Origin of the sequence: Pseudomonas sp. (assembly GCF_036404235.1) — a bacterium.
In the GTDB taxonomy this organism is placed as follows: Bacteria; Pseudomonadota; Gammaproteobacteria; order Pseudomonadales; family Pseudomonadaceae; genus Aquipseudomonas.
This window is the reverse complement of sequence record NZ_DASWOT010000205.1, coordinates 1-82875: the sequence shown is the minus strand read 5'-3', so window position 1 is coordinate 82875 and position 82875 is coordinate 1. Positions and strand designations below refer to the sequence as shown.

The following is an 82875-nucleotide window of genomic DNA, read 5'->3' as shown; positions in this document are numbered from 1 at the left end:
GCAACTGGACCAGCAACGTGCAGGACTGATCAGGATAACGATCGTTGCCCAGATCGAAGCCGCTGAGGTCGTGCAACTGGCTGTCATCGAGCAGCGCAAAACGGGCGTTCTGCCGGTCGCTGACAATCGGGCAACCGCAATGGAAAGTCAGGTTGGCGCGGATGGCCTGGGTGTCGAACTTCGGCGCGAGCCACAGCGGCGTGTCGATGTCCAGCAGGGCCAGGCACAAGGCGTGGCTCGCCGCCGCCAGGCCTTCCAGGTGCGGCGGCAATTGCGCGGGCAACAGGTTTTGCGCAACGCCCGGTCCGGCGAGGGCCTTGAGCGCGGCACGGAAACTGCGCTGGGCATCCAGCACGGGGTCGGCGAATGCGGGCTGTAAAAGAGTGGCGGTCATCAGTTTTCTCCTCTGACCAAGGTGAAGAACTCCACTTTGGTCGCTGCTGTTTCAGCTTCTTGCCGGGCCCGGCGCGCGGCTTGTGCCTGCGCCAGGGGTTCGATCAGCTCGCTCATCCAGCGAGCCTGTTGTGCGCCTTGCAGGTGTGCGTCGGCCAACGCGGCCAGTTCGGCGTGGGCCTTATCGCGTCCAGCCAGGTAGCTGTAACCGGTGCGACCGTCTGCCAGACGAACCACGCAGCGGGTGACGCTCATCTCGCCGACGTTGAACGGCGCACCGCTGCCGCCCATGCGTGCGCGGACCAGCGTCATGCCGATCTCCGGCGCGCGGATCAGTTGGTATTCGGCGTCGCGCAGGGCCGGTTCGTGGCGCGCCAGATCCGCACGGCGAGCACGAGAAAGCACACCAATCCAGTGCTGGCGGGCTGCGTCGTATTCGACAGTGCGAGCGGAATCGGGCTTGGGGGGAACGGCTGTAGCAGTCATCAAAGGCATCTCCATCATGTGACGACCTGATATTGGAAGCGGTCGGAGCGACTGGTGGAGTGAGCAATCTCCACCGGCTGGCCGCACGCATCGCGGGAAAGGGTCAGCACCGTGAGCGCCGGAAGGTGGCGCGGCATCAGCAACACGCTGGCTTCTTCACGGTTGGGTAAACGAGCGCCGATCAAACTAAAGGTGCGCGTCAGCGGCAGATCCCGGGCAGCAAGGAACTGGCGCACCGAACCGCCTTTGTAGTCGGCCATTAGCTCACTGCGGCTGGCGCAATAACGATGGCGGATCAAGCTCACCGGCTGACCATCAAGGCGGCGCAGGGTTTGCAGTTCGATCAACGGCGCGTGTTGAGGCAACCCAAGGTGTTCGGCTTCTTCGCGGCTGGCAATGCACTGGCGACGCTGCAACAGCACCGCTTCTACGTCATGCCCCAGCGCTGAAAGCGACTGGCTGTAGGCACTGTCAACAGCCACCGGATACACCAAAGGTCGGCCCAGCACCTGGGTGCCTTTGCCTTGGCGGCGCAACAGACTGCCTTCGCGTACCAGTTCATCGACGGCCCGGCGCACGGTATGTCGATTGACCGAAAATCGCGCCGCCAGTTGGACTTCCGCAGGCAAGTAATCGCCTGCGCTGAAGGTGCTCAACTCGCTGCGCAATGTGTCTGCGAGTTCGCGGTAGACCGGCTCTATTTGTCTAGACAACTGCATGGCTAAAAAAAGGGTTCGCACCCTCTCCTGTTGGTTAAAACGCTAGATGAACTGCTTGCGCAGGCGTTGCGAGATGATGTCGATGACGCTCACCACGACGATGATCACCAGCAACACGGCGCAGGTTTGAACGAACTGGAAGGCGCGGATGTTTTCCCAAAGGATCACCCCGATCCCGCCAGCGCCGACCATCCCCACCACCGTCGCCGAGCGCACGTTGGATTCGAAGCGGTACAGCGCGTAGGAAATCCACAGTGGCAGTACTTGTGGAATCACCCCGTAGATCACTTCTTGCAAAGCACTGGCACCGGTCGCGCGAACCCCTTCGACCGGGCCCGGATCAATCGCCTCGACGGCTTCGGCGAACAACTTGGCGAGCACGCCGGTGGTGCTGATCCACAGCGCCAGGACACCGGCGAAAGGCCCCAGGCCCACCGCGACCACAAACAGCATCGCGAAGACCATTTCATTGATCGAACGGAACGAATCCATGACCCGGCGCAGCGGCTGGTGAATCCACCACGGTGTGATGTTGTCGGCGCAGAGGATGCCCAGCGGCACCGAGCAGACGATGGCCAGCAGCGTGCCCCAGAGGGCGATGTGTACGGTGACGATCATTTCCTTAAGGTACGAACGCCATTCATGGAAGTCCGGCGGGAAGAAGTCAGCCGCGAAGGTCGCCATGTTTCCCGAATCGCGATACAGCGCCAGCGGGTTCATTTCGGCGCCGTGCCAGGCCCAGGCCATCATCGCCGCGAACAGGCCCCAGCCCAGGTATCGGCTCCATGAGCACTTGCCGACGGATTGAGCGTATACAGCGTGAGTGGTCATAAAACGATCCCGTTTGCAGGGTTAAAAACAGCAACGTCTGGAGCGATAGCCTGACTGCCGCTGATCGATCAACCCGCTTTGGCGGTGTCCTGTTTTTCCAGCTCCGAGAGGCGGTCCTGAAGCTTGCTCAGGCCAGCGTCGATTTCTTTGAGGCGGTTGGATTTTTCCTTGGCATCCAGGGTGGTGCTCGCGGCGACTTCGGTCTTTTGCTTGAACAGTTCCAGTTGGCGAATGGTCAGCAACTGGTCGTCAGAGGACTTGAGAAACTTGCCCATCTGCATGTTCTTGAGCACGGCCTTTTCTTTGTCGGTGTCGCCGTAGGTGGCGAAAAATTCACGGATCTTGTTCTTGTCGTCGTCCGACAAGGACTTGCGCCAAACCATCGGATCGGCCGGGATGATCGGCGACTTCCAAATCACTTTGAGCATCGCTGCCTTGTCCGGCTGAGTGACTTGCAGCCGGTCCCAGCTTTCGGTGTTGAAAGTGGCAACGTCCAGTTGGCCTTTGGCGACGCTCAAGGCGTTTACTTCGTGGCTTGAATTCAGGGTGCGTTTAAACGCAGTGGCGGCGTCGACGTTGTTCTTGGCGAACACGTAATAGCCCGGTATCAGGTAACCGGAGGTGGAGTTTGGATCGCCGTTACCGAAGGTCAGCTCTTTAGCGTGCTTGAGCATGTCTTCGACCGAATTGATCGGGCTGTCCTTGCGCGCAATGATCACGCTCCAATAACCCGGCGCGCCGTTAGCAGCAGCAGTCTGGGCGAAGATTTCGCCACCCGAACGGTCCACGGCTTCCATCGCCGCCTTGTTGCCGAGCCAGGCCAGATCAACCTTGTTGAAACGCATGCCCTGGATCAGACCCGCGTAATCGGAGGCGAAGGTGGCGTTGACTTTGAGGCCCGTCTTGCTCGACATGTCGTCGATGAAGGGCTGCCAGATGCTCTTCAGGTTTTGCGAAGACTCGGTGGACATGATGCCGAAGTTGATGACCTTGTCGTCAGCTTGCGCGCTACCCAGCAAGCAGCCGGCGAGCAAAGCGACAGACGCGAACACGCGACCGATACGGTTCAACATTGTGTGCTCCTGAATCAAAGTGTGTGGGTTGCTCTTGTGTGGGGTGTTCTGTAGGAACCAACGTGCTGGCGAGGCGGCCAACGCGGTACGCCGCAGACAACGCCTTGCGAACCACGTTCGCTCCAACAGGAAGTGAGTGGAATCAGGCTTGGGCCAGCACCAGCCGAGGTGGCTTGCCAACGTTGCGGCCTTGATCGGAAAACATCAGGCTGGCGTCGATATCAGCGCCATACAGCTCGTTGAGAAACTGACTGCTGAGCGTGTCGCCCTTGCCGTCGTAGTGAATGCGCCCACCTTTGAGCGCCACGGCACGCGGGCAATAACGCACGGCGTAATCGACTTGATGCAGAGTGACTACCACCGTCTTGCCGTCGCGACGGTTGATGTCGGCGAGAATTTCCATGACGTTGCGGGCTGATTCCGGGTCGAGCGAGGCGATGGGCTCATCGGCCAGAATCACTTCGGCGCGTTGCGTCAACGCCCGGGCAATCGCCACCCGTTGCTGCTGACCGCCCGACAGCGTCGAGGCACGCTGGTGCGCCAGATCGGCCAGGCCGACGCGCGCCAACGACTCCATAGCGCGGGTTTTCTCTTCGCCATTGAACAGACCAAGGTTGCCGCGCCAGCGTGGCATGCGCCCCAGGCACCCGAGCAAAACGTTGTCCATCACGCTGAGGCGGTTGACCAGATTGAACTGTTGAAAGATGTAGCCGATGTCGGCACGCAGGCGACGGACTCTGTTGTTCAAACGTCCCGACGCCTGGACTTCACGACCCAATACCTGAACCTTGCCGCCGTTGTTGCGATCGCAGCAGGCCAGACCCGCGAGGTGGCGCAACAACGTCGATTTACCGGAGCCTGACGCGCCGATCAGCGCGACCATTTCTCCGGGTTGTATAGACAACGCAAGGTCAACCAGAGCGCTCTTGCGGGCAAACGTCTTGTTCAAGCGGTCGACATGGATGGCTGCGTTCATGGGCTTCTCTGTCTTGTGGGTCTGGCGTCCTGCCGCGATGGAATGACGAGCCACTCAACCGATCCATGGTTGGCTGGGGTAGAAGCGACAGTAGAACGAGCATGTGGCAGTCCGATGAACCGACGATGAACGTGGGATAACAATTTGTTGAAGGTTTTTGGAGCGACTTTGCGGGGATCAAGCAGACATTTGCTTGGAAAATGGCGGGATTACTGCGGTGTAAGCTAGACAAGTTGCGCAGCGCTTGCCAAATCGCATCGCAGCGTTCGGCAGCTCAGTGCGTTCTGGCCCTGCCCTCCATAAAGTATTGGCGATATCAGACTGAACTGATCACCCGCCACGTTGAAGACATACACCAGCCGCAGCGGTGAAGCATTCACCTGAGCGTCGATGCTTTCGATGGCCAGATTCACCACTGCGCTGTACCCAGCCCTGCGGATGGCGTCGGAGTTGCCGCATAAGCCCGGATGGGCGACCGGGCCTCAGTCTAAAATTGCGTCCGTCTTTACTTGGCGAACAACTGCCCCATGTCTTTGAACGCCTTGAACTCCAGCGCATTGCCACACGGATCGAACAGGAACATGGTCGCCTGCTCACCCACCTGGCCTTTGAAGCGCACGTACGGTTCGATCACGAACTTGACCCCTTGCGCGCGCAGCCGATCGGCCAACGCTTCCCATACCTCCCACCCCAGCACCACGCCGAAATGCGGCACGGGAACGTCGTGACCGTCTACCGCGTTAGTCCCTGCGTGAGCCTGGGAGTCGGTTTTCGGGTGTTCGTGGATCACCAGTTGATGACCGAAAAAGTCGAAATCCACCCAATGTTCGCTGGAGCGACCTTCCGGCAGGTTGAACACGGTGGCGTAGAAATGCCGGGCAGCGGCCAGGTCGTAGACCGGAATCGCAAGGTGAAACGGCGAAAGCGTAGGGGTTGGTGTCGTCACGGTGATGTCTCTTTTTAGTGAATGGACGTATCTTTACCCATTGATTCATTAATTGAAAACTCATAATTTTCGTGTCGAGCACGAATTATTTTGATCGATTGGACCCCATGATCCGCGAACTGAAGACCCTGCTGACCGTTGCCCGCCTTGGCACCTTTGTCGCTGCCGGCAACCATATCGGCCTGACCCAATCGGCGGTCAGTGCGCAGATCCGCACACTGGAGAAAGCCCTTGGCACGCGCCTGTTCGACCGCAGTGGCCGCAGCGCCACGCTCAATGCAGCCGGTCAGCGGGCATTGCCGATGGCACAGGAGATCATCGATATTTTCGAGCGCATGGCCGCGCCATCACAGAACGACGGTTATTTTGGAGAACTGGTCATCGGCGCTATCGCCACGGTGCAGACCGGGCTGTTACCGGATGCGCTGGTGCGGCTCAATCATGCAGCCCCCGCCATCGAAGCCAAGGTCGTACCGGGGGTGTCACAGAACCTGCTGAACAGCGTCGATGCGGGTGAGATCGATCTGGCGATATTAATTCGCCCGCCGTTCGCATTGCCCAAGGACCTGCACCTGGAGGTTCTCAAGCGCGAACCCTTTGTGCTGATCGCACCCACGAATGTGTCCGGCGACGATCCCCTGCAACTGCTTCGAGACAACCGCTTTGTGCGCTATGACCGGCATTCATTCGGCGGGCGCCAGGTGAGTCAGTTTTTGCGTAAGCACAAGATCGAGGTCAAGCCGGGGCTGGAACTCGACGAGGTTGAAGCCCTGGTGCGCATGGTGGAAGCCGGGCTCGGCGTGTCGTTGGTACCGCAAGCGGGATTGTGGCTGATGCGCGAAGCGAACATCCGTGTGCTTGAATTGGCTGAGCTGACGTTTTATCGCGAGTTGGTGCTGATCATGCGCCACACCCATCGGCAGTTGCCGTTGCATCGGTTGTTTCGCGAATGCCTCGACCTGTAGGAGCCAACTTGTTGGCGAGAGACGCTACGCCGTGTGTCAGGCATGACGCCTCGCAAACACGTTCACGCCTACAGAGAAACCGGGGTTTCCCAGTCCAACTCGATGCTAAACCGACGCCAAATGACATCGCACCCACTCCTCGGCGCCCTTCCCCGGCAACAGCGCCTGTGGTTTGTCGCAGCCTATGGTTGCCTTTGGGCAGCGATCCCGGAAGAAACACCCGGTCGGCAGATTACGATTGCCCGGCAGTTCAGTGGGTGCAGCGATCTGTGCGTTGTCCACTGGCACACCCAAACGGGGTACCGCCTCCAGCAACAACTGCGTGTACGGATGACGCGGTTTTTCCAGCACCTGCGCCGCGCGGCCCAATTCGACGATCTGCCCCAAATACATCACCGCCACTCGATCCGCCATGTGCCGCACCACAGAAACGTTGTGCGAGATCAGAATGTAGGTCAGGTCCCGGCTGCGTTGCAGTTCGGCCAGCAAGTTGAGAATCTGCGCCTGTACCGAGATGTCCAGCGCTGAGGTCGGTTCGTCGAGGACGATGATGTCCGGATTCGACGACAACGCCCGTGCAATCGCGATGCGCTGTCGTTGCCCACCGGAAAACTGATGCGCGAAACGGTCCAGGTACTCGGTGCGAATGCCCACCTGAGAGGCCACCCTGGCGGCAATATCGCGCATGTCCCGACGCGGCGCGGCACGTTGCACGAACAACGGCTCGGTGATGATCTTCCAGATCGGCAAGCGCGGATCGAGTGACGACTGCGGGTCCTGAAACACAATCTGTACATTGCTGTTGCGTTCACGAGCGTCGTTGTAGATCCAGCTCAACTTGCCCGACGTGGGTTTGATCAGCCCCATCAGCAACTGTGCCAGCGTGCTCTTGCCACAGCCGGACTCGCCCACCACACCCAAGGTCTCGCCAGCACGCACATGCAGGTCAATGCCGTTCAGCGCATGGGCAAGCGCTTTTGGTCGTCCCAGCCAGTCATTGCCCACCGGGAAATGCACGCGTACATCCTCAAGACCGAGAATGTCAGGGCGCGCGTCAGCTTGAGATTTCAATGCAGGACTGGTCATGCCAGCGACTCCTGTCCAAGGGGTTCGCACGTGGAGACCCAACAGGCGCTTTTACGATCCCCAAACGCATCAAGCGCAATCAACGGCGGACGCTCAAGGCACTTGGGCAGCGCATAAGCACAACGATCACGGAAGGTACAGCCGTCCGGCAACGCCGACAAATTGGGCACCTGTCCTGGGATGGTCATCAAATCGGTACCGGGTTCGACTTGTTCCGGCAGCCCGCTGAGCAGGCCTTTGGTGTAGGGATGACGCGGATCAGCCATCACTTCAGCGGTCATGCCCTGCTCTACCACAGCCCCGGTATACATCACGTAAACGCGGTCGCAAAACTGTGAGACCAACGCCATGTCGTGGGTAATCAACAAGATTGCAGTACCTCGCTCGCGCGCCTTTTCCCGCAGCAGTAACAGCACCTGGCGCTGTACCGTCACATCCAGCGCAGTGGTCGGTTCGTCAGCGATCAACAACTGCGGATCGCAAGAGAACGCCAAGGCGATCATCACCCGCTGACGCATGCCGCCAGACAGTTCGAACGGATAGCTTTCCATGACCTGCTCGGGATCGGCGATGTGCATGTCGCGCAGCAAGGCAATGGCCTTGGCGTGTGCCTGGGCCTTGCTCAAGTGCTGGTGATGAATGATCACGTCGAGCATCTGTCGACCGATACGCCGAGTCGGATTGAGCGCAGTCATTGGCTCCTGAAAGATCATTGCCACGTCGCGACCACGTACTTTCAGCAGGTCCTTTTCCCTGGCCGCCAACATGTCACGACCAAGGATGCTCAAGCTGCCGCTTTTTACTAGATATGAACGCTCTGGCAACAGCCTCAGGCTGAGCATCGCCGTTACCGACTTGCCCGATCCCGACTCGCCAATGACGCCGACAATCTCGCCGGGATTGACGTGCAGTGACACCCCGTTCAGCGCTTTCACCGTGCTCTTGTAAGCCGGGAACTCGATGCACAAGTCATCGATGATCGGAACTGGAACCTGTACGACGCGATTGCTCATGGATTGACTCTGCATGGTCATTTCCCCTGTTGCCGTGGGTCGAGCAGATCGCGCACGCCATCGCCCAGCAGATTGAAACCGGTGGCCGTGATCAGTATCGCCAGGCCCGGAAAGGTGGAGTACCACCATTGATCGAGGATGTAATTACGGCCCGTGGCAACCATCGCGCCCCACTCTGCCGTGGGCTGTTGCGCGCCAAGGCCAATGAAGCCCAGCGCCGAGGCCATGAGAATCGCGCTGCCGATGTCCAGGCTCAGTTGCACCAGCAATGGCGGCATGGCGTTGCGCGCCACGTGCCAGAGGACCATATGCCAGCGTCCGGCGCCGAAGGTCTCGGCGGCTTTGACGTAACCCATCTGCCGAATACTGAGGGCCTGGCCGCGAGCCAGACGCACATAAAACGGAATCCGCACCAGCGTGATTGCCAGCATCGCATTAAAGAGGCTCGGGCCTAGCGCCGCCGCCAGGGCCATGATCAGCACCAGCGAGGGCACCGAAAGCATGATGTCCATCAGACGCATGATCAGGCCGTCGAAACGACCGCCGATAATTCCGGACATGCAGCCCAACAGTCCGCCGACAAAACACGAAGCGAAAGCCACGAATAGCCCCACGCCCACCGATTGTTGGCTGCCGTACAACACACGACTGAACAAGTCGCGGCCGACTTCATCGGTGCCAAACCAATGAGCCGCTGAAGGCGCGGCCAAACGATTGACCAAATCCAGCGCGTTAGGGTTATGCGTCGCCAGCCATGGCGCGAAGATCATGCACAACAGCACCAGCAGGGTAATCAGCAAACCGGCCATGGTCAGCGGGCTGCGGCGCACTTGGTAGGCCAGGTAGGCGAGCCTGTCCTGCCAGCTCGAGGCTTTTGCCAGCGGCGCGACCACGAGGGTGGTCATTGGAGTGGTCATGTCAGTTGACCTCGCGAATGCGGGGATCGATCAAGCGATACAGCAGATCGATGGCCATGTTGAGCAACACATAAATGAATGACACCAGAATCGCAAACCCCATCACCGCCGGGAAATCCAAAGACTGGATCGACTTGACCACATAGGCGCCCATGCCTGGCCAGGCGAACACGGTCTCAGTCAATACCGCGCCATACAGCAGATCGCCGAGGGTCAGGCCGAGCACAGTGACCGAAGGAATCAACGCGTTGGGCAGTGCATGACGCAGGATCACCGCCCATTTCGACAAGCCATAGGCACGTGCGGTGCGAATGTAGTCCTCGCCCAACTGATCGAGCATCGCCGAGCGGATCTGCCGCGCCACCACACCGAGGTTGACGAAACCCAACGTGATCGCCGGCAGAATCAAATGCTGCACGGCATTGGAAAACAGTGCGATATCGCCCATCAGCAACGCGTCGATCAGGTAAAAACCAGTGACTGTGCTCGGCGGCTCCAACCCTTCATCCAGCCGACCGCTGCCAGGCAGCCAATTGAGATGGCCGTAAAACAACACGATCAGGCCTAATCCGAGCCAAAACGCCGGAGTGGAAATCCCGGTTATCGCCAGCGTCCGGGCAACCTGGTCGATAAAGCGATTGTGGTACACCGCCGAGAGCACACCCAGCGGCACACCAACCAGAATCGACAGGGTCAACGCGGCCAGCGCCAGTTCCAGGGTCGCCGGGAAGTAGGCCTGCAAATCCTCCAGTACCGGGCGGCTGGTACGAATCGAGGTACCAAGGTCGCCGTGAAACAGATCGAGCATGTAACGGCCGTATTGTTGATATAGCGGCAAATCCAGCCCCAGTTGGTGGCGAATATGCTGGACGATCTCGTCAGTAGCGCGGTCGCCGGCGATCAAGCGCGCAGGATCACCCGGTATCAGGTGAGAGATCGAAAAGGTAATCAGTGAAACGCCAAACACCACCAGCAACAGGCCGGACAGGCGTTTACGCAAAGTACTCAGGAAGGCCATCAGGCACCTCGGTCACGCAGTGAAACGGCAGTCACAAACCTGCCCACGGGCACAGCGTTGCAACGACCCCCGCTTGCGCCGCAGGATCGTTGACGCTTGAACAGCGAACTACTTGGTGATCGTGTCGACGTTGAACACCTGTTCGAGCATCGGATTGAACACGTAGCCCTTGACCCTGTCGCTCATGGGCAAGGTATAGGCCTTCTGATACAGGTACGCGTAGGCGCTTTCGTTAATCACGATTTTCTGCGCTTTCTGGTACAGCTCGGTGCGCTGCGCAATGTCGTTGTTGGCGGCAGCGTCGCGCACCAGTTTGTCGACTTGCGGGTTGTTGTAGAACGAGCGGTTACCCGGCAGCCCCTGCAGCTTGGAGTCGAACCAGAAGTTCATGAACATGTACGGGTCGGCAAAGTCCGGGCTCCAGGAACCGATGGCCACATCGAAGTCCCCCGTGCCCAGACGTTCACGCATGGTGGCGTTGGCCAGTTTTTCCATCTTCAGGTTGACGCCTACTGCTTGCAGATTGGCTTGCAGGGTCAGGCCGATGGGCTCCCAGTTAGGGTCTTTATCGGAGTACATGAAGTTCAGGTTGGCGACCTTCGGCGAGACTTTCGCCAAGTCCGCCCTGGCCTGGGCTTCGTCCTGCTTTGGCACCGGCAGCTTCTCGTCATAGGCCCACATGCCCTGCGGGATCGGCCCGTTCATGGGCTTGGCCTTGCCTTTGAGAATGCCGTTGATGATGCCGTCGTAATCCAGGGCCTCGACGATGGCACGCCGCGCGTTTGGGTCGCTCATCGGGGCTTTTTTGTTGTTCAGGTACAACAGCGTCACGCGCAGCGACGGATAATCGCCAACCACGATGCCGGGCTTCTTGCCCAACGCTTCAAGTTGGTCTTCGGGCATGTCTTCAATGATGTCGAGATCACCGTGTTCCAGTTGCAGACGACGCACCGAGGCCTCGCCGATAATCTTGATCACGACTTTTTTCAGCGTCGGTTTGGTGCCTGCATAGTGGGTGTTCTGTTCCATGGTCAGGGTCTGGCCTTTCTGCCAACTGACCAGCTTGAACGCACCTGAACCTGCGGTGTGGGTCGACAGGTAAGCGTCGGCGCCTTCGGGTTTCTTCTCGACATCCGGATTAACGATGGCTGCCCCGTTGTGGGCCAGGGTCGAGAGAAACGGCGCGTACGGGGTCTTCAGGGTAAAGCGCACGGTCATTGGATCGACCACCGACACCGCCATGTCGTCCGGGAACGCGCCGGACGGCCCTTGCTTGAGCTTCATTATGCGATCAAAGGAGAACTTCACTGCATCGGCATTCACCTCGGCGCTGTCATCGAATTTGTTGCCCGGCTTGAGCTTGAACTCCCAGACCAGGCTGTCCGCCGAGGTGGTCCAACTGCTGGCCAACTCGCCCATGACTTCGGTGCTGCCCTTGCCGTTCTCAGTTTTGTACGTCACCAGTCGCTGGTACGACGGATAAGTCACGGCCCAGTCGTTGTTGTCGATGGTCACAGCTGGGTCGAGGGTTTGCGGATCGGACGGTTTACCGATCATCAAGGTGTCTTGCGGCACGGCTGCATTGGCCGACTGCCAGGCACCCAGGCCCAGGGCGGTGCACAGAACGGCCATCACCAACTTGTGCGGGATCATGTGCGGGGTAACGATTGATTTCATGCCGGTTCCTTGATCGTTCGATGTGGAAGTTCGTCAGGTTTGTTGTTGGAGCTATACCGGGCAGTCAAAGGTCGAACGCGCTTTTTGCGTTCGAAATGACGTTCGCGCTGAGTGTGTTCTCGTCGCCAATCGCCAGATTCACGCCGGGATTCATGTGCGTCCCGGTCAGGTGTCACGGTTGTTTCTTTTGTTGCCTGTTTTTTCTAACGCCGCTGTTCAGTGCGCTTGCTTGAACGAGGTGTCGTCGATCAGCGGGTAGTCGTCCGCATCGGGCAGTTCGTAATGCCACCACTCGCTGTCGATGTAGCTGAACCCGGCACCGAGCATGATTCCCAGCAGAAGCAGACGGTTGCGCTGCACCTGCGGCGGCAGGTCGGCGTAGAACTGATGAGACTGCTCGCGCATGTCGTCAAAACCGGTGCCCATGTCCAGCGCCTGGCCATCGGTATCGATCAGCGTCAGGTCCACCGCTACGCCACGGCTATGATGCGACCCCAGGCTTGGGTCGCGCACGTACTCAGGGTTTGGCAGTGCAGCCCATAACAGGTATTGCGCATAGGGTGGTCGGTAGGCATCAAAAATCTTCAGCCTGAGCCCTGCCTGATGCGCGAGGCGGCTCGCGTTACGCAAGCAGGCTTCAGCATCGCGGTGCAGCAGGCAGCGAGGGTCCTGATAAATCTGTTTACCCGCCAGGTTGTCGACCCCGGCGTAGATCAGATCGATCTCAAGGTTGAGCACCTGAGCGTCGACTTCCACAAGTGGGCTGTTATTCACGCAAAACACTCCAAATCGGCTAACGGCTTGTTCATGACGCTGCAGATCCAATAACTCGGTGATTAAAAAAGCACTGTGGCTATTCGAACTGCCCGAAAAGTTCTTGTAGCTGGCGATTCCTCGCCAGACGTTGGTCCAGGCGATCACCGTATTTTTCCGCCACGGCAGAGACCATCAGGTTGAACAGGCACGTCAACGGTGCCAACGAATCCCAGAACTGCCCGACGTCGGACCTCAGTTGCAGCAGGTCCATCGGATAATCCCGGGCCCATGGGCAGTGGAAGTCGGTGATGAACGCCAGCGGCAAACCCTGTTCACTGGCGACCTCACAGAAGGTACGAGTGATGCTGGAGTAAGTACGGAAGTCGGCAATCAGCGCGTAAGGGTTTTCGAACTGCGAATTCAACGATTCGGCGTAAGTCCCGGACAACCCGTCGACGTAATAGACCTTGGGTCGGATGTATTCCAAGTGGCTGAAAAACGCGTTGAGTATCCCGCGGGTGGTCTGTAAGCCCACGATGAACACGGCGTCGGCGCTGTGCAGCTGTTCGACGATCCTTGAAAAAACCTCCCCCCGAGCCAGGGCATAGACGCGCTGGATCGCTTCTATCTCGCGGTTCATCGAGCGATCCAGCGCGTCGCCATGAGTGCTCTCCTCGCGAAACGCGCCGAGACGATCAGTAATTACCCATGGGTTGCCGGAGTCGCCGCGCAGGCTCTGTTTGACGTCATCAAGGTTGCGATACCCCAACGACCGCAGAAAACGCCCGACCGAGATACCCGTGGTATCGGTCTGCTGCGCAATGCTGTCGGCCGTCTCGAACGGTAGCTTTTGCGGGTTCGCCAGCAGGTAACCGGCGATACGCTTGCCCGTGGGTGTCAGGCTGGCGAAGCGCTGTTCCAGCGTGTCGAGAAAACTGCTTTTCTGCATGAAAAACCTGTGCAAAACGAAGCCGAAGGAGCGATCTAAAAATGTTACTTTCAGGTCATTATGTTTCAATATGTTATCAACATAACATCGGTTTTCCTGATGGCACAACGCTTTTCTTCAAATGATTTTGGAGGGGATTTTTATTGATTCAGGGTGGTGCGCAATGGAGAGAAACGCCCCATTTATGGGCGCTTTTTGGGGCGAATGCGATTGCAGGGACTGATATATTTTTCGCGCTTTTTGAAAATAAATCAGTCCCGTAGCTGACACTGTTCTCTGGCTGATATTTAACGCAAATTGGTTTTCGCCAACTCCAGCACCTGGTCCGCCTTGCCGTTCATCACGGCCTTGAGCATAAACAGGCTAAAGCCCTTGGCCTGCGCCAGCTTGATCTTCGGCGGGATGCCCAACTCCTGTTTCGCGGTGACGACGTCCACCAGCACCGGCCCCGGATGCTCGAAGGCTTTTTTCAGCGCTTGCGCCAGCTCGGCCGAATCTTCTACGCGAATCCCCAGAATCCCGGCACCGATGGCGATGTTGGCAAAGCTGGTGCTGTCGAAGTCGGTGTCATGGGGCACGTACCCGCTGGCCTGCATTTCCATCGCAACAAACCCCAGCGAGCTGTTGTTGAATACCACTACTTTGATCGGCAGGTGCAGTTGACGAATGCTCAGCAGATCGCCCAACAACATCGACAAACCACCGTCGCCGCACAACGCCACAACCTGGCGCTGTGGCTGCGCGGCCTTGGCGCCAAGGGCCTGCGGCATGGCGTTGGCCATCGAGCCGTGGTTGAACGAGCCGATCAGCGAGCGCTGGCCGTTCATGGTCAGGTAACGCGCAGCCCATAAGGTCGGCGTGCCAACGTCCACCGTGAAAATCGCGTCGGCGTCAGCGTATGCGTCCACCAGACGGGTCAGGTATTGCGGGTGAATCGGCTGACCGGGCGCTGAAGGCGTCGCCAGATCATCCAGTTCTTCACGGGCCTTGGCGTAATGATCCAGCGCCTTGTCGAGGAAACGTCGGTCGCTGTGTGCCTGGAGTCTTGGCAACAAGGCATCAACGGTTTCCTTGATGCCACCGGCCACCCCGATGGTCAACGCAACGCGGCGCCCAAGGGCTGTGGGGTCGATGTCGATTTGAATGACTTTGGCTTTGTCCGGGTAGAAGTTGCGATACGGAAAGCTGCTGCCAAGGATCAATAACGTGTCGCAGGCCATCAGCGCGTGGTAACCGGAGCTGAAGCCGATCAAGCCGGTCATGCCCACATCGAACGGATTGGCGTACTCGATGTACTGCTTACCGCGCAAGGCGTGTACCACGGGGGCATTGAGCTTCTCGGCCAATGCCACCACTTGATCGTGAGCACCTGCGCAACCGGCACCGGCGAGAATCGTCACGGCTTTGGAGGTGTCCAGCAGGTCGACGATACGCTGCAAGTCGGTTTCGGTCGGCGTGACTCGCGCAGGTTGGTGATCGACCCACGCAGCCTTGACATTGGGCAGCTCGCTCAATGCCACATCGCCCGGGACCACGACCACCGCCACGCCCCGCTGGCTGATGGCGGCACGCATCGCCCGCTCCAGCACACGAGGAAATTGCTCGGCGCTGCTGACAGCTTCTACAAAAAAGCTGCATTCCTTGAACAGTTCGGTGGGATGGGTCTCCTGAAAATAATTCAGGCCGATCTCCGAAGATGGAATTTGCGCGGCAATCGCCAGCACCGGCACGCGACTGCGATGACAGTCATATAAACCGTTGATCAAATGCAGATTACCCGGCCCGCAACTGCCAGCACACACCGCCAACTTGCCGGTAGTCGCCGCTTCGGCACCGGCGGCGAACGCTGCGACCTCCTCGTGTCGGGTGTGCATCCATTTGATCTTGCCCAGGCGTTCGAGGCTGTCGGTCAGGCCGTTGAGGCTGTCGCCACTGACGCCCCAGATTTTGGAGACGCCTGCGGCCAGGAGCGTGTGCGCAAGGTAGTCGGCAACGGTTTTGCTGGACATGGGGTTGGGTTCCTTGTCGATGCGGGTTAGCGCTCAGACCTGGCTGGTCACTCAATCTCGAATAGGCGCTGGCGAAGGCTGCGATTGCAAGGTGTCAGGCAAATGGCATCGCAGCCTTCGGCGGCTCCTACAAAAGACCGTAGGGGGTCAGTCAGGTATCGAGCGTTGTCTCACATCGACAAGTACCACCCTTCACAGTTCAGTGATTGCACCGATGTGCTCGTCACACATGCGGATCGCCCGTGGACTTGACCGGCGTCGCAAACTGTTGTTTTGGATTCACCGGCGGGGTATCCGGCGTGACGTATTGCTGCTTGAGGTGACCGTCTTGATCGAGCAGCCAGGCGTCGAGAATCTGCCGCACCACGGGGCCGGCCACACGACCGCCCGCCTCGCCGTTTTCGATCATCACCGAGACCACGATTTTAGGATGCGCTGCCGGTGCAAAGCCGACGAACAACGCGTTGTCGCGATGACGCTCCAGGGTTTTGTTTCGGTCATAGCGTTCGCCCTGTTTGATCGCCACCACCTGCGCGGTGCCGCTCTTGCCAGCGATACGGTATTGCGCGCCCTGGGCAGCGGCCCGTGCGATGCCGCGCGGGTCGTGCATCACCGACTGCATGCCATTGTTCACTTGATCCCACTCACGCGAATCGTGCAGCACGATGTTTGGCATCGGATGCTCGTCCACCGGCGCGACACCGCCGACGGTCTTCGCCAGATGCGGGCGATTCCACACGCCCTTGTTGGCGATCAGCGCGGTGGCCTGTGCCAATTGCAACGGCGTGACCTGCATGTAGCCCTGACCGATACCGAGGATCACGGTTTCGCCGGGGAACCAGGCCTGACGCCGGGTGGCGCGCTTCCACTCCTTGGACGGCATCAAGCCCGCCGACTCTTCGAACATGTCCAGCGAGACCTTCTGGCCAATGCCGAACATGGTCAGGTAGTCGTGCATGCGGTCGATGCCCAGCTTGTGCGCCAAGTCGTAGAAGTAGGTGTCGTTGGAGCGCATGATCGCTGCGTTCAAGTCCACCCAGCCATCGCCGCTGTGGTTCCAGTTGCGGTATTTGTGATCAAAATCCGGCAGCTGGAAATAACCGGGGTCGAATACCCGCGTCGACGGTGTGACCACGCCGCTGTCGAGCCCGGCAATCGCCACCTCCGGCTTGATCGTCGAACCCGGCGCGTAGAGCCCGCGCAGCACCCGGTTGAACAGCGGGCGGTCGACCGAATCGCGCAGTGCCGAGTACTCCTTGAAACTGATCCCGGTGACGAACAGGTTCGGGTCGAAACTGGGTTTGCTGACCATCGCCAGCACTTCGCCGGTCTCCGGGTCCAGGGCAACCACCGAACCTCGGCGATCGCCGAGCGCATCTTCAGCGGCTTCTTGCAGTTTGATATCGAGGCTCAAAACAATGCTTTTGCCCGCCACCGGATCGGTGTGGTTGAGCACCCGCAGCACGCGCCCCTGGGCGTTGGTTTCGACTTCTTCATAGCCCACATGGCCGTGCAGCTCGTTTTCGTAGAAACGCTCGATGCCGGTTTTACCGATGGACTGGGTGCCGCGGTACTCGACCTGATCGAGCTGGGTGGATTCCTTCTCGTTGATCCGCCCGACATAACCAATGGAGTGGGCGAAATGCGCGCCCATCGGGTAATGCCGCACGAACTGCGCCTCGACGTCCAGGCCGGGCAGGCGGAATTGATTGACTGCCAGCAAGGCGATTTGCTCCTCGGTCAGCTCATACAGCAGCGTGACCGGGACAAAACGATGCGGAGAGTTTTTCATGGCCTTGTCGAAGACGATGCGGTCTTCATCTGGCAGCTTGAGGATGCCCATCAGGGTTTCGATGACTTCGTGCCAGTCACCGGCGCGCTCGCGGGTCATGGTCAGGTTAAAGCTGGGCCGGTTATCGGCGAGGATCACCCCGTTACGGTCGTAGATCAGCCCGCGTTCAGGAGGAATGGGCAAGACGTGGACGCGGTTGTTTTCGGAGATTGTCGAGTGATAGGCGAATTCTGTGACCTGCAGGAAGTACATCCGGCAGACCAGGGCAACGCTCAGCAGGGCCACAAACACAGCACAAGCGATCAACCGCTTGTTGACCAGCCGTGTTTCCTTTTCGTGGTCCTTTAAGGGGATGGGATCAGGCATTTCTACAGCTTCTCGGTGAAGATTTGAACGGCGCACGACGCGTGCCGGGGAAAATCGACAGGGCACAAATGGCGTGCAAGATACCAAGAAGCGGGGGCTGTCATGGGCCGAACTTCATGAAAATCCTGTCAGGCTGGGCAAGTTCAGGTATTCAGGCCCCATTTCGTGGCCATTGTTTTGTTACGAGAAGCAACCCAATCAAGAAAAATTCCCAATACAGGCACTTCAAAAAAGTGCAGATCATCAGCCAGTAAATTTTTCAGCGTTCATCTGCTCTGTATCAGGATCACTTGATAATAAGCCTCTTGGCCTTTCAGGGCCTCTGCACTGCAATTGCACGGTAAACAGGCCCTGCGCACGACTATTACCAAATTGGTAATAGTTATTTACAAAAATCGTATGATGCAACCTTTCGTAACATATCTATTATTTGCCCTTCGCGTGAAAAAAGTCATTACAGGCAGGGGATACACCCACTTAGTGTGTGCCCTTTCCTCACCGGTTCGCTAGAGACTTAATGTCACACCCCGCGATGCAAAGAATCAGCTCGTTCGTCATTGTCACTTTCGAGCACCTAACCGTGAAATAACGCGATTACGCAGCTTACGCACGGGTCTACATGCCTATGGCCTGTGAAACAAGTGCGCTCGCAGGAGCCCTGAATGACAGATAAACCCAAAGGCCTCACCCGCAGGCAGTTGCTGAAGTCCTCCGCAACCTCCCTGGCCGTTGTCGGAGCAACGACCGCCAAGGCCGCCACCCTCGTCGGCATCCCGCAATGGGTGCCGTTCGACCATAACGGTCCCATGCACTATGAAACGCCGGGCTGGCAATTCTTCACAGCCGAGCAAGCCATCGCCGTTGAAGCCATAGTCGCCCGGCTGATTCCAGCAGACGACCTGAGCATCAGTGGCAAGGACGCAGGCTGCGCAGTGTTCATCGACCGGCAACTGGCCGGGGAGTACGGCACATTTTCGCGCCTGTACATGCAAGGCCCTTTCGCACCCGGTACGCCAACACAGGGCGATCAGTCGCCGTTGGTCCCGCGCGAGCGCTATCGCCTGGGCCTCGACGGTTTAGCCGCGTATTGCCAGAAAACCTTCCAGAAAACCTTTAGCGCCTTAAGTCCTGAACAACAGGACAGCGTGCTGGGCGGTATCGAAAAAGGTGAAATCGCACTGGACGGCATCGACGGCAAGCTGTTCTTCCAGCAAGTTCTGGCCAATACCATGGAGGGATTCTTTGCCGACCCGATCTACGGCGGCAATCGCGACATGGTGTCATGGAAGATGATCGGCTTCCCCGGCGCTCGTTATGACTACCGCGACTACATCGCACTGCATAACCAAAAGCTCGACCTCGTGCCGCTTTCCATCATTGGCAGCTCCGCCTGGAACAAGAAGGGTTAATTCGACATGGCCAAAAAACTACCTTCCACGGACGTCGTGGTTGTCGGGCTCGGCTGGGCCGGATCCATCATTGCCAACGAGCTCGCCGATGAGGGCCTGAACATCATTGGCTTCGAGCGCGGCCCGTGGCGTGACACAGCTTCGGACTTCAACCTGGCGTCAGCGACCGATGAGCTACGTTATTCGCGCCGCCAGGAACTGATGCTAAGGACCCGACAAAACACCACCACCATGCGCAACAGCCTGACAGAGACAGCGCTACCCATGCGCACCTGGGGTTCGTTTCACCCCGGCAACGGCACGGGCGGCGCGGGCAATCACTGGGCGGGCATCACATTTCGGTTCCAGCCCCATGAGTTCCGCCTGCACAGCTACCTCACCGAACGCTACGGTAAGGAGTTATCGCCCGAACTGACCCTGCAGGATTGGGGCACTACCTGGGAGGAAATGGAGCCGCACTACACCAGCTTCGACCGTTTGGCAGGCGTGTCCGGCAAGGCTGGCAACATCAATGGGGTGATCCAGGAAGGTGGCAACCCGTTCGAGGGCCCTCGATCCGAGGAGTACCCTAATCCGCCGACTGCCCAGACCTACGCACCGACACTGTTCGCCGAAGCCGCGAGGAATCTGGGCTACAAGCCGTTCCCGGTGCCGTCGGCGCTGGTGTCGAGGGCATACACCAACTCCTTGGGCGTGACCATGGGCGCCTGCACCTTCTGTGGTTTCTGCACCAACTACGGTTGCGCCAACTACTCCAAGGCCAGCGCTATCACCACTGTCCTGCCGGTGCTGATTCGCAAGCCGAATTTCACCGCCAAAACCAATTGCGAGGTGATCCGGGTAGTCATGGACAACACCGGCACCAAGGCTACCGGCATCGTCTATATGGACAGCAATGGCGACGAATACGAACAACCGGCCGATCTGGTGGTGATCAGCGCGTTCATTTTCGAAAACGTGCGCCTGATGCTGCTCTCAGGCGTCGGCAAGCCTTATGACCCCGTCACCAACACCGGCACCACGGGCCGTAATTACGCCTACCAGACCGCCAACAGCGTGAAAATGTTCTTCGATGACAAGAACTTCAACCCGTTCATCGGGGGCGGTGCCATTGGCATGGGCATCGATGAGTTCAACAACGACAATTTCGACCACTCCGGTCTGGGGTTCGTCGGCGGCGGCAGCACTCGCGTGACGCCAATCGGCGCCGCTCCGATCGATTCGCGCCCAGTGCCACCCGGCACGCCAGCGTGGGGTTCGGCGTGGAAAAAAGCCACGGTGCAAAGTTACGCCAGCACCATGTCCATCGGTTGCGAGGCCAGCAGCTACTCAACGCGGACCAATTATTTGTCCCTGGACCCCACCTACAAGGATCCGTTGGGCCGACCCTTGCTGCGGATCACGTTCGACTTCTCGGAGAACGACCGCAAGATGGCCGCTTATGTGACGTCGAAGGTCGGTGAAATCGCCAAGAGCATGAACCCGCGGCAGATGGTTCCCAACGCGCAGACCGGGCATTGGAACAGCGCGCCGTATCAGTCGTCGCATATCGTCGGCGGCTTCATCATGGGCGCTGATCCCAAAACCAGCTCGGTGAACAAGCACCTGCAAGTGTGGGGCGTACCAAACCTGTTCGTGGTGGGCTCATCGGCCTTCCCGCAGAACCCAGGCTATAACCCGACCGGCACGGTTGCCGCGCTGGCATTCAAAGCCGCACAAGCCATCCGCACGCGCTACCTCAAGCGCCCAGGGGAGATGATCAGCGTATGAAGACTCTCCTGACCGTGTGTGCAGGCGTTATCGGCCTGTCCCTGAACATCGCGCAAGCTGCCACCGGCGCCGACTCCTACAACCTCGTGGAAAAAGGCCGTTATCTGGCCACCGTCGGCGACTGTACAGCGTGTCATACCCTGCCGGGCAAACCTCTATTCTCTGGCGGTGTGATTCTCGACACGCCGTTCGGCAAGCTGGCCGGCGCCAACATCACGCCAGACCCCGTCAACGGTATTGGTCGCTGGACCTTCGATGACTTCCAGAAGGTCATGTCCAAAGGCCACAGCCTGGACGGCAAACTGCTATACGGCGCCATGCCGTACACGGCCTACACCAAAGTCCGTCGCGAAGATAACCAGGCGATATTTGCGTACCTGCAAACCATCGATCCGGTGGACAACAAGGTTGAAACCAATCAGTTGCCCTTCCCCTTCAACGTGCGCACCAGCTTGATTGGCTGGAACCTGCTCAATTTCAAAGAGGGTGAATTCAAGCCCCATCCCGATAAGTCCGAGCAATGGAACCGCGGCGCCTATCTGGTCGAAGGCCTGGCGCACTGTGGCACCTGCCACACACCCAAGGGGCTGACTGGCGGAGACAAGAACGACCAGTTCCTTATGGGTGCCAACCTGCAAGGCTGGGTCGCACCGAACATCACCACCAATGCTCACGACGGCATTGGCGCGTGGAGTGAGGACGACATCATCAAATACCTGAAGACGGGCGCCAACCGCTTCGATATCGCTTCGGGCCCCATGGCCGAAGAAGTCGAGCACTCGTCGCAACACTGGAAAGACGAGGACTTGATGGCTGTCGCGGTGTATCTCAAAGACGGCGCCAAGCCAGCCGAACCGCCAAAACCCTTGGCGGCCAACGATGCAGCAATGGTCGCCGGCAAGGCGATCTACGCTGACAGGTGCTCGGCCTGCCACACACCAAACGGTGAAGGGGCCGAGCACCTGTTCCCGAAACTGGCTGCAGCACCACTGATCAACAGCAACGATCCGTCGTCGTTGATCCGAGTGGTACTGGCGGGCAGTCGTGCAGGCGCAACCGATGCAGCACCCACCGCGCCGGCGATGCCGGCATTCGGCTGGAACCTGTCGGATGACAATGTCGCCAATGTCCTCACTTACGTGCGAAACACCTGGGGCAATGCCGCTCCTGCGGTATCGAGCAGTGACGTGAAAGAGATGCGTGAACAGTTAAGACCGAAGTAAGACTCAACTGTCAGTGCGATAAAACCGCCCGGTTGCAGCGATGGAACCGGGCGGTTACTGCCTTTGGCGCAAGCATCGATGCTTACTGACGTTGCCCTTGTGGGGCGACTGAGGGTCGGTTTTCCGACATCACCCGTCGATGTGAAAGACTCAATGTGGACGAGCTATACAGCTCGCTCCTGCCGAACTTGCATGATCCGTGGCAGGTTTGCCTCGATCCAACTGGCCAGACCATCCACCTGCGCCGCCACGTCTTCGCCCAACTCGGTCAGCCGGTATTCGACATGCGGCGGCACCACGGGCAACGCCTTACGATCAACAAAGCCGTCGTGTTCCAGGCTTTGCAACGTTTGCGACAGCATTTTTTCACTGATGCCGCCGATCTTGCGCCGTAGTTCACTGAACCGGTGCATGCCATCGCGCAACACCACCAGCACTAACACCCCCCAACGGCTGCACACGTGATTGAGTACCTCACGGGACGGACAGTTGCGGTCCAGCACTTCGCCCATTCGCAGCCTCATCAATGACGCAGTATTTTCAGGCCCTACGCTCAACTTATCGTTCATGACACTTACCTTTGCGTACGTACTTACCAAAGGTTAGCACTATGTCTATGCTGGTGACTCACTTCACTGCCATGAGGAAACCAGCATGTTCGTTATTACCGGTGCCACCGGCCAATTGGGCCGTCTTGTTATCGATCAATTGCTGCAACACGTTCCTGCCTCACGGATCATCGCCGCCGTGCGCAGCCCGGAAAAAGCCGCCGACCTCGCGGCCAAGGGGGTGCAGGTGCGCCACGCCGATTATTCCCAACCGGCAACCCTGGACACTGCATTCAACGGTGCGAAAAAAATCCTGTTGATCTCCTCCAACGAACTCGGCCAGCGCGCCACTCAACACAAGGCCGTTATCGACGCCGCCAAGCGTGCAGGCGTTGAACTGCTGGCCTACACCAGCGTGTTGCACGCCGATACTTCAGCCCTGGAACTGGCTGAAGAACATCGCCAGACGGAAGATGCAATTGGTAACAGCGGCGTGCCGTCGGCGATTCTGCGCAACGGCTGGTACACCGAAAACTACACGGCCGCGATCACCAACGATATTGCCCATGGCGCACATTTCGGTTGCGCCGGTGAAGGGCGTATCAGTTCAGCCCCGCGCGCCGATTACGCGGCGGCGGCGGTGGCAGTCCTGACCTCAAGCGCACCACAGGCTGGGCGCGTATACGAGTTGGCCGGCGATGAGGCATACACGCTCAGCGAGTTTGCCGCGCAGATCGCGTTGCAATCAGGTAAACCGGTGGTCTACACCAATCTCCCCGAAGCCGACTACAAAGCTGCGTTATCACAAGCCGGTTTGCCGGAGGTCGTTGCGCAATTGCTGGCCAATTCCGATAGCGCGGCGAGCACCGGCGCGCTATTCGATGACAGCCGAGCGCTGAGCAAACTGATCGGTCGGCCAACCACGCCTTTGGCGGTGACAATCGCCGAGTCATTGGTTGAGTAGCACACCATCCACCTCCTATCTGTAGATACTCTGTTGCCGGTCAAGCTTTTAGCAGGTGTTTTCCGCTGAAAAGCGTGGCCGTATCAGATGCTTCACCGCTGCGCAGGGTGTATGTCTTCAATGTGGCGGGTGATCAGTTTTGCTAGTGCGACCTCGTGCCCCCAACAATCACTGAATGATTTGCGCCCTCAGCGGTCGGAGCTATTGAACAGGGCATTACGCACTGGATAAGGAGCTTGTATGAACAGCAAATCGCTCATCGCCTGTATGGCAATCCTTGGCTGCGTTTCTGTCACCAGCCTGTCGGTGCAGGCAGCAGATGCGCCGGAGCAAAAAGTCCAGCAGTCCAAAGACAACCTGCGCGAGCTGGAAACAGGTGACCGCGCGCCCGAGAAATTTCAGCGCCCTGGTGCCGCTATCAAAAACTGGAAAGCCAAAGGGCTGCACGAGCCGGCCAAGGAGAGCCAGTGGGTGCTGATTCATAACAAATACGTGCAGGTGCAAACCACCAACGGTCAGATCACTGACATCGTTCCGGTCAAGAAATAAACCCGCCTGACGCACTCAACTGCCCGGACTGTCCGGGCATTTTCATGCCTGCGCTTGGCAATCGCGCAGGTCCGCAGCATGGCTCGGTGGGGCTGCATGAAAGCCGTCGCCAACAGGCAAGAAAGATTGGACGCTAACGATTTCCAACCTTAACCTTGCTCGCTTGTTTGCTGCGTTATAGGCCCAGGTCCGATGTCGTCTGTCTTGAACGTGCTGTTGCCGATCTTCGCGTTGATTCTCGTTGGCTATTTATGTCGCCGAACCAATCGCCTTGGGCCCACGGCCGCTTCGGAAATCAACCGGATGGTGGTCTGGCTGTGCCTGCCGGCCTTGCTGTTTACAGCCACTGCAACCGCGACCTGGGAACAGATCTGGCATCCAGGTTTCGTTGCCGTATTCACCCTGAGTACGCTGGCAATATTTGTACTCACGCTGATTCTGCGTAGAAAAAAAGCCGGGCATTTCGCCGACGCCAGCATTGATGCGCTCAGCGCTTCTTACGCCAACACCGGTTATATCGGCATCCCGCTGTGCGTGATGGTGCTGGGCGACAGTGGGCTGGAACCAGCCCTGATTGCGTCGTTGCTGGTGGTCTGTGTGCTGTTCGCAATGGCGCTGGTGTGCATCGAAATCGGCTTGCAGAGCGAAGCCCATGTGCATCGCATCGTGTTGAAAGTGCTGATGGCGCTGGCGAAAAATCCACTGGTGGTGTCGCCCATCCTCGGCGCTTGCTGGGCCGCGACCGGCGTAGCGCTACCCAGCGCACTGGACAAATTCCTGCATTTGCTGGGGGCGGCAACCACCCCGTGCGCGTTGATCTCGCTGGGCCTGTTCCTTGCGCATAAACAACAAGGCCCGCGCCAGGGCACGAGCCTTTTGGTGCTGATCAAACTGATCGTCCATCCGCTGCTGACGTGGTTCCTGGCGTATCGGGTGTTTCATCTACCGCCGCTGTGGGCCAACTCAGCATTGCTGCTGAGCGCCCTGCCCACCGGCACAGGTCCTTTCATGCTCGCCGAGTACTACAAGCGCGAAGCGTCGGTGGTTTCGAGCACAATACTGATCTCGACGCTGGGCTCGTTGATAACCTTGTCGCTGTGCATTTATTACATTAAGGGCAGCTAGAAGCTTCAAGCTACAAGCTGTAAGAGCAAGCGCTGCCGCTCAGACAAACATGCCGCCCGACGCTTCGATGCGCTGTGCGGTAATCCACTTGCCGCCATCGCCCAAGAGCATCGCGACAGCCGCACCGATATCGTCCGGCTGCCCTGCCCGTCCCAGCGCCGTATTTGCCGCGACCCAGGCGTTGACGTCCGGATTGTCCCGAACCGTGCCGCCACCGAAATCAGTGGCAATTGCGCCGGGGGCCAGGCTGTTGACGTTGATCCCGCGCGGGCCTAATTCATTGGCCAGATAGCGCGTCCAGACCTCCACGGCACCTTTCATGGCTGCGTACGCCACATAACCCACTGGGGAGAATCGGGTCAGACCGCTGCTGATGTTGATAATCCGTCCGCCGTCGGCAATCAACGGCAGCAGTTTCTGGGTCAGGAAGAACGAGCCTTTGAGATGCACGTTCACCAGTTGGTCGAACTGCGCCTCAGTGGTTTCAGCGAAGCTGGCGCGTGCGGCAACCCCGGCGTTGTTCACCAGAAAATCAAAACGATCGGCCTTGAAAAAAGCGCTCAACACAGCAGCCACTTGCCCCACAAACCCTTCGAAACGGCTGCTGTCACCCACGTCTAATTGCAGCATCTTTACCCGACCACCGAGAGCCTCGATTTCAGCGATGACGTTTTGTGCTTCAGCGACGTTGCTGTGGTAGGTGCCGATGATGTCGACGCCCTGTGCCGCCAGATGCAGTGCTGCACTCTTGCCGAGGCCACGGCTGGCACCGGTAATGATCGCGATTTTGTTGCTCATGGTTGATTCCTCAAGTGGCTGTTCAGCGAATGAAGAAAAGCTTATTGTTCGCCCGTCATTCGATAAATACACCACAATCGAAATAACTGATCGCCTCAGGCGAACAATAACAGGCGTTTGAATGAACAAGCTGGAGCTGTTGAAAACCTTCGTTCGTGTCGCCGAACTGTCCAGTTTTACTCAGGCCAGTGAATCGCTGGGCCTGCCTCGCTCCACGGTGTCGGAACAAATCCGCCTGTTGGAGAACTTGCTCGGCACGCGTTTGCTACAACGCACAACGCGCAAGGTGCAAACGACTCCAGACGGCCAGGTATTGTATGAGCGCAGCAAGGACGTGCTGGCGCAAATGGATGAGTTGGAAAGCCTGTTTCGCAACGACGATGCGGCCCTCAGTGGCCGCTTGCGGGTCGACATGCCGACAGCCTTCGCACGAACAATCGTGATGCCGAGGGTCAGTGAGTTCATTGCGCGTCATCCACTGATCGAACTGGAAATCAGCAGCACCGATCGCCGCGTTGACCTGGTGCGCGAAGGGTTCGACTGTGTGATGCGGGTGGGTGAGTTACCCGACACGACGCTGGTGGCCCGGCACGTGGGCTACTTTCCGATGGTTAACGTGGTCAGCGCCGGTTATGCAAAGGTGCATGGCGTGCCGCAGACATTGGACGATCTGCAACAGCATTGGCTGATTAACTATGTGTTGACCTTTAGCGCCAGCACGGCGGCTTTCGAGTATCACCAGGACGGAAAAGACCACAGCGTGGTCATGCCTTGCAGCGTCACGGTGAACAATATCGAGGCGTATGAGGCGGGTTGTCTGGGCGGATTGGGCATTATTCAAGCACCGCGCATGGCAAAACAGGCAGCCATCGACAGCGCCGAGCTGATTGAAGTGCTGCCCGACTACCTGCCCTCGCCGATGCCGGTGTCCTTGCTCTACGCCCACCGGCGGCATCTGCCCGCACGTTGCCGGGCATTCATGCAATGGATGGAGGGGTTGCTTCATGAGTATGGCGCGGTGGATTGAAGTCAGCCCATTTCTGGCAACGCTCATCAGTTCTGCGGCGACAGCATTCTGTAACAGCCAACGTGCTGGCGAAGCAGTCGGCGCGATGGGTCAGTCACACTGTCTCGCGAACACGTTCACGCCTACAGGGCCTCTGATCGTGTCAACGTCGTTGCGGACGCATCCGACTGAACATCTACCGCTCCCGAACACGCCACGAAATCGTCTTGGCGCAACACCGTCAGCGCGATCAGCGACACCACTCCGGTGCTGATGTAGAAATACCACGGCGAGCTGATGTCGCCGGTTTGCTGGATCAGCCAGGTTGAAATGAACGGCGCGCTGCCGCCAAACACCGCCACTGGCACGTTATAGGCCACCGCGATGCCGGTCGAACGGATTCGAGTCGGCAACAGTTCGCTCATCGTGGCGTAAGTCGACGAGGCATACAGCCCGAAGGTAATCGCCACCGCCATCAACGGGAAGAAGAACGATGCGGGTGTTGCCGTCGGCGCAGCCTTGAAGAACCAGTACATCGCCATGGTCGCTAATACCCCGACCACCATCAAAAACGGTTTGCGCCCGTATTTATCGGTAAACGCCCCGCCCAACGGCATGACAAACGCTGCCGACAGGCTGGCAATGAACACGTAGAACAACGTCGTGCCGCTGTCGAACTTGAGAATGCGCGACATGTAGGTCGACGCGAACGTCAGCACCAGATAAAAGATCGAGCTGTGCAGGGTGATGATGAAAAACACCAGAGCAATCGCCCGTTTCCATTGCCAGACTTCACGCAACGGCGCCTTGGAGGTTTCCCCGGCTTTTTGCAGCGCCAGGAATTCTGGGCTGTCTTCGAGCTTGAGGCGGATGTACATCGAAATCAGGCCCATGGGACCCGCGAACAGGAACGGAATCCGCCACCCCCAGGACTGCATGGTGTCGGCGCCCAATGCCCAGGTCATGCCGTTCGCCACCGCGCCGCCCAACACCAGCCCCAGCACGGCAGTGACCATCAGCCAACAGGTAGAAAACCCGCGACGACCCGGCCCTGCGTATTCTGAAATGAAACTGGTGATGGTGCCGATTTCACCCCCCGCCGAGAAACCCTGCACGCAGCGGATCAGCACCAACAGGATGGGCGCGGCGATCCCGATGGACGCATAGGTCGGTAACAGTCCCAGCAGGCAGGTCGAACCGGCCATCATGAACAACACGGTAATCAATGTTTTGCGCCGACCAATCTTGTCGGCCAGAGGCCCGAAAAACAGTCCGCCCAACGGCCGAATGAAAAAGCTCAACGCGAACGCGGCAAAACTGCTGAGCAAACTGGTGGTTGGATTATCCGAAACGAAGAACGCCTGACCGATATACACGGCCAGAAACCCATACACGCCATAGTCATACCATTCGATGAGATGACCGGACGTCGCACCGATAAACGCACGTCGCCGTTGCCGAGCCGGGTTGTGTTGTCGAGTAGCCATCGTTGTATTCCTGTCTTTGTTTTTATTGATGGAAAACAGTCATGAGAAACGCAGTTCACGGTGCAGCGGCGGTGCTCGCGGCCTCCTTGAGCCACAGACGCAAATCGGTTTTGAGGATCTTTCCGTAGCTGTTCTTTGGCAGCTCGGCGCGAAACACGTACTTCTTCGGTTTCTTGAACGAAGCCATGCGCTCGACGAACCAAGCGTTCAGCGCGCGCTCTTCGAGCAGGCTCCGATCACGGGCCACGACGAACGCCACTACCGACTCGCCCCACTCAGGGTCCGGCTCGCCCACCACACAGACTTCAAACACATCCGGGTGCAGCGCCAGCACCTCCTCCACCTCGCGGGGGTAGACGTTGCTGCCACCGGAAATGATCACATCCTTGGAACGATCGGTCAGGGTCAGGTAACCCTCATGGTCGAGATAGCCGATGTCGCCGGTGAACAGCCAACCGTCCACCAGCGCCTCACGGGTCGACGCTTCGTTACGCCAGTAACCCTGCATCACCGTGGCGCCACGCACCGCGATTTCGCCAGACTGCCCGGTGGCAAGTGGCTTGCGCTCAGCATCGACGATGCGAATCTCGACGCAGGATTGCGCCAGCCCCACCGACGACGCCAGCCGCACCCACTGCGGATGAGTACGATCAGCGATCACTTCGCGAGGCAACGCACTGACAGTCATCGGGCTTTCACCCTGGCCATAGATCTGCACCAGCCGGGAGCCGAAGGTGTCGACTGCGTCCTGCAAATCCGCCAGATACATCGGCGCGCCACCATAGACAATGGTTTTGATGCCTTCGCCGCCATAACCTTGTTGCCGGGCCTGGCCGACAATGCGCTTGACCATCGTCGGTGCAGCGAACAGCGTCACGTCGCCCAAGGTAGTCGCCAGTTCAAACAGCTCGGCGGCCTTGAACCCTCGGGACGCTGGCACGACATGCCGTGCGCCGCAGCGCACATGAATGAAGTTGTACAACCCGGCACCGTGGGACATTGGCGCGGCATACACCACCGCGTCGGCGGCGCTCACCGCATCGACGTCAACCGGGTAACACAGCGACATGGCCATCAAATTGCCGTGGGACAACATCACGCCCTTGGAGCGTCCAGTGGTGCCAGAGGTATAAAACAGCCAGGCCAGATCGTCGGCATGCCGTGGAGTGGGCGCCGCGACAGACAACGGTTCGATACGGTGATCAACAGAGCCTCGCAGCCCTGCCAATTCACTACACCCTTCGGGCAGTTCGCCCTGCGCAAACTGCTCGCCATCGTCAGTGAAGATCAACCGTGCTTCGGCGTTCCCGGCGATCCAGGCCGCTTCGTTACGGTGCAATTTGCAGTTGATCGGCACGGCGATAGCACCGACCCACCAGATCGCATAGAACAGCTCCAGATATTGGCAGCAGTTTTTCATGAACAACGCCACGCGATCACCGGCCTGAATACCGTGTTGCTCGCTCAGTTCGCTCGCCAGCGCTCGCACGTGATCGGCGAAACGCTGATAATCGGCCACTTGCCGGTCGCCCTCGAACAAGGCAGGTCGTGTGGGCCAGCGGTGAGCGGCATCGTTCAGCCAATTGGCAATGTTCATCCCTATGCCCTCCGCGCCTGAAGCACCGAGGCGTAATTGGCCACGGCCATGCCCCCCATGTTGAACAGCAGACCGAACTCGGCCTCCGGTACAGCAATGCCGATGGGGTCGCCCGTCAGTTGCCGAAACGCCATGGCGTGCATCGACACCCCCGTCGCACCGACAGGGTGCCCCTTGGCCTTGAGCCCACCGGACAGGTTGACCGGCAATCGCCCGCCCGCCTGCACGATGCCGTCGCCCAGCGCCCGATGGCCCTCGCCGCGTGGCGCCAGCCCCATGGCTTCGTAGATCAGCAGTTCGGCGATGGTGAAACAGTCGTGAACCTCGGCGAAATTGATGTCGCTCAGCGTCACACCAGCCTTGTGCAACGCTGCATGAATCGCCCGTCGCGGGCCTTCGAATGCCAACAGGTCGCGCTGGGCGATGGGCAGGAAATCGTTGACCTGGGTGGCTGCACGAATCACCACCTCGCGGCGGAACTGCCTGGCACGTTCGGCCGAGGCCAAGACAATGGCAGCAGCGCCGTCGGTGATCAGCGAGCAATCGGTCAGACGCAAGGGCTCGGCGATGTAGGGGTTGCTGTCGGACACGTTGTTGCAATGCTCGAAGGTCATTGCCTTGTGCATCTGCGCCAAGGGATTGGCCAGGGCATTGGCATGATTCTTCGTTGCAATCATCGCCATCGACGCCAGCGGACTTTGATAGCGCTGCCGATACTGCCCGGCAGCCAGGCCGAACAGCTGCGGAAAACTTAAACCGGCCTCTTCGAGGTCGTTTTGATACCCCGCGCCGGCCAAGGATTGGGTCACCTGTGCCGTGGTGTTGGAGGTCATTTTCTCAGCGCCGACCACCAGTACCAATTCTGCCGAACCGGACAGAATGGCGTTGATCCCGGCATGGATCGCCGCTGAGCCCGAGGCACAGGCGTTTTCGCAGCGGGTGGCAGGCTTGAAGCGCAACGCGGGATCGGCTTGCAGCACCAACGAAGCGGGGAAGCCGTCCGGGACCAGGCCTGAGTTGAAGTGACCGAGGAATATCGCATCGATTTGCGAGGCGTCGATAGCGGCGTCGATCAGGGCTTCGCGGGTGACCTGCACGATCAGGTCTTCAAGGGTCGAGTCGCTCAGACGCCCAAAACGGCTGTGTCCGGCAGCGACGATAGAAACGGTGTCATTGGCCATTGTTATTTTTCCTTCGCAGGTGACAGGCGTTCCCTACAATGGCCCACAGCAAAGTCGGCTCGCTAGTTCGTGCAACTACGTATAGGGATGAGTAGCCAACGTGACCGATACTGCGACCACTCCCAATAAAAAAGCGGCAGGACTGCCCTATGAAAGATCAAGCCCGGCAATTGGAAGACCTTGAGCGACTGGCGTTTCAGGTGTCACCCGCGCCTCAGGTCATCACCGGCAACCGCCGCATGCTTGACCTTAATGTGGCGTTTCTCGATCTGTTTGGATTCAAACGTGACGACTTGATAGGCGAGCTGATCCTCAAGCTCTACCCGTCTCAGGCCGATTACAAAGCGATTGGCGAACGCAGCCTGAGCTGGCTGCTGCATAGCAAAAACGGCGCTTATTCCGACGAACGCTTCATGCAGCACCACAGCGGCGAGGTGTTCTGGGCCCGCGCTAACGGCTACACCCTGACGCCGGATGATCCATTTCAGTTGATGGTCTGGCATTTCGAACGCATGGACCGCGCGTTTCGAGCCACGGTCAACCTGACACCCCGGGAGCGCGAAATCTCGGCCCACATCGTCAACGGCCTGACCTGCAAGGAAATCGGCCGCAAGCTGGATATTTCCCACCGCACGGTCGAAGTCCACCGGGCTCGCCTGATGAAGAAGCTACAGGCCAAGAACAGCGCGGAGCTGGTGTCGAAGATCATTGTGTTGAATTGAGTGTTGAGCGGCGTGGCAATCTGAACGCGATCCTGTTCAGGCTGTGTTGGAGCGAGGCTCGCCCGCGAAGAGGCCGTAAATCCGAAAAATCTCTAGTGCCTGTCACTCAGCCCCTCGCGGGCGAGCCTCGCTCCAACGGTCTGGGGGCAACCGTTAAATCGCCTTTGACTTCAACGCATCCGCAATGAACTCCGCCTGACGAATCGCCAGCGTCACGATGGTCAAGGTCGGGTTCTCGCCAGCGCTGGTGGTGAACTGGCTACCGTCTGAGATGAACAGATTAGGGACCTCATGGCTTTGCCCGTGACTGTTGCAGACGCCGTCCTGAGCCTTGGCGCTCATGCGGCAGGTGCCCAGGTTGTGGGTCGACGGATACGGTGGCACCCGATGGACCTTAAGTGCCCCCACCGATGAATACAGCTTTTCGCCCTGCACGAATGCATGCTCACGCATCGCTAAATCATTGGGGTGGTCGTCGTAATGCACGTTCGCCACCGGCATGCCGTAACGGTCTTTGACCGCGTCGTTGAGCGTCACCCGGTTGTTTTCCTGGGGCATGTCTTCACCGACGATCCACATCCCCGCCATGTTGCTGTATTGGTCCATGACGCGGGTGAAATCCCGACCCCACGCCCCAGGATCGAAAAACGCGGCGAGGAACGACGGCCCGAGTGAAATGGTTTCCATCTCATAGCCGCCGACAAATCCGCGCTCGGGTTTGTGGTGGATTTCATCACTGATGATCCCGGCCATGATGGTTCCACGATAGAAATGCACGGGCTCCTGAAACTCGGCAAACACGCTGCCGGTGGTGTGGCGCATATAGTGTTTGCCAACCATCCCGGAGCCGTTGCCTAACCCCTGAGGGAAGAGGCTGCTGGACGAATTGAGCAACAGCCTAGGGGTTTCGATGGAGTTGCCCGCCACCGCGACTACGCGCGCTTTCTGGCGCTGCATCACACCGGCGGAATCGGCATAAACCACTGCGTTGACCCGGCCCTTGTCGTCGTGCTCGATACGAATCGCTTGCGATCCCGGCCGCAGATCCAGTTTGCCTGTCGCTTCGGCAGCGGGGATTTCGGTGTACAGCGTCGACCACTTCGCACCCATCTTGCAGCCCTGAAAACAAAAGCCCAGTTGCTGACAGGATGCGCGCCCGTCGCGGGGTTTGCTGTTGATCGCCATGTGCCCGGTGGAGCACTCCTTGTAGCCGATTTTTTGCGCGCCGTTGTACATCACTTTGAAGTTATTGTTGCCGGGCAAGCCGGCGATGTCATGGGTCCGGGTCACGCCCATTTTGTCCTCGGCGCGAGCGTAATACGGCTCCATTTGCGCCAGCGTGATCGGCCAGTCCAGCAGGTTGGCGCCATTGACCTGACCGTAGGTTTGCAGCGCGCGGAACTCATGCTCCTGAAAACGCAGGCTTGCGCCCGCCCAATGCGTGGTAGTGCCGCCGACGGTCTTGCAGATCCATGCCGGCAGGTTGGGGAAATCCTTGGCGACCCGCCAGGAGCCGGACGTAGTGCGCGTATCGCCCCAGGACAGTTGGGCAAACGAAGGCCATTCATCGTTGATGAAGGTAGCGGTCGATTGACGTGCCCCTGCTTCGAGCAACACCACCGGAACACCTTTTTGGCACAGTTCGTTGGCCAGGGTGCCACCACCGGCACCGGAACCAATGATCACCACTACCGAATCGTCGTCAAACGTGTAAGTCGTCATCAATGCGTTCCTCAGGAAAGTGGGTTCGGGCTGGCATCCAGTGGTGGGTTCGGCAACCATTTCAGGTCATTGAAGCCACGCGTCAGATAGCCACCTTTCGGAAAGGAAGCGCCTTCGTAACCGAAGTGTTTGTAGGCCAGTTCGTTGCTATAGAGGGTGTTGACCGAGACGCCGCGCACCAGACTGAAGAAGTCGCCGGTTTGTATGTCCTTGAGGATGATCACCTGTTTGTCTTCAGGGAGCGTGGCCCACTCCCCGCCTGCGCGATGATCGAGGTCGGCGACGCCCTGTTTGAGTAACGCTGCGACGCTGGGGTCTTGTGAGGCGCGTTCATCGAGCGCTTTGACGGAAAACGCGTAAACCGCGTCTTCCATGCCATCGTGAGGAAAAATGCGCCGGATCACCTGCAATAATTTGGCGCCGGTATCGCTGTCCAGCGTGCTCATCTCCAGCGCCCAGGTTTGGCTCGGAGCGAGCAGCGCAATGGGGCCTGAACCGAATAACAGGGTCCCCAGCAGCAGGCCGCCGCTTCCCTGCAGAAAACGACGGCGGTCAAGCATCAGGTCAGTCATGGCTTTTGTCCTTGTTATTTTTTTTGTAGGTACGTCTGCCGCTTTGATACTAGTAGCGCTTGGGCTTGGGAGGTAATAACACGCTACTACAATGGAATATGGTTATTCCTTTTATCAATCATTGGCTTATGCCGTGAAAATGCCGCACCCTGCGTAAAGCATTTGCGATGACGGCTCAGGTACGCATCCTCCGTAGGCGCGTGGCTTGTCCCGCGACCGGCGGGAACCCATCGTAAACTTGCGCACACGGTGTGACAGGCGGACCGCGCGCGCCGGGTTTGCTGCCGCTGCGCGCCAGATCGCGGGACAAGCCGCGCTCCTACCGTGTGAACTGCCGCAATGACGGCTCAGGAACGCATCCTCTGTAGGAGCCAACTTGTTGGCGAAAGGGTCATACGGCTACTGGTTAATATCCGCACATTTTGGAGCACAACTATGAGTACCGAAGTCGCCAGGGCGAATATGATTTCAGAGCTTTCCCGGCTTGCAGAGGACTTTGAGTCGACTGCGGCAGGCTTGAGTGCCCTCAGGAACGCTGAGAGATTAATGGATGACGATTCAGCAGACTTCATCGATCAGCTTCGTTACACCTCATCACAGCTGAGGATTCTTGCTCGCAAAGCCGAAAACAGCTCGAAGGATAACGGCAAGACTGGGTGAGTCACCCGCCAGTGATCCGGCGGTCCAGGCCAAAGCGCCGCTGATTTGTAATGCTCGTAAAGCCGGATCATGTCGAGCAATTAGCGGACGAACACCTACCGTCAAAGCTCTAACACCACCCAGCGTCTCTCGGGCGCCACATACAAGAATCGACCTTGCACTTCGGTTTTGTTGGCATTGGTGTTTTTAATCACCCAATCGAACATGGTTTGCACTGCATCCGCATGCTGTTGACCGGCAGATGTGCCTTCGTTCGAATGAAACTGCTGATCGGTATGTACGTAGTAGTCGCAAATATAACCTGGCTTTTGCACGGCCTTTTCACATGCCAGCTTCCTGAATTCAACAACGTATATGTTCATACCGTTAATTGGACTATTGATACTTCTAGTGATCGACTGTTCGACGGCCTGGCGCATTTCGGCTTCAGTGGGCTCACGCCGGTCAACGTGTCCTATCGGCGCCTGCGCGATTGACGGTTTAGAAACGGCTATTGATTCGCGCGATAGCGCGAACGGCTTGCAATCACCCAGCGCTGTTTGACTGCGCACATCTATCGTTTGCCCGTCTGCGGAGAGCAGACCGTTCAGCCCGGCGAAGCTCCCCTGATAATTCTTATCCACTGCCTTGAAGTAGACCCAGCTACCCTCCCAGCCCTTCACGAAAGCAGGTTGAATGGGGTAGTTGAGCGGATGAGACCGCTCCGGCCCATAGCCGCCGTGAGACACCGTCCCGGAGCCGTCCCGTATGTCAATCGTAAACACTGCAAGACCCAAAGGGCATCTGGTTTGGCCCGTCCAACGGCCATTGACATTGGGTTGCTCGTCGGCCAATACCGCTCCTGCGCACAACAACAACCCGCCCAAGAGAAACCGGGAGTGCTTCATAGAATTTTTCAAGGCTTCACTCTCTGTGTGAAAGGTCAAAAAATCGTAAGCACCGCGCTCATTCCCCCAAGCGGTAAAACGCCGTCAGTCCATAGTCCAGTACGTAGAGACTAGCCATTGGCCAAAAATATGCGCGATCTTTCTTCGCCTGGGCGATAAGCCGTCGCGCCAGGATGAGCCCGCCACTGTGTGGTTTTTTTGGCGTGTTAGAAAGATCCATTCACGTAACGGGTAGTACCCCTTTATTACCTGCACTGGACGCAGGCTTTCTACACTACGCGAACAGCCAAGAAGGAAGCCCTCTATGTCGTTCGTCAGCGAAAATCAGCCCGGTGTCTGCCTGACGCCAGATGCCGCCACCCAGGATTACGTGTTCAACCACACCATGTTGCGGGTCAAGGACCCCGAGCGTTCGCTGGACTTCTACACCCGCGTGCTGGGTATGCGCTTGCTGCGCCAGGTGGATTTTCCGGAGGCGAAATTTTCGCTGTTGTTCCTGGCGATGACCAAGGGCGAATCAGTTCCGCAAGACGCATCCGAACGCATGAGCCATACCTTCAGCCGTGAGTCAGTATTGGAGTTAACCCATAACTGGGGCACTGAGAGCGACGACTCGCACTACCACAACGGCAACAAGGACCCGCGCGGTTTTGGTCATATCTGCTTTTCGGTACCCGACATCGAAGCCGCCTGCGCCCGCTTTGAAACACTGGGTGTGCCATTCGTCAAACGTCTGGATAAAGGCATGAAGCATGTCGCGTTCATCAGCGATCCGGATGAGTACTGGATCGAGATCGTGCAGGCGGATTTGTTGGGGAGTCTGGGGCAGTAACAATAGAGTAGGCGCGGCATCCGCCGAGCAGAGGCTTGGAGTACGTAACCCCGTGCTAGAAACATCAGCATCCATTCATGACCGATCTCATCAAAGAACAACGTGATATCGGCAACCAGTCTCCAGTCCACTTTCTAGCCCTTCGGCGCGACCGCTAACCCGTCCAGGGCATCATGGCGGAGCGCTTCCAACTAACAGCCCGTCGCGCCGAGCTGGGCCTGGACTCACTCCCTGAAGTGAGGGTCACCAGGCAAGAAGCCAGTGCCAAATGCAGCACGCCCTATAACAAAGCGTGGCCGCCCTGGGCCTGTGCAACACCGCACCCCATCAAGTGCATTCGATCGCACCCGTTTTTTTCAGCTTCGTGCCCAACAGCCCCTTACTCAGCAGCCAGGCAGCTTAAACGTATCGCTTTTGGCTTATACGGCAGATGCCACTGAGGCAGTGCTGGCCCGCGACTTGCATTGTAAAAATTACACAACTGTAAAAGTTTTACAAAACCATGCTACCCACTCGACCACCGTCACCCATAGATTTTCCCGCTGACGACTCCGCCACGCCTGCGCATCGGATCAGTTCAATCATCGATTTGTGGTTGGGGGAACAATTGCGCCAACGCCGTAAGGCGCTGGACAAGCCTTTGCGTCAGGTCGCGCTCGCGTCGGGTATTTCAGTCAGCCTGCTGAGCCAGATCGAGCGGGGCTTACGCTCTATTTCGTTGCGCACGTTGAGCGCCTTGGCGAACGAGTTGGACATCCCCCTCGAAACCCTGATCCGCAATGTGCAGCACAACGACAGCGATGCCGGAGGAGCCGTCGTGCGCGCGGGTAACCATCGGCGCATTGATCTGACTGAAAAGGGTATTCACAAAGAAAACCTTACCCCGCTCGCAGCCAAAGGCACCGTCGAAATGTACCGCGCCGTGATAGAGCCCGGCGGCTCTACCGGTGATTCATTGTTTTTCACCCATGCAGGAGAACAGGTCGGTTATGTGATTCAGGGTCAACTTGAACTCTGTATTCAAGACCAACTATTGATGCTCAACAGCGGCGACAGCTTTTGCTACGACGGCAGCACACCACGCCGCTGGCGCAACCCAGGCAGCACTGTAACGGTTGTGATGTGGAGTGTTACACGAGCCAGCGAATAGCAGCCAAGCGTTGCGGATAATCACGTTTCAAACTGGACCGAAGTTTCACTGGGTACATCTAACTCACTTGAGGAACGCATATGAAACGCCCATTCGCGGTTGCTGCATTGTTCTGCGCGCTGACACTTTCATTCGTGGGGCCTGCCAGTGCCGCCACCGTCATCAAGGTCGCCTCCACCCCCACGGGGAGCCCATTCACGTTCCTGGACACGAAGACCAACACCATTGAAGGGGTGATGGTCGACATCGTAAAAGCCGTCTCCGAGAAAGCTGGCTTCGATGTGCAGATAGAACCCATGCCGTTCGCTTCATTGATAGGTTCTTTGACCTCCAAGCGTGTCGACCTGATCTCCGCAGCGATGTTCATCACCCCGGCGCGCGAAAAAGTCGTGGATTTCTCCAGCCCCATTTACAGCTACGGCGAAGGCGTCGTCGCCCCGAACAGCGATACCACCGCCTATACCAGCTTCGCGGAAATGAAAGGCAAGCGAGTCGGCGCACAAGTCGGCACTGCGTTCGTTGAGCCGTTGCAGAAGAGCGGCTTGTTTTCCGAGGTCAAACTCTATGAAACCACTGCGGACCTGATGCGAGACGTGAATGCCGGTCGTATCGACGTCGGGGTTCTGGATTATCCAATCGCCGCGTACGCGATCACTCAAGGGCATTTCCCGAACCTGCACATGGTCACCAGCTACAAAGCCACGATGCCCAACAACATCGGGATCGCCAGCCGCAAGGGTGACACCGAGATGATGGGCAAGGTCAACAGCGCCCTCGCAGCCCTCAAGGCAGACGGCACCATCGACGCCATCCTGAAAAAATGGGGGCTGTAGGCCTTAGGACAAGCCCGACCCGATACGTTTGAGCAACTGGCCCTTGCGCTTCCCTTGCACCCTGACCCGAGTAGTCGATCAATGTCCGAGTTCCTAACCAATTCATGGCAGTTTCTGCCCATTCTGCTTCAGGGGGCATGGCTGACCATTCAAGTAACGGTCGGATCCCTTTTGCTGTCGACCGTGCTAGGACTGGTTTGGGCAGCTATGCGCGTATCGGGTATTCCGATTCTGGCGTGGTTGAGCGCAGCAATTATCAACTTGTTGCGCGGCATCCCGATCATCGTGCTGCTGTTTTACATCTATTTCGTGATGCCCGACTTCGGCATCACGATGAGCGCTCTGCAGGCGGGCATTATCGGGTTGGGTATCGCCTATTCAGCCTATCAGGCAGAAAACTTCCGCGCCGGCATCGAAGCCATCGATCATGGACAGCTTGAAGCGGCACAGTCCATGGGCATGGGGTGGTGGCTGATGATGCGGCGCGCGGTGCTTCCCCAAGCAATCAAAATCGTCCTGCCGCCCTATGGCAACACCATGATCATGATGCTCAAGGATTCATCGCAGGCCTCGACCATTACCGTCGCCGAACTGGCACTGCAAGGGAAACTGATTGCCACCTCAACCTTTCAAAACGCCACGGTATTTACCCTGGTTGCATTGCTCTATTTGATCATGTGCGTGCCTCTTATTCTGCTCGTACGCCATTTCGAAAAGCGGGGGCAGAAATGATCGAAATTCGTTCGTTACTCAAGTCCTATGGTGATCTTCAAGTCATCAAAGGCGTCGACGCCTCAGTAGCCAAGGGCGAAGTCGTGTGCATTGTCGGTCCTTCGGGTTCGGGCAAGTCCACCATTTTGCGCTGCATTAACGGCCTGGAGAGCTACGAGGGCGGGCTCATCGAAATTGATGGCATCAAAGTCGAGCGCAAGTCGCCAAGCATTAAGGCCATTCGTACCGAAGTGGCCATGGTGTTCCAGCGCTTTAATTTATTCCCCCATCGCACTGTTCTGGAAAACGTGATCGAAGGGCCGATCTATGTAAAAAAAGAAAACCGCCAACAGGCCTGTCAACACGCGATGGAGCTACTCACCAGCGTGGGTCTGGCAGAGAAAGCCGCGGCCTATCCCCGCCAATTATCGGGGGGCCAGCAACAACGTATCGCGATTGCGCGTGCGCTAGCCATGCGACCCAAAGCCATTTTGTTCGACGAGCCCACCTCAGCGCTCGATCCAGAACTGGTCGGCGATGTATTGGATGTCATGCGTCGTCTGGCCGAGTCAGGGATGACGATGGTGGTCGTCACCCATGAGATGCAATTCGCCCGAGAGGTCGCCGATCGTGTGCTGTTTATCGATCAAGGCGTCATCGTTGAACAAGGCCCGTCTGCCGAGTTATTGAACAACCCACAAAACCTTCGCACTCAGGATTTCCTGCGGCGCGTCCTTCATCCGATGTAAGCGAGAGGTTCGTTGCCATGCCCCGTAAATACTTTCCGTTGAGCCCCTCTTTATGGGCCGCCACCGCCGTCGACGCCCCCCCCACTCATCGGCTTGAAGAGGACGCGCGAGCTGATGTTGTCATTGTTGGCGCAGGTTTCTGCGGACTGAGTGCAGCCCTTCATTTGGCCGAACAAGGCGTGCGCGTTGTAGTGCTGGAGGCGCAGGAAATCGGCTTTGGTGGTTCCGGCCGCAACGGTGGACAAGTTATTCCCGGCCTCAAATACGATCCCAGTGAGCTGATCGACAAGCTCGGCCATGATCGCGCTCAACCACTGATAGAGTTCGCTGCCGGAACCGTCGACGCAGTATTCGATTTGATCGATAAACACCAGATGGACGTGCCACGGATACGCAATGGCTGGATTCAGGGCTCACACACGCCCGCCGCGCTCAAACTGGCCGAGCGCAGGGTCAGAGACTGGAATACGCAAGGCGTTGCCGCGCGATTTCTCGATCGCGATGAAACCGCTCGGCTGCTAGGCACTGATAAGTATCATGGCGGCTGGCTCGACCCACGCGGCGGTGGGATTCATCCCTTGAGCTATGTCCGCGGTCTGGCACGCGCAGCTGTTGCGGCCGGTGTCAAAATCCATACCCAGTCACCCGTGACGAAACTTGAAGCAAGCGCCGGGAATTGGTGTGCCAGGACCGCCCAAGGAAGCCAAATCACAGCAGAACGCGTGATTCTGTGTACCAACGGCTATACCGATGATTTGTGGCCGCAACTGCGCAAGACCATCATCGATGCCAACTCGTTCCAGATCGCAACCGAGCCGCTGCCCGAGCATGTGCGCCGCAGTATTTTGCCCGAGGGCCATGTCTCATCGGATGCCCGCAATCTGCTGCTTTACTACCGCATTGACCACACCGGGCGGCTGCTGATCGGCGGGCGCGGTACTTTTCAGGACCCGGACCCATCGCGCCCTGATCATTGGTCTCATCTGGAAAGTGCCGTGGCCAAGCTGTTCCCGCAAACAATCGGCATCCCTATTGCCTATCGCTGGTGTGGACGGGTAGCTATTACCCAAGATTATTTCCCACACATTCACGAACCAGCGCCAGGACTGCTGATTGACATTGGTTGTCAGGGCCGTGGTGTGGGTTTGCAAACGCGTATGGGGCAGGCGTTGGCCAACTATATCGTCAGCGGGAATCGCAACGCTTTGCCGGTCCCCCCAACCGATATCAAAACCTTTCCCTTATATGGACTGCACCGGGCCTATGTCGCTGCCGCGATTGCCTGGTACAAAATGACCGACGGAGGCCTCTGACCCTCCGTCTTTCACGCATGTCAGCGCGCAGTCGATCCATCGACTGCCATGCGCAAGTGATGTTTCCAGCCTTTTCAAATGCTGAGCCGGCCAAAAGCGGCCTATCCAAGGAACATCCTGCAATGCTCCCGTGGCCTTGCAGCCGAGTGACGTCCCAGCAAAATGTACCTGTTGAGAGCTTAATGCATCCCGCTTCTCCCAACGGCGACAGTCGAGCGCGACGTCATCCGGCCCAACTCCAGTGGCCATAAGACTGACAGCTAGCAACCCCAGGGCACACCTTGTGCATAGTCCTTGGTGCTGAGTATCTCAGCATCCGGCCAAGGACCTTCGGCCTGCCGTCTCATTCGACACCTTGGATGACGCACTGCACTGCACTGCCTGATCAAGGCAAGGCAAGGCACTGAATCCGTTCGTCTCGCCTGTTGACCAGATCACAACGGCAGATGCACCAGCGTCCCAAGGCCCGTCTGGAGAACACCGTGAACTTCACCGCCTTCCGATACTTCAACGAAGTCGTGCAATCCAAAGCGATCCGCCGCGCCGCTGACCGTCTGCACGTCACCCCTTCGGCCGTCAGCCGACAAATCGCGTTGCTGGAGCATGAGCTGGGCACACTGTTGCTCGAACGCACCAATACGGGTGTGGAACTGACCGCAGCAGGCGTCATGTTGGAGCGTTACACCCGCACGCTATTTCGCGATCTGGAGCGCGTGCGCGAAGGCATTGCAGCATTTCGTTCGCTGGATCAGGGCGAGGTGAAAATTCATGCCATGGAAGGGGTGCTTTCGAGCTTCCTGCCAGAAACGATCGCCGCCTTCCTCCAGTTGCACCCGCGCATCGACTTTCAAGTCACCACCTGCTCCAGCGATCTCATCGTCGAGGCTCTGATCCGAGACGAAACCGACATCGGCATTATCTACAACCCCGAGTTGCGCTTTGAAATCAGCGTGGTCGCCGAGCGCAAGGAGCCGGTGGTCTGCTTGGTCGCCAGGCACGATGAACTGGCCTGCGAACCCGTGGTGACTATGCAGCAGTTGTGTAAGCGACCACTCGCCCTCCCTCGACCAAGCTTCGGTCTGCGCCAGCTGTTCGACCGGACGCCTGAAGCCCGTCAGCTCAAGCCGCGGATCATCGTCGAAGCCAACAATCTGGACATTTTGCGAGCCACAGCGGTACTCGGTGCCTGCGTGACGATCGGCCCGGAAATTTCGGCGCGACGGGAGATCGATGCCGGATTGCTCAAGGCTATTCCCATCGACCTCGCCTCGTTCAGAAACGTGCGCTCGGCCATCTGCGTGCACCAGGAACGGGTGCCTAGCTACGCCACCAACGCGTTTCTCAAGTTTCTCAAGAGCCGCTTCCCACTGGTTGACGAGGCATGAGGGTGTTCGAATTTGGGCAACATGGCATGCAGCAATCGCAGTTACGTGTCGCCTATTTCCCCGTGCAATAAATAGTCATCCGCGAACATCACCCACTGACATTCGCGGCGAAACCGACCAGGGGACGCGAGATGCCGAGCATGTTTACCAATGGAATCCAGACCCACTACCAGATTCAGGGCAGTGGGCCAGCGCTGGTTTTCGTTTCCGGGCTTGGCGGCGCAGGCGGCTATTGGGCACCGCAAGTCGAACTGTTCGCGAAGCACTTCACGGTCGTGACCTACGATCAACGCGGCGCGGGCAAGTCCGACCATCCGGATGAGCCTTACAGTATCAAGACGCTGGCCGATGACCTCCAGGCGTTGATCGAAGGGCTGGAGCTGGATCGTCCGGCACTGATCGGGCACTCCACTGGCGGCGCGATCGGTCAACTGCTTGCCGCCCGCGAACCGCAGTTGCTAGCGGGCATGGTGCTGTACGCCAGTTGGTCGAAATCCGACGCGCATTTCAACTGGTGCTTCCGGATGCGCCGGACACTGCTGGAAGGCACTTCGCTGGAAGAATACGTCCACGGCAGCGCCTTGTTTCTGTATCCGCCAGATCACATTCGCGCTAACGCCGAGTCGCTGTCGCCTGGCCTGCTCGCGTCTGTCGCCAACTTCCCGGCCCGGGAAATCGTGCTACGCCGCATCGACGCGATCATGGCTCACGACGCCAGCGCACAGCTGTCGATGATCCGTATCCCGACCCTTGTGGTCTGCGCGCAGGACGACATTCTCACCCCACCCTATCAATCGCGGCTGCTGGCCGAGGCCATCTCCGGTGCCGAACTGCGCATCGTCCCCAAGGGTGGCCACAGTTTTTCGGAGACCGAAACCGCGACGTTCAACCACATCGCCTTCGACTTTTTAGCCCGCATCGGTTTCGTACAAACCGACGCCTCAGTCATCTGAATCAAGGAGCTCATCATGCTTGGCAACGACAGCAAAAGCGTGGAATTCGGCGTGTTTCTGCCAGTCGGCAACGGCGGCTGGATTACCTCCACCACCAGCCCGCAGCTTCCCGCAACTTACGATTACAACAAACAAGTCACGATCCTCGCCGAAGAGCTGGGGTTTGACTTCGCCCTGTCGATGGCCAAGTGGCGCGGTTATGGCGGCCCGTCGCAACACTGGGACATCACTCTGGAAAGCATGACCACTATGGCCGGGCTTGCCGAAGCCACCAGCCGAATCGGCGTGTGGGGCACGGTTCACACGATGGTGTTTCACCCGGCAGTGGTGGCCAAGATGGCCGCAGTGCTCGATCAGATTTCCAAGGGGCGTTTTGGCCTGAACATCGTGTCCGGCTCGAACCCGACCGACCAGGGCCAGATGGGCTTGTGGAAAGACCTCGACCATGCCGAGCGCTACGAAATGGCCGAAGAGTGGTTGACCGTGCTCAAGCGGCTGTGGACCGAGGATCGCGTCGACCACAAGGGCAAGCATTACGAGCTGACCGATTGCATGTCCAACCCCAAGCCTGTCACGCCGCCACCGATCATCTGCGCGGGGGCCTCCGATCGGGGCTTCCTGTTCACCATGCAAAACTGCACTGGCAGCTTCATGCTCGGCTCCGATCACGACGACTTCATCAAGACCGGTCTGCGCGCCAAGGAACTCGCGGCTCAACAAGGCAAGCCGGACTTCAAGACCTACGGCCTGTTCACCATCGTCCCCGGCGCCACCGATGCCCAGGCCCGTGAACGCGTGGCGCTTTACGATTCAGGCGTCGACACCATCGCCCTGGACAACCAGACCCGCGAATACTCCGGCGACAAGAGCTTCAAGCAGAACACCATGGCTCAACGTTTCGTCTCGCAGGGCGAGCAACGCAACTCCATGACCCGCGCAGCGCTCATCGGTTCACCGGAAACCATTGGCAACAAGCTCGCCGAGATCATCAAGGGCGCCAGGCTCGATGGCGTGACCGTCATCGTTCCCGATTTCATCGACGACCTGAAGACAGTGGGCACCGAGGTTCTGGAAGTGCTCGAACTCAACGGCGTGCAGACCAACGCACGCGCCCATCAAAAGGCGACCCGCTGATGAAGACCGGTCCCTGCAACCCCAAAGGCCTCAAGCACCAGACCTACTACAACCACGCCGTCGTGCGGGCTGGCCAGCCGGTGTTTATGACCGGCCAAGTGGCCTGGGATGCTGACGGCAACGTGGTCGGCAAAGGCGACATCGACGTCCAGGCGGTGAAGATTTGGGAAAACATCGGTTTGGCCTTGGACGCGCTCGGGGTCGGCCCGCAAGCGGTGGTCAAGCTCAACACTTATGCGCTGTCTCGGGAAACCATCCCGGCGTTGCATCGCGCCCGCTCAGCGTTCTTCGAGGGTTACGACCTGCCGGCGAGCACTTTTGTGGTAGTGGCCGGGCTCGCCGATCCAGACCTGCTCGCCGAGATCGACGTGACGCTCATTCTGCCGCAGGACTGAACAGATTTATAAAGCCAGCCCCTTTGCAAACCGTCGCGGTGCGACCAGGAGTTTCGACATGAACGTTCATCAAATCTTAGCGATCGCGGCCACGACCACTCTTGGCTTCGGCTCACTGGCTCACGCTGCCGACGCCCCACGCGTGGCCGCCCTGTTCACCCAGACCGTCACCCAGGGTACTTGGGACAGTGCAGGTTATGCAGGCTTCAAGGCGATGGCTGAGAAAGAGGATTTCAAACCCAGCTACCTGGAAAACACCTCCTACGAATCCGCGCCTGCCGCACTGCGGCAACTGGCCTCCGATGGCGTGAAGCTGATCATCGCGCACTCGTCGGGTTACTCGGCAGCGATCAAGGAAGTGGCGCCCTCCTACCCCAACACTCAGTTCGTGCTCTATTCCTATGAAGGCTCGACCGCCAACCTGCCCAACTATTCAGCCTGGTCGGTGGATTGGGACGAGTACGGTTTCGTGCTCGGCGCACTGGCTGCGTCGGCGAGTAAATCGGGGCACATCGCGGTGATCTCCGGCGAACCGATCCCTTCCGCTGAACGCACGATTCAGTTCATCAAGAAGGGCGCGGCGTATGTCAATCCCAAGGTTCAGGTGGATTCGGCTTACGTAGGCTCCTTCGTCGACGTCGCACGGGCCAAGGAGATCGCCACCGGCCTGATCGCCCGCGGCGCTGACTTCGTGATTCCGTCGGCCGACACCGCCGACGCTGGCATTCAGCAGGCGGCGGACGAAGAAGGCGCGCTGACCATCGGCTCGTACGGCGACCAGTCCAGCGCCTACCCCAGCTCGGTGATGACGTCCACGGTGATGAACTTCGGCAAATCCTACGCCGACATCGGCAAGGACTACGCCTCGGGCAAACTTGGCAACCGTATCGTCACCGAGAACCTGGCGTCCAACGGATGGAGCCTGGTCATGCCGTTTGCCCATGTCGATGCCAACGTGCAAGCCAAGGTTACGAAGGTCATGAACGACTTGAAGGCCGGCAAAATCAAGATCGAAGAGTGACGATCATGCCTGCCCCGGTCATTCAACTCGATCACGTGTCCAAACGATACCCCAATGGCTTTCTCGCCCTTGAGAACGTGTCGCTCACCCTTCATACGGGTGAAATCCACGCCCTATTGGGAGAAAACGGGGCAGGTAAATCGACGCTCATGAACATCCTCTACGGTGTGCATGAGCCTACCGAGGGCGGCGTGCTAATGGAGGGCCGCGAGGTCATCCACCGGCGCCCTGCTGATGCCATCGCCAACGGGATCGGCATGGTGCACCAGCATTTCAAACTGGTCATGCCCTTCACGGTGACCGAGAACCTGGCCTTGGTGGCCAAAGGTGCAAGGCGTTCAGCGTTTCGTCGTCACGCCGATGCCCGCGCCTTCATGGAGCGCTACGGCGTCGATCTGGACCCGGCCGCCGTGGTCGGGCAATTGCCTCTGGCGTTGCAGCAGCGTGTCGAGATCCTCAAGGCATTGGTGAACGAGAGCCGCGTGCTGTTGCTCGACGAACCCTCGACCATCCTGACACCCGCCGAGATCGACAATCTTTACCTCACACTGCGCCACATTCGTGATCAGGGCACAGCCGTGGCGGTGGTCACTCACAACGTCGACGAAGTATTGGCCCACGCTGATCGCTACACCGTGCTCAAGCGCGGCCGTGCCAACGGCACCGGGCTTATCGCCGACACCCATTCGGCGCAACTGGTCGAGCTTATCGTCGGGCATGCCGTGTCCAACGCCGCACGAATCGGTGGTGAACGAACGGCAGGCGCTGAACGCATGTCGCTGAGCGGCGTTTCATTACGCCCATCCAGCGGTTCACCGGGCCTGCATCAAATCGACCTGACCCTGTGCTCTGGCGAAGTGGTCGGTGTGGCGGGCGTTGAAGGCAATGGCCAGACCGAACTGTTCGACCTGTTGGCGGGGCAACGTCAGCCGGACAGCGGATCGCTCAAGCGCAGTTCTCAAGATGTCAGCGTGGCGCTGGTGCCGCAGGACCGTCATCACCAAGGCCTGTCGCTGGACCTGTCGGTATCACAGAACCTGCTTTACACGCGAATCATGGGTGGGGAATACCGCCGCGCCGGGCTGCTCGATCATCGCGCTATCGGCGAGCAGGCCAAAGTGATGATCGAGGCATCCGACATTCGCACCTACTCCCACGCGACCCCTGCCCGCTCTCTGTCAGGGGGCAATCAGCAAAAGATCGTCGTGGCGCGCGCCATGAACCAGGCCGCTTCGGTGGTCGTGGTTTACCAACCTACGCGAGGACTCGATGTGGCCGCAGCCGAAGCAGTACTGACGCGTCTGGCACAAGCGGCCGACAGCGGCACCTGCGTAGTGATCATATCGTCGAACATCGAAGAATTGATCCGCGTCTCGGACCGCATTCTGGTGGTCAACGGCGGGCGGATCACAGGCGAGGTCAAAGGCGCAGCCATGTCGGTCACGGCCATCGGCCCGCTGATGACGCTCGGTCGGCAACCTCATTCAATTTCACTGGAGCCTGTCGATGCCTGAGTCCACCCAACAGATGGTGCAGTTGCGCCGATTACTGGCCAGATTCAGCGTTCCCCTTTCGCTGCGGGTCACCCTCGGCGCCTTCGCTGGCTCGCTGGTCTTAGGGCTGGGCTTGATTGCGATGCTCGGTTTTCCGGTTATGTCAGCGATGCGCGTGGCGGTGCAAGGCTCTTTCGGCGACGCACGGGCCATCGCCGACACTTTGGTGTTCATGACACCGAGGCTACTGGTCGCACTCGGCGCTCTGGTGGCCATTCGCGGCGGCCTGTTCAACCTTGGCGGCGAAGGTCAACTGCAAATGGGTGCCATCGGCGCGATGCTGCCCTTCCTGGCGTTCGGCGACATCGGCCCGCTGCTGTTGCCGCTTGCCATCATCAGCGGGGCACTGTGCGGCGCGCTGTGGGCGGTTATCCCGGCGGTGCTGAAACTGTGGCGAGGTGCCGACGAAATCATCGTGACCTTGCTGATGAACTTCATCGCCATCTACTGCGTGAAGTACCTTGTTCAAGGTCCGATGCGTCCGGCGGGATCGACCTTCAACATGTCGGCACAGTTGCCGCGTGAAGGGATTTTCCTGCCGCTGATCGACGGCACCCGCCTGCATCTGGGCGTGATCCTGGCCGTGGTGATCGCCTTCGCAGTCTGGGTCGTGCTGCAACACACCGCCTTTGGCCTGAAGCTGCGCGCCAGCGGCCAGAGTCCCGGTTTCGTACGCCTGCAAGGGCAGTCGGCGGGCCGGATGATCCTGTCGAGCATGGCGCTGTCCGGTGCCATCGGTGGGCTGGCGGGCACATTCGAAGTGCTCGGCGTGCAGTATCGCCTGATCGATGGGTTTTCTTCGGGGCTCGGTTTCGAAGGGCTGGCGGTTGCGTTCCTCGCAGGCCTTGAACCGTTCGGCGCAGTGATCGTGTCGCTGTACTTCGGCGCCATCAATAACGCAGCCCTGGCGCTGCAAAGCTCACTGTCGATCCCGGCCGCCCTGGCCGATGTACTCAGCGGCCTGCCGATCATTCTTCTGGCCGTAATCAGCGGCGTGATGCTCACCAAAGGAAAGCCCGTATGGACCTCAACTCGGTAACGATCGCGCTGTTTCTGGCCGCAGGTGTGCGCATGAGCGTGCCGGTCTTGCTCGCTGCACTGGGAGAACTGGTGTCGGAGCGTGCGGGTGTTTTCACCATCGGTCTCGAAGGCCTGATGTTGTTCGGCGCCGTGGCGTCAGCGGTAGGTCTGATGATGACCGGCTCACCTGTCGCGGCACTGGCAATCGGCATGCTCGGCGGCATTCTCGCCGCCGCGGTGCTGGCGTTGGGCACCGTGCTGGCTCGCGCCAACCAGATCGTGATGGGCATCGGCTTCAACCTGTTCGCCATGGGTGCGACCTCGCTGATCCGCCAACTGGTGTTAGTCGATGCGCCTGCGGCGGGATCGATGCGCTCGGTGACGATGATGAAGCTGCCGTGGCTGACTGACCTGCCCGTGGTGGGCCGTGCGCTGTTTTCACAAAGCCCTGTGTTCTATGTCGTGGTGCTGCTCGCCGTCGCGCTGTGGCTGATGTTTCGCTTCACCCGGCTTGGCCTGCTGCTGCGCGCAGCCGGCGAGAATGCGTCGGCGCTCGACGCCGCCGGCCAGCCGGTCCTTGGCCTGCGTTTCGGCGCCACGCTGTTCACCGGGGTGCTGGCCGGTCTGGGTGGCGCTTACCTTTGCATCATTGCCTCGGGTGGCACTTTCATCGACGACATGACCGCCGGGCGCGGTTACCTGGCGATCGCGATTGCCATCTTCGCCCGCTGGATGCCACTGCGCACGCTGCTGGTGGCTCTCGCTCTGGGCCTGCTGGAGGCCCTGCAATTTCAGGGGCAGTACCTCGGCATTCAGATCGCCACGCCGTTGCTCATGGCCACCCCGTTCGTGATCGCCCTCATTGCCTGGACCGTCATGGGCCGCGCAGGGGCTGCACCGACCGATCTGGGCAAGCCGTTCCTGCGCGGCGCAGGACGCTGAGGCAGCATCATCGACCGGGCCGAAATAGCCCACTTTCATCACCACAATCAGGAGTCACACATGAATCAGGCAATCAACCCCGAAGGCTGGATTATCGGCAAGACCGCCACCGGCCTCAACCACCTCAACTGGGGCATCAAAGCCGGTAACCAGGTGTTTGTCGCGGGCATGCTGTCCACCGACCCGGTCGACGGTAGCCTTGTCGGCGAGGGCGATATCGAAGTGCAGACCCGCCGCGTGCTCGACAGCATCAAAGTAGTACTGGAGTCCGCTGGCAGCAGCATGGACCACGTCACCATGAACCAGATCTTCTTGCGCAATCTGGAGGACTACCACGCGTTCAACGAGATCTACGTCACTTACTTCCCTAACCTGCTGCCAGCGCGTTTCTGCGTGAAGCTGGAAATGGTCAAGCCCCAATTCCTGGTCGAGATCGCCAGCACTGCGGTCATCCCATCCTGATCGATGCATGAGGGTCGGGCGAAACCGCGCGGCCCCCTGCAACGAACTGAACCTGTGTTTGTGAGCGAGGGTGCTTTACATGCAATACCGCTATCTGGGCCACAGTGGCCTCAAGGTTTCCGAACTGTGTCTGGGCACCATGATGTTCGGCGGCGTCACGGACGAAGCAACCTCACATCGGATCATCGCCAGCGCACGTGATAACGGGGTCAACTTCATCGACACCGCCGACATGTACAACAAAGGCGAATCGGAACGCACCGTCGGTCGCGCTATCGCCAGCGAGCGTGATCGCTGGGTGCTGGCGAGCAAGGTCGGCAACCCGATGGGCCAGGGGCCGAACCAAAGCGGCATGTCGCGCAAATGGATTCGCGAAGCGGCCCACGGCTCGCTCAAGCGCCTGGGTACCGACTTCATCGACATTCTGTACATGCACAAAGCCGACTTTGACGCGCCGCTTGATGAGATGGTGCTCGCGTTCGCCGACCTTATCCGCGAAGGCAAGATCGGCTATTTCGCGGTCTCCAACTTCAAGGCCTGGCGCCTGGCGCAAACCGTGCGCCTGGCCCGTGAGGCCGGCATTGGCGGCCCGGTCGCCTCACAGCCGCTGTACAACCTGGTCAATCGTGAAGCAGAAGTCGAGATTCTGCCCGCTGCCGCTCATTACGGCGTCGGCACTGTCTGCTACAGCCCGCTGGCAAGAGGCATTCTCACTGGCAAATACTGCGAAGGCGCCACCCCCGAGGCTGACAGCCGCATCGCCCGCGCCGACCCGCGCATGCTCGAAGCCGAATGGCGTCCAGAGTCTCTGGCAGTTGCGGCGAGGCTGGTGGCCTATGCCGAACAGACCGGACGCAAATCGGCGCATCTGGCGCAGACCTGGGTCATGCGCAATGCCAACGTCACCAGCACGCTGGTTGGCCCCAGAACCTTCGAGCAATGGGAAGACGCCATCGCTGCGCTGGCTTGCCCGTGGACACCCGAAGACGAGAGCTTCTGCGATGCCCTGGTTTCCCCCGGCAAGAGTTCGACACTGGGGCCGGTCGATCCGCACCACCCCATCGAAGGCCGCATCGCTCGTCTGTGACGGGCAAATTGAACACGGGCTGGGACCATCGCCCGTCTTACTTTCAATCAGGCCTGCAGCCAGCTTTGAACATTTCCTGAACTCGGTAACCGATCATGCACAGCACCCCCGTAGCAACCTGGAACGTCGTCGACAACGCCGATGAAGTCGTTCTCACTAAAACCGATTTCCGCAACGCCATGTCCCGACTGGGCACTGCAGTGAACATCATCACCACGAACGGCCCGGCAGGAAGGGCGGGGTTCACGGCCTCAGCGGTTTGCAGTGTGACAGACGAGCCGCCAAGCCTGCTGGTCTGCCTGAATCGCAGCGCCTCAGTCTATGAGGCGTTCAAGGGCAATGCTGTACTGTGCGTGAATGTCCTCGGCGCCGGTCATCAGGACATTTCCAATCTGTTCGGCGGCAAGACATCGATGGATGACCGTTTCGCAGTTGGCAACTGGTCGCAAGGGCAAGCTGGGTCTCCAGTTCTGGACGATGCGATCGTGTCGTTCGATTGCCGCCTGAGTCAGATCACCGAAGTGGGCACCCACGATATTCTGATTTGTAAGGTGGTATCAGTATCCACCCGCCTAGAAGGGCAGAGCCTGATCTACTTCAATCGCCAGTATCACGAGTTGCAGGTCGAAAACTGAGCGACGCAGCACCTCGTTGAACAGCCAGCGAAACAAGGAGCAGTTTTGGAAATGGCCGTGCCGACGCATGGAAGTTGTGTTTGTTCGGCAAACCACTCAAGGACTAGACTGGCGCTGCCCAGTTGTCAGGCCCGTCAACCCATGCTCATCGTCCCGTCAGATACCGCTGAACAGACACAGCTCACCCTCGAAGTGGTGCTTGGCTACCACATGGCGTGGAAGCGCCGCGACCTGGAGGCGATTCTGGCGATCTATCACCCGCAGGTGCAGTACAACGATTTTTTCCAGAACCGCAGCATGGGCCTGACCGAGCTGCGCGCATACATCAGCGGCACGTTGCCGCGCCAACCCGATGAGTATCTGGAGCACAACGACCGCATCCGCGTCGACGGTTGTACGGCATTCATCCAGTATCAGACCGCTCTGAAGGGCAGTGACGGGCGGGTGGTTTTTCGCACCAGCGAAGCAATCACCGTATGTGACGGCCTGATCCTGCGCATAAACGAATACGCCTCTCTGGTGCGCGAGGGCGAGCCGCAGGCCGGGCGTCAGGCTCCCGCCATTAGAAAGCTGGGGCTGTCAGCGCGTCAGTTGAGTTTCATGGCGCGCGACCTGGCCGATTACTTCACTCGCCAGCAGCCATTCCTGGACCCGGATCTGGACCTTGCCCGGATCGCCAGCGCCACCGGGTACAGTCGCAATCAGCTGTCCTACCTGCTCAATCAGGTGCTGGGACAAAGCTTCTATCGCTACGTGACCCAGGCGCGCCTGAACTACCTGCTTGAGCGCCTTGCCATTCACGGTGAAAACGCGCCCATCGACGCCCTTGCGGTGAGTGCCGGGTTCAATTCCACCTCGGCGTTCTACAAGGCCTTCCGCAATCACACCGGCTGTACCCCCAAGGCTTGGTTGAAAGCCCATTGCGCGCGTGCCCGCAGATAACACAGCCCCCATCGCAGCGCATTAATCTCTGTCGGCAATCAACCGACGGAGTACGTGATGGCTGGCTGGCGTGGTGTAAGTTTGTGGATGGAGCAACTCGGCGAGGCGCTGACGCCGCGGCCGGCGTTGCATCAGGATCTGCAGGCGGATGTGGTGATCATCGGCGCCGGGTACAGCGGCCTGTGGGCGGCCTATTACCTTAAACAGCAAGCACCGCATCTACAGATTGTCATCGTCGAAGCACAGATTTCCGGCTTCGGCGCCTCCGGCCGCAATGGCGGCTGGCTGATGGGAAACCTGCAGGGCGAAGACCGGCTTCTGGGCCCCTTGCCTGCCGCGCAACGCCACGCGGGCTATCAACTGCTGCATGGAATTCCCGACGAAGTGGCCAGGGTGTGCCACGTCGAAGGCATCGATTGCGAACTGCGCAAAGGCGGAGTGCTGTACTGCGCGGCGCGCTATCGCGAGCAAGAGCGGCGCCTGCGCGAACAACTCGATGCCGCCCGGGCGCAAGGCCTTGGCGAAGAAGATTACCGCTGGCTGAGTCCTCAGGCCTTGCGCGAACAGTTAAATGTGGCCCAGGCGTACGGCGCTCTGTATTCACCTCACTGCGCGACCATCCAACCTGCACGGCTGGTGCGGGGTCTGGCCGAAGCCGTCGAACGTATGGGGGTGCGCATTTTCGAGCAAAGCGTGGTGCTCGACTGGAAGCCAGGCCAAATTCGCACCGAGCACGGCAGGGTCAGCGCCGACTGGGTGGTGCCGGCCGTCGAGGGTTATGCCAGCGCACTGCCCCCGCTGAACAAATATCAACTGGCTGCGCAGAGCCTGATCGTCGCGACTGAGCCGCTCCCGGCTGATGTCTGGGCCGAAATCGGCCTGACCCGTGGTCAGGCTTTCAGCGAAAACAGCCGACAAGTTACCTACGGTCAGCGCAGCCACGACGACCGCCTGGTGTTTGGCGCCCGCGGCGGCTATCGCTTTGGCGGCCGCCTGCGCAGTGACTTCAACCTCAGTCAGGCCGAGCGCGAATTGCGGCAGTACCTGTTTAGCGAACTGTTTCCGATCTTGCGCAACGTGCGCCTGACCCATGCGTGGGGCGGCAACCTGGGGGTCGCCCGGCGCTTTCACCCGCACATGCTCGCCGACCGCCGCCAGCAGATCGCACTGGCCGGTGGCTACGGTGGCGAAGGCGTAGGTGCCAGCAACCTGGGTGGCCGCACCGTGGCGGCGCTAATTCTTGGCCAAGACAACGAACTGACCCGCCAGCCCTGGGTGTTGGGCGACCGTCCGCTGGCCTCCTTGCCACGCTGGGAGCCCGAACCTCTGCGCTGGCTGGGTTACAACGCCATTATCCAAAGCTTCGTTCACGAAGATCAGGTCTTGGCCAACATCCATGCGCCGCGCTGGCGCCGCCAGATGGCTGAAGGCCTGGCCGGTTGCATGGAACGTCTAATGAAATCTAAGGAGCCGTTTGCATGAAGATCGATCATTGGCGCGACACCGCCCGGTTGCCTCTCGGTAAGCCAGGCGCTGTCGGGGCGCCGCTGGGCGAGCCGCTTTCATACGTTGCCACGGCCAGCGTGGAGCGCGACGACGGCGTCGAGGCTGGCGTATGGGAATGTACCCCCGGCCGCTGGCGGCGCCAGATCGTGCAACAGGAGTTCTGCCATTTCATTCAGGGCCGCTGCACCTTCACCCCGGATGGCGGTGAAGCCCTTCATATCCAGGCCGGCGACGCGTTGATGTTCCCTGCGAACACCACGGGAATCTGGGACGTACAAGAAACCGTTCGCAAAAGCTATGTGTTGATTTTCTGAACTGCCTTCATCCCTAACGCCTAGAACAAAGGTTGAGGTCTCGCATGTTGAAGTCGATCGTTCCGTTACTGTTGATCGCGTCTACCGCTCAGGCGGCAGACACCGTCAGGATCTATAACTGGAGCAGCTACATCGCTCCAGATACCCTGCAAAACTTTACTACCCGTACCGGGCACCCGACTCAGTATGACCTGTACGACAGCAACGAGGTGCTCGACGCCAAGCTAATGGCCGGACATTCCGGGTATGACGTGGTGTTTCCCTCCAACCATTTCATGGCCCGGCAGATCACGGCTGGCGCGCTCAAACCGCTAGACCGCAGCAAACTTCCCAACTGGCAGAACCTCAACCCGACACTCATGAAAGCCCTGGAGGCCAACGATCCTGGTAACCGCTACGGTTTTCCCTACCTGTGGGGGAGCACCGGCATTGGCTACAACGTGGCCAAGGTCAAGGCAGTGCTGGGCGATGTACCAATAGACTCGTGGGACATCGTGTTCAAACCGGAAAACATGAAGAAACTCGCTCAGTGTGGCGTGGCGATGCTCGACAACGGCCCGGAGATCTTGCCTATTGCCCTTAACTACCTGGGCTTGCCGCATCACAGTCAGAACAAGGCCGACTATGACAAAGCTCAGGACCTGTTACTCAAGGTGCGCCCCTATGTAAGCTACTTCCACAACTCCAAATACACGAGCGACCTGGCCAATGGCGACATATGTCTGGTGGTGGGCTTCTCGGGTGATGTGATGCAGGCTGCAGCGCGGGCCAGCGAAGCCGGCAACGGCCAGCAGATCGCCTACACCATCCCCAAGGAAGGCTCGCCGATGTGGTTCGACATGGTCGCCATGCCCGCCGATGCACCAGATGAGGCAGCCGGCTACGAGTTCCTCAACTACCTGCTGGAGCCCAAGGTGATGGCCGGCATCAGCAATCACGTGCACTACGCCAACGGCAACGCCGCCGCCGAGACCCTGATCGACAAGGCCATCCTCAATGACCCGATGGTGTACCCGCCTGAGAGCGTGATGAAGAAACTCTTCGTGCTGCAGGCCATGCCGCTAGAGAACGACCGGCTGCGCACGCGGGTCTGGAGCCGGGTTAAGAACGGCCAATGACGCAATCGCCGGTGAAACGGGCGATCCGGATCATCGGCGACATCCTCCAGGCTTTAGTCGACTTCGACTGACTTAATTGCAGTCGCCGTCACCAGCCTGTCAGCGTCGGTGTCCTAGAGAAAACTCTCGCCATGCCCAGTCGACGGTGCAGCGGATGACGAGTTGGGCGGCTGTTGAGTCCTAAATTCAAGGCAGTGTGCATTAGTTTTTTTCTACGATGCGGGGCGAACGCACCTCTCCAAGGGAGAGATGAATTACTTCGGCGCTACTAGGGGCGTTCACGGAGTCGCCTGGGATATTCACCATCACAGGGATATCGATCAGGATTTGTTTGCCCGTCGGATCGCGCACGAGCTTTGCGTCCAGCCCTTCAATCGCACGCCAGCCGTCCCCACCGATTTGAATCACATCTAGCAAGCTGTAATGCACTTCGTTTTTTTCATTAGTGTCGGGGGAAAATGCTGCGAGGTACTGGCGGTAGTTATTACCCATACCGAAAGCCTCAATGTTGAATACCGTCAAGGTCACCTGGCTATTCTTCCCGGTCCTCAAGGTCTGCACCTCGGCTAGCTCGGGGTGCCCGGTGGCGTAGCTATCCTTGATCAGTGCGACTAGACGGCTGACCTGTTCTTCCAGTGGCTTCGCAATAGGCTTGGGGTCGGCTGCGTGGGTAAGAGTGCATGAGAGAAGCAGGCTTGCTGGCAGCAGGCGCAATTTCATGAGGCTAAGTCCGAGATTTGGGAAAGGGTTTTAGCCGCTGTTGGCTGCATTAGCGGCTCGATGAATATCTTCGTAGCAGCGCTGATGAGAACCCGTTCGTGCGCGCTGACTGGATCAAACTCATGATCGCCGCTGCCCGTTTCAACTCAGCTTCGATAGCAGCGATATCAGTATCGAGCAAGCGGCCTTCATCAGGGCTTAGCTGGGCGACTGTCAATTTAAGGACTTGCGCAAGCGTGAAAGCGCGACGAAAAAGAACACGCTGCCAATCGTCACCAAAGCCAGCAGTTGTGGCCAGATGATTGACAACGAAGCACCGCGAAACAAAATCGCCTGACTGAGCTCGACGAAATGCGTTGTGGGGGCTATCAGCATGATGTTCTGCACCACTTCGGGCATGCTTTCTCGCGGGGTCATACCGCCTGAAAGAATCTGCAAAGGGATCAACGTCAGGATGATCAACAGCCCCAATTGCGGCATTGAGCGGGCCAGAGTGCCGTAGAAAATTCCGATCGATGTGGTGGCAAACAAATGCAAAGCCGCGCCCGCGAGGAATAGCGCGAGCGAGCCATTGATAGGAATCTGCAACCACTTTTCGATGATGAAAAACATCGACAGCCCCGCCGCTGCCAGCACTACCAGTGCCATTGACCAGACTTTGGCCACCATGATTTCAAACGGCGTGATGGGCATGACCAACAGATGTTCGATGGTCCCGTGCTCACGCTCGCGGATCAGTGCCGCACCGGTGAGGATGATCGACAGCATGGTGATCTGGTTGATCACCTCGTTAATCGCGCCAAACCAGCTGGAAATCAAATTCGGGTTGAATTCCATGTGTACCACCGACACGACCTCATCGGCCGTGACCGCGCGGTAATGCTGGAGAAACTCGGCAACCTCGGTGCCTATGATCTGCTGGATATATCCAGCCCCCGAAAATGCCTGGCTGATCTGGGTAGCATCGACGTTGACCTGTATCGTCGGCTGGCGACCGGCAAGCAGGTCCTGCTGGAAGCGTGCGGGGATATCCAGTGTGAAGGTATAGATGCCCGAGTCCATGCCATGGTCGATCTGGGTGTAGTCGATATCCACCGGTTTGAGGAAGTACGGCATCTGGAATGCGTTGATGATTTGGTTGGACACCTGCGACCGGTCTTCATCGATGACCCCAATGCTGGCCCGGTGCGGCGACTCCGGCACGCTGGTGGCAGCGGAATAAACACCGAGGGTGAACGAGAACACGATTAGAGCCAGCAACGCCGGATCGTGGTACAGACTGCGCAGTTCCTTGATGCCCAATTGCAGGATGTTGGAGAGACTTGACACTCACTTCTCCTGCTTTTTCAGGCCGGCGACGCTGAGGAGCGTCAGCACCGGGATGGCGATCAATAATGGAGTGAAATAGCCGTAAAGATCAGCCAGTCCTAACCCCTTGGAAAACACCCCACGGCTGATGGTGAGGAAGTGGCTGGTCGGATAAATATCGCCGATCAGCGCGCCTATCCCTTCCAGGGATGACACCGGATTGAGTAACCCGGAAAACTGGATCGCGGGTAGCAGCGTGACGATCGCCGTGCCAAAAATGGCTGCAATCTGGCTGGACAGGATCGAAGACATCAACAGCCCCATGCCCGTGGAACAGATGAGGTAAAGAAAGGCACCAATGATCAGCGTTGGCAGGCTTCCTTTGACTGCAATACCGAAGACCAGCACCGCCAATAGCAATAACAGAAAAAAATTGATCATCCCCAGGGCGATATAGGGCAATTGCTTGCCCAGCAAAAACTCCAGACGCGTCACGGGCGTGACATACAGGTTGGTGATTGAGCCAAGCTCTTTTTCCCGGACCACGCCCAAAGCGGTGAGCATGGCCGGGATCAGCATCAGCAACAGCGGGATCACCGCCGGAACCATCGCCGGAAGGCTCTGCACATCAGGGTTGTAGCGGTAGCGCAAAGCGATGTCCACCGGGCTGCCGGACGCCGTGCCGGTTGTTTCCAGCAAACGCTGCTGCAAATAATTGGTATGAATCCCGGCCACATAACCCTTGATGGTTTCAGCCCGGGTCGGCATGGCACCGTCGACCCAGAAGCTCACCTCGGGATGGCTGCCGCGTTTCAGGTCGCGACCAAAACCAGGCGGGATCTCTACCGCCAGGCTGATATTACCGCTGCGCATGCGCTGATTCAGGTCGTCGTAATCGCGCAGGTCCTGCTTCTCAGTGAAGTAGCGCGAGCCGGAGAGATTGAGAATGTATTCCTGACTGGACCCGGTCTGATCCCGATCAAGCACCGCGAAACGCAGGTTCTCCACATCAAGATTGATGCCATAGCCCATGATCAGCATCAGCAGCCCGGTGCCCAGCAGCGCAAGCGTGGCGCGGAACGGATCACGGCGTAACTCCATGGTTTCGCGGCGGCTGTAACTGAGCAGGCGCGGCCAACTGAAACGCGATTGCCGAACGGTCTTGGCAACATCTGCTGCCTGAGCGACAGTTGCAGGGGGCTCAGCTACTGTTTGCGGGGCCGCGACGTCTTCTAGGTAGGCAATAAAGGTTGCTTCCAGCGTCGGTAAACCACGCTTGTCCATCAAGGCTTGCGGCGTATCACTGTCCAGCACGCGACCGGCATGCATCATCGAGATTCGGTCGCAACGCATCGCTTCGTTCATGAAGTGCGTGGAGATGAAAATCGTCACCCCTTCTTCCCGGGATAACTGGATCAGCAACTCCCAAAAATTATCCCGCGCCACTGGGTCGACACCGGAAGTCGGCTCGTCGAGGATCAGGATTTCCGGGTTATGGATAACCGCCACCGCCAGCGACAGACGTTGCCTGACGCCCAGAGGCAGATCATTGGGCAAGCTGTCGGCCACAGAAACCAGGTCAAAGCGCTCAAGCATTTCCTTGATGCGCGGGCCCTGTCGCTCCTTGGGGAGATGAAACAGACGCGCGTGCAGCTCAAGGTTCTGCAAAACGCTCAACTCGCCATACAACGAGAAGCCTTGGGACATGTAGCCCACCCGGCGTCGAGTCTCGATGTCCTTGGGGTCGACTTCCTGTCCGAACAGCAGAGCCTTGCCTTCGGTGGCAGGCTGTAAACCGGTGAGCATCTTCATGGTGGTCGATTTGCCACAACCGTTGGAGCCGAGGAAGCCGAAAATCTCGCCCTTCTCGATGCGAAAATCCACATGATCCACCGCGACGAAATCCCCGAAGCGACAGGTCAGGCCGTGGGCTTCAATCGCCACAGCCGCCTCTGCGTCTTCGGTTTTGCGTGGCGGAATGACCAACGTGTGATGGCCACGGCGCTTTTCTTCTGGAAGCAAGGCAATGAAAGCCTGCTCCAGATTTTCGCTGTGGGTACGCTCCAGCAGCTCAGCGGGGGAGCCTGTGTCCAATACCCGGCCGTCGTCCATGGCCATCAGCCAGTCAAAGCGCTGGGCTTCGTCCATGTAGGCGGTGGACACCAGCACGCTCATGCCGGGACGGTTGCTGCGAATGCGCGCGATCAACTCCCAGAACTGATTGCGCGCCAGTGGATCGACGCCGGTAGTTGGCTCGTCAAGGATCAGCAGGTCAGGATCATGGATCAACGCACAGCACAGGCCCAGCTTCTGCTTCATGCCCCCGGAAAGTTTGCCCGCCGGGCGATCGGTGAAGCCATCGAGACCGGTGCTGTTTACCAAATCATCGATACGTCTCTTGCGCTCGGCTTGCCCCTGACCGAACAGACGGCCGAAAAAATCCAGGTTTTCGAATACCGTCAGGGTGGGGTACAGGTTTTTGCCCAGGCCCTGAGGCATGTAGGCAATGCGCGGGCATACCTGACGTCGGTGCCCGGCGTTGGCCATGTCGCCGCCCAGCACCTGCAACGAGCCCTGTTGCAGTTTGCGCGCACCGGAAATCAGTGCCAGCAGGCTGGACTTGCCAACCCCATCGGGGCCGATCACCCCAACCATGCAGTCTGCCGGTATCTGTAGCGTCACGTCATCCAGGGCGCATTGCTTACCGTAGTGCAGGCTTATTCCGGCAAGCTGCGCGACATTGGCCTGAGGCGCGGTCATTGCGGCACATTGATCTGAAGTTCAGCCGGCCATTGCGCATTGGCATCCAGCTTGAGATAGGCCATACCGGGTAGGCCGGTCTTGACCTGATTCAGATGTTTTTCCAGCAGTTTGCGATCAATCCGCGCCTTGACCCGGAACATCAGCTTTTCCCGCTCACTGCTGGTCTCCACGGTCTTGGGCGTGAACTGCGCCACACTGGCGACGTAGCTGACCTGCGCTGGGATCACATACTGTGGCGCGGCATCCAGAATCAGCCGCACGTCAGAGCCAAGCGCTACGCGCCCAGCCTGCGCGGTGGGCAGGAAGAAGGTCAGATAGACATCATTGAGGTCCACCAGATTAAGCACCTTGCCGCCAGCGGCCAACACCTCGCCAGGTTGTGCCACCCGGTACTGAACCCGCGCTTGGCGGTCGGTCTTGAGTTGGCTGTCAACGATATCGGCCTGCAGTCGATCAACCGCGGCCTTGAGCGCTTCAACGCTGGACTGCGCTTCTATGACCTGGGATTTGGCAGCAATAATCGCCGCTTCGGCCGACCAGACCTGAGCCCTGGCCGAAGCCAGTGCGGCCTGGTTGCTTTGCTGCGCGGCCAAATCGTCGTCCAGTTGCTGACGCGCCACGGCGTTGTACTTGACCAGTTGATCGGTACGTCCGTAGCGTTTTTGCGCGGCGGTCAACTCAGCAACCCGCTGGTTAACCGCGGCTTCGGCAGCCTGTTTTTCACTCTCACGCTGCTGCACGATGGCGGCGGCAGTCAGCACCGCATTGTCGGCTTGCCGTACCTGGGCCTGAGCCTGTTTCAACTGGGCCTCCAGCACTTGCACATCCATGGTGGCAATCACCTGACCGGGCTGAACAAAGTCGCCTTCATCCGCATCGATGGTCAGAATGCGCCCCGCCAGCTTGGTGGCCACATCTATTTCAGTGGCCTCGATGCGCCCATTGCCACTGGCAAAACCCTCGCCCAGTCCGGAGGGTCGAAGCTCCATCCAGGCCCAGAATCCCAGACCGATGACAATCACCCCACCCAGTACAAACTTCATCCAGTCTTTTTTGAATACCACGTGCATCCACTCTTCCTTAATGTTCGATCACAACGGATGCACCGGAGCAGGCTGGCAACAGCCCTGACCGGCGGCTCTTTTACGGTGACAGAATCACTTGCATGGCCGCATTGCCGAAGACTTCGTAGGCCCAATGACGTCATCGAGTTTAAAACGGTGAGTAATCAGCTTGCCAGGCCTAATCTTGCCAGCCTGCATCGTCTTGAGCAGCATCGGGATGGTGTTGGTATTGACCAGCCCGGTTGAGATATTAAAGACGAAGGTATCCTTGCTTCAAAGTAAATACTCGTAATATCTTCCTCAATCGCTACAAACGAAGTAGCCGATTGAAAATTGAGGCGTTTTTCGTCGACCCACGCCCACCCGCAGTGCCAAGAGATCCTGAGCGTAGGCCGTTTGGTCATGCGGGGCCTTGGCAATGCGCTGGAACATGCCGTCATCGATGATGACCTCGTTGAACTCTTTCCCCTTTGACTTCGGCGACCGGCATGCTCTGCGCGATGGCGAACCTCACCTAAAATACCGTAAACCCAAGAATCAGAAAGCTTGCGCCATTGGCAACCGCAAAGAGCTGCCATACATCAAAGAAGATTCTGGCCAACGCATCGTAGATGCCCCACCGTGCGGCTTGCATCCCTCGACGCCCGATTTAGCCCTGACCATTCAATGGTCACAGTGAAATGACCCACCGCATCGCTTGGGTGCCCCACAACCTCCAGATGAAGGTGAAGTCTGCACAGACAGGCTTACGGCTCTTTACCTCCTTGATGATCGGCGAGGGCAAAAACCATCATCCGTAGCGTCAACGCTTCAGGCAGGACGCGGCGTCGCCAATCAGTTTCAACGATTGACGACGCTTCCCCAGGACTAAATATTTTGGCTGTGCATAGGCGCGAGTTGAAACTTAATTAAACACCATTCCGCCATCAATAATGACAGCTTGACCTGTCATGTAGTCAGAATCCGGGCCGGACAAGAATGAAACACACGCGGCGACATCCTCTGGCTGAGAAAGTCTCTTTAACGCGATGTGCTGGGCGAATTGCTCCATCCCCCATTCAAAACTTTGCTTAGCATTGTCCGCCACATCCTGGGCAACCTTGCGCATCATGGGTGTATTTACAATGCCAGGGCAGTAGGCATTCACCGTAATGCCGAGGTGGGCCAACTCCTTGGCCGCCGTTTGGGTGATGCCACGGACGGCGAATTTAGTCCCACCATAAACAGCCAAGTCTGGATTGCCGACATGACCGGCTTGCGAAGAAGCACTGATGATTTTGCCACCGTGCCCCAGCGTTTTGAACGCGTTTACAGCGGCCTGTATACCCCACAAAACACCCCCTACGTTGATATCAAACGTTCTCCTGTAAATCTCTGGCGTAATAGCCTCAATGGGCGCAATGGGCGCAATACCCGCATTATTGATAACGACATGTAGATCGCCCAGGCCATCCACCGCCTCCTGCACGGCTTTGAAGACATCATCACGATCGGCCACATCAACTTTTACCGCCAGAGCTTTCCCGCCCTCTTTTTTGATTCGCTCAGCAACGTGATTTGCTGTTTCCATATTCATATCAGCACAGGCTACCGCAAAACCGTCTGACGCCAGTCGCAAGGCAATGGCCTCACCGATCCCTTGACCTGCGCCTGTAACAAAAGCAACTTTCCCTTGGGACTTACTCATTTTAGTTTTTCCTCGAACGTTATGGAAAATTAGACAGCAAGTACTTAGTGCTCTGACACCACCCCTATGAGGCAACATTCCGATAGAAACGTTGCTTGGCAGACGGTCTTGGGGCGAAAGCTTAGAAGATTACCTGGAGCTTCACACCTGCAACCAGAGCGTTATCCACTTCGTATACGCCGCCAGGGTGGCGCACATACTGCAGGTTCGGACGCACGATCAGCCAGTCGGTGACGTGTACGCCATAGTTGAGTTCGATGTTGTATTCGGTTCGCTGCACCGGGACGTAGAGAGGATTTTCATAGTCATCCACAGCGTTACTTGAATTGATCTGCCGTTGACGTCTGGACACATCATCGTTGACATGAATGCGCGCGATACCGATCCCTAGATCGTCCTTGGGTCGCGCATCAAATGGGCCTTTGTAGACCGCCCCGACGTTCTGGAAACTTTCGATGCCACTGGTGGCCTGGTCATGGACGGTCAAGCTGGCAAATACACTCAGGCCTCGCGCAGCATCACCATGATGCGTAGTGAGTTGCTGTTGGCCCATTACCCAAGCGCCATGCTTGCTGCTGCGCGACTTGGGCGCTTGGCCGGTGAGTCCCTGAGGCAAGTCATTGACGTCGTCATAAACATCATTGGCATTGGCGCTACTGTGGTAGTAACCCAACCGGTATTCGCCTGGCAGCGCTTCACTGCCCAGTAATGGTTTCCAGATAACCTCGACTGGCACCAGCGCTCCCTTGGTACCGCTACCGCTGAGTTTGAAGCCGTTGCCTGTCTCCAGATTCGAAGGGTTTTGTTCATACACACCGATTTGTACGGCCCACTGCGCACTGATGTTGTATTTGACCCGCATGCCCCATTGGCTCACGGGACCGCTGTACCAGATGTCACCAGCCACGTTACCGATCGGAGCGCTGCAAAACGCCAGGCTCTGAAAGTCGCACGGGAAACTGTTGAAGTCTTCGTTGACACCCAGGCGCCCAAGTTTGAGGTCTAGAGCTCCAGCCAGAAACTGCTGCCGATACCACATTTGGGTCAGGCGCCAGGTTTGCCCCCTACCCCATACTTCTTGAACAGAACTGAGCTGGCCGGTACGCGGGTCGGCTATCCGGTCGTTGGACAGATTGTTGCCATTACGCTCGGTTACCAGCAACTGGAACTCTGCATCATTCCATCCAAGGACTTTTTGCAGATCTAGGTGGGTACCCAGCGCCCATTGCGCGGTGTAACGCGCAGTGCGGTCATTGTTATAACCACCGTGCAAATTACTGGCAGCCTCTCCGGTGTAGCCCACAATGACGTCTACCCCCTTGTCCAGCAACTCGCTACGCGCCCCACCCCAGTCCCCTGTCCCCCATCGCGATGACAGGTCGGTCGCAGAAGCGGGGAAAGTCATGCAGGCGCAAATACCTAGTCCAAAATGCAGTTTCCAATGGTTATTCATGTCGACTTCCTTATTGTTATGTTTTACGAAACAGCGCTATGCGGACCGCCAGGCCATTGCGGTCGCAGAGATAGAAAGCGGATAAAAAGTGAGATCAGACAACTTGCCAGATGTGTTAACGCCGATCAGATACCTGCCAGGCAGAGATACTTGATCTCGAGATAGTCCTCGATGCCGTACTTGGAACCTTCCCTACCGACACCGGATGATTTGATACCGCCGAAGGGTGCCGCCTCGGAACTGATGATTCCGGTATTGACTCCTACGATGCCGTATTCAAGGCTTTCACCGACCTGGAACACCCTGCCCAAGTCCGACGAATAGAAGTAGGCCGCCAAACCGAACTCGGTATCGTTGGCCTTTTGAATGACCTCCACGTCGTCGAAGAATCGAAAGACTGGCGCGAGCGGACCGAAGGTTTCTTCCTTGGATACCCGCGCATTGTCTGGCACATCAACGAGAATGGTGGGTTCGAAAAAATTCCCGCCCAGCGCATGCCCTGATCCACCCCTGAGCACCTTGGCGCCCTTGGCCACAGCGTCTTCGATATGCTCGCGAACTTTCGCAACCGCCTTGCCATCGATCAGCGGGCCGATCGTTATGCCTTCGGCGAAGCCGTCACCCATCTTCAGCCCGGCGACTGCCGCCGACAGTTTGTCGACGAAGGCGTCATACACCTTGTCATGCACATACAGTCGGTTGGCGCACACGCAAGTCTGCCCGGCATTGCGGAACTTGGAAGCCAGCGCGCCCTCCACCGCTGCATCGAGATCGGCATCGTCAAAGACAATGAAGGGTGCGTTACCGCCCAACTCAAGGGAGACTTTCTTGATGTCCCGAGCGCACTTTTCCATGATCTGACGGCCAATTTCGGTAGAGCCAGTAAAGGAAATCTTACGCACGGTGGGATTGCTGGTCAGCTCTTCGGCAATCTCCGATGCTGTGCCGGTTACCACTGACAGAACGCCCTTGGGAATGCCCGCCTGCTCTGCCAGATCAACCAACGCCAGCGCCGAAAATGGCGTCTGGGAGGCAGGTTTGATGACCATTGTGCAACCGGCCGCTAGCGCTGGGCCGGCTTTACGCGTGATCATCGCGCTGGGGAAGTTCCAGGGCGTGATGGCCGCACAGACGCCGACGGGTTGTTTGATGACCAGCAGGCGTTTGTCCATTGCCCCCGGGATCAGATCACCATAGACACGCTTGGCTTCTTCGGCATACCACTCGATATAGGACGCGCCAAAAACAATTTCCCCCAAGGCTTCACTATATGGCTTGCCCTGCTCCAACGTCATGATGAGCGCCAGATCATGTTGATTTTCGATGATCAGTTCGTACCAGCGTCGCAGCTTGTTACCGCGCTCCTTGGCTGATAACTGTCGCCATGCTGGCAAAGCATGCTCGGCGGCTTCAATGGCACGCCGGGTTTCTGCTTTGCCCATCCGCGGAACCTGGCCGATGGAGATATTGGTCGAAGGGTTGGTGACCGTGATGGTCTCGCCATTATTCGCGGCGAGCCATTCACCATCGATATAAGCGTGCTGGCGGAAGAGTTCGGGATTATTCAGATTCACAGCATGTTCTCCAAATGGGTACGCAACCCAGAAGCAATTGCGCCCGTGGGCCGCTTGCCCTGGCGCAAGCGTTAAAAGCGAGTCAGACCTTGTTTGTCGGTAACCGGCTGCCGCTCTGTTAGTGCAATGTTTTTTGCACGGGCTTGTTCGCCACGGTCACGGCCTTGAACTTGAAGCCTTGGTATTCATTGTTTTTCACCGAAGTCAGTTCTTCGCTGAAAGCGCCCAGGCCTGCCATGTAGAAATAAACCGAGTTACTTTTACCCGGAATATTTGCCCCAAAAATCCAGGAGTCGGTCTTGGCGAACAGCGTTTGATCTGCAATTTCCTGGCAGGTCACGCCCCATTTATGCTCGCTTTCAGGATCAGGCTCTACGCTTGCCAGTTCGTTTTCTTCCATAAAACCAATCAAATCGGACACCCATTCGACTTCAGTCTCAATGGTGGGTGGCAGGTTGGTGAACGGCCCATTGGGCCCCAGGATCATGAACATGTTCGGGAAGTTTGCGGTGGCAACAGACAGGTAGCTGGAGGGGCCGTCCGCCCAATGATCCTTGATACTCACCCCGTCGCGGCCGCGAATATCAATACGCTTGTAGTTGCCGTCCACGGCATCGAAGCCCGTGGCAAAAATCAATACATCCAGTTCATGCTCCACCCCGTCCGCGGTACGAATACCGTTGGCGGTGATCGCCTCGATCGGGTTGGCCTTCACGTCCACCAGCGCGACGTTGTCTCGATTGAAAGTGGCGTAGTAGCCGCTGTCACACAAAGGGCGCTTCGCATAAAGATCGCGCGGCATCAGCTTGCGCGCCGTTTCCGGGTCCTTGACGATCTCAGCGATTTTCCCGCGGACAAAGTCCTGGGCCGCGACATTGGCTTCTTCATTGGTAGCGATGTCGTTGAAGGTCTGGAACATGTAACGGAAGCCACCGCCACCGTCCCAGGCACGCTGAAAGATTTCTTTACGCTCGGCATCGGAAACGCTCATGGTCGGAATATCACTTTCCTCAAAGCCGAACGCTAGCCGTGAGGAGCGAACTTCTTTCCAGATGGCGTCATAGTTGCGCTTAATGTCATCGACATACTCGCGACTGACTGGACCATTGCCCACTGGCACCGTGTATTGCGCAGAACGCTGGAAGACGGTCAGGTGCCCCACTGTTGGGGCGATAGCGGTGATGACTTGGCAGCCTGTCGAGCCGGTGCCGATGACGCCGACGCGCTTACCTTCCAATACAGCCTCGGCCGGCCAATTGGCGGTGTGATACATGTGCCCCTGGAACTGATCCAGACCTTCGATTTTCGGCACATTGGTTGCCGAGAGCAGGCCCAACGCCGTTACCAGGTATTTGGCACTGTATTGATGACCGTCATCGGTACTCACGAGCCAACGGCAACTTTGCTCATCGTAAACCGCAGACGTGATAGCTGTTTGCAGTTGAATATCCCGGCGCAGATCATGCCGGTCAACTGCGTGATTGAGATAAGACAGAATTTGCGGCTGGGTCAGGTAGCGCGTAGTGATTTCCCAATCCTGGCAGAGTTCACGATCCCACGAGAAGCAATAGACAAATGATTCACTATCGGACAAAGCTCCAGGGTAACGATTCCAATACCAAGTGCCGCCAACGCCGCCTGCTTTGTCAAAGGCGCGAACCTTCAAGCCTAGTTCGTCACGTAACTTTTTGAGCATGTATATGCCACCAAAGCCTGCGCCGATAATGACTGCATCGTAGTGAATGATATCGGTGCCCAGGGAGCGCTTGGCCAGAACGGTAGTTGTCATTGTGTTCTCCTGATTTAATCATTTTGTCTGCTAGTTCTAACTAACGACTGTCCGTAGATAGAATGTGCAGGCAAGCTGCGTTTGTTTCCCCGAATGGACATTCAGGGAAATTCAACTTCGTGATTTGGATAGAGCGGATCAGTTAAATTTCCGCGTCTCAAATTAGAGCGAGAAGCCGCCGTCTACAGCGATTGCCTGCCCGGTGACATGGGGTGCGCAGGCCAGATAAACAGCTAGTTGGCCCATGTCTTCGACGGTTTGCGCCTCGCCTTGTGGCAAAAGGCTGGACTGATGTCGTTCCCAGGATTGCTCTTCGGTCTCGCCCGGCTGGCTCCAGCGCGCGGAAAGTCCTTCGTCGCCGCGCCACATCCCCGTGCCTACAACCCCCGGGCACAGGGCATTGACCGTGATGCCTTCACGGGCCACTTCCTTGGCGAAAGCGTTGGAGAAGCCGATCACCGCAAACTTCGATGCGCTGTAGTGAGACAGGTCCGGGAATCCGACTTTGCCGGCGATTGAAGCCAGGTTGATGATTCGACCGAATTGGTGCTCGCGCATCAGTCTGAGTTCGGCCTGACAACACAGGAAGACCCCGCGGGCGTTGATGTTCATGATTCGGTCCCATTCGCTGACCGGCAATTCATCGACACGGCCCAAGCTGACGACGCCAGCGTTGTTAACCGCGATATCAAGGCGGCCGTATTCATGCCTTACTTGTTCGATCATGGCTGTGACGCTGTCAGCCTGGCTGACATCAACCTTCAGGGCGAGGGCACGCCGGCCCAGCGCACGCACGTTCGCGGCGGCTTCTTCTGCAATGTTCAAATCAAAATCGGCGAGTACCAGATCGGCGCCAGCCTGGGCCAGGCTCAGTGCGATGCCTTGCCCGATGCCACGTCCGGCTCCGGTGATCAAGGCAACTTTGCCTGTTAGCGAGAAATTGACAGCTGGAGATACGCTCATGTGATGCCTCTGATATTTATTATTGTGAGGTGTGACCGTCTGAAGCGGACCACTGAGACAGTCAGAGCAAATCAAATGCCAAACACCTTGAAATTGCTTGAATCGCTTGAGATAGAAGGCTTAACGCTTGTCAGACGGCACGCTGACAGCAAGGCTGGCTAAGACATAATGGCTCTCCTCTCCCAGCCAAAGCGCGATTGATGAGATGTTATGTCTCACAGCGCAGTGGCCGATCAATACCGCTTGTGAGACCCGCTCAACCCGCATTTAATGGGGCCTACAAAAATTAGATCCAACTTCGGAGGTACCATGTCCTCTGGCTACGCAAAGTCTCACGTGGAACACGTAAGTCGAGTGTTACGCACTGCCGAAAATGCTCCTACCGTACCGCTGCCCAACGTCATCCTTGATTCCTGGCGTCGCTCGGTACAACACCACAAACTTGATCCTGGCTCCCTTCAGGGCCCCAGGGTTCTGGAAGCTCATCTGCTTCATGAGCACCGTGAGCGTATCGATGATTTTCTGCATCTTGCCGGTGACGAGATCTCACGCCTGCACAGCCGGGTACGTGATGCCGATTACTGTGTGATGCTTACCGATACTCTGGGCTGCACGGTCGATTACCGAATCGAGTCGACCCTACGCAGTGAGTACCGTCGCGCTGGCATGGACGTAGGCACCTGCTGGTCGGAGAGCGAAGAAGGAACCACAGGCGTTTGCGCCGTGCTGATCGACAGACAACCCATCACCGTGCATAAACACGATCACTTTCGCGCTGCGTTTATTGGCATCACTTGCTCGGCTGCTCCGGTGTTTGCTCCAAGCGGCGAGATTCTGGCAGTTCTGGATGTCTCCTCCGTACGCGCTCCTGATGATCGGCGCAGCCAGCATCTGATCCGCCAAATGGTCATTCAGAGCGCCAGTGAAATCGAGAATGCCTATTTCATGCACAGCACTCAGGATCTGTACGTGCTACGGGCGCACCCTTCACCCGGCTTCATCGACAGCCAGCCACAATGCCTGTTCGCCTGGGATCGCGACGGGACGATACAGGCACTCAACCCTGCCGCCAGACGTCTTCTTCTCAAGCGTCATGGCAGGATTCCCACCGGCATTCACGAAGCTTTCGCCCCGGAGCGCCTTCCGGCGGCCAGCGACGACAGTATTCACTATCTGCCTTCACTGAGCGTGTATGCCCGCCTCAAAGCCCCCCGTAGACCAACCACCTCACCTATAGCGAACACTGTGGCTTTCGCGTTGGATCCCAAGGTGGCGGCAGCTCTGGAACTGGGCGTACGCGTCAAGGACCGCGGGCTGCCGGTGCTTATCCACGGTGAGACTGGTGCGGGTAAAGAACACTTTGCATTGCAACTGCACGCCGCGAGCAAGCGCAGTAATCAGCCGTTCATCGCAGTGAACTGTGCGGCAATACCCGAGAATCTCATCGAGAGTGAACTGTTTGGATACAGCGCTGGCGCATTTACCGGCGCATCCAGCAAAGGCATGCGCGGCCTGTTGGAGCAAGCTGATGGAGGCACGCTATTTCTTGATGAGATCGGCGATATGCCGCTCTCGCTCCAAACACGCCTGCTCAGGGTACTGAGTGAGGGCGAAGTGGCACCGCTTGGCGCAGCTCGACCCAAGCCCATCGACATTCAGGTCATTTGCGCCAGCCATCGAGATATATCAAGCTTGGTAGAACGCGGAAGCTTTCGTGAGGACTTGTATTTCCGTTTGAGTGGTGCGCGCTTTGACATACCGCCATTACGAGAGCGCAAAGACAAACTCCTGCTGATCAACAAACTGCTGGAAGAAGAATGCCAGCGCTCTGGCGAGCGGCTCGAGTTGGGCGAGGCGGCGCTGGAAACGCTCTTGAATTACAGCTGGCCCGGCAACATGCGCCAGTTACACCACGTGCTGCGCTATGCCTGCGCGGTCTGCACATCTCATGTCATCAGCGTGGATGACTTGCCGGCCACGCTGGGCATCGGTACGTCGGTAAAAGGACAGGAAACGGCATCCGGCAGCCCGGAACGTCAGGCGTTGATCGATACACTGGTGCGCAATCGATGGAAGCCGGTACTGGCAGCACAAGCGCTTGGAATCTCCCGCGCAACGCTGTATCGAAAAGTGAACCAGCATGGCATCAAAATGCCAGGTAAAGGCTCTTACGACTGAGTGAAGGCCAAGCGCTAAAGACATAGCGCCTGGCCTTGTCGACTCAACGTGTCACATCAATTGCTGAAGTTGCGGCAAAGCTTCAAAGAGATCGGCTACCAGGCCGTAATCGGCCACCTGGAAAATCGGCGCCTCTTCATCCTTGTTGATCGCCACGATCACCTTAGAATCCTTCATGCCTGCCAGGTGCTGGATCGCACCGGAAATACCGACGGCGATATACAACTGTGGTGCAACGATCTTGCCGGTCTGGCCGACCTGCATGTCGTTCGGTACAAAACCTGCGTCCACAGCCGCGCGGGACGCGCCGACCGCAGCACCCAGCTTGTCGGCCAGGGTGTAGAGGTGTTTGAAGTTGTCACCGTTCTGCATACCGCGACCGCCGGAAACGATGATCTTGGCAGCAGTCAGCTCCGGACGGTCGGACTTGGCCAGCTCTTCACCCACAAAGCTCGATTTACCCGCATCGTGAGCAGCCGAAACCGCTTCAACCGCAGCCGCTCCCCCCTCAGCAGCGACCGGATCGAAACCGGTGGCACGCACGGTGATGACTTTGACAGCGGCAGACGATTGCACGGTGGCAATGGCGTTACCGGCATAGATTGGGCGCTTGAAGGTATCGGCCGATTCTACCGAGATGATCTCGGAGATCTGATCGACATCCAGCAACGCAGCAACGCGTGGCAGGATATTTTTGCCGTTGGAGGTGGCTGCGGCCAGAATGTGGCTGTAGCCGCCAGCAAGTTCAACCACCAGTGGAGCGATATTCTCCGGCAGTTGATGCGCATACACGGCGTTATCGGCGACCAATACTTTGGCTACGCCAGCTACTTTGGCAGCGGCGTCGGCAACAGCCCAAGCGCCCGCGCCAGCAACCAGCACATTGATGTCACCGCCGATTTTGGCAGCAGCGGCCACGGTGTTCAGAGTGGTCGGAGCCAGTGTCGCGTTGTCGTGTTCTGCGATAACCAAAATAGTCATTTCAGGCTCTCCAATTCAAAGCACCTTCGCTTCGTTTTTCAGTTTCTCGACCAGTTCAGCCACAGACTTGACCTTGATACCCGCGCTGCGAGCAGCCGGTGCCTGGACCTTGAGCGTCTTGGTCGTGGAAGCCGTGGAAACACCCAGAGCCTCAGGGGTCAGCACTTCAAGCGGCTTCTTCTTGGCTTTCATAATGTTTGGCAGCGACGCGTAGCGTGGCTCGTTCAGCCGCAAGTCGGTGGTGACGATGGCTGGCAGGCTCAACGAGACGGTCTGCAGACCGCCGTCGATTTCACGGGTCACGGCAACTTTGTCGCCGCTGACTTCGACTTTCGACGCAAATGTGCCCTGAGCGTAACCGCTCAATGCTGCCAGCATCTGGCCGGTCTGGTTGTTGTCGCTGTCGATCGCCTGTTTACCGAGGATGACCAGTTGCGGCTGTTCCTTGGCAACGATGGCATTGAGCAGTTTGGCCACGGCCAGGGAGTTCAACTCATCAGCAGACTCAACCAGAATGGCGCGATCAGCACCTAGCGCCAGCGCAGTACGCAGTTGCTCCTGAGCAGTAGTCGGGCCGATGGAAACGACGACGATCTCGGTCGCAACGCTCTTTTCCTTTAGGCGTACGGCTTCTTCCACAGCGATTTCGCAGAAGGGATTCATCGACATTTTGACGTTAGCGAGATCGACGCCGGAGTTGTCCGCTTTGACGCGAACCTTGACGTTGTAGTCGACCACGCGCTTGATAGCGACGAGGACTTTCATGGCAGGCTCCAATGATTAAAATTGCCTTGAGAGCATCTGACGATGCTTGTGATTTTTTTAGCTTAACGGTCGCCAAGCTGCTCAATCACACCTTGGGCTTTCAATTCGGCTAGACGCTCATCATCCAGCCCCAATTGGCGCTTGAGCACTTCATCTGTGTGCTCGCCCAACATCGGCGCGCCGCGCTGATACTCAACCGGTGTCCCGGACAGCTTGATTGGACTGCCCACGGTCATGAAGTCAGGGTTGAGTGGGTGGGGAATGTTCACGAGCATGTCACGCGCTTTGACCTGCGGTTCATCCAGTGCCTGGGCGATGCTGTTGATGGCGCCAACCGGCACGCCCTGAGGGTGAATCCGTTGTACCCATTCATCGGCGCAGCCCGTCAGGAAATGCTCCGACAGAATTTTGATGACCTCTATCCGGTTGGTCACCCGATCAGCATTGCGCGCAAATCGAGGGTCCCGGGGCAGTTCCGGCAGATCGATGGCGTTGCACAGGGCGATGAATTGGCTGTCATTACCGCATGCAATGATGAAATCGCGGTCACTGGCCCGGAATACCTGGTACGGCACGATGTTCGCGTGGGCATTGCCATAGCGGCCCGGAGGTTTCCCAGAGGCCAGGTAGTTCTGACTCTGGTTGCACAAGGTTGCAACTTGCACATCAAGCAGTGCCATGTCGACATGCTGGCCCAGACCGGTTTTTTCGCGACTGAGCAATGCGGCCTGAATGGCAACCGTGGAGTAAAGCCCGGTCATCAAATCGGAGAACGCCACGCCGACTTTCTGTGGACCTCCACCCGGGAGATCATCTCGCTCGCCGGTGATACTCATCAGGCCACCGATGCCTTGAATGATGAAGTCATAACCTGGCTCGGCTGCGCGAGGCCCGGTCTGGCCGAAACCCGTCACCGAGCAATAGACCAGACGAGGATTGATTTGAGACAAGCTTGCATAGTCCAGCCCGTATTTGGCCAGTGAGCCCGCTTTGTAGTTTTCAATCAGCACATCACAGTTGGCTGCCAGCGCACGCACCATCTCCTGCCCCTCAACAGTGGCAAGGTTGAGTGCAACCGACAACTTGCCACGATTGGTGGACTGGTAATAAGAAGCTTCCCGGGTGGGTTCATCATTCTCGTCCCCCATCCACGGCGGTCCCCAGCCACGGGTGTCATCACCCGCGCCAGGCCGTTCAATCTTGATCACTTCGGCCCCGAGATCAGCCAAGGTCTGGCCGCACCAGGGGCCGGCCAGTACACGACTCAGGTCGAGCACGCGATATCCAGTCAAAGCACCCATTTCATTTCACCTTTCTCCACGGCGCTCATACGCGCTCGATAACCATCGCCAGCCCTTGGCCAACCCCGATGCACAGACTCACCACCGCGTAGCGCGTACCGCCTTTTTGCAGCGCCCTGGCAGTGCTGATCGCCAGGCGCGCACCAGAAGCGCCCAAAGGATGGCCGATCGCAATGGCACCGCCATTGGGATTGACGCGCGGGTCATCGAAAGACACATCCAGCCCCTTGAGGCAGCCCAGAACCTGGGAGGCAAAGGCTTCATTGATTTCAATAATGTCCATGTCCGCCAGGGTTAAACCTGCGCGTTGTAGAGCCTTGTTGATCGCCTCGACCGGCCCGACGCCCATGATCCGAGGGGCAACACCCACAGCGGCAGCAGACAAAATACGCACCATTGGCACCAGACCATGACGTTCACCAGCAGCTTTGGAGCCGATGAGCAGCGCAGCCGCACCATCGTTGACCCCCGATGCGTTACCTGCAGTGACGACACCGCCCTCGGACAAAGGCTTGAGCCGCGCGAGGGCCGCCAGATCAGATTGCGGGCGAGGATGCTCGTCCTGATCAACGAGATTGGGCGGTGTCTTGCGCCCGGTTGGTACGCTCACAGCGAGCAGTTCGTCAGCGAAGAAACCGGACAGCCGCGCAGCTTCGTAGCGGGCCTGGGATCCGGCCGCAAACACGTCCGCTTGCTCACGGCTAATACTGTAATCGGAAGCTACGTTGTCACCGGTCTGAGGCATGGTGTCATTGCCATACTCGGCGGTGATTTTCGGATTGGGGAAGCGCGCACCAATAGTGCTGTCAAATACCGTGAGCTTGCGACTGTAGGCAGTCTCAGCCTTGGCCAGGACGAAGGGCGCACGGGACATGCTTTCCACACCGCCCGCGACGAAAAGGTCACCTTCCCCACACGTAACCGCACGAGCAGCATCGATCACTGCCGCCAGACCGCTGGCGCACAGGCGGTTTATCGTTTGCCCCGGGACCGTCACCGGCAGGCCTGCCAACAGCGCGGCATGACGGGCAATATTACGGCTGTCCTCCCCCGCCTGATTGGTGTTGCCGAGGATTACATCCTCGATGGCATCACCGGGAATGGCATGGCGGGCGAGCAATTCTCGGATAACGTGGGCAGCGAGATCGTCCGGGCGAATGGCAGCGAGGGCTCCACCGTGGCGACCGAACGGCGTGCGCAGCCCCGCAAAGATATAAGCGTCGAGCATGGAAAACTCCTGGAATTCCGAGATCAGTTAAGCGCCGGTTCACTGTGGCGCAGGGATAAGCCAAGCGCCGCTCGACGACGCAACCACGGCCCCGGGCGATAACGCGGATCCCCGGTCAGTTCGGTCATGCGCTGCATAATCGTGAGCAGACGTTTGGCACCGACCTCATCGCCCCACGCCAGAGGGCCCTGTGGGTAGGCCAAGCCGCGACGCACGCCCTCGTCGAGATCGTCGACACTGGCGATACCTTGTTGAACGATGTCGCCAGCCAGGTTGATGATCATTGCCAGCACGCGCTGGGCGACGAAGCCCACGCTGTCGTGGATCACGCTGACCCCGACCCCGTCGCGGGCCAACAGCGCATGAGCTGCGTCGCGCATATCAATCCGGGTGGCCGGTGTGGGCATTAAAGTGCGATAGCGGCCAAGGTCCAGCAGCGGGTCAATGCAGACAGTGCGCGCTGGGTCGGTGGCGAACTTGCCGGCGGCGGCGGTGGCGTCCAGCCCATAGGGCGCCAGCAGACAGAGGGCTTCACTGGACGGCGTCGCGTCCTGTTCTACTTGCGCGCCCAAGGTGTGCAGCAAGGCAATCAAGGCGGCACGATCCGTGTCGTTCTCAGTGCCGAGCCAAACCGGGGGTAGCGCGCTCACGGTCGGCACCACCTGAGCCTGAGGTGTATCCACCCTCTGGCCATTGGCATAGCGATAAAACCCGCGCCCAACCTTGCGGCCAACGTATCCGGCCTCCAGCATCTGGCGGGTAAGCGCCGCCGGACGGTAACGAGGCTCCTGGTAAAACTGGTTGTAGATCGACTCGATGACCGGATGGGAAACGTCCAGCGCCGTCAGGTCGAACAACTCCAGCGGCCCCATACGAAAACCCAGCCCTTCGCGCAGGATGCGGTCGATCTCGGCTGGCTCGGCCACGCCTTCCTTGAGAATTTGCAGGGCTTCGGTGCTGTAGGCGCGCCCGGCATGGTTGATGATAAAACCGGGGGTGTCCTTGGCCCTGATACCCCGGTGGCCCATGCGCGACGCCAACGCTTGCAGGCAGTCGCCGATCAGCGGATCGGTGGCCAGGCCGTCGATGACTTCCACCACTTTCATCAGGGGGACAGGATTGAAAAAGTGAAAACCCGCGACACGTTCGGGGTGCTGGCAACCGCGCGCAATGCTGGTAACCGACAGTGATGAGGTATTGGAAGCCAGAATGCAGTCATCGGCCACAACGGCCTCCAACTCTGCCAGCAAGGCCTGTTTGGCATCGAGACGTTCGATGATGGCCTCAACCACCAGATCAACGCTCTTCAAATCCGCAAGAGAAGTGGCTACTTGAAGCTGCCCAAGGGTCAGTTGTGCATCGCTGCTGGTGATCTTGCCCTTGCTCACCAGCTTGCCCAACGTCAGCTCAAGGTTATCCCTGGCTCCCTGCGCCGCGCCGTCACGATTGTCGAACAGCGTCACTCGAATACCCGCCTGGGCGGCGATCTGGGCAATACCGGTGCCCATCACGCCGGCACCGACGATGGCCATGTGATTAATCACGCGTGTCATGGGTCACTCTCCTACAAAGCTGGCTTTACGCTTTTCCAGAAAAGCGCGAGCGCCCTCTTTCTGGTCCTTGGAGTCAAACAGCAACTGGAACGCCTTGCGCTCAAGGACCAGCGCACTGTCCAGCGGCAGGTCCGCACCCGCCAACATGACTTCTTTAATCTGCGCCACGGCCAACGGTGGCAAGGCAGCAATCTGCGCGGCCAGTTCCAGTGCGCGGGAGATCGTCTGGTCGTCGCTCACCACCTCGCTGACCATACCCATGGCCAGCGCCTCAGGGGCTGGCACCATGCAACCTGTCAGGGCGATGCGCATCGCCTGGAATTTACCGACGGCACGGACGAGACGCTGGGTTCCCCCCGCTCCAGGCATCAGGCCGAGCTTGACCTCTGGCTGCCCAAAACGAGCGGACTCACCGGCGACAATAATGTCGCAGTGCATGGCCAGTTCGCAGCCGCCACCCAAGGCGAAACCGTTCACCGCTGCGATCACGGGTTTCGGGCAACGGCCGATGGCTTCCCACAGGTATTCGGTATGGCGCAGGTACATCTCGATGGGGGTAGCGTCAGCGAACTCTCGGATGTCGGCACCGGCAACAAAGCACTGCTCGCCCCCGGTCAGGACGATGGCGCGTACCTTCGCGTCATCAGCCAGCGCACGAAAATGCTGGGCGAGTTGCTCGCGTATGGCGCTGTTAAGGGCGTTTTTAGCTTCTGGACGTGAGATGCGCAAAAGTGCGACAGCGTCCTTGCCTATTTCGAGGGTGACGACTGGCTCATTGGGGGAGTTCATATTTTCTCTCTTATTGTGTTTCGCTAGACGAAACTAGATACCGAACTATTGATTTATCATAAAGACGGTCTTAAAGCGCTGTAAACAGTTAATCAATAAATTTTATTTTTCCCTTACAAATAAAGGGTTTTTGACTGAATTCAGCTCATTTTTAATTTTTTAACTGTTGAAGGTCTTTTGTTTCGCTCTGCGAAACTGTATTTTATTTTCTTGCATTTCCAAGAATTGGGGTTTTAACATGGCACGCAACAAGACGGACCAGTCCGCAGCGGACACCAGTGGTTCAGATGATTTCGGCTTGCTGAGCATGGGCAATCTCGATCCGGCGAGCGGGATGAATGAAGAGCAAGGCAGTGGCCAGTTTGTGACGGCCCTGGCTCGCGGCCTTGAGCTGCTGAGGTGTTTCACGCCACGGGCGAACGTGCTGGGTAACCAGGACCTGGCCAGGATGACCGGGCTGCCCAAACCGACAGTGACGCGCCTGACCAATACGTTGATGCGCCTGGGATGTCTCAAGCGCGAAGTGCATTCGGGCAAGTACCAACTGGATGTTGGTGTACTCGGCTTCGGTTACGCGATGCTGTCGAATCTTTCGATTCGCGCAGTCGCCCATCCACTGATGGAAGACCTGGCCAATCACGCTCAGGCAGCTGTTGCAATGGCAGCCCGTGACCGGCTTCAGATGGTGTATCTGGATGTGGTTCAGGGTCAGGGCAACATGACCATGCGGCGCCAGATAGGCAGTTATCTGCCGTTGGCACAGAGTTCGATGGGCAGGGCTTGCCTGGCGGCAATGCCGGAAACAGAGCGGGAGTTTTTACTGAACCACATCCGCCAGCGAGAAACGGACCAATGGCCAGCGATCCGCAAGGGGCTCGACCGTGCATTCAGGGACTACGCCGATTACGGGTACTGCCTGTCAGTCGGTGAATGGCAACGGGATGTGAACTCCGTTGCAGTGCCGCTGGCGCACCCGCAGTACGGATTGCTGACGTTCAACTGCGGTGGACCCAGCTTTCAACTACCACGCGAAAAGCTTGAGGACGAGATCGCCCCACGCCTGATCGACATGGTTAACAACATCGGCGCCGCTGCTCGCTAACGCAATGGTATCGGCGCCCTAATAAATGGCCCGTTCAAGGGCCTTGAGGAGCGCAAATGATCCGTGATACCGAAACCCTTCAGATCCTCCTGGATTCCCTTCGCCAGTTCGTCAACGAAGCGTTAATTCCACGGGAAAACGAGGTAGCCGAGACCGACAACATTCCGGACGACATTGTTAGTCAGTTGCAAGAGATGGGGCTGTTCGGGCTGACGATCCCGGAAGAGTTCGGCGGCATGGGTGTGACCATGGAAGAAGAGGTGAACATCGCTTTCGAACTGGGGCGCACCTCTCCGGCTTTCCGCTCCTACATTGGCACTAACAACGGCATCGGCTCGATTGGCATTCTGCTCGACGGTAGCCAGGAGCAAAAACTCAAATACCTGCCAAAACTGGCCTCGGGTGAGCTCCTGAGTGCCTTTTGCCTCACCGAGCCCGATTCGGGTTCGGACGCTGCATCACTCAAAACCAGCGCAATACGTGACGGCGATCATTACATCATCAACGGCACCAAACGCTTCATTACCAATGCACCCCATGCCGGCATCTTCACGGTGATGGCCCGCACGAATGCAGACATCAAAGGCTCGGGCGGTATCAGCGCATTCATCGTAGAGCGCGACACGGCTGGCCTATTTCTGGGCAAACCCGATCACAAGATGGGGCACAAAGGCGCTCACACCAGCGACGTCATCTTGGAGAACGTTCGGGTTCCAGCCAGCCAGTTAATCGGTGGTATTGAAGGTGTAGGGTTCAAGACCGCCATGAAAGTGCTGGATAAAGGTCGACTGCATATTGCTGCCCTGAGCGTGGGGGCAGCGGAGCGCATGCTGGCTGACTCGTTACAATATGCAATCGAGCGCAAGCAGTTCGGCAAGCCGATTGCCGAGTTTCAACTGATCCAGGCAATGCTTGCCGACAGCAAGGCGGAAATCTATGCCGCGCGCTGCATGGTGCTGGATGCCGCACAAAAACGTGACCAGGGTCTGAACATCGGCACCGAGGCTTCCTGCGCCAAGATGTTCGCCACCGAAATGTGCGGTCGGGTCGCTGACCGCGGCGTCCAGATCCACGGCGGTGCGGGTTATGTAAGCGAATACAGCATTGAGCGATTTTATCGCGACGTACGCCTGTTCCGAATCTATGAAGGCACTACCCAGATTCAACAGCTGGTCATTGCCCGCAATATGATCCGCGACGCCCAGAGCTGACCGCTCGGACTCAAGCCCCCCTGTTCCTATAAATACAATAAGGTGACGTGATGGAAGCTGCAGCTCAGGTCAATGCCAAGGCATCGGCTAAAAACAACACGTGGGTGTTGGTATTTGTTTTCTGCTTTCTTGGCTTGTTGATTGATGGCGCTGATCTGATGCTGCTCTCCTACAGCCTCAGTAGCTTGAAGGCTGAATTTGGCCTGACCAACGTCGAGGCTGGTAGCCTGGGAAGCTTCACCCTGGCAGGCATGGCTATTGGTGGTATTTACGGCGGATGGGCCTGTGACCGTTTCGGCCGGGTAAAAACCGTCGTGTGGAGCATCATTCTCTTCTCCGTTGGCACAGCCGTGCTCGGTCTCACGCAGAACTATTGGCAGTTCGCAATTACCCGTTTCCTGGCATCACTGGGGATCGGTGCCTTGTATGTGGCGTGCAACACGCTGATGGCTGAGTACGTACCGACGCGCTTTCGCACCACTGTGTTGGGTACCTTGCAAGCCGGCTGGTCGGTGGGCTATATCGTTGCGACGTTACTGGCCGGGTGGATTCTGCCAATCCACGGCTGGCGCTGGCTGTTCTATGTTGCACTTATTCCGGTCATCCTGGCCGTGGTGATGCAGCGTTTCGTCCCTGAGCCGCAGGCCTGGGTCAACGCACAAGCCGAACGCGCCAAGCGGAAAATTGAAGGCGGTTCGAAGCCGACATTGGCCAAGCGCGAGAGCATGTACAAACAGATTTTCGGTGATCCCAAGGCTCGCCTTATGTTCACCTGCTGGGCGCTGACGGCAGGCTTTCTGCAGTTCGGCTATTACGGCGTGAATAACTGGCTGCCAACCTATCTGGAAAGTGAATTGGGTATAAACCTCAAATCCATGACCGGCTACATGGTGGGTACTTACACCGCCATGATCCTCGGCAAGATCCTGGCCGGCCTGGCGGCCGATCGTATTGGTCGTCGCGCCGTGTTCGCGTTTGGTGCCTTGGGGACTGCGGTATTTCTGCCGATCATCGTGTTATTCCAAAGCCCGGACAACATTCTGTGGATGCTGGTGGTGTTCGGTTTCCTGTACGGGATTCCTTATGGTGTAAACGCCACTTACATGACCGAGAGTTTCGAAGCCAAGTTTCGCGGATCTGCCGTCGGCGGGGCTTACAACATCGGACGTCTGGGTGCAGCAACTGCTCCTGCGGCCATTGGTTTCCTGGCGTCCCACGGCTCGATCGGCGTCGGGTTTTTAGTGATGGGCGCAGCCTATTTCATCTGTGGTGTGATCCCGGCACTGTTTATTCGAGACAAACAGTTCGATCCGCAAAAGCAATAAAACTTCGATAGTTCGACGCAGCCCCTGCCGACCCCCATGTTTGGCAGGCGGTTGTGTATCGCCTCGCAGAACGCCTGAGCCCCATCACCCTATCAAATGCTGTATCCAACATACCTGTAGCCAACATACCTATGACGTCGACATTGTTTTCTTTAGGTCTACCCTGAGTAGATAGTTAGATCATCTATAAACTAAAGTTTATGCGATAGCATTCCACCATGGCGCAACATATTGCCACCCTTCTTTGAAACCAATCCACATGCGACCCAACTCATGAATCTGGGCAGATTTCGGCGGATGCAATTCCAAACAAAAGAGGATTACCATTTCAAAATTTTATACCGTGTTTTTACGCGCTACTTTTTAATTCGCTTTCTAACAATATTGTCATCCTTCACTCACCCTCCCGTTAACTTTCGAGGCTTACCATCACGCCTAACTCCTGAGGTGCGATTAAGCGCGCCTCTGGTTTCTGCCATTGCACCTATACGGTAATCACCATGAATCTGATCAAGTCGCTGGTTTTCACAGCCACCGTCCTTTCCTGTACATCTGTACTGGCTGAGGACGGCAGTGACCGTGCGAGCCAGGCCGCTCAAAAGATCCGCTTGGCTCAACAAACTCACTTCAATGACCACAGCAGCGAAGCTTCTCGGTTCGTCAGCGCTGACGAGAAATCTCGCGCTGAACCAATGAAGAAGTCAGAAGGTTAAGTCCCGGCTCTACACAATTCGCCTTTAGTAGCTCTACAGCTCCTTTGGTCAAGGTGAATCTTTAAGCGTCCTTCGGGACGCTTTTTTTTGCGTTTTTTATAGATTGTCTGGCGAACGTCCCGCCTGCCTAATGTGTCCTAACACAGCCTCTATTATTCATT

Annotated in this window: 75 protein-coding genes; 36 read left to right on the top strand and 39 right to left on the bottom strand. The window is 58.1% G+C overall.

Annotated features, from left to right (window positions below):
• The 7 genes from phnH to VGC62_RS25855 form a co-directional block, all read right to left on the bottom strand.
• Positions 1 to 394 (bottom strand): phosphonate C-P lyase system protein PhnH (gene phnH, locus VGC62_RS25885; RefSeq protein WP_331189928.1); only part of this gene is annotated, 394 nt, incomplete at its 3' end.
• Positions 394 to 879, bottom strand: a complete 486-nt coding sequence (phnG, locus tag VGC62_RS25880) for a phosphonate C-P lyase system protein PhnG (protein WP_331189927.1) — start codon at positions 877 to 879, stop codon at positions 394 to 396. The genes phnG and phnH, both read right to left, overlap by 1 nt.
• Before the next feature lie 14 nt (positions 880 to 893).
• Positions 894 to 1598, bottom strand: coding sequence for a phosphonate metabolism transcriptional regulator PhnF (phnF, locus tag VGC62_RS25875; protein ID WP_331189929.1), 705 nt, complete (start codon positions 1596 to 1598; stop codon positions 894 to 896).
• Positions 1599 to 1640: 42 nt separating this feature from the next.
• Positions 1641 to 2429 (bottom strand): phosphonate ABC transporter, permease protein PhnE, encoded by a 789-nt coding sequence (gene phnE / locus VGC62_RS25870; RefSeq protein ID WP_331189926.1) that lies wholly within the window; start codon positions 2427 to 2429, stop codon positions 1641 to 1643.
• A gap of 68 nt (positions 2430 to 2497) precedes the next feature.
• Positions 2498 to 3502, bottom strand: a complete 1005-nt coding sequence (phnD, locus tag VGC62_RS25865; protein WP_331189925.1) for a phosphonate ABC transporter substrate-binding protein — start codon at positions 3500 to 3502, stop codon at positions 2498 to 2500.
• Positions 3503 to 3644: 142 nt separating this feature from the next.
• The gene (gene phnC / locus VGC62_RS25860) at positions 3645 to 4478 is read right to left on the bottom strand and encodes a phosphonate ABC transporter ATP-binding protein (RefSeq protein ID WP_331189924.1); all 834 of its coding nucleotides are present in this window, start codon (positions 4476 to 4478) and stop codon (positions 3645 to 3647) included.
• A gap of 505 nt (positions 4479 to 4983) precedes the next feature.
• A complete protein-coding gene (locus VGC62_RS25855; RefSeq protein ID WP_331189923.1) occupies positions 4984 to 5424 on the bottom strand; it encodes a VOC family protein in 441 nt (146 codons plus the stop codon).
• 107 nt (positions 5425 to 5531) lie between these two features.
• Here VGC62_RS25855 and VGC62_RS25850 point away from each other — a divergent pair, with 107 nt between their 5' ends.
• Entirely contained in the window at positions 5532 to 6389 is an 858-nt protein-coding gene (locus VGC62_RS25850) for a LysR family transcriptional regulator (RefSeq protein WP_331189922.1), read from the top strand.
• A 105-nt stretch (positions 6390 to 6494) separates the two neighbouring features.
• Here VGC62_RS25850 and VGC62_RS25845 read toward each other — a convergent pair whose 3' ends face one another.
• From VGC62_RS25845 to mrdA, 9 genes are all read right to left on the bottom strand, one after another.
• A complete protein-coding gene (locus VGC62_RS25845) occupies positions 6495 to 7475 on the bottom strand; it encodes an oligopeptide/dipeptide ABC transporter ATP-binding protein (protein ID WP_331189921.1) in 981 nt (326 codons plus the stop codon).
• Positions 7472 to 8509, bottom strand: a complete 1038-nt coding sequence (locus VGC62_RS25840) for an ABC transporter ATP-binding protein (protein ID WP_331189920.1) — start codon at positions 8507 to 8509, stop codon at positions 7472 to 7474. Before VGC62_RS25840 ends, VGC62_RS25845 begins: the two co-directional genes overlap by 4 nt.
• The gene (ddpC, locus tag VGC62_RS25835) at positions 8506 to 9393 is read right to left on the bottom strand and encodes a D,D-dipeptide ABC transporter permease (protein WP_414705850.1); all 888 of its coding nucleotides are present in this window, start codon (positions 9391 to 9393) and stop codon (positions 8506 to 8508) included. The genes VGC62_RS25840 and ddpC overlap by 4 nt, the downstream gene beginning before the upstream one ends.
• 13 nt (positions 9394 to 9406) lie before the next feature.
• Positions 9407 to 10423 (bottom strand): ABC transporter permease, encoded by a 1017-nt coding sequence (locus tag VGC62_RS25830; RefSeq protein WP_331189918.1) that lies wholly within the window; start codon positions 10421 to 10423, stop codon positions 9407 to 9409.
• A 108-nt stretch (positions 10424 to 10531) separates the two neighbouring features.
• Complete coding sequence (locus tag VGC62_RS25825) at positions 10532 to 12100, bottom strand: ABC transporter substrate-binding protein (protein ID WP_331189917.1); 1569 nt, start codon at positions 12098 to 12100, stop codon at positions 10532 to 10534.
• A gap of 216 nt (positions 12101 to 12316) precedes the next feature.
• The gene (ddpX, locus tag VGC62_RS25820) at positions 12317 to 12874 is read right to left on the bottom strand and encodes a D-alanyl-D-alanine dipeptidase (protein WP_331189916.1); all 558 of its coding nucleotides are present in this window, start codon (positions 12872 to 12874) and stop codon (positions 12317 to 12319) included.
• Positions 12875 to 12953: 79 nt separating this feature from the next.
• Positions 12954 to 13805: a MurR/RpiR family transcriptional regulator gene (locus VGC62_RS25815; protein WP_331189915.1), complete on the bottom strand. Its 852-nt coding sequence runs from the start codon at positions 13803 to 13805 to the stop codon at positions 12954 to 12956.
• Positions 13806 to 14092: 287 nt separating this feature from the next.
• Positions 14093 to 15814, bottom strand: coding sequence for a ubiquinone-dependent pyruvate dehydrogenase (gene poxB / locus VGC62_RS25810; RefSeq protein WP_331189914.1), 1722 nt, complete (start codon positions 15812 to 15814; stop codon positions 14093 to 14095).
• A 223-nt stretch (positions 15815 to 16037) separates the two neighbouring features.
• Positions 16038 to 17972: a penicillin-binding protein 2 gene (mrdA, locus tag VGC62_RS25805; RefSeq protein WP_331189913.1), complete on the bottom strand. Its 1935-nt coding sequence runs from the start codon at positions 17970 to 17972 to the stop codon at positions 16038 to 16040.
• Between the two features lie 662 nt (positions 17973 to 18634).
• On the opposite strand from mrdA, the gene VGC62_RS25800 reads away from it, so the two are divergent.
• Genes VGC62_RS25800 through VGC62_RS25790 form a run of 3 tightly spaced genes read left to right on the top strand, consistent with a single transcriptional unit; the run spans position 18635 to position 22374 of the window.
• Positions 18635 to 19381, top strand: coding sequence for a gluconate 2-dehydrogenase subunit 3 family protein (locus VGC62_RS25800; RefSeq protein ID WP_331189912.1), 747 nt, complete (start codon positions 18635 to 18637; stop codon positions 19379 to 19381).
• A gap of 6 nt (positions 19382 to 19387) precedes the next feature.
• Entirely contained in the window at positions 19388 to 21151 is a 1764-nt protein-coding gene (locus VGC62_RS25795) for a GMC family oxidoreductase (RefSeq protein WP_331189911.1), read from the top strand.
• Positions 21148 to 22374 (top strand): cytochrome c, encoded by a 1227-nt coding sequence (locus VGC62_RS25790; RefSeq protein ID WP_331189910.1) that lies wholly within the window; start codon positions 21148 to 21150, stop codon positions 22372 to 22374. Before VGC62_RS25795 ends, VGC62_RS25790 begins: the two co-directional genes overlap by 4 nt.
• Before the next feature lie 164 nt (positions 22375 to 22538).
• Here VGC62_RS25790 and VGC62_RS25785 read toward each other — a convergent pair whose 3' ends face one another.
• The gene (locus VGC62_RS25785; RefSeq protein ID WP_331189909.1) at positions 22539 to 22943 is read right to left on the bottom strand and encodes a helix-turn-helix domain-containing protein; all 405 of its coding nucleotides are present in this window, start codon (positions 22941 to 22943) and stop codon (positions 22539 to 22541) included.
• Positions 22944 to 23028: 85 nt separating this feature from the next.
• Here VGC62_RS25785 and VGC62_RS25780 point away from each other — a divergent pair, with 85 nt between their 5' ends.
• From VGC62_RS25780 to VGC62_RS25770, 3 genes are all read left to right on the top strand, one after another.
• On the top strand, positions 23029 to 23886 hold the full coding sequence (locus tag VGC62_RS25780; RefSeq protein ID WP_331189908.1) for an SDR family oxidoreductase: 858 nt from the start codon (positions 23029 to 23031) through the stop codon (positions 23884 to 23886).
• A 240-nt stretch (positions 23887 to 24126) separates the two neighbouring features.
• The gene (locus VGC62_RS25775) at positions 24127 to 24435 is read left to right on the top strand and encodes an RcnB family protein (RefSeq protein ID WP_331189907.1); all 309 of its coding nucleotides are present in this window, start codon (positions 24127 to 24129) and stop codon (positions 24433 to 24435) included.
• A 192-nt stretch (positions 24436 to 24627) separates the two neighbouring features.
• Entirely contained in the window at positions 24628 to 25560 is a 933-nt protein-coding gene (locus tag VGC62_RS25770) for an AEC family transporter (protein ID WP_331189906.1), read from the top strand.
• A gap of 39 nt (positions 25561 to 25599) precedes the next feature.
• On the opposite strand, the gene VGC62_RS25765 is transcribed toward VGC62_RS25770, so the two are convergent.
• Positions 25600 to 26358 (bottom strand): SDR family NAD(P)-dependent oxidoreductase, encoded by a 759-nt coding sequence (locus tag VGC62_RS25765; protein WP_331189905.1) that lies wholly within the window; start codon positions 26356 to 26358, stop codon positions 25600 to 25602.
• Positions 26359 to 26479: 121 nt separating this feature from the next.
• Here VGC62_RS25765 and VGC62_RS25760 point away from each other — a divergent pair, with 121 nt between their 5' ends.
• Complete coding sequence (locus VGC62_RS25760; protein WP_331189904.1) at positions 26480 to 27385, top strand: LysR family transcriptional regulator; 906 nt, start codon at positions 26480 to 26482, stop codon at positions 27383 to 27385.
• 122 nt (positions 27386 to 27507) lie between these two features.
• On the opposite strand, the gene VGC62_RS25755 is transcribed toward VGC62_RS25760, so the two are convergent.
• From VGC62_RS25755 to VGC62_RS25745, 3 genes are read right to left on the bottom strand one after another with little or no spacing between them, the layout of a single operon-like run.
• Positions 27508 to 28851, bottom strand: a complete 1344-nt coding sequence (locus VGC62_RS25755) for an MFS transporter (protein ID WP_331189903.1) — start codon at positions 28849 to 28851, stop codon at positions 27508 to 27510.
• Positions 28852 to 28906: 55 nt separating this feature from the next.
• Positions 28907 to 30448 carry a class I adenylate-forming enzyme family protein gene (locus tag VGC62_RS25750; protein WP_331189902.1) on the bottom strand — a complete coding sequence of 514 codons (1542 nt, stop codon included), beginning with the start codon at positions 30446 to 30448 and terminating at the stop codon, positions 28907 to 28909.
• 2 nt (positions 30449 to 30450) lie between these two features.
• Positions 30451 to 31629 carry an acetyl-CoA acetyltransferase gene (locus VGC62_RS25745; RefSeq protein WP_331189901.1) on the bottom strand — a complete coding sequence of 393 codons (1179 nt, stop codon included), beginning with the start codon at positions 31627 to 31629 and terminating at the stop codon, positions 30451 to 30453.
• A gap of 149 nt (positions 31630 to 31778) precedes the next feature.
• Here VGC62_RS25745 and VGC62_RS25740 point away from each other — a divergent pair, with 149 nt between their 5' ends.
• Positions 31779 to 32351: a LuxR C-terminal-related transcriptional regulator gene (locus VGC62_RS25740; RefSeq protein ID WP_331189900.1), complete on the top strand. Its 573-nt coding sequence runs from the start codon at positions 31779 to 31781 to the stop codon at positions 32349 to 32351.
• A 153-nt stretch (positions 32352 to 32504) separates the two neighbouring features.
• On the opposite strand, the gene VGC62_RS25735 is transcribed toward VGC62_RS25740, so the two are convergent.
• Complete coding sequence (locus VGC62_RS25735; protein WP_331189899.1) at positions 32505 to 34073, bottom strand: GMC family oxidoreductase; 1569 nt, start codon at positions 34071 to 34073, stop codon at positions 32505 to 32507.
• 11 nt (positions 34074 to 34084) lie between these two features.
• Positions 34085 to 34645 (bottom strand): tat (twin-arginine translocation) pathway signal sequence, encoded by a 561-nt coding sequence (locus VGC62_RS25730; protein ID WP_331189898.1) that lies wholly within the window; start codon positions 34643 to 34645, stop codon positions 34085 to 34087.
• 435 nt (positions 34646 to 35080) lie between these two features.
• Here VGC62_RS25730 and VGC62_RS25725 point away from each other — a divergent pair, with 435 nt between their 5' ends.
• Complete coding sequence (locus VGC62_RS25725; RefSeq protein WP_331189897.1) at positions 35081 to 35305, top strand: hypothetical protein; 225 nt, start codon at positions 35081 to 35083, stop codon at positions 35303 to 35305.
• A gap of 101 nt (positions 35306 to 35406) precedes the next feature.
• On the opposite strand, the gene VGC62_RS25720 is transcribed toward VGC62_RS25725, so the two are convergent.
• Positions 35407 to 36138: a hypothetical protein gene (locus VGC62_RS25720; RefSeq protein WP_331189896.1), complete on the bottom strand. Its 732-nt coding sequence runs from the start codon at positions 36136 to 36138 to the stop codon at positions 35407 to 35409.
• Positions 36139 to 36496: 358 nt separating this feature from the next.
• On the opposite strand from VGC62_RS25720, the gene gloA reads away from it, so the two are divergent.
• The 21 genes from gloA to VGC62_RS25615 all read left to right on the top strand — a co-directional run bounded on the left by gloA (position 36497) and on the right by VGC62_RS25615 (position 56247).
• A complete protein-coding gene (gene gloA / locus VGC62_RS25715) occupies positions 36497 to 37024 on the top strand; it encodes a lactoylglutathione lyase (RefSeq protein WP_331189895.1) in 528 nt (175 codons plus the stop codon).
• Positions 37025 to 37526: 502 nt separating this feature from the next.
• Positions 37527 to 38174, top strand: coding sequence for a helix-turn-helix domain-containing protein (locus tag VGC62_RS25710; protein ID WP_331189894.1), 648 nt, complete (start codon positions 37527 to 37529; stop codon positions 38172 to 38174).
• An 80-nt stretch (positions 38175 to 38254) separates the two neighbouring features.
• Positions 38255 to 39007, top strand: coding sequence for an ABC transporter substrate-binding protein (locus tag VGC62_RS25705; RefSeq protein ID WP_331189893.1), 753 nt, complete (start codon positions 38255 to 38257; stop codon positions 39005 to 39007).
• An 81-nt stretch (positions 39008 to 39088) separates the two neighbouring features.
• Positions 39089 to 39739 carry an amino acid ABC transporter permease gene (locus VGC62_RS25700; protein WP_331189892.1) on the top strand — a complete coding sequence of 217 codons (651 nt, stop codon included), beginning with the start codon at positions 39089 to 39091 and terminating at the stop codon, positions 39737 to 39739.
• Positions 39736 to 40467: an amino acid ABC transporter ATP-binding protein gene (locus VGC62_RS25695; RefSeq protein ID WP_331189891.1), complete on the top strand. Its 732-nt coding sequence runs from the start codon at positions 39736 to 39738 to the stop codon at positions 40465 to 40467. The genes VGC62_RS25700 and VGC62_RS25695 overlap by 4 nt, the downstream gene beginning before the upstream one ends.
• A gap of 17 nt (positions 40468 to 40484) precedes the next feature.
• Positions 40485 to 41780 carry an FAD-binding oxidoreductase gene (locus VGC62_RS25690; RefSeq protein ID WP_331189890.1) on the top strand — a complete coding sequence of 432 codons (1296 nt, stop codon included), beginning with the start codon at positions 40485 to 40487 and terminating at the stop codon, positions 41778 to 41780.
• Between the two features lie 482 nt (positions 41781 to 42262).
• The gene (locus VGC62_RS25685) at positions 42263 to 43165 is read left to right on the top strand and encodes a LysR family transcriptional regulator (protein WP_331189889.1); all 903 of its coding nucleotides are present in this window, start codon (positions 42263 to 42265) and stop codon (positions 43163 to 43165) included.
• Between the two features lie 131 nt (positions 43166 to 43296).
• Complete coding sequence (locus VGC62_RS25680) at positions 43297 to 44118, top strand: alpha/beta fold hydrolase (protein WP_331189888.1); 822 nt, start codon at positions 43297 to 43299, stop codon at positions 44116 to 44118.
• Positions 44119 to 44133: 15 nt separating this feature from the next.
• Positions 44134 to 45252, top strand: coding sequence for an LLM class flavin-dependent oxidoreductase (locus VGC62_RS25675; RefSeq protein WP_331189887.1), 1119 nt, complete (start codon positions 44134 to 44136; stop codon positions 45250 to 45252).
• Complete coding sequence (locus VGC62_RS25670) at positions 45252 to 45647, top strand: RidA family protein (RefSeq protein ID WP_331189886.1); 396 nt, start codon at positions 45252 to 45254, stop codon at positions 45645 to 45647. Before VGC62_RS25675 ends, VGC62_RS25670 begins: the two co-directional genes overlap by 1 nt.
• A gap of 58 nt (positions 45648 to 45705) precedes the next feature.
• Positions 45706 to 46668 (top strand): BMP family protein, encoded by a 963-nt coding sequence (locus tag VGC62_RS25665; RefSeq protein WP_331189885.1) that lies wholly within the window; start codon positions 45706 to 45708, stop codon positions 46666 to 46668.
• Between the two features lie 5 nt (positions 46669 to 46673).
• A complete protein-coding gene (locus tag VGC62_RS25660; RefSeq protein WP_331189884.1) occupies positions 46674 to 48182 on the top strand; it encodes an ABC transporter ATP-binding protein in 1509 nt (502 codons plus the stop codon).
• Positions 48175 to 49260, top strand: coding sequence for an ABC transporter permease (locus tag VGC62_RS25655; RefSeq protein ID WP_331189883.1), 1086 nt, complete (start codon positions 48175 to 48177; stop codon positions 49258 to 49260). Before VGC62_RS25660 ends, VGC62_RS25655 begins: the two co-directional genes overlap by 8 nt.
• Entirely contained in the window at positions 49242 to 50183 is a 942-nt protein-coding gene (locus tag VGC62_RS25650; RefSeq protein WP_331189882.1) for an ABC transporter permease, read from the top strand. Before VGC62_RS25655 ends, VGC62_RS25650 begins: the two co-directional genes overlap by 19 nt.
• A gap of 60 nt (positions 50184 to 50243) precedes the next feature.
• Positions 50244 to 50645: a Rid family hydrolase gene (locus tag VGC62_RS25645; RefSeq protein ID WP_331189881.1), complete on the top strand. Its 402-nt coding sequence runs from the start codon at positions 50244 to 50246 to the stop codon at positions 50643 to 50645.
• A gap of 79 nt (positions 50646 to 50724) precedes the next feature.
• Positions 50725 to 51732, top strand: a complete 1008-nt coding sequence (locus VGC62_RS25640; RefSeq protein WP_331189880.1) for an aldo/keto reductase — start codon at positions 50725 to 50727, stop codon at positions 51730 to 51732.
• Positions 51733 to 51827: 95 nt separating this feature from the next.
• The gene (gene rutF / locus VGC62_RS25635) at positions 51828 to 52367 is read left to right on the top strand and encodes an NADH-dependent FMN reductase RutF (protein ID WP_331189879.1); all 540 of its coding nucleotides are present in this window, start codon (positions 51828 to 51830) and stop codon (positions 52365 to 52367) included.
• Between the two features lie 141 nt (positions 52368 to 52508).
• Entirely contained in the window at positions 52509 to 53309 is an 801-nt protein-coding gene (locus tag VGC62_RS25630; protein WP_331189878.1) for a helix-turn-helix domain-containing protein, read from the top strand.
• Positions 53310 to 53366: 57 nt separating this feature from the next.
• The gene (locus VGC62_RS25625; protein WP_331189877.1) at positions 53367 to 54791 is read left to right on the top strand and encodes an FAD-dependent oxidoreductase; all 1425 of its coding nucleotides are present in this window, start codon (positions 53367 to 53369) and stop codon (positions 54789 to 54791) included.
• On the top strand, positions 54788 to 55129 hold the full coding sequence (locus VGC62_RS25620; RefSeq protein WP_331189876.1) for a cupin domain-containing protein: 342 nt from the start codon (positions 54788 to 54790) through the stop codon (positions 55127 to 55129). Before VGC62_RS25625 ends, VGC62_RS25620 begins: the two co-directional genes overlap by 4 nt.
• Positions 55130 to 55173: 44 nt before the next feature.
• Positions 55174 to 56247 carry a polyamine ABC transporter substrate-binding protein gene (locus VGC62_RS25615; RefSeq protein ID WP_414705848.1) on the top strand — a complete coding sequence of 358 codons (1074 nt, stop codon included), beginning with the start codon at positions 55174 to 55176 and terminating at the stop codon, positions 56245 to 56247.
• 201 nt (positions 56248 to 56448) lie between these two features.
• On the opposite strand, the gene VGC62_RS25610 is transcribed toward VGC62_RS25615, so the two are convergent.
• The 9 genes from VGC62_RS25610 to VGC62_RS25570 form a co-directional block, all read right to left on the bottom strand.
• Positions 56449 to 56967 (bottom strand): hypothetical protein, encoded by a 519-nt coding sequence (locus VGC62_RS25610; RefSeq protein ID WP_331189874.1) that lies wholly within the window; start codon positions 56965 to 56967, stop codon positions 56449 to 56451.
• Between the two features lie 213 nt (positions 56968 to 57180).
• A complete protein-coding gene (locus VGC62_RS25605; RefSeq protein WP_331189873.1) occupies positions 57181 to 58296 on the bottom strand; it encodes an ABC transporter permease in 1116 nt (371 codons plus the stop codon).
• The gene (gene rbbA, locus VGC62_RS25600) at positions 58297 to 61035 is read right to left on the bottom strand and encodes a ribosome-associated ATPase/putative transporter RbbA (protein ID WP_331189872.1); all 2739 of its coding nucleotides are present in this window, start codon (positions 61033 to 61035) and stop codon (positions 58297 to 58299) included.
• A complete protein-coding gene (locus tag VGC62_RS25595) occupies positions 61032 to 62081 on the bottom strand; it encodes an HlyD family secretion protein (protein WP_414705849.1) in 1050 nt (349 codons plus the stop codon). Before VGC62_RS25595 ends, rbbA begins: the two co-directional genes overlap by 4 nt.
• Before the next feature lie 925 nt (positions 62082 to 63006).
• On the bottom strand, positions 63007 to 63789 hold the full coding sequence (locus VGC62_RS25590) for a (S)-acetoin forming diacetyl reductase (RefSeq protein ID WP_331189870.1): 783 nt from the start codon (positions 63787 to 63789) through the stop codon (positions 63007 to 63009).
• 121 nt (positions 63790 to 63910) lie between these two features.
• Positions 63911 to 65242, bottom strand: coding sequence for a carbohydrate porin (locus VGC62_RS25585; RefSeq protein WP_331189869.1), 1332 nt, complete (start codon positions 65240 to 65242; stop codon positions 63911 to 63913).
• Positions 65243 to 65367: 125 nt separating this feature from the next.
• Complete coding sequence (gene gabD, locus VGC62_RS25580) at positions 65368 to 66816, bottom strand: NADP-dependent succinate-semialdehyde dehydrogenase (RefSeq protein ID WP_331189868.1); 1449 nt, start codon at positions 66814 to 66816, stop codon at positions 65368 to 65370.
• Between the two features lie 118 nt (positions 66817 to 66934).
• Positions 66935 to 68605, bottom strand: a complete 1671-nt coding sequence (locus VGC62_RS25575; protein ID WP_331189867.1) for an NAD(P)/FAD-dependent oxidoreductase — start codon at positions 68603 to 68605, stop codon at positions 66935 to 66937.
• A gap of 162 nt (positions 68606 to 68767) precedes the next feature.
• Positions 68768 to 69568: an SDR family NAD(P)-dependent oxidoreductase gene (locus VGC62_RS25570; RefSeq protein WP_331189866.1), complete on the bottom strand. Its 801-nt coding sequence runs from the start codon at positions 69566 to 69568 to the stop codon at positions 68768 to 68770.
• Between the two features lie 309 nt (positions 69569 to 69877).
• Between VGC62_RS25570 and VGC62_RS25565 the strand changes: the two genes are divergently transcribed.
• Positions 69878 to 71746 carry a sigma-54-dependent Fis family transcriptional regulator gene (locus VGC62_RS25565; protein WP_331189865.1) on the top strand — a complete coding sequence of 623 codons (1869 nt, stop codon included), beginning with the start codon at positions 69878 to 69880 and terminating at the stop codon, positions 71744 to 71746.
• 51 nt (positions 71747 to 71797) lie between these two features.
• Here VGC62_RS25565 and VGC62_RS25560 read toward each other — a convergent pair whose 3' ends face one another.
• From VGC62_RS25560 to VGC62_RS25535, 6 genes are all read right to left on the bottom strand, one after another.
• Positions 71798 to 72727 (bottom strand): electron transfer flavoprotein subunit alpha/FixB family protein, encoded by a 930-nt coding sequence (locus tag VGC62_RS25560; protein WP_331189864.1) that lies wholly within the window; start codon positions 72725 to 72727, stop codon positions 71798 to 71800.
• Positions 72728 to 72742: 15 nt separating this feature from the next.
• Entirely contained in the window at positions 72743 to 73492 is a 750-nt protein-coding gene (locus VGC62_RS25555; RefSeq protein ID WP_331189863.1) for an electron transfer flavoprotein subunit beta/FixA family protein, read from the bottom strand.
• 62 nt (positions 73493 to 73554) lie between these two features.
• A complete protein-coding gene (locus VGC62_RS25550) occupies positions 73555 to 74793 on the bottom strand; it encodes a CaiB/BaiF CoA-transferase family protein (RefSeq protein ID WP_331189862.1) in 1239 nt (412 codons plus the stop codon).
• 25 nt (positions 74794 to 74818) lie between these two features.
• Positions 74819 to 76021 (bottom strand): 3-oxoadipyl-CoA thiolase, encoded by a 1203-nt coding sequence (locus tag VGC62_RS25545; RefSeq protein WP_331189861.1) that lies wholly within the window; start codon positions 76019 to 76021, stop codon positions 74819 to 74821.
• A gap of 23 nt (positions 76022 to 76044) precedes the next feature.
• Complete coding sequence (locus VGC62_RS25540) at positions 76045 to 77574, bottom strand: 3-hydroxyacyl-CoA dehydrogenase (protein ID WP_331189860.1); 1530 nt, start codon at positions 77572 to 77574, stop codon at positions 76045 to 76047.
• 3 nt (positions 77575 to 77577) lie between these two features.
• Positions 77578 to 78363 (bottom strand): enoyl-CoA hydratase, encoded by a 786-nt coding sequence (locus VGC62_RS25535; RefSeq protein WP_331189859.1) that lies wholly within the window; start codon positions 78361 to 78363, stop codon positions 77578 to 77580.
• A gap of 238 nt (positions 78364 to 78601) precedes the next feature.
• Between VGC62_RS25535 and VGC62_RS25530 the strand changes: the two genes are divergently transcribed.
• The 4 genes from VGC62_RS25530 (at position 78602) to VGC62_RS25515 (ending at position 82714) form a co-directional block, all read left to right on the top strand.
• On the top strand, positions 78602 to 79465 hold the full coding sequence (locus VGC62_RS25530) for an IclR family transcriptional regulator (protein WP_331189858.1): 864 nt from the start codon (positions 78602 to 78604) through the stop codon (positions 79463 to 79465).
• Between the two features lie 56 nt (positions 79466 to 79521).
• The gene (locus VGC62_RS25525; RefSeq protein ID WP_331189857.1) at positions 79522 to 80676 is read left to right on the top strand and encodes an acyl-CoA dehydrogenase family protein; all 1155 of its coding nucleotides are present in this window, start codon (positions 79522 to 79524) and stop codon (positions 80674 to 80676) included.
• A 50-nt stretch (positions 80677 to 80726) separates the two neighbouring features.
• Positions 80727 to 82001 (top strand): MFS transporter, encoded by a 1275-nt coding sequence (locus VGC62_RS25520; RefSeq protein ID WP_331189856.1) that lies wholly within the window; start codon positions 80727 to 80729, stop codon positions 81999 to 82001.
• A 500-nt stretch (positions 82002 to 82501) separates the two neighbouring features.
• Positions 82502 to 82714, top strand: coding sequence for a hypothetical protein (locus tag VGC62_RS25515; RefSeq protein WP_331189855.1), 213 nt, complete (start codon positions 82502 to 82504; stop codon positions 82712 to 82714).
• The last annotated feature ends 161 nt before the right edge of the window (positions 82715 to 82875 follow it).

Coding starts and splice junctions, on each gene's coding strand:
- rbbA (WP_331189872.1), bottom strand. CDS start 61,035: ATGACCGCGCCTCAGGCCAATGTCGCGCAGCTTGCCGGAATAAGCCTG.
- VGC62_RS25645 (WP_331189881.1), top strand. CDS start 50,244: ATGAATCAGGCAATCAACCCCGAAGGCTGGATTATCGGCAAGACCGCC.
- VGC62_RS25585 (WP_331189869.1), bottom strand. CDS start 65,242: ATGAATAACCATTGGAAACTGCATTTTGGACTAGGTATTTGCGCCTGC.
- VGC62_RS25610 (WP_331189874.1), bottom strand. CDS start 56,967: ATGAAATTGCGCCTGCTGCCAGCAAGCCTGCTTCTCTCATGCACTCTT.
- VGC62_RS25830 (WP_331189918.1), bottom strand. CDS start 10,423: ATGGCCTTCCTGAGTACTTTGCGTAAACGCCTGTCCGGCCTGTTGCTG.
- VGC62_RS25520 (WP_331189856.1), top strand. CDS start 80,727: ATGGAAGCTGCAGCTCAGGTCAATGCCAAGGCATCGGCTAAAAACAAC.
- VGC62_RS25845 (WP_331189921.1), bottom strand. CDS start 7,475: ATGACCAGTCCTGCATTGAAATCTCAAGCTGACGCGCGCCCTGACATT.
- VGC62_RS25795 (WP_331189911.1), top strand. CDS start 19,388: ATGGCCAAAAAACTACCTTCCACGGACGTCGTGGTTGTCGGGCTCGGC.
- VGC62_RS25710 (WP_331189894.1), top strand. CDS start 37,527: ATGCTACCCACTCGACCACCGTCACCCATAGATTTTCCCGCTGACGAC.
- VGC62_RS25515 (WP_331189855.1), top strand. CDS start 82,502: ATGAATCTGATCAAGTCGCTGGTTTTCACAGCCACCGTCCTTTCCTGT.
- VGC62_RS25770 (WP_331189906.1), top strand. CDS start 24,628: ATGTCGTCTGTCTTGAACGTGCTGTTGCCGATCTTCGCGTTGATTCTC.
- VGC62_RS25850 (WP_331189922.1), top strand. CDS start 5,532: ATGATCCGCGAACTGAAGACCCTGCTGACCGTTGCCCGCCTTGGCACC.
- VGC62_RS25620 (WP_331189876.1), top strand. CDS start 54,788: ATGAAGATCGATCATTGGCGCGACACCGCCCGGTTGCCTCTCGGTAAG.
- VGC62_RS25740 (WP_331189900.1), top strand. CDS start 31,779: ATGAAAGATCAAGCCCGGCAATTGGAAGACCTTGAGCGACTGGCGTTT.
- phnC (WP_331189924.1), bottom strand. CDS start 4,478: ATGAACGCAGCCATCCATGTCGACCGCTTGAACAAGACGTTTGCCCGC.
- VGC62_RS25540 (WP_331189860.1), bottom strand. CDS start 77,574: ATGACACGCGTGATTAATCACATGGCCATCGTCGGTGCCGGCGTGATG.
- VGC62_RS25630 (WP_331189878.1), top strand. CDS start 52,509: ATGCTCATCGTCCCGTCAGATACCGCTGAACAGACACAGCTCACCCTC.
- VGC62_RS25705 (WP_331189893.1), top strand. CDS start 38,255: ATGAAACGCCCATTCGCGGTTGCTGCATTGTTCTGCGCGCTGACACTT.
- VGC62_RS25760 (WP_331189904.1), top strand. CDS start 26,480: ATGAACAAGCTGGAGCTGTTGAAAACCTTCGTTCGTGTCGCCGAACTG.
- VGC62_RS25670 (WP_331189886.1), top strand. CDS start 45,252: ATGAAGACCGGTCCCTGCAACCCCAAAGGCCTCAAGCACCAGACCTAC.
- VGC62_RS25680 (WP_331189888.1), top strand. CDS start 43,297: ATGCCGAGCATGTTTACCAATGGAATCCAGACCCACTACCAGATTCAG.
- VGC62_RS25735 (WP_331189899.1), bottom strand. CDS start 34,073: ATGACGACTTACACGTTTGACGACGATTCGGTAGTGGTGATCATTGGT.
- VGC62_RS25745 (WP_331189901.1), bottom strand. CDS start 31,629: ATGGCCAATGACACCGTTTCTATCGTCGCTGCCGGACACAGCCGTTTT.
- VGC62_RS25545 (WP_331189861.1), bottom strand. CDS start 76,021: ATGCTCGACGCTTATATCTTTGCGGGGCTGCGCACGCCGTTCGGTCGC.
- VGC62_RS25700 (WP_331189892.1), top strand. CDS start 39,089: ATGTCCGAGTTCCTAACCAATTCATGGCAGTTTCTGCCCATTCTGCTT.
- VGC62_RS25590 (WP_331189870.1), bottom strand. CDS start 63,789: ATGAGTAAGTCCCAAGGGAAAGTTGCTTTTGTTACAGGCGCAGGTCAA.
- VGC62_RS25825 (WP_331189917.1), bottom strand. CDS start 12,100: ATGAAATCAATCGTTACCCCGCACATGATCCCGCACAAGTTGGTGATG.
- VGC62_RS25615 (WP_414705848.1), top strand. CDS start 55,174: ATGTTGAAGTCGATCGTTCCGTTACTGTTGATCGCGTCTACCGCTCAG.
- VGC62_RS25750 (WP_331189902.1), bottom strand. CDS start 30,448: ATGAACATTGCCAATTGGCTGAACGATGCCGCTCACCGCTGGCCCACA.
- VGC62_RS25560 (WP_331189864.1), bottom strand. CDS start 72,727: ATGACTATTTTGGTTATCGCAGAACACGACAACGCGACACTGGCTCCG.
- VGC62_RS25790 (WP_331189910.1), top strand. CDS start 21,148: ATGAAGACTCTCCTGACCGTGTGTGCAGGCGTTATCGGCCTGTCCCTG.
- VGC62_RS25525 (WP_331189857.1), top strand. CDS start 79,522: ATGATCCGTGATACCGAAACCCTTCAGATCCTCCTGGATTCCCTTCGC.
- VGC62_RS25575 (WP_331189867.1), bottom strand. CDS start 68,605: ATGACAACTACCGTTCTGGCCAAGCGCTCCCTGGGCACCGATATCATT.
- VGC62_RS25535 (WP_331189859.1), bottom strand. CDS start 78,363: ATGAACTCCCCCAATGAGCCAGTCGTCACCCTCGAAATAGGCAAGGAC.
- VGC62_RS25800 (WP_331189912.1), top strand. CDS start 18,635: ATGACAGATAAACCCAAAGGCCTCACCCGCAGGCAGTTGCTGAAGTCC.
- VGC62_RS25785 (WP_331189909.1), bottom strand. CDS start 22,943: ATGAACGATAAGTTGAGCGTAGGGCCTGAAAATACTGCGTCATTGATG.
- VGC62_RS25815 (WP_331189915.1), bottom strand. CDS start 13,805: ATGCAGAAAAGCAGTTTTCTCGACACGCTGGAACAGCGCTTCGCCAGC.
- VGC62_RS25665 (WP_331189885.1), top strand. CDS start 45,706: ATGAACGTTCATCAAATCTTAGCGATCGCGGCCACGACCACTCTTGGC.
- VGC62_RS25730 (WP_331189898.1), bottom strand. CDS start 34,645: ATGACTGACCTGATGCTTGACCGCCGTCGTTTTCTGCAGGGAAGCGGC.
- VGC62_RS25690 (WP_331189890.1), top strand. CDS start 40,485: ATGCCCCGTAAATACTTTCCGTTGAGCCCCTCTTTATGGGCCGCCACC.
- VGC62_RS25555 (WP_331189863.1), bottom strand. CDS start 73,492: ATGAAAGTCCTCGTCGCTATCAAGCGCGTGGTCGACTACAACGTCAAG.
- phnF (WP_331189929.1), bottom strand. CDS start 1,598: ATGCAGTTGTCTAGACAAATAGAGCCGGTCTACCGCGAACTCGCAGAC.
- rutF (WP_331189879.1), top strand. CDS start 51,828: ATGCACAGCACCCCCGTAGCAACCTGGAACGTCGTCGACAACGCCGAT.
- VGC62_RS25655 (WP_331189883.1), top strand. CDS start 48,175: ATGCCTGAGTCCACCCAACAGATGGTGCAGTTGCGCCGATTACTGGCC.
- VGC62_RS25765 (WP_331189905.1), bottom strand. CDS start 26,358: ATGAGCAACAAAATCGCGATCATTACCGGTGCCAGCCGTGGCCTCGGC.
- phnG (WP_331189927.1), bottom strand. CDS start 879: ATGACTGCTACAGCCGTTCCCCCCAAGCCCGATTCCGCTCGCACTGTC.
- VGC62_RS25595 (WP_414705849.1), bottom strand. CDS start 62,081: ATGAAGTTTGTACTGGGTGGGGTGATTGTCATCGGTCTGGGATTCTGG.
- phnE (WP_331189926.1), bottom strand. CDS start 2,429: ATGACCACTCACGCTGTATACGCTCAATCCGTCGGCAAGTGCTCATGG.
- phnD (WP_331189925.1), bottom strand. CDS start 3,502: ATGTTGAACCGTATCGGTCGCGTGTTCGCGTCTGTCGCTTTGCTCGCC.
- gloA (WP_331189895.1), top strand. CDS start 36,497: ATGTCGTTCGTCAGCGAAAATCAGCCCGGTGTCTGCCTGACGCCAGAT.
- VGC62_RS25625 (WP_331189877.1), top strand. CDS start 53,367: ATGGCTGGCTGGCGTGGTGTAAGTTTGTGGATGGAGCAACTCGGCGAG.
- VGC62_RS25675 (WP_331189887.1), top strand. CDS start 44,134: ATGCTTGGCAACGACAGCAAAAGCGTGGAATTCGGCGTGTTTCTGCCA.
- VGC62_RS25570 (WP_331189866.1), bottom strand. CDS start 69,568: ATGAGCGTATCTCCAGCTGTCAATTTCTCGCTAACAGGCAAAGTTGCC.
- mrdA (WP_331189913.1), bottom strand. CDS start 17,972: ATGCCTGATCCCATCCCCTTAAAGGACCACGAAAAGGAAACACGGCTG.
- VGC62_RS25550 (WP_331189862.1), bottom strand. CDS start 74,793: ATGGGTGCTTTGACTGGATATCGCGTGCTCGACCTGAGTCGTGTACTG.
- VGC62_RS25640 (WP_331189880.1), top strand. CDS start 50,725: ATGCAATACCGCTATCTGGGCCACAGTGGCCTCAAGGTTTCCGAACTG.
- VGC62_RS25565 (WP_331189865.1), top strand. CDS start 69,878: ATGTCCTCTGGCTACGCAAAGTCTCACGTGGAACACGTAAGTCGAGTG.
- VGC62_RS25695 (WP_331189891.1), top strand. CDS start 39,736: ATGATCGAAATTCGTTCGTTACTCAAGTCCTATGGTGATCTTCAAGTC.
- VGC62_RS25725 (WP_331189897.1), top strand. CDS start 35,081: ATGAGTACCGAAGTCGCCAGGGCGAATATGATTTCAGAGCTTTCCCGG.
- VGC62_RS25755 (WP_331189903.1), bottom strand. CDS start 28,851: ATGGCTACTCGACAACACAACCCGGCTCGGCAACGGCGACGTGCGTTT.
- VGC62_RS25775 (WP_331189907.1), top strand. CDS start 24,127: ATGAACAGCAAATCGCTCATCGCCTGTATGGCAATCCTTGGCTGCGTT.
- VGC62_RS25780 (WP_331189908.1), top strand. CDS start 23,029: ATGTTCGTTATTACCGGTGCCACCGGCCAATTGGGCCGTCTTGTTATC.
- VGC62_RS25660 (WP_331189884.1), top strand. CDS start 46,674: ATGCCTGCCCCGGTCATTCAACTCGATCACGTGTCCAAACGATACCCC.
- poxB (WP_331189914.1), bottom strand. CDS start 15,814: ATGTCCAGCAAAACCGTTGCCGACTACCTTGCGCACACGCTCCTGGCC.
- VGC62_RS25650 (WP_331189882.1), top strand. CDS start 49,242: ATGGACCTCAACTCGGTAACGATCGCGCTGTTTCTGGCCGCAGGTGTG.
- VGC62_RS25840 (WP_331189920.1), bottom strand. CDS start 8,509: ATGACCATGCAGAGTCAATCCATGAGCAATCGCGTCGTACAGGTTCCA.
- VGC62_RS25530 (WP_331189858.1), top strand. CDS start 78,602: ATGGCACGCAACAAGACGGACCAGTCCGCAGCGGACACCAGTGGTTCA.
- ddpC (WP_414705850.1), bottom strand. CDS start 9,393: ATGACCACCCTCGTGGTCGCGCCGCTGGCAAAAGCCTCGAGCTGGCAG.